The sequence below is a fragment of the Paraburkholderia sp. Cy-641 genome, from assembly GCF_011752945.1.
GTDB lineage: Bacteria > Pseudomonadota > Gammaproteobacteria > Burkholderiales > Burkholderiaceae > Paraburkholderia.
The window spans coordinates 1-115343 of record NZ_VWWM01000006.1 but is presented as its reverse complement, the minus strand read 5'-3'; the positions used below and the strand labels follow the sequence as shown (position 1 = coordinate 115343).

General features: G+C 65.4%; 100 protein-coding genes and 1 tRNA gene (1 of these 101 running past the window's edge). 64 read left to right on the top strand and 37 right to left on the bottom strand.

Features of this window, described 5'->3' with window-relative positions; genetic code table 11:
• A protein-coding gene (locus F3J20_RS05200) for an MBL fold metallo-hydrolase (protein ID WP_167042324.1) crosses the window boundary here: on the top strand, positions 1 to 45 show its end. The gene continues 873 nt to the left of window position 1, outside the view; 45 of the gene's 918 nt are visible here — the last part of the coding sequence; the start codon falls outside the window, past its left edge; the stop codon is at positions 43 to 45.
• 374 nt (positions 46 to 419) lie between these two features.
• Here F3J20_RS05200 and F3J20_RS05195 read toward each other — a convergent pair whose 3' ends face one another.
• Entirely contained in the window at positions 420 to 1331 is a 912-nt protein-coding gene (locus tag F3J20_RS05195) for a DMT family transporter (RefSeq protein WP_167042322.1), read from the bottom strand.
• Positions 1332 to 1441: 110 nt separating this feature from the next.
• Between F3J20_RS05195 and F3J20_RS05190 the strand changes: the two genes are divergently transcribed.
• The gene (locus F3J20_RS05190; protein ID WP_167282292.1) at positions 1442 to 1912 is read left to right on the top strand and encodes an Lrp/AsnC family transcriptional regulator; all 471 of its coding nucleotides are present in this window, start codon (positions 1442 to 1444) and stop codon (positions 1910 to 1912) included.
• A gap of 31 nt (positions 1913 to 1943) precedes the next feature.
• Here the strand turns inward: F3J20_RS05190 and F3J20_RS05185 are convergent, their stop codons facing one another.
• Positions 1944 to 2834 carry an alpha/beta hydrolase gene (locus tag F3J20_RS05185; RefSeq protein WP_167282290.1) on the bottom strand — a complete coding sequence of 297 codons (891 nt, stop codon included), beginning with the start codon at positions 2832 to 2834 and terminating at the stop codon, positions 1944 to 1946.
• Positions 2835 to 3146: 312 nt separating this feature from the next.
• On the opposite strand from F3J20_RS05185, the gene F3J20_RS05180 reads away from it, so the two are divergent.
• Complete coding sequence (locus F3J20_RS05180) at positions 3147 to 4106, top strand: nitronate monooxygenase family protein (RefSeq protein ID WP_167042315.1); 960 nt, start codon at positions 3147 to 3149, stop codon at positions 4104 to 4106.
• Positions 4107 to 4220: 114 nt separating this feature from the next.
• Here the strand turns inward: F3J20_RS05180 and F3J20_RS05175 are convergent, their stop codons facing one another.
• The 4 genes from F3J20_RS05175 to F3J20_RS05160 form a co-directional block, all read right to left on the bottom strand.
• Positions 4221 to 7898 (bottom strand): methylmalonyl-CoA mutase family protein, encoded by a 3678-nt coding sequence (locus tag F3J20_RS05175; RefSeq protein WP_167282288.1) that lies wholly within the window; start codon positions 7896 to 7898, stop codon positions 4221 to 4223.
• A gap of 203 nt (positions 7899 to 8101) precedes the next feature.
• Positions 8102 to 9034 (bottom strand): LysR family transcriptional regulator, encoded by a 933-nt coding sequence (locus F3J20_RS05170; RefSeq protein WP_167042311.1) that lies wholly within the window; start codon positions 9032 to 9034, stop codon positions 8102 to 8104.
• Between the two features lie 149 nt (positions 9035 to 9183).
• A complete protein-coding gene (locus F3J20_RS05165; protein ID WP_167042309.1) occupies positions 9184 to 10269 on the bottom strand; it encodes a porin in 1086 nt (361 codons plus the stop codon).
• A 565-nt stretch (positions 10270 to 10834) separates the two neighbouring features.
• Complete coding sequence (locus F3J20_RS05160; RefSeq protein ID WP_167282351.1) at positions 10835 to 11383, bottom strand: hypothetical protein; 549 nt, start codon at positions 11381 to 11383, stop codon at positions 10835 to 10837.
• Positions 11384 to 11953: 570 nt separating this feature from the next.
• Between F3J20_RS05160 and F3J20_RS05155 the strand changes: the two genes are divergently transcribed.
• The 6 genes from F3J20_RS05155 to F3J20_RS05130 all read left to right on the top strand — a co-directional run bounded on the left by F3J20_RS05155 (position 11954) and on the right by F3J20_RS05130 (position 17256).
• Positions 11954 to 12979 carry a bile acid:sodium symporter family protein gene (locus F3J20_RS05155; RefSeq protein WP_167042307.1) on the top strand — a complete coding sequence of 342 codons (1026 nt, stop codon included), beginning with the start codon at positions 11954 to 11956 and terminating at the stop codon, positions 12977 to 12979.
• A gap of 338 nt (positions 12980 to 13317) precedes the next feature.
• A complete protein-coding gene (locus F3J20_RS05150; protein WP_167042305.1) occupies positions 13318 to 14304 on the top strand; it encodes a LacI family DNA-binding transcriptional regulator in 987 nt (328 codons plus the stop codon).
• Complete coding sequence (locus F3J20_RS05145) at positions 14301 to 15602, top strand: AGE family epimerase/isomerase (RefSeq protein WP_167042303.1); 1302 nt, start codon at positions 14301 to 14303, stop codon at positions 15600 to 15602. Before F3J20_RS05150 ends, F3J20_RS05145 begins: the two co-directional genes overlap by 4 nt.
• Positions 15599 to 16507 carry a carbohydrate kinase gene (locus tag F3J20_RS05140; RefSeq protein WP_167042301.1) on the top strand — a complete coding sequence of 303 codons (909 nt, stop codon included), beginning with the start codon at positions 15599 to 15601 and terminating at the stop codon, positions 16505 to 16507. Before F3J20_RS05145 ends, F3J20_RS05140 begins: the two co-directional genes overlap by 4 nt.
• Positions 16508 to 16697: 190 nt before the next feature.
• Positions 16698 to 16928 (top strand): hypothetical protein, encoded by a 231-nt coding sequence (locus tag F3J20_RS05135; protein WP_167042299.1) that lies wholly within the window; start codon positions 16698 to 16700, stop codon positions 16926 to 16928.
• Positions 16929 to 17010: 82 nt separating this feature from the next.
• Positions 17011 to 17256: a hypothetical protein gene (locus tag F3J20_RS05130; protein ID WP_167042297.1), complete on the top strand. Its 246-nt coding sequence runs from the start codon at positions 17011 to 17013 to the stop codon at positions 17254 to 17256.
• A 110-nt stretch (positions 17257 to 17366) separates the two neighbouring features.
• Here F3J20_RS05130 and F3J20_RS05125 read toward each other — a convergent pair whose 3' ends face one another.
• Entirely contained in the window at positions 17367 to 17828 is a 462-nt protein-coding gene (locus F3J20_RS05125) for a DUF3828 domain-containing protein (RefSeq protein ID WP_167042295.1), read from the bottom strand.
• A 144-nt stretch (positions 17829 to 17972) separates the two neighbouring features.
• Between F3J20_RS05125 and F3J20_RS05120 the strand changes: the two genes are divergently transcribed.
• Positions 17973 to 18944 carry an ion channel gene (locus F3J20_RS05120; RefSeq protein WP_167042293.1) on the top strand — a complete coding sequence of 324 codons (972 nt, stop codon included), beginning with the start codon at positions 17973 to 17975 and terminating at the stop codon, positions 18942 to 18944.
• 16 nt (positions 18945 to 18960) lie between these two features.
• On the opposite strand, the gene F3J20_RS05115 is transcribed toward F3J20_RS05120, so the two are convergent.
• Entirely contained in the window at positions 18961 to 20067 is a 1107-nt protein-coding gene (locus F3J20_RS05115) for a porin (protein ID WP_167042291.1), read from the bottom strand.
• Between the two features lie 401 nt (positions 20068 to 20468).
• Between F3J20_RS05115 and F3J20_RS05110 the strand changes: the two genes are divergently transcribed.
• The 4 genes from F3J20_RS05110 (at position 20469) to F3J20_RS05095 (ending at position 27586) form a co-directional block, all read left to right on the top strand.
• The gene (locus F3J20_RS05110; protein WP_167042289.1) at positions 20469 to 21365 is read left to right on the top strand and encodes an N-formylglutamate amidohydrolase; all 897 of its coding nucleotides are present in this window, start codon (positions 20469 to 20471) and stop codon (positions 21363 to 21365) included.
• Positions 21366 to 21382: 17 nt separating this feature from the next.
• Positions 21383 to 22153 carry an IclR family transcriptional regulator gene (locus F3J20_RS05105; RefSeq protein WP_167282286.1) on the top strand — a complete coding sequence of 257 codons (771 nt, stop codon included), beginning with the start codon at positions 21383 to 21385 and terminating at the stop codon, positions 22151 to 22153.
• Between the two features lie 13 nt (positions 22154 to 22166).
• The gene (locus F3J20_RS05100) at positions 22167 to 23672 is read left to right on the top strand and encodes a YfcC family protein (RefSeq protein WP_167042285.1); all 1506 of its coding nucleotides are present in this window, start codon (positions 22167 to 22169) and stop codon (positions 23670 to 23672) included.
• 326 nt (positions 23673 to 23998) lie between these two features.
• Positions 23999 to 27586, top strand: coding sequence for an indolepyruvate ferredoxin oxidoreductase family protein (locus F3J20_RS05095; protein WP_167042283.1), 3588 nt, complete (start codon positions 23999 to 24001; stop codon positions 27584 to 27586).
• A gap of 159 nt (positions 27587 to 27745) precedes the next feature.
• Here the strand turns inward: F3J20_RS05095 and F3J20_RS05090 are convergent, their stop codons facing one another.
• Both F3J20_RS05090 and F3J20_RS05085 read right to left on the bottom strand, forming a co-directional pair.
• Positions 27746 to 28447, bottom strand: a complete 702-nt coding sequence (locus tag F3J20_RS05090) for a copper homeostasis protein CutC (RefSeq protein ID WP_167282283.1) — start codon at positions 28445 to 28447, stop codon at positions 27746 to 27748.
• Between the two features lie 47 nt (positions 28448 to 28494).
• Positions 28495 to 29769 (bottom strand): EAL domain-containing protein, encoded by a 1275-nt coding sequence (locus F3J20_RS05085; RefSeq protein WP_167042279.1) that lies wholly within the window; start codon positions 29767 to 29769, stop codon positions 28495 to 28497.
• A gap of 440 nt (positions 29770 to 30209) precedes the next feature.
• Between F3J20_RS05085 and F3J20_RS05080 the strand changes: the two genes are divergently transcribed.
• A complete protein-coding gene (locus tag F3J20_RS05080) occupies positions 30210 to 31865 on the top strand; it encodes a Na+/H+ antiporter (protein WP_167042277.1) in 1656 nt (551 codons plus the stop codon).
• Between the two features lie 145 nt (positions 31866 to 32010).
• On the opposite strand, the gene F3J20_RS05075 is transcribed toward F3J20_RS05080, so the two are convergent.
• Positions 32011 to 33318, bottom strand: a complete 1308-nt coding sequence (locus F3J20_RS05075; protein WP_167042275.1) for a solute carrier family 23 protein — start codon at positions 33316 to 33318, stop codon at positions 32011 to 32013.
• 145 nt (positions 33319 to 33463) lie between these two features.
• A complete protein-coding gene (locus tag F3J20_RS05070; RefSeq protein WP_167042273.1) occupies positions 33464 to 35002 on the bottom strand; it encodes a sensor domain-containing diguanylate cyclase in 1539 nt (512 codons plus the stop codon).
• A gap of 453 nt (positions 35003 to 35455) precedes the next feature.
• Here F3J20_RS05070 and antA point away from each other — a divergent pair, with 453 nt between their 5' ends.
• From antA to antC, 3 genes are read left to right on the top strand one after another with little or no spacing between them, the layout of a single operon-like run.
• The gene (antA, locus tag F3J20_RS05065; protein ID WP_167282281.1) at positions 35456 to 36856 is read left to right on the top strand and encodes an anthranilate 1,2-dioxygenase large subunit; all 1401 of its coding nucleotides are present in this window, start codon (positions 35456 to 35458) and stop codon (positions 36854 to 36856) included.
• On the top strand, positions 36853 to 37341 hold the full coding sequence (gene antB, locus F3J20_RS05060) for an anthranilate 1,2-dioxygenase small subunit (protein WP_167042270.1): 489 nt from the start codon (positions 36853 to 36855) through the stop codon (positions 37339 to 37341). The genes antA and antB overlap by 4 nt, the downstream gene beginning before the upstream one ends.
• Positions 37342 to 37355: 14 nt before the next feature.
• Positions 37356 to 38384: an anthranilate 1,2-dioxygenase electron transfer component AntC gene (gene antC, locus F3J20_RS05055; RefSeq protein ID WP_167282279.1), complete on the top strand. Its 1029-nt coding sequence runs from the start codon at positions 37356 to 37358 to the stop codon at positions 38382 to 38384.
• A 184-nt stretch (positions 38385 to 38568) separates the two neighbouring features.
• Here antC and F3J20_RS05050 read toward each other — a convergent pair whose 3' ends face one another.
• Positions 38569 to 39504, bottom strand: a complete 936-nt coding sequence (locus F3J20_RS05050) for an AraC family transcriptional regulator (protein ID WP_240162702.1) — start codon at positions 39502 to 39504, stop codon at positions 38569 to 38571.
• 589 nt (positions 39505 to 40093) lie between these two features.
• Between F3J20_RS05050 and F3J20_RS05045 the strand changes: the two genes are divergently transcribed.
• Complete coding sequence (locus tag F3J20_RS05045) at positions 40094 to 41914, top strand: methyl-accepting chemotaxis protein (RefSeq protein ID WP_345889840.1); 1821 nt, start codon at positions 40094 to 40096, stop codon at positions 41912 to 41914.
• 259 nt (positions 41915 to 42173) lie between these two features.
• Here F3J20_RS05045 and F3J20_RS05040 read toward each other — a convergent pair.
• The 5 genes from F3J20_RS05040 to F3J20_RS05020 all read right to left on the bottom strand — a co-directional run bounded on the left by F3J20_RS05040 (position 42174) and on the right by F3J20_RS05020 (position 44799).
• A tRNA-Ala gene (locus tag F3J20_RS05040) sits at positions 42174 to 42249 on the bottom strand.
• A gap of 64 nt (positions 42250 to 42313) precedes the next feature.
• On the bottom strand, positions 42314 to 42670 hold the full coding sequence (locus F3J20_RS05035; protein ID WP_167042262.1) for a c-type cytochrome: 357 nt from the start codon (positions 42668 to 42670) through the stop codon (positions 42314 to 42316).
• On the bottom strand, positions 42670 to 43458 hold the full coding sequence (locus F3J20_RS05030) for a BON domain-containing protein (protein ID WP_167042259.1): 789 nt from the start codon (positions 43456 to 43458) through the stop codon (positions 42670 to 42672). The genes F3J20_RS05035 and F3J20_RS05030 overlap by 1 nt, the downstream gene beginning before the upstream one ends.
• Positions 43459 to 43484: 26 nt before the next feature.
• Positions 43485 to 44072, bottom strand: a complete 588-nt coding sequence (locus F3J20_RS05025) for a phosphoheptose isomerase (RefSeq protein ID WP_167042257.1) — start codon at positions 44070 to 44072, stop codon at positions 43485 to 43487.
• Between the two features lie 280 nt (positions 44073 to 44352).
• Entirely contained in the window at positions 44353 to 44799 is a 447-nt protein-coding gene (locus F3J20_RS05020) for a YraN family protein (protein WP_167282349.1), read from the bottom strand.
• Positions 44800 to 45088: 289 nt separating this feature from the next.
• On the opposite strand from F3J20_RS05020, the gene rsmI reads away from it, so the two are divergent.
• Entirely contained in the window at positions 45089 to 45973 is an 885-nt protein-coding gene (rsmI, locus tag F3J20_RS05015) for a 16S rRNA (cytidine(1402)-2'-O)-methyltransferase (RefSeq protein WP_167282274.1), read from the top strand.
• Between the two features lie 241 nt (positions 45974 to 46214).
• On the opposite strand, the gene F3J20_RS05010 is transcribed toward rsmI, so the two are convergent.
• Positions 46215 to 46847 carry a septal ring lytic transglycosylase RlpA family protein gene (locus tag F3J20_RS05010; protein WP_167042253.1) on the bottom strand — a complete coding sequence of 211 codons (633 nt, stop codon included), beginning with the start codon at positions 46845 to 46847 and terminating at the stop codon, positions 46215 to 46217.
• Positions 46848 to 47462: 615 nt separating this feature from the next.
• Here F3J20_RS05010 and F3J20_RS05005 point away from each other — a divergent pair.
• The 3 genes from F3J20_RS05005 to F3J20_RS04995 all read left to right on the top strand — a co-directional run bounded on the left by F3J20_RS05005 (position 47463) and on the right by F3J20_RS04995 (position 49297).
• A complete protein-coding gene (locus tag F3J20_RS05005; RefSeq protein WP_167042251.1) occupies positions 47463 to 48119 on the top strand; it encodes an MBL fold metallo-hydrolase in 657 nt (218 codons plus the stop codon).
• Complete coding sequence (locus F3J20_RS05000; protein ID WP_167282272.1) at positions 48116 to 48748, top strand: exonuclease; 633 nt, start codon at positions 48116 to 48118, stop codon at positions 48746 to 48748. Before F3J20_RS05005 ends, F3J20_RS05000 begins: the two co-directional genes overlap by 4 nt.
• Positions 48749 to 48838: 90 nt before the next feature.
• On the top strand, positions 48839 to 49297 hold the full coding sequence (locus F3J20_RS04995) for an Lrp/AsnC family transcriptional regulator (RefSeq protein WP_012431468.1): 459 nt from the start codon (positions 48839 to 48841) through the stop codon (positions 49295 to 49297).
• Between the two features lie 139 nt (positions 49298 to 49436).
• Here F3J20_RS04995 and F3J20_RS04990 read toward each other — a convergent pair whose 3' ends face one another.
• From F3J20_RS04990 to F3J20_RS04980, 3 genes are all read right to left on the bottom strand, one after another.
• Entirely contained in the window at positions 49437 to 50714 is a 1278-nt protein-coding gene (locus tag F3J20_RS04990; protein ID WP_167282347.1) for a cation diffusion facilitator family transporter, read from the bottom strand.
• A 289-nt stretch (positions 50715 to 51003) separates the two neighbouring features.
• Positions 51004 to 51306: an H-NS histone family protein gene (locus F3J20_RS04985; protein WP_167042246.1), complete on the bottom strand. Its 303-nt coding sequence runs from the start codon at positions 51304 to 51306 to the stop codon at positions 51004 to 51006.
• A 394-nt stretch (positions 51307 to 51700) separates the two neighbouring features.
• On the bottom strand, positions 51701 to 52354 hold the full coding sequence (locus tag F3J20_RS04980) for a pyridoxamine 5'-phosphate oxidase family protein (RefSeq protein ID WP_167042244.1): 654 nt from the start codon (positions 52352 to 52354) through the stop codon (positions 51701 to 51703).
• A gap of 405 nt (positions 52355 to 52759) precedes the next feature.
• Here F3J20_RS04980 and F3J20_RS04975 point away from each other — a divergent pair, with 405 nt between their 5' ends.
• Complete coding sequence (locus tag F3J20_RS04975; protein ID WP_240162707.1) at positions 52760 to 53881, top strand: MFS transporter; 1122 nt, start codon at positions 52760 to 52762, stop codon at positions 53879 to 53881.
• Between the two features lie 258 nt (positions 53882 to 54139).
• Complete coding sequence (locus tag F3J20_RS04970) at positions 54140 to 56008, top strand: collagen-like triple helix repeat-containing protein (protein ID WP_167282268.1); 1869 nt, start codon at positions 54140 to 54142, stop codon at positions 56006 to 56008.
• Between the two features lie 360 nt (positions 56009 to 56368).
• Here the strand turns inward: F3J20_RS04970 and F3J20_RS04965 are convergent, their stop codons facing one another.
• Together F3J20_RS04965 and F3J20_RS04960 are read right to left on the bottom strand one after the other, a co-directional pair.
• Positions 56369 to 57514, bottom strand: a complete 1146-nt coding sequence (locus F3J20_RS04965; protein ID WP_167042238.1) for a branched-chain amino acid ABC transporter substrate-binding protein — start codon at positions 57512 to 57514, stop codon at positions 56369 to 56371.
• 641 nt (positions 57515 to 58155) lie between these two features.
• A complete protein-coding gene (locus F3J20_RS04960; RefSeq protein WP_167042236.1) occupies positions 58156 to 59265 on the bottom strand; it encodes a nitronate monooxygenase in 1110 nt (369 codons plus the stop codon).
• Positions 59266 to 59584: 319 nt separating this feature from the next.
• Here F3J20_RS04960 and F3J20_RS04955 point away from each other — a divergent pair, with 319 nt between their 5' ends.
• Positions 59585 to 60283 carry a dienelactone hydrolase family protein gene (locus F3J20_RS04955; RefSeq protein WP_167282266.1) on the top strand — a complete coding sequence of 233 codons (699 nt, stop codon included), beginning with the start codon at positions 59585 to 59587 and terminating at the stop codon, positions 60281 to 60283.
• Positions 60284 to 60510: 227 nt separating this feature from the next.
• Positions 60511 to 62052, top strand: a complete 1542-nt coding sequence (locus tag F3J20_RS04950; protein WP_167042232.1) for an amidase — start codon at positions 60511 to 60513, stop codon at positions 62050 to 62052.
• A gap of 77 nt (positions 62053 to 62129) precedes the next feature.
• Here F3J20_RS04950 and F3J20_RS04945 read toward each other — a convergent pair whose 3' ends face one another.
• The 3 genes from F3J20_RS04945 to F3J20_RS04935 all read right to left on the bottom strand — a co-directional run bounded on the left by F3J20_RS04945 (position 62130) and on the right by F3J20_RS04935 (position 65183).
• Positions 62130 to 62441, bottom strand: coding sequence for a high-potential iron-sulfur protein (locus F3J20_RS04945; protein ID WP_167042230.1), 312 nt, complete (start codon positions 62439 to 62441; stop codon positions 62130 to 62132).
• Positions 62442 to 62671: 230 nt separating this feature from the next.
• Positions 62672 to 63778, bottom strand: coding sequence for an NAD(P)/FAD-dependent oxidoreductase (locus F3J20_RS04940; protein WP_167042228.1), 1107 nt, complete (start codon positions 63776 to 63778; stop codon positions 62672 to 62674).
• Positions 63779 to 64205: 427 nt separating this feature from the next.
• Positions 64206 to 65183, bottom strand: coding sequence for an AAA family ATPase (locus tag F3J20_RS04935; RefSeq protein WP_167282264.1), 978 nt, complete (start codon positions 65181 to 65183; stop codon positions 64206 to 64208).
• Positions 65184 to 65532: 349 nt separating this feature from the next.
• Here F3J20_RS04935 and F3J20_RS04930 point away from each other — a divergent pair, with 349 nt between their 5' ends.
• The 13 genes from F3J20_RS04930 to F3J20_RS04870 all read left to right on the top strand — a co-directional run bounded on the left by F3J20_RS04930 (position 65533) and on the right by F3J20_RS04870 (position 80256).
• A complete protein-coding gene (locus F3J20_RS04930) occupies positions 65533 to 66147 on the top strand; it encodes a hypothetical protein (protein WP_167042224.1) in 615 nt (204 codons plus the stop codon).
• A gap of 76 nt (positions 66148 to 66223) precedes the next feature.
• Positions 66224 to 67021 (top strand): endonuclease/exonuclease/phosphatase family protein, encoded by a 798-nt coding sequence (locus F3J20_RS04925; RefSeq protein ID WP_167282262.1) that lies wholly within the window; start codon positions 66224 to 66226, stop codon positions 67019 to 67021.
• Positions 67022 to 67607: 586 nt separating this feature from the next.
• Entirely contained in the window at positions 67608 to 68378 is a 771-nt protein-coding gene (locus F3J20_RS04920; RefSeq protein WP_167282260.1) for a ferredoxin--NADP reductase, read from the top strand.
• A gap of 430 nt (positions 68379 to 68808) precedes the next feature.
• On the top strand, positions 68809 to 69708 hold the full coding sequence (locus tag F3J20_RS04915; protein WP_167042218.1) for an ATP-binding protein: 900 nt from the start codon (positions 68809 to 68811) through the stop codon (positions 69706 to 69708).
• Between the two features lie 10 nt (positions 69709 to 69718).
• A complete protein-coding gene (gene rqpR, locus F3J20_RS04910; RefSeq protein WP_167282258.1) occupies positions 69719 to 70375 on the top strand; it encodes a response regulator transcription factor RqpR in 657 nt (218 codons plus the stop codon).
• A 290-nt stretch (positions 70376 to 70665) separates the two neighbouring features.
• Positions 70666 to 72057 (top strand): amino acid permease, encoded by a 1392-nt coding sequence (locus F3J20_RS04905; RefSeq protein ID WP_167282256.1) that lies wholly within the window; start codon positions 70666 to 70668, stop codon positions 72055 to 72057.
• Between the two features lie 566 nt (positions 72058 to 72623).
• Positions 72624 to 73157: a (2Fe-2S)-binding protein gene (locus tag F3J20_RS04900; RefSeq protein WP_167282254.1), complete on the top strand. Its 534-nt coding sequence runs from the start codon at positions 72624 to 72626 to the stop codon at positions 73155 to 73157.
• Between the two features lie 10 nt (positions 73158 to 73167).
• On the top strand, positions 73168 to 75549 hold the full coding sequence (locus F3J20_RS04895; RefSeq protein WP_167282253.1) for a xanthine dehydrogenase family protein molybdopterin-binding subunit: 2382 nt from the start codon (positions 73168 to 73170) through the stop codon (positions 75547 to 75549).
• Positions 75550 to 75576: 27 nt separating this feature from the next.
• The gene (locus F3J20_RS04890) at positions 75577 to 76374 is read left to right on the top strand and encodes a xanthine dehydrogenase family protein subunit M (RefSeq protein ID WP_167042208.1); all 798 of its coding nucleotides are present in this window, start codon (positions 75577 to 75579) and stop codon (positions 76372 to 76374) included.
• A 114-nt stretch (positions 76375 to 76488) separates the two neighbouring features.
• On the top strand, positions 76489 to 77370 hold the full coding sequence (locus F3J20_RS04885) for a MoxR family ATPase (protein ID WP_167042206.1): 882 nt from the start codon (positions 76489 to 76491) through the stop codon (positions 77368 to 77370).
• 59 nt (positions 77371 to 77429) lie between these two features.
• Positions 77430 to 78674: a VWA domain-containing protein gene (locus F3J20_RS04880; protein ID WP_167042509.1), complete on the top strand. Its 1245-nt coding sequence runs from the start codon at positions 77430 to 77432 to the stop codon at positions 78672 to 78674.
• Positions 78665 to 79261: a carbon monoxide dehydrogenase subunit G gene (locus tag F3J20_RS04875; RefSeq protein WP_167282251.1), complete on the top strand. Its 597-nt coding sequence runs from the start codon at positions 78665 to 78667 to the stop codon at positions 79259 to 79261. Before F3J20_RS04880 ends, F3J20_RS04875 begins: the two co-directional genes overlap by 10 nt.
• Positions 79234 to 80256: an XdhC family protein gene (locus F3J20_RS04870; RefSeq protein WP_167042202.1), complete on the top strand. Its 1023-nt coding sequence runs from the start codon at positions 79234 to 79236 to the stop codon at positions 80254 to 80256. Before F3J20_RS04875 ends, F3J20_RS04870 begins: the two co-directional genes overlap by 28 nt.
• Before the next feature lie 47 nt (positions 80257 to 80303).
• Here the strand turns inward: F3J20_RS04870 and F3J20_RS04865 are convergent, their stop codons facing one another.
• Together F3J20_RS04865 and F3J20_RS04860 are read right to left on the bottom strand one after the other, a co-directional pair.
• Positions 80304 to 81335, bottom strand: coding sequence for a serine/threonine protein kinase (locus F3J20_RS04865; RefSeq protein ID WP_167042199.1), 1032 nt, complete (start codon positions 81333 to 81335; stop codon positions 80304 to 80306).
• Positions 81336 to 81498: 163 nt separating this feature from the next.
• The gene (locus F3J20_RS04860) at positions 81499 to 81711 is read right to left on the bottom strand and encodes a hypothetical protein (protein WP_167042197.1); all 213 of its coding nucleotides are present in this window, start codon (positions 81709 to 81711) and stop codon (positions 81499 to 81501) included.
• 465 nt (positions 81712 to 82176) lie between these two features.
• Here F3J20_RS04860 and F3J20_RS04855 point away from each other — a divergent pair, with 465 nt between their 5' ends.
• The 5 genes from F3J20_RS04855 (at position 82177) to F3J20_RS04835 (ending at position 90275) form a co-directional block, all read left to right on the top strand.
• Entirely contained in the window at positions 82177 to 85359 is a 3183-nt protein-coding gene (locus tag F3J20_RS04855) for an efflux RND transporter permease subunit (RefSeq protein ID WP_167282249.1), read from the top strand.
• Positions 85360 to 85498: 139 nt separating this feature from the next.
• A complete protein-coding gene (locus tag F3J20_RS04850) occupies positions 85499 to 86821 on the top strand; it encodes an efflux RND transporter periplasmic adaptor subunit (RefSeq protein ID WP_167282247.1) in 1323 nt (440 codons plus the stop codon).
• Positions 86818 to 88344, top strand: coding sequence for an efflux transporter outer membrane subunit (locus tag F3J20_RS04845; RefSeq protein ID WP_167282245.1), 1527 nt, complete (start codon positions 86818 to 86820; stop codon positions 88342 to 88344). Before F3J20_RS04850 ends, F3J20_RS04845 begins: the two co-directional genes overlap by 4 nt.
• A 187-nt stretch (positions 88345 to 88531) precedes the next feature.
• Positions 88532 to 89788 carry an MFS transporter gene (locus F3J20_RS04840; RefSeq protein WP_167282243.1) on the top strand — a complete coding sequence of 419 codons (1257 nt, stop codon included), beginning with the start codon at positions 88532 to 88534 and terminating at the stop codon, positions 89786 to 89788.
• 301 nt (positions 89789 to 90089) lie between these two features.
• Entirely contained in the window at positions 90090 to 90275 is a 186-nt protein-coding gene (locus tag F3J20_RS04835; protein ID WP_167042188.1) for a hypothetical protein, read from the top strand.
• 124 nt (positions 90276 to 90399) lie between these two features.
• Here F3J20_RS04835 and mgrA read toward each other — a convergent pair whose 3' ends face one another.
• The gene (gene mgrA, locus F3J20_RS04830; protein WP_167282241.1) at positions 90400 to 91443 is read right to left on the bottom strand and encodes an L-glyceraldehyde 3-phosphate reductase; all 1044 of its coding nucleotides are present in this window, start codon (positions 91441 to 91443) and stop codon (positions 90400 to 90402) included.
• A 226-nt stretch (positions 91444 to 91669) separates the two neighbouring features.
• Here mgrA and F3J20_RS04825 point away from each other — a divergent pair, with 226 nt between their 5' ends.
• Positions 91670 to 91876 carry a DUF3185 family protein gene (locus F3J20_RS04825; RefSeq protein WP_167282239.1) on the top strand — a complete coding sequence of 69 codons (207 nt, stop codon included), beginning with the start codon at positions 91670 to 91672 and terminating at the stop codon, positions 91874 to 91876.
• Between the two features lie 150 nt (positions 91877 to 92026).
• Here the strand turns inward: F3J20_RS04825 and F3J20_RS04820 are convergent, their stop codons facing one another.
• Both F3J20_RS04820 and F3J20_RS04815 read right to left on the bottom strand, forming a co-directional pair.
• A complete protein-coding gene (locus F3J20_RS04820) occupies positions 92027 to 92788 on the bottom strand; it encodes a phytanoyl-CoA dioxygenase family protein (RefSeq protein WP_167282237.1) in 762 nt (253 codons plus the stop codon).
• Between the two features lie 19 nt (positions 92789 to 92807).
• Positions 92808 to 93230 (bottom strand): hypothetical protein, encoded by a 423-nt coding sequence (locus tag F3J20_RS04815; RefSeq protein ID WP_167282235.1) that lies wholly within the window; start codon positions 93228 to 93230, stop codon positions 92808 to 92810.
• Between F3J20_RS04815 and F3J20_RS04810 the strand changes: the two genes are divergently transcribed.
• On the top strand, positions 93229 to 93588 hold the full coding sequence (locus tag F3J20_RS04810; protein ID WP_167282233.1) for a hypothetical protein: 360 nt from the start codon (positions 93229 to 93231) through the stop codon (positions 93586 to 93588). The genes F3J20_RS04815 and F3J20_RS04810 overlap by 2 nt on opposite strands.
• A gap of 124 nt (positions 93589 to 93712) precedes the next feature.
• Here the strand turns inward: F3J20_RS04810 and metK are convergent, their stop codons facing one another.
• On the bottom strand, positions 93713 to 94903 hold the full coding sequence (gene metK, locus F3J20_RS04805; RefSeq protein ID WP_167282231.1) for a methionine adenosyltransferase: 1191 nt from the start codon (positions 94901 to 94903) through the stop codon (positions 93713 to 93715).
• Positions 94904 to 95200: 297 nt separating this feature from the next.
• Here metK and F3J20_RS04800 point away from each other — a divergent pair, with 297 nt between their 5' ends.
• The 11 genes from F3J20_RS04800 to hslU all read left to right on the top strand — a co-directional run bounded on the left by F3J20_RS04800 (position 95201) and on the right by hslU (position 106480).
• A complete protein-coding gene (locus tag F3J20_RS04800) occupies positions 95201 to 96085 on the top strand; it encodes a lipid A biosynthesis lauroyl acyltransferase (protein ID WP_167042176.1) in 885 nt (294 codons plus the stop codon).
• A 433-nt stretch (positions 96086 to 96518) separates the two neighbouring features.
• Complete coding sequence (locus F3J20_RS04795) at positions 96519 to 96962, top strand: DUF2778 domain-containing protein (protein ID WP_240162701.1); 444 nt, start codon at positions 96519 to 96521, stop codon at positions 96960 to 96962.
• Positions 96959 to 97222, top strand: coding sequence for a non-ribosomal peptide synthetase (locus tag F3J20_RS04790; protein ID WP_240158935.1), 264 nt, complete (start codon positions 96959 to 96961; stop codon positions 97220 to 97222). The genes F3J20_RS04795 and F3J20_RS04790 overlap by 4 nt, the downstream gene beginning before the upstream one ends.
• A 488-nt stretch (positions 97223 to 97710) precedes the next feature.
• A complete protein-coding gene (gene dapF, locus F3J20_RS04785; RefSeq protein WP_167282227.1) occupies positions 97711 to 98706 on the top strand; it encodes a diaminopimelate epimerase in 996 nt (331 codons plus the stop codon).
• A 57-nt stretch (positions 98707 to 98763) separates the two neighbouring features.
• Complete coding sequence (locus F3J20_RS04780; protein ID WP_167282225.1) at positions 98764 to 99510, top strand: DUF484 family protein; 747 nt, start codon at positions 98764 to 98766, stop codon at positions 99508 to 99510.
• A gap of 37 nt (positions 99511 to 99547) precedes the next feature.
• On the top strand, positions 99548 to 100471 hold the full coding sequence (gene xerC / locus F3J20_RS04775) for a tyrosine recombinase XerC (RefSeq protein WP_167042170.1): 924 nt from the start codon (positions 99548 to 99550) through the stop codon (positions 100469 to 100471).
• A gap of 124 nt (positions 100472 to 100595) precedes the next feature.
• Entirely contained in the window at positions 100596 to 101798 is a 1203-nt protein-coding gene (locus F3J20_RS04770; protein WP_167282223.1) for a class I SAM-dependent rRNA methyltransferase, read from the top strand.
• Positions 101799 to 102020: 222 nt separating this feature from the next.
• Positions 102021 to 103109 carry a GTP-binding protein gene (locus tag F3J20_RS04765; RefSeq protein ID WP_167282221.1) on the top strand — a complete coding sequence of 363 codons (1089 nt, stop codon included), beginning with the start codon at positions 102021 to 102023 and terminating at the stop codon, positions 103107 to 103109.
• A 690-nt stretch (positions 103110 to 103799) separates the two neighbouring features.
• Positions 103800 to 104219 (top strand): RNA polymerase-binding protein DksA, encoded by a 420-nt coding sequence (gene dksA / locus F3J20_RS04760; protein WP_008923580.1) that lies wholly within the window; start codon positions 103800 to 103802, stop codon positions 104217 to 104219.
• Positions 104220 to 104587: 368 nt separating this feature from the next.
• Positions 104588 to 105124: an ATP-dependent protease subunit HslV gene (gene hslV / locus F3J20_RS04755; RefSeq protein ID WP_013088078.1), complete on the top strand. Its 537-nt coding sequence runs from the start codon at positions 104588 to 104590 to the stop codon at positions 105122 to 105124.
• Positions 105125 to 105133: 9 nt separating this feature from the next.
• Entirely contained in the window at positions 105134 to 106480 is a 1347-nt protein-coding gene (gene hslU, locus F3J20_RS04750; RefSeq protein WP_167282219.1) for an ATP-dependent protease ATPase subunit HslU, read from the top strand.
• A 156-nt stretch (positions 106481 to 106636) separates the two neighbouring features.
• Here the strand turns inward: hslU and F3J20_RS04745 are convergent, their stop codons facing one another.
• Genes F3J20_RS04745 through F3J20_RS04730 form a run of 4 tightly spaced genes read right to left on the bottom strand, consistent with a single transcriptional unit; the run spans position 106637 to position 108828 of the window.
• Positions 106637 to 107179: a response regulator transcription factor gene (locus F3J20_RS04745; RefSeq protein ID WP_167042162.1), complete on the bottom strand. Its 543-nt coding sequence runs from the start codon at positions 107177 to 107179 to the stop codon at positions 106637 to 106639.
• The gene (locus tag F3J20_RS04740; protein ID WP_167282343.1) at positions 107176 to 108486 is read right to left on the bottom strand and encodes an ATP-binding protein; all 1311 of its coding nucleotides are present in this window, start codon (positions 108484 to 108486) and stop codon (positions 107176 to 107178) included. Before F3J20_RS04740 ends, F3J20_RS04745 begins: the two co-directional genes overlap by 4 nt.
• Complete coding sequence (locus F3J20_RS04735; protein ID WP_167282345.1) at positions 108486 to 108716, bottom strand: cysteine-rich CWC family protein; 231 nt, start codon at positions 108714 to 108716, stop codon at positions 108486 to 108488. The genes F3J20_RS04740 and F3J20_RS04735 overlap by 1 nt, the downstream gene beginning before the upstream one ends.
• A complete protein-coding gene (locus F3J20_RS04730; protein ID WP_167282209.1) occupies positions 108658 to 108828 on the bottom strand; it encodes a hypothetical protein in 171 nt (56 codons plus the stop codon). Before F3J20_RS04730 ends, F3J20_RS04735 begins: the two co-directional genes overlap by 59 nt.
• Before the next feature lie 167 nt (positions 108829 to 108995).
• On the opposite strand from F3J20_RS04730, the gene argB reads away from it, so the two are divergent.
• From argB to F3J20_RS04700, 6 genes are all read left to right on the top strand, one after another.
• On the top strand, positions 108996 to 109895 hold the full coding sequence (gene argB / locus F3J20_RS04725) for an acetylglutamate kinase (protein WP_167042160.1): 900 nt from the start codon (positions 108996 to 108998) through the stop codon (positions 109893 to 109895).
• 297 nt (positions 109896 to 110192) lie between these two features.
• Positions 110193 to 110960, top strand: coding sequence for a pyrimidine 5'-nucleotidase (locus F3J20_RS04720; protein ID WP_167282217.1), 768 nt, complete (start codon positions 110193 to 110195; stop codon positions 110958 to 110960).
• Between the two features lie 36 nt (positions 110961 to 110996).
• Entirely contained in the window at positions 110997 to 111716 is a 720-nt protein-coding gene (slmA, locus tag F3J20_RS04715) for a nucleoid occlusion factor SlmA (protein WP_167282215.1), read from the top strand.
• A gap of 324 nt (positions 111717 to 112040) precedes the next feature.
• A complete protein-coding gene (locus F3J20_RS04710) occupies positions 112041 to 113186 on the top strand; it encodes a homoserine O-acetyltransferase (protein WP_167042154.1) in 1146 nt (381 codons plus the stop codon).
• Positions 113183 to 113791 (top strand): methionine biosynthesis protein MetW, encoded by a 609-nt coding sequence (metW, locus tag F3J20_RS04705; RefSeq protein ID WP_167042152.1) that lies wholly within the window; start codon positions 113183 to 113185, stop codon positions 113789 to 113791. Before F3J20_RS04710 ends, metW begins: the two co-directional genes overlap by 4 nt.
• A 14-nt stretch (positions 113792 to 113805) precedes the next feature.
• Positions 113806 to 115200 carry an AmpG family muropeptide MFS transporter gene (locus tag F3J20_RS04700; RefSeq protein ID WP_167282213.1) on the top strand — a complete coding sequence of 465 codons (1395 nt, stop codon included), beginning with the start codon at positions 113806 to 113808 and terminating at the stop codon, positions 115198 to 115200.
• Positions 115201 to 115343: the final 143 nt, after the last annotated feature.

Genomic DNA, 115343 nt, shown 5'->3' with positions numbered 1-115343 from the left:
GGGCCGCTCGCGGTGGATGGCGCGCGCATCGTCGCGCGGCGTTAAGGCGTTAAGGCGTTAAGGCGTTAAGGCACTGAGGCACTGAGGCACTGAGACGCTGAGGCGAACCGGCCGCCCAAACCGTCCCCACAAAAAGAAAGCCGCTCGACGAAGCGAGCGGCGGAACTTCTGTTGGACGTGATCAGCGTCGGTACGAATAATACGCGTGCTGTTTTTTGCAACGCATCGGTGATTTCCCTACAGAAATTTGACGGCGTGTTTCAAAAGCGCATACACGGCCGGTTGCAAAGCGGCGGCAGGCGCCTGAGTCCGTGCGATTGGCCCGCTCATATGAACAATGACAGGCGCGTGTTACTCCGGAATCCGTAGCATTTTCGTTTGCGGCGTGGCATTCATCAAACCGTCAAACCAGCGCATCGTCACGTCGAAGACCAACGCTTGCGCGGCACGATCCGCCAGCCGAGATTGACGCCGGCCGCCGCAATCAGAATCAGCGCCGCGCCGAGCACCTGAATCCACGCGAGCGTTTGCCCGAACGCGAACCGATCGACGATGATCGCCACCACCGGATAGATGAACGACAGCGCCCCCGTCATCGACGTCGGCAGCTTCTGGATCGCGCCGTACAGCAGCACGTACATGAGCCCCGTGTGCACGACGCCGAGCACAACCAGTTCGAGCCACTGCGCGCCGCTTGCCGGCAGCGCATCGAAGCGCACGAACGGCGCAAGCAGCAGCACGCCGAGCGCCACCTGGAGCAGCGCGATCAGATGCGGCGGCGTGCCCTTCAAGCGCTTCGTGATGATCGACGACACCGCGTACATCGCCGCCGCGCCGACCGCATACGCGACGCCGACCAGATACTGCCCCGGCACCGCGAGCACGGCCGGCTCGACCTTCACGACGAACACGAGGCCGACGAAGGCGACCGCGAGCCACGCCATCGTCGAGGCGCTGATGCGTTCGCGAAACACGAGCGCGCCGAGTGCGACCAGCATGAACGGCTGCGTGTTGTAGACGGCCGTCGCCATCGAAATCGACGCGCGCGAATACGCGGCGAACAGCAGCACCCAGTTGATGACGATCGCGACGCCGCCGAAGAGCGCGAGGCCGAGCATCTTCCACGAGAACAGCTCGCGCCGGAAAAGACCGAGCACCGCACAAACGAGCGCGAGCGTCGCGCCGCCGAAGAGGCAGCGAAAAAACACCACGTTGAAAGGACTTTGCTGCGACGACACCACGAGCCAGCCGATGGTGCCCGACATCAGCATCGCCATGCTCATCTCCGCCGCGCCGCGGCGGATCTCGCTGGAACGCTTGTCTGAAGCCATGATTCGATCCCGTCGATACCTGCATGCGGGCAGTGTAATCAATCCGCCGGCGCCAATACATGGCTAAACTTAAGCGTTGCGGCGATTTCACCGCTTAAACGAAGGTCATCATGAGCAAACGCCTTGCTTCGGCGGCCCCGGTCGCGCTCGACGCAACCGACCGCCTGCTGCTGGCCGCGCTCGCGCAGGACGCGCGCCAGCCGGTCAGCGAACTCGCGCGCCAGGTCGGCCTATCGGCGCCCAGCACGGCCGAACGCGTGCGGCGGCTCGAAGCGCAGGGCGTGATCGGGCGCTTCACGGTGCAGATCGATCCGCGCGCGCTCGGCTACACGCTGCAGGCGATCGTGCGCGTGAAGCCTCTGCCCGGTCAGCTGCATCTGGTGGAAGACGTGATCCGGCGCATTCCGGAATTCGTCGAATGCGACAAGGTGACCGGCGACGATTGCTTCATCTGCCGCCTTTATCTGCATTCGATCGAACAGCTCGACGAGATTCTCGCGAAGGTCACCGAGCGCGCGGAGACGAGCACGGCGATCGTCAAATCGACGCCGGTCGCGCGACGCCTGCCGCCGCTCGATTGAGGGGAGTGGGCCCAAGCCCGAACGAAGCGCGCTACTGCTCGACCGCCTCGAAGAACGACAGCATCTCGGCGACCAGTTCGCCCGGCGCTTCCTCGGGCAGATAGTGCCCGCAGGCCAGCGCGCGGCCGCTCACGTCGCGCGCGACGTGCCGCCATTCAGCGAGCGCGTCGAAACATTTCTCGATCACGCCCTTGTCGCCCCACAGCACGCGCAGCGGACAGCCGATCTTGTTGCCGCGCTCGATGTCGGCACGATCGTGTTCGAGGTCGATGCTGGCCGACGCGCGATAGTCCTCGCACATCGCATGCACCGCGCCCGGTTGCGCGAGCGCGGCGCGATAGGCGTCGAGCGCGGCGGGCGCGAACGGCGCGAAGCCCGCGTGACGGCCGCCCATCACCGCATCGACATAGGCGGCCGGATTCGCGCCGATCAGCGTTTCGGGCAGCGGCTCGGGCTGGATCAGGAAGAACCAGTGGAAATAGTGCGTCGCGAACGTGCGGTCGGTGGCTTCGTACATCGCGAGCGTCGGCGCGATGTCGAGCAGCATCAGACGCTCGACCGCGTCCGCGTGATCGAGCGCCATGCGATGCGCGACGCGCGCGCCGCGATCGTGCGCGCAGACGAGAAAGCGCTCGAAGCCGAAGTGGCGCATCACCGCGACCTGGTCGGCGGCCATCGTGCGTTTCGAGTACGGCGTGTGCGCGGCATCGCTCGGCGGTTTGCCCGATGCGCCATAGCCACGCAGGTCGGTGGCGATCACGGTGAAATGTTGCGCGAGCGGCGCGGCACAGCGCTCCCAGATCAGATGCGACTGCGGATGGCCGTGCAGCAGCAGCAGAGGCGGTCCCGCGCCGCCCTTCACTCCGAAAATATCGACATCGCCCACGGCGACGCGAAAGGGCGTGAAATTCTCGAAGGCCATGGCGTCTCTTGGTCGTTTGAGGGTGTCAGCATTGTAGAAGCCCGTCATGTCCGCGCGAGGTGGGTTAACCCACGCAAACATAGAACCTGAACACTCCTTCGAACTGTTCCGCACGCGCGGGCCGCGCCGGGGCCATGGGCTTCACCTATAATCGCACGATCGTTCTTAAATTTTTGGGTGGCTTTGGGCGACCGCACCGTGGTTCAGCCTCGAAGGCGGTCGACGCCGCGGCAAGCAGAGATACCGCCTGGGCATCGACGCGGCGCAGGCCGGGTGCCGCTACACTCATCGAAGACACAGGAGACTCCCATCATGGCATTGCCCGCCGTTCTGCAAAATCTCGCGCTGCCCGTCGTCGCCTCGCCGATGTTCATCGTCAGCTATCCCGAACTGGTGCTGGCCCAGTGCAAGGCTGGCATCGTCGGCTCGTTCCCGGCCCTCAACGCGCGCCCGGCCGAACTGCTCGACGAATGGCTCACGCAAATCCAGGCGCAGCTCGCCGAACACAAGGCGGCCAACCCCGCGGCGATCATCGGGCCGATCGCCGTCAATCAGATCGTCCATCAGTCCAATACGCGGCTCGAACACGACGTGCGCGTGTGCGTCGAGCACAAGGTGCCGATCTTCATCACGAGCCTGCGCGCGCCGGCGCGCGAGATCGTCGACGCGGTGCACAGCTATGGCGGCATCGTGCTGCACGACGTGATCAACCTGCGGCATGCGCAGAAGGCGCTCGAAGCCGGCGTCGACGGTTTGATTCTGGTTGCCTCGGGCGCGGGTGGCCATGCGGGCACGACCTCGCCGTTCGCGCTGGTCGGCGAAGTGCGGCGCATTTTCGACGGCCCGATCGTGCTGTCGGGTTCGATCGCGAACGGCGGCTCGATTCTCGCCGCCCAGGCGATGGGCGCAGACCTTGCATACATGGGCACGCGCTTCATCGCGACCCAGGAAGCGCACGCGGTCGACAGCTACAAGCAGGCTATCGTCAACGCCAGCGCTTCGGACATCATCTACACGAACCTCTTTACCGGCGTGCACGGCAACTACATCCGCGAGAGCATTCTGAACGCGGGACTCGACCCGGACGCGCTGCCCGAATCGGACAAGACCAAGATGAACTTCGGCAGCGACAAGGCAAAGGCATGGAAGGACATCTGGGGCGCGGGCCAGGGCGTCGGCCTGATGGACGACGTGCCGAACGTCGGCGAACTCGTGCAGCGCCTGAAGCAGGAATACGACGACGCGAAGGCGCGGCTCGGTATCGTTCGCTGAGCGCGCCCGCCGCTCACCCGCATCCGTTACTGCGCGCCACGCGCCTCATGCCGGTATCGAAGCTCGCGCAACACTCGAAGCGAAGCGGCAAGCCCGCCGCTTCGAGCCGCGCGCCTACATGTTGCGCCGATACTGCCCGCCCACCTCGAACAGCGCGCGCGTGATCTGCCCGAGCGAACACACGCGCACCACCTCCATCAGCACCGCGAACACGTTGCCGTCGTCGATCACCGCGCGCTTCAGGCGTTCGAGCGCTTCAGGCGCGGTGTCGCGATGGCGCGCCTGGAACGCGCGCAGCCGCTGCAACTGACTCTGCTTTTCCGCATCGGTGGAACGCGCCAGCACGATCGGCCGCGGCGCTTCATGCGGATGCGCGCTCAGAAACGTGTTCACGCCGACGATCGGATACGAGCCGTCATGCTTGCGATGCTCGTACAGCATCGACTCGTCCTGGATGCGTCCACGCTGATAGCCGGTTTCCATCGCACCGAGCACGCCGCCGCGCTCGGTCAGCCGCTCGAACTCGGCCAGCACCGCTGCCTCGACGAGGTCGGTCAGCTCGTCGATCACGAAGCTGCCCTGGTGCGGATTCTGGTTCTTCGCGAGCCCCCATTCGCGATTGATGATGAGCTGGATCGCGACCGCGCGGCGCACCGAATCCTCGGTCGGCGTCGTGATTGCTTCGTCGAACGCATTCGTATGCAGCGAGTTGCAGTTGTCGTAGATCGCGATCAGCGCCTGCAGCGTCGTGCGGATGTCGTTGAAGTCGACCTCCTGCGCGTGCAGGCTGCGGCCCGAGGTCTGCACGTGATACTTGAGCTTCTGGCTGCGCTCGTTCGCGCCGTAGCGCTCGCGCATCGCTACCGCCCAGATGCGTCGCGCGACGCGGCCAAGCACCGTGTACTCCGGGTCCATGCCGTTCGAGAAGAAGAACGACAGATTCGGCGCGAAGTCGTCGATCGACATGCCGCGCGCGAGATACGCCTCGACGTACGTGAAGCCGTTCGCGAGCGTATAGGCGAGCTGCGAGATCGGGTTCGCACCGGCCTCGGCGATGTGGTAGCCGGAGATCGACACCGAATAGAAATTGCGCACGCCGTGCTCGACGAAATACGCCTGGATGTCGCCCATCACTTTCAGGCTGAACTCGGTCGAGAAGATGCAGGTGTTCTGCCCCTGGTCTTCCTTGAGGATGTCGGCCTGCACGGTGCCGCGCACGTTTTCGAGCGCAACGCGGCGCGTTGCCGCGAGTTCGCTTTCGCTGAGCGGGCGGCCTTGCTCCGCTTCCTTGCGTGCAATCTGCTGGTCGATCGCAACATTGAAGAACATCGCGAGGATCGTCGGCGCGGGGCCGTTGATCGTCATCGAGACCGAGGTTTCCGGCGAGCACAGATCGAAGCCGTCGTAGAGCGTCTTCATGTCGTCGAACGTCGCGACCGATACGCCCGAATTGCCGACCTTGCCGTAGATATCGGGGCGCTCGTGCGGCTCCTCGCCGTAGAGCGTCACGGAGTCGAACGCGGTCGATAGCCGTTTGGCCGGCATCCCTTCGGAGAGCAGCTTGAAGCGGCGGTTCGTGCGCTGCGGATCGCCCTCGCCCGCGAACATGCGGGTCGGGTCTTCGTTCTCGCGGCGAAACGGAAACACGCCGGCCGTGAACGGGAAATAGCCAGGCAGATTGTCGAGCAGCAGCCAGCGCAGAATCTCGCCGTGATCGGCGAATTTCGGCAGCGAGACTTTGCGGACTGGCAAGCCCGAGAGCGTCGTCACCGTGAGTGCGGTGCGGATTTCGCGCTCGCGAATGCGCACGACGTGTTCGTCGCCGGAATAGGCGGCGACGATTTGCGGCCAGGTGTCGAGCAGTTGGCGCTCGCGTTTGCCGAGCGCGACACTGCGTTGGTCGATCAGGGCATCGAGGGAGGAGAGCAACGGGTTGGATTGGGTCGCATCGAGGCTTGCGTTCGAGCTTGCGTGCGCTCGCGTATCGGACGATTCGTTGTCGGCAGCCTGCACCGCGTTTGCATCGCTCCGCGCATTGGCGTTCATATCCACGCCTGAACTGGCGGTCCCCGTCGCCACCATCGCCGTGCTCGCCCACGCCTGTGCTGCCACTCCTGCTTCGCCAAGCATCCGGCGCGTCTCGACCAGTTGCCAGCGTTCGCGTGCGATACGCGCCTGCGCGTCGGCACGCTCGCGGTAAGCGCGCAGCGTCCCGGCGATATCGGCCAGATAACGCACTCGCGCAGACGGCACGATCGCATGCAGGTTGCTCGAACAGCGCGCACCGTCGGGCGCGCCGAGCCGTCCGCCGCCCTCGCGCAAACCATGACGGCGCAGCGCCTCGGCGATATGCCGGTACAGCGCGGTCACGCCGTCGTCATTGAAACGCGACGCGATCGTGCCGAACACCGGCATCGCGCCCGGCGGCGTCGCGAAGTCGGCGCGGTTGCGCTGCACCTGTTTCGCGACGTCGCGCAGCGCGTCCTGCGCACCCTTGCGGTCGAACTTGTTGATCGCGACGAAGCTCGCGAAGTCGAGCATGTCGATCTTTTCGAGCTGGCTCGCCGCGCCGAACTCGGGCGTCATCACGTACAGCGACTCGTCGACGAACGGCACGATCGCCGCATCGCCCTGACCGATCCCGGACGTCTCGACGACGATCAGATCGAAGCGCGCCGCCTTACACAGCATCAGCGCGGCGGGCAGCGCATCGGAAAGCTCGCTCGACGCCTCGCGCGTCGCCATCGAGCGCATATAGACGCGCGCGCCGCCGCCCCAATCGCCGATCGCGTTCATGCGGATGCGGTCGCCGAGCAAGGCACCGCCCGATTTGCGGCGCGACGGGTCGATCGCGAGCACGGCGATGGTCAGCGCGTCGCCGTAGTCGAGCCGGAAGCGGCGGATCAGCTCGTCGGTCAGCGACGATTTGCCCGCGCCGCCCGTGCCGGTGATGCCGAGCACGGGCACGTAGGCCGCATCGGCCAGCGATCGCAGTTGGTCTCGCGCGGGAGCGTCGGCGCTGGCGGATTCGAACGCGCTGATCAGTTGGGCGAGGCGGCGGAAGACGGGAGTGGTGGAGTCGGTGGAGTCGGCGCAGCGCGTGCTCGCGCGCGCCGCTTCGCACGGCCGGCTCGCTCCGGCACCTTGCCCACCTTGCACGTCGTCTGCCTCGCGAATTGCCGGGGCGGCCTCGCTCGCCTCGGCTCGCCGCTCATCGATATGCGCCGTCTCCAGCGAACCAGAACCGCCGAAGCGCGGCAACGGCTGCGCGGCAAGCCCGGCGAGCCATTCGTCCACCGGCGCCGGCCGTGCCGCACCGGCCGCGCGCGCGCCTTCGACACAGCGCGCGATCATGTCGTCGATCATGCCTTGCAGACCGAGCCGCTGGCCGTCGTGCGGCGAGTAGATTTTCTCGACGCCGTCGCGTTCGAGCGCGGCGATTTCCTCGGGGACGATCACTCCGCCACCGCCGCCGAACACCTTGATACGCTCGCCGCCGCGCGCGCGCAACAGCTCGACGAGATAGCGGAAGTATTCGTTGTGGCCGCCCTGGTAGCTCGACACGGCGACGCCGTCGGCGTCCTCGTTGAGCGCGGCGGTCGCGACTTCATCGACGGAGCGGTTGTGGCCGAGGTGAATCACCTCGACGCCGCTCGCCTGCAGGATGCGTCGCATGATGTTGATCGACGCATCGTGGCCGTCGAACAGCGCGGCGGCGGTAACGAAGCGCAGCCGCCGGCCGGCGGGCAACGCGTGGCTGCCGGCGCGCCGCGGCGTGGACAGATCGGTCATGTCTCCCCCGGATCATGAGCTGACGGGTGCTGGCAACCAGTATAGCCAAACGGGGTAAGGCGGCAGGAGCGCAGGCCCGGCGAGCGGTCCGGGGGCTTGGGCGGACGGTTCGGCGTCGTTGTCCGACTGCGCTTTTGAGCACGCTTTTTTGAGCACGCGGAGCGACGTATTCGGCGCGCGCCCGCGAAGCGTTTTTCGACTCGCTACCGCACCGCCAGCGCCTTGATCTGTTCGAGCGACGGCCACAGCGACTCGCTCCCGAAGCGCGCGACGAGAAAATCGACGAACGAACGCACCTTCGCCGACAGATGCCGCCGGCTCGTATAAACGACGTGAATCGGCAACTCGCGCGGCGGCACTTCGTCGACGAGCAGCGGCACGAGGCGCCCTTCGGCGAGATCGCCGCCGATCACCTCGGTGCCGAGCATCGCGATGCCCGCGCCGTGCAGCACGACCACGCGCTGCGCTTCGAGCTGGTTGACGACCAGATTGCCCGACAGACGCGCGCGCGAGGACGCCTCTCCGGTCACGACTTCGAGCGCCGACACGCCCGAGTACTGCAGATAGTTGTGGCGCGCCAGATCGGCGACGCTCTTCGGCGCGCCATGCTTGCGCAGATAGGCCGGCGAGGCGCACAGCACGAGATGCGCGGTCGCGATCTGCCGCGCGATCAGCGACGACGACTTCAGCCCGCCCGGCGAGGCGCGGATCGCGACGTCGAAGCCCTCGTCGATCAGCTCGACGACGCGGTCGGACAGCGTCATATCGACGGTGACCTGCGGATACTGCGCGGCGTAGTCCGCGACCGCGGCCATCACATGACTCAGGCCGAATGCCGACAACGACGATACGCGCAGCCGCCCCTGCGGCACGACGCTCGCCGCGCCAACCGCCTGGCCGGCTTCGTCGAGCTCGGTGAGCGCCTGGCTCAGACGCTCGTAGTATTCGCGGCCCGCCTCGGTCGGCGCGACGCGGCGCGTGGTGCGGTTCAGGAGCCGCGCGCCGAGCTGCTGCTCGAGATGCATCACGTGCTTGCTCGCCATCGCCGCCGACATCTCCATGCGCTCCGCCGCGCCGACAAAACTGCCGGCCTCGACCACGTGGCGAAACACTTTCATGCTGACGAGGGTATCCATCTCAATCGCTCGCTTCAGGAATCAATCGACGCCATTTTGCCGGGTTTATCAAAAGAACGGCAGCAAAGGCTCGTCTCGACGATGCCCGAAAACGACAAAGCCCGCGTTCCGGCCGGAACGCGGGCTTTGTGGCGAGACTTGGGTGCTACTCAGAACTTCGTGCGCAGCCCCGCGCCGTACGTGTTGCCGCTCGACTGACCGGTGATGTGGTCATACAGGTACGCGGCATAGATGTCCGTGCGCTTGGACAGCGGGTAGTCGTAGCCGACCGCCGCCGTCTGGCGCGTCTGGTTCGAGCCGCCGCCGTTACGCGAATACGCGTACGACGCCATCACCGAGCCCGGGCCGAACGGCACCGTCACGCCGCCCTGTCCCGTGTTGACGTGCCAGCTCGTGACCTGCTGGTTGTTGTACGTGTACATGTACTGGCCGTACAGCTTGACGAACTTCAGGTCGTACGAGACGCCCGCCTGCGCGACGCTCTGGCTGCGCAAGCCGGGCACGCCCGAGGTCTCGAAGCTGCCGAGGTCGCCCGGCACGTTGTTGAAGTTCACGTACTGGTACACCGCGGTCGCCGCGAACGGGCCGTGGAAGTACAGCACCTGGCCGCTCCACTTCTTCGCGCCGTTCTGCGTCGTGTTGCCGAGCGCGTACATCGCCGTCGCCGAGAGTCCGTTGAAGTTCGGCGTCGCATACGACACCGCGTTGTTCCAGCCCGAGTCGCCGGTTACGCCCTGATCGGTCGTGTAGCTCGGGAACGTACCGAGGCCGAGATAGGTGTGATAGACCATCGGCGAGAACACGTACGAATCGATGAACGGATTGAACAGGATCGTCGAGACGAACAGCGGCGTCGTGAGACGGCCGGCCGTGACCGTGCCGTACGGCGATTCGATGCCGACGTAGGCGTTGCGCGAGAACGTCGTGTCGCCGGTGAAGCGGCCGTACTCGCCGGTCTGCGCGCGGAAGAAGCCTTCGATCGTGAAGATCGCCTTGTAGCCGTTGCCCAGATCCTCGGTCCCCTTGAAGCCCCAGTACGAGGTGGACATGCCGCCGCCCGACACCACCGCCGCCGCCTTGCCGTCCGGGAATTTCTGCGAGCCGACCCATTCGTCGACCTGGCCGTAGAGCTGCACGCTCGATTGCGCGAAAGCGGACGATGCGCTCGCCAGCAAGGCAGCGCAGACGCTGGCCTTGAGAGTGGTCTTCAGCGCGCTGCTGAGGCTTGTTTTCATGGAATCTCCAATCTTTGTCAAAAGGGTGTGGCTGTGCGAAAGGGGGCGCTCGCGCGAACCATTGTTGTTATCCGTTCGACCGTCGAGCCAATCGGGGCTGGACCATCTTTACGGACCATTTTTATGAACAAAAATAGTGCTGCTTATTGCCGGTATATCGGTCTGCTTAGTTTGGTCGTTGATCGGCCTGATACGGCGGCTTGCCGGGGGCCTCGCCGGCCCGCCGAAGATGGCGCGAGTGCCGCATGGGGCGCGGCGGACGGCGCGCCGAAGGGGTAGTGACGCTCCGTATGACAGCGAAATGACGCGCCGCCGCGAGAATGCCCTGATTTGGCAGTGGCGGGTACGTCGCAGCCTGGCGTTTTCAGAAAAGTGTGGCGTCGAAACGTCAGATTGGGGATGACGCGGGGGATGGGAGGGGAGAACGTGAAGCGGTGGACGTAAAACGGCGGCGGTGATGCGGCGGAATCGCCGCGAGCGCCAAGGGGAAACGGAGCAGCGGAGGACTGGAAGATTGGAGCGACGGCAGCAGGCGCTGCCCGATGAGCGCCGCTAACCAGACCGGTTAGTTGCGATAAGGCGAGCCTTCCGGCTGACGCGGATCGTCGGACGGGCGCTGCATCGCGCGCGCGGCGCCGCGCTCTTCGTTGTAGCGGGCAACGTCGGCCCGAATCGAGCCGTTGCGCATCGGCACGCTGGGCGGCGGACGCGGCACCGGCCGCGCGTCGGCGCTGACCGGCGTGATGGCGCCGGCGTATTGCATATGCCCGCGCCCGTCGGCGTACCCGGACGATGGTCCTGTGACGCGGCGCATGCCCGGCTTATAGCCGCCGAAGCCGTCGCCATAATTGGCGTCCGCGAAGTTCGCGCCACGCGGCATGCGCGGATCGCGCGCGCTCATCGCATTGCGGAAAGGCCGTGCGCTGGAGAGGCCGACGGCACCGGCATAGTGGCCGCTGTGCATCTGCATGCCCATGGCGCTGTTGGCGCCGCCATGCGCAAAACCGGCACCGCCGCCGTGCGGCATGCCAGGTCCTTTTGCATAGGCGAACGAACACAGCGCGGCAATGACCACGCCCCACGCCCAGCGCCTCGTTCTCGACAACCCGTCCACCTTGTGACTCTCGCGCCCGAAGACTTGCCTGACATCCACCGTTCGAGCTGCGGTGGACGATTGCGGGACTGGCGAAAAGCGCCGCGTTCATCGCGCGGCGCGGGTATCCCTACGGCCTTTGAACCGTAATTTATGGGCGTCGGCAAAGGGTGTCGAGCCAAAAAGTGTTAGGTCTCATCGGTTGATGTAACACCTTGTTACTGCGACGTTTTTCTGCGACAAAGCCCTTGCGCGACGGCTCTGGAAGGGCTTCCTGGCGGGCGTTTGCGCGATTCCGCGCGAACCTCGCGCAGCCGCCGCGGCATCGGCTTGCCTGGCCGATTACGTGTCCGATCGTTAAACCGGCGAGGCCTCGGCGAAGCGCGTTACCCGTACTGAAACCTTACAGCGGCCAGCACGGGCCATGCCGCTCGCGGCTGGCCCGTTGATGCACAGCAATCATTAATCGATTCGGCAAATGAATTTGCTTTTTGAATCGAATTTCAACAACAATAGCCGCTTCCCATTGCGGGAAACGGCGCTCCCGGGCGCGTCCCGCACTCTTTCGCGTCATTGAATCGAGATTCCGACATGGCTCGCCCCAAACTACTTCCCGACAACTTCACCCTGTGCCTCGTGGGCACCGTGATCCTCGCCAGCCTTCTGCCCGTGCACGGGCAAGCCGCCGTGGGGTTCAACTGGGTGACCAACATCGCCGTCGGTCTGCTGTTCTTCCTGCACGGCGCCAAGCTCTCACGCGAAGCGATCATCGCGGGCGCGACGCACTGGCGCCTTCATGCGGTAGTGCTGCTGAGCACGTTCGCGCTCTTTCCGCTGCTCGGCCTCGCGCTTAAGCCGCTCCTTTCGCCGCTTGTCACGCCGGCTCTCTATGCGGGGGTCCTCTTCCTCTGCACGCTGCCATCGACGGTCCAGTCGTCGATTGCGTTCACGTCCATTGCCAAGGGCAACGTACCGGCCGCGGTGTGCAGCGCGTCGGCCTCGAGCCTGCTCGGCATCTTCATCACCCCAGCGCTCGTCAGCGTCGTCATCACCAATCAGGCGGCGAGCGGCGGCGGCTCGCCGTGGCATACGATCGGCAACATCGTGCTGCAACTGCTGGTGCCGTTCATTGCCGGCCAGCTGCTGCGCCCGCTGATCGGCAAGTGGATCGAGCGCAATCGCAGCGTGCTGAAGTTCGTCGACCAGGGCTCGATCCTGCTCGTCGTGTACGGCGCGTTCAGCGAGGCTGTCAACGAAGGCCTGTGGCATCAGATTCCGCTCTCCGCGCTCGGCGGCCTCGTGGTGGTGAGCGCCGTTCTGCTGGCGCTCGCACTGGCCGTGACGATGTTGACCAGCAAGCGGCTCGGCTTTAGTCGTGCCGACCAGATCACGATCATCTTCTGCGGTTCGAAGAAGAGCCTTGCCGCCGGCGTGCCGATGGCCAAGGTCATCTTCGCCTCGCATGCGGTGGGCGCCGTGGTGCTGCCGCTGATGCTGTTCCACCAGATCCAGTTGATGGTGTGCGCCGCGCTCGCGCAGCGCTGGGGCGCCCGCGACCTCAGCGGCGAAACTGCGGCCGCCGCGCAGCAGCCCGCCGCGGCCGTCGCGCGCCGTTGAGAACACGCGCAATGCAAACAGGACATTCATAAGCGCCCTCCCTGAGCGTCGTCGTTTGAAAAAGCCGCCTTGTGCGGCTTTTTTTCGTTGGCTGTGTCGTTATTTCACGCCCAAACGCTCGCGCTGTCGCCTCGGCCTGATGGCATAGGAAAATTCCTGGAGCCTTGCCCACACCATGTTTAGTGAATTTTACTAAACATAAAAATTCACTTTAACTCCATAAAATACGGGTATTTACGGGTGATTAACCACGCGTTTTCGGGGTGTTTCGCGTACGTTTTACTATACAATCGCCCGAACCCAACCCATGAGCCGCGTCGGCGCGGCTGCTTCATTCGATGGCTACAACCATCCGCGACGTCGCCCGCGCGGCCAGCGTTTCGATCGGCACCGTCTCGCGTGCGCTGAAAAACCAGCCCGGTCTCTCCGAGGCCACCCGCGAGCGCGTCGTCGAAGCGGCGCGGCAGCTCGGCTACGATCCGGCGCAACTGCGTCCGCGCATCCGCCGCCTGACCTTCCTGCTGCATCGTCAGCACAACAATTTCGCCGCCAGCCCGTTCTTCTCGCACGTGCTGCACGGTGTCGAAGATGCCTGCCGCGAGCGCGGCATCGTGCCGTCCGTGCTAACCGCCGGCCCGACCGAGGACGTGATTCACCCGTTGCGCCTGCACGCGCCCGACGCCGTGGCGATCGCCGGCTTCGTCGAGCCCGAAACGCTCGCCGCACTGGTCGCGATGCAGCGCCCGCTCGTGCTGATCGATCTGTGGTCGCCGGGCCTGCGCTCGGTCAATCTCGACAACGCCGCCGGGGCCGCGCTCGCGATGCGCCATCTGTTCGGGCAGCAGCGCAAGCGCATCGCGTTCATCGGCGGCTCGCTCGCGCATTTCAGCATCGCCGAGCGTGCGCTCGGCTACCGGCGTGCGTTCTTCGAAGCGGGACTGCTGTTCGACCCGTCGCTCGAAGTGAACATCGACGCCGGGCTCGACCCCGACACCGGCGCCGCGCGCGCGATGCAGCGCCTGCTCGACGCGCCGGGCCCGCGCCCCGACGCCGTGTTCGCCTATAACGACGCCGCCGCGCTCGCCGCGCTGCGCGTGTGCCTCGCGCGCGGCCTCAGCGTGCCCGACGACATCGCGATCATCGGCTTCGACGATATTCCCGCCGCCGCCCACGCCACCCCGCCGCTGTCGACGATCGCGGTCGACAAGGAAGCGCTCGGCCGGCGCGGCGTCGAACTGCTGCTCGAAGACTCGCCCGCCGAGCTCGAGGTCCGCTTGCCCGTTCAACTCGTTGCCCGTGCCAGTACTTTGGTGAAAACGCCATGACGCAAACCGATCCGCTTCACCCCGCCGCCGACGCCGCCAAGGCGCCGCCCGTCGCCAGCTTCCGCCACCGCGCGTTCCTGCTCGCGCACATCGAGGACACGCTGCGCTTTTACGCGCCGAACGTGCTCGACCCGAGCGGCGGCTTCTATCATTTCTTCCGCGACGACGGCTCGATCTACGACCACACCACGCGCCACCTCGTCAGCAGTTGCCGCTACGTGTTCAACTACGCGATGGCGTATCGCCAGTTCGGCGACCCCAAGCACCTCGACTATGCGCGCCACGGTCTGCGCTTTCTGCGCGACGCGCACTGGGACGCGCAGCACGAGGGCTACGACTGGGAGCTCGAATGGCGCGACGGCAGCAAGCGCACGCTCGACGCGACGCGCCACTGCTACGGCCTCGCGTTCGTGCTGCTCGCGTACTCGCATGCGGCGATGGCCGGCATCGAGGAAGCGAAGCCGATGATCGGCGCGACCTTCGAGCTGATGGAGCACCGCTTCTGGGATGCCGCCGCCGGCCTCTACGCCGACGACGCCTCGGCCGAATGGCAGGTCAGCTCGTATCGCGGGCAGAACGCCAACATGCACACGACCGAGGCGCTGCTCGCCGCCTACGAGGCGACCGGTCATCTGGTCTACCTCGATCGCGCCGAGCGCGTCGCGTCGAACATCACGCTGCGCCAGGCGAAGCTGTCGCAAGGGCTCGTGTGGGAACACTTTCACGCGGACTGGTCGGTCGACTGGCATTACAACGAGGAAGACAGCTCGAACATTTTCCGCCCGTGGGGCTTCCAGCCCGGCCATCAGACCGAATGGGCGAAGCTGCTGCTGATTCTCGAACGCTTCCGCCCGCTGCCGTGGCTGCTGCCGCGCGCAATCGAACTGTTCGACGCCGCCATGACGCACGCCTGGGACGAAGACCACGGCGGCCTCTATTACGGCTTCGGCCCCGACGGCACGGTCTGCGATCACGACAAGTACTTCTGGGTACAGGCCGAAACGTTCGCGACCGCCGCGCTGCTCGGCAAGCGCACCGGCAACGAGCGCTTCTGGGACTGGTACGACGAAATCTGGCGCTATAGCTGGACGCATTTCGTCGATCACCAGTACGGTGCGTGGTATCGCATCCTCACCTGCGACAACCGCAAGTACAGCGACGAAAAGAGCCCGGCCGGCAAGACCGACTATCACACGATGGGCGCGTGCTACGAGGTGCTCGCGCATGCGCTCGGCGAAAACGCGGCGGCTGAATCCACCGCCCCCGCCGCAGCGGCTTCCGCGGAGAAAACACAATGAGCGCAACCACAGGCTTCCCCGTTTTTGTCTCCGCCGGCGACATCCTCACCGACCTCGTGCGCACCGGCGCCTCGCAGTGGCTCTCGCGTCCAGGCGGCGCGGGCTGGAACGTCGCGCGCTGCGTCGCGCGGCTCGGCTTGCCGAGCGCGAGCGCGGGCTCGCTCGGCGTCGATAATTTCTCCGACGAACTGTGGGACGCGAGCGTCGCCGCCGGCCTCGACATGCGCTTCCTGCAGCGCGTCGAGCGCCCGCCGTTGCTCGCGATCGTGCATCAGACGCATCCGCCCGCGTACTTCTTCATGGGCGAGAACGGCGCCGATCTCGCGTTCGATCCGGCACAGCTGCCGGCCGGCTGGATGAGCGAGGTGAAGTGGGCGCACTTCGGCTGCATCAGCCTCGTGCGTCAGCCGCTCGGCGACACGCTGGCGAAGCTCGCGGCCGAGTTGCGTGCGCGCGGCGTGAAGATCAGCTTCGATCCGAACTATCGCAATCTGATGGAACACGGCTACGAGCCGACATTGCGCCGGATGGCCGCGCTCGCGGACCTCATCAAGGTATCGGACGAAGACCTGCGCATGATCTTCAAGACCCACGACGAAGCCGCCGCGCTCGCGCAATTGCGCGCGCTGAATCCGGCCGCCACGGTGCTCGTCACGCGCGGCCCCGACGCGGCGCTGCTGCTCGACGGCGCCGCGGTGATCGAGGCGAAGCCGCCGCGCGTCGCCGTGGTCGATACGGTCGGCGCGGGCGATGCGTCGATCGGCGGGCTGCTGTTCAGCCTGATGAGCGCGCCGCAACGCGCGTGGCCCGAGCATCTCGCGTTCGCGCTCGCGGCGGGCGCGGCGGCCTGCGGACATGCGGGCGCGCATGCGCCGACGCTCGACGAGGTCGTGGCGTTGCTGTGATGACCTCGCCGTGATGGCGTCGCTGTAACTTTCCTGCCTTGGGGTGCGCGTAGTGTCGTCGGTGTCGGGAACATCCTGCACGCGAAGCGCCGCCCCGAGCGCTCTCTTGGGCACGCTCGGGCCCGGAGCCGAACCGCCATTGCCGTGCTACGATGAAAACATCGAGACCTTTGCAAAAAGGAGCGAGGCCATGGAAGACGTCACCTACACCAAAGGGATCTACACGGCCACGGCGTCGATAAGAGAAATCGCACAGGACGCCTGGCAGGGTCTCGTCACACTGGCGCGCGACGAAGGCGAGCCCGCCGCCGATCAGGAAACCACGCTCTACGAAGTCGAATCCACTTCGTCGACACCGGAAGAGGCGCTCGAAGAAGCCAAGGCGCTCGCTCATCGTATCCTCGGGGAAATCGAACTGTAGGCCGAACTTCAGGCAGCGCGCCGCGTTCGCCCACCCGCGCATCGCGCGCGCCGCTGCCGGAATCGGCCGGCTGGAGGCGATCATGGCTGAGCAGCTTTTTCTCTACGGCGTGTATTCGATACACGTCCGCCCGCTCGAACTCGACGGCGCGCGCTGGGATGCAGAGTACGAAATCCGCCATCGCGAAAAAGCCGTCAAGACGTGGACCACCGTCGGCGGCGACGCGGGCTATGCCGATCAGGCCGAAGCGGTGGAAAACGCGCATCGGCAAGCTGTGAACGATATCGAACATGGCGCGGGAATTCCGAAGCCGCGCGTGTTTCCGTGAGGGGTCGGGATGCGCCTGTTTGGGCGCGGTGAGATTCGCTGCTTCGCAACGCGGTGCGGCGCGGCGCGATTGAGCGCCGTACGCTGCGAAGCACGGCAACACGTCGGCGATTACCGGTAATCGAGGGTATCCACGACCTTCGTGATTTTCCAGGTGCCGTTTTCCTGACGCAAAAATACGATATTGGTCTGCTTGTCTTTCGAGCCGAACGTAACGGGTACGAGCGCCACCTTGTCAAGCATGACGGCGGGATGCACGGCGATATGTGCGGCCCAATCCTTCTCGTCGAAGTCTTGTGCTTTCGTGAAGTATTCCGCGTCTTCGGCCAGGTTATTGGCCTTGTATTGCTTTCGTAAAAAATCAACGGTTGCTTTGGCAACGTGCCGGTTTATCTCTGCGTTCATGACCGGATAATCGCGATCAGCGGCAAGGTGTGGAATAAACCATGTATAGAAATCTTTGACTTGTGTCTCGGGAGTGATCTGCCCGTCATGGGTCGTGCTTCCCGCGTATGAAATGTTATTAAAGGCCAGTAACAGAGTGGCGATAAAAATCGTCAGATATTTTTTCATGTACTCAAAATCCCAGTCGTAACGGCGCGCGCAATCCGCGCTCTCATCCCACGGTCAAAATTTCATCCTAACCCGGTTTGCCCCCCTCTGCGCGAGCCACGCGCCATGCTACGCTGTGCCCGTTTTCATCCTCACGAGCAGGTGATGGCAAGCGAACCGTCAGACCGTTTTGCGCCCCTCGGCGACGCCGACGCAGACGCGCCGAAGCGTCGCGCGCGCGGCAGCCGCGAAATGCGTCTCGACGATCGCGTGGTGATCGCGCACGGCATGCCGACGCCGCTCTGGCAGGACCTCTACCATCGCGCGCTCGGGGTGCGCTGGCCGGTGTTTTTCGTGGCGCTCGCGGTGCTGTTCCTGCTGCTCAACACGACGTTCGCCGCGCTCTACATGTTCGGCAACGCGCCGATCGCGAATCAGTTTCCGAAGGGCTTCGGCGGCGCGTTCTTCTTCAGCGTCGAAACGCTCGCGACGGTCGGCTACGGCGACATGCATCCGCAAACCGTCTACGCGCACTGGGTCGCGACGCTCGAAATCTTCGTCGGCATGTCGAGCATCGCGTTGGCGACGGGGCTCATCTTCGCGCGCTTCTCGCGGCCGCACGCGAAGATCATGTTCGCGCGCTACGCGGTGGTCCGGCCGATCGACGGCCGCATGACGCTGATGGTGCGCGCGGCCAACGCACGCCAGAACGTGATTGCCGAAGCGCGCGCACGGCTACGCATCCTGCGTCAGGAGACGTCCGTCGAAGGCTTCTCGCTGTACAAGCTCTACGACCTCGCGCTCGTGCGCGACCAGCATCCGGTGTTCAAGCTCGGCTGGATGCTGATGCACGTCATCGACGAAAGCAGTCCGCTGTTCGGCGAAAACGCCGAAACGCTCAAGGGCAGCGACATGTCGCTGCTGCTCACGCTCGAAGGCATCGACGAATCGACGTCGCAAACGATGCAGGCGCGCCATATGTGGACCTGCGAGCAGATCTTCTGGCAGCACCGTTTCGTCGACATCATGAGCGAGCGCGACGGCATGAGCCACATCGACTATTCGCATTTCGACGAGATCGCGCCGCTCGAGGCGGCGCCGTTGCAAATGGACCCCGCCGCGCGGCAAACGCCCTAAGCGGCGCGCCGCGCCATCAGAACTTGTGGCGTATGCCCACCACGCCCACCACCTGCGTTCTCGAACTCGACGGATTGCTCACCCCCTCGATAGCCGCCACCGTATTCGCCGACGAGCGCTGATAGATCGCATTCAGATAAAGATCGGTGCGCTTCGACAGGAAATACTGCACGCCCGCGCTGGTTTGCAGGTAATGCATGCTCGGCTCGGTACTCTGCGTCGTCAGAACCTGCGTGTAGGTCTCGCCGATCGCGAACAGCAACGCGGGCATGAAACGGTAGCGGAAGCTGCCTTCGTAGTTGTTGAAGCGCTGCGACGACCCTGTCTGTAAATTGAACAGTGAGGTCGTGTACAGCAAGCCGAACGTGGCGTCGCCGAATTCGTAAGTACCGGCCGCGCCCCATATCTGCTGCTTCGTAATGCCCTTCAGGAACGTATAGTAGTTATCCGAAGGAATCGCACCGGTGGTGTCGAGCGCCGGATTGTCGAGCACCACGTAGGCCACGCCGAGATGCACCGGTCCCTGCGCATAGGTGCCGCCGACGCTCCAGCTGCGGTTCGCCGCGAAGTTCGTCGAATTGGAAAAGCCGTACATCGCATTGCCCTGCAAACCGGAGAAACTCGGCGTCACGTATTTCACCGAGTTGTCGGTGCGGAACGTGTTGTTCAGGTCGTCGGTATCGAAGGGATGCAGCGCGAACTGCGTCAATGACGTGCTTGCGCCGATCTGCAACGGCGCGAGCGAATCCTGCGCGGCGTTGTACTGGCGGCCCATCGTAAAGGTGCCCCAGCGCGGGTTCGACATGCCGACCCACGCCTGGCGGCCGAACAGGCGGCCGTTCGCGCTCGCGGTGCCGGTCTCGATGTTGAAGCCGTTCTCCAGCTTGAAGATCGCCGTGGTTCCGCCGCCGAGGTCTTCCGAGCCCGTCATGCCCCAGCGCGTGCCCTGCTCGTTGCCGCCCGTCGCCTGCCAAGTCGAACTGCCCTTCTGGTTGCTCGTGTACGTGATGCCGGAATCGACGATGCCGTACAACGTCACGCTCGATTGCGCGACCGCGTTGCCGCACAGTGCAACGCCCATTCCGGCGCCCGCCAGCGCCATCGCCAAACCTTTGCTGTTCATCTGTGTTTTCCCCTGTCTTGAGTGTTCGGATCTGGATGCCGAAGCCGCGGATACCGTTTGTGCCTACGCCACCCACATGTTTTATTGAATAAAACAATGTGTTATTAATTATTTGAAATGCAAAAACGGTAGGTCAAGGCAGGGATAAAACTCTGGTTTTCACGCATTGACGACAATATGCGACACAGGAAGTTTTATCAGCCGATACGGCGCAAATCCTTGCCTATCAAGGTCTATCGAATTGAACACCCGAATGGCAAGGCTTTGGACGAACGACTTGACCTGCAATAATGTCTGTCGTTAAATATTGATATGCTGTTTTATTAAATAAAACACGCGAAGCGTTTATCGGGCGACGTCCCCCTTCGGAGGGACGCCGGCCATCGCAAAAGGAGTTCTGTTTGACGCCCAATAACAACACTTCGGCGGCCTCTTCAAGCGCGCCGTTCTTCGTCGCCGAACCTGCGGGTGCCCGGCTGCCGATCGTTTTCGATTCGCCCCACAGCGGCATTGCGCTGCCGGCCGACTTCGGCACCTGCGCGCCGGTGTCCGCGATCCGCACGTCGTGGGACGCATTCGTCGACGAACTGTGGGCGGGCGTGCCTGAACACGGCGGCGTGCTGATCGGTGCGCATTTTCCGCGCGCCTATATCGACCCGAATCGCGCGCTCGCCGATATCGACGCGCAACTGCTCGCCGAGCCGTGGCCCGAACCGCTGTCGCCCGAGAAGTACACGCTGCGCGGCATGGGGCTGATCCGGCGCGATGCCTTGCCGAACCAGCCGATGTACGACCGCAAGCTGTCCGTCGCCGAGGTGCGGCACCGGATCGACGCGTACTACCGCCCCTACCGCGCGGCGCTCGCCGCCGCGGCGGAACGCGCGTACGCGGAACACGGCGCGCTGTGGCACGTCGATTGCCATTCGATGAAATCGCGTGGCAACGAGATGAACGTCGACGCGGGCGCGGCGCGGCCCGACTTCGTCATCAGCGACCGGCGCGGCGCCACCGCCGCGCCGGCCTTCACGCAATGGGTGGCCGACTGGTTCAGCGGCGCCGGCTATCGCGTGCAGATAAACGAGCCGTATCAGGGCGGCGACCTGCTGACCGCCGTCAGCGATCCGGAGCGGCACCGCCATAGCATCCAGATCGAACTGAATCGCGCGCTCTACATGGACGAAGCCGCGTTCGTCAAACACACGGGCTTCGCCGCGCTCAAGCGCGATCTCGACGCGTTTGCCGCCGCGCTCGCCGCTTACGTGCACGCGCAACTCGCCGCCTTGCGCGCGGCGCCGTGAATCGTGAAGGAGCAACCGTGAACTACATCGTCGATTCCGTCGACAGCGCGCTCAAGCTGCTCAGCCATGTCGCCGAGCATCCTGGCCTGGGCGTCACCGAACTCGCGAACCGACTCGGCATCAACAAGTCGCGCGCGTACCGGATGCTATGCACGCTCGAACTGCATCGCTTCGTCGTGCTGGACACCCGCGCGTCGACCTACTCGCTCGGCCCGCAGGCCTTCGTGATCGGCGTCGCCGCGGCCCAGCAGAACACGCTGGTGCGCTCCGCGCAAAAGCACATGCTCTCGCTGAACCAGGCGATCAACGAAACCGTCGTGCTGCGCGTTCGCGAAGGGCTGGAAACCGTGTGCGTCGCCCGTTGCGAGACCACGCACGAAATGCGCACCGTCGGTGCGGTCGGCAATCGCCGGCCGCTCAATAGCGGCGCGTCCGGCCGAATCCTGCTCGCGTTCGCGCCCGCCGCCGTCAGGACCGAATATCTGGCACGCCTGAAGAAATTGCCGCAGCCCCCGGACTTGATGAAGCTCGTCGACGAACTCGATGCGATCGCGCGCAAAGGCTATGCGGTCAGCGTAGGCGAGGTCACGGCCGGCGCGGTCGCGATCTCGGTGCCGGTGCACGACGTGAGCGGCGACACGATTGCGGCGGTCAGCATTTCGGGGCCGGAAATGCGCATCAGCCGGATCGAGATTCCCGATTACCTCGAACGTCTGCAGGCATGCAGCCGCACGATTTCCGCCGAGCTAGGCTACGCCGCGCCGCAGCTCACGCCGCAACCGGCATGACAGGAAGCCGCCCATGACTCCACTTGGTCCCTCCGCGGCGCCCGTCGCCGACGATCCTCTTGCGCCGCGCAGCCATGCCGGCGACGCCGTCCGCGACGAGGACAACCACGGCGGCAGCGGCAACAAACCGCACGGCAAGATGCTGCACCCTGTCGTGATGATGATCTGGGTGCTGCTCGCCGCGGTGGCGCTCACCTATCTGATCGATGCCGGCCACTTCGAGCGGCGCGACAAGCTGGTGGTGCCGGGCACGTACCAGGTCGTACCGAAGAGCCGAAGTCTCGCCACGCTGGCCGCACCGCGCGTCAGCAAAAGCACGCCCGAACAGGCCGCGCCGGCGAGCCTCGTCTCCGCGTTCGTCGCGGTGCCCAACGGCCTCATCAAGAATGCGCCGCTGATCTTCATGGTGATGTTCGTGGGCGGCATGTTCGGCGTGATGCGCAAGACAGGCGTGGTAGACGCGGGTATCGACAGGCTGTTGCAACTCACCGCCGGCAACGTCTATGTGCTCGCACCGCTGCTGATGCTGCTGATCGGTCTCGGCAGCACGCTGCTCGGCTTCATCTCCGAATACCTCGTGATCATTCCGATGGTGCTGGTGCTGTCGCGGCGGCTCGGCCTGTCGAACCTGTTCGCGGTCGGCCTCGTCGCGATTGCGGCGAAGATTGGCTATATCGCGTCGGTGACCAACCCATTGTCGCTCGCGGTCGCGCAGCCGATCGTCGGCGTGCCGCTCTTCAGCGGCATTGCCATGCGTATCGGCGTGTTCGTCGTGTTCCTGACGCTCGGCATCCTGTATCTGCTGATCCACGTGCGGCGCAGCGGCTACCGGCTCGCGGCCGCGCGCGCGAGCATCGGCGAACATCCGCGGGCCGCGCTGTCGCGCCGCCACAAGGCGACCCTCGCCGTGCTGGCGATCGCCGCCGCCATGCTGGTGATCGGCACGCGCGAGCTGCATTGGGGCAATGTGGAGCTATCGGCGTTCTACATCTTCATCAGCATCGTGACGGCGGCGGTCGGCCGGCTCGACTCGCGCGGCGCGGCCGATGCGTTCGTCGACGGCATGAAGGGCATGATGCTGGCGGGTCTGCTGATCGGGCTCGCCGCCTCGGTCGAACTGATCCTGCAGAACAGCCTCGTGCTCGATACGCTGATCGAGCGCTTCACGCGCCTTGCGAATGGCCAGTCGCCGGTCTGGGTCGCCAACGGACTAATGGCGGTGCAGATGGTGCTCGACGTGTTCATTCCGTCGGTGTCCGGCAAGGCCGCGGTCAGCATGCCGATCATCGGACCGATCGCGCAACTCTCCGGCGTCAGCGGACAGACCTCGGTGCTCGCATTCGTGCTGGGGGGCGGCTTGACGAACATGGTGACGCCGACCTCGGGGATGCTGCTCGCCTATCTCGCCACCGCGCGGGTCGGCTTCGGCCAGTGGCTGCGCTTTATCCTGCCGCTCTTCGTGATGCTGCTTCTGCTCTCGGGCGGCGCACTGGCGCTCGCGGTGTGGACCGGGTACTGAACACGCGGTGAACGCCCCAGGGCATACCCGAAGCGCGCCGCCGCGTGGCAAATCCAGCTCAAAAGCCCGTCAAAACGCGCGACTCCTCGCGCCCGTTCACGGGCGCGCGATTAAAGAAGAAAGAAATCACTCCGAGGGCGGCTGAAAAATAGAGTCTCTTCCGCTGCGTCGTCTGCGTGGTCCCCACCACGGCGCGCGGAACCGAAAGCAACGAAGTTGCATGGGACCGGCGTAAGCGCTAAAGCGCCAACTCCGGTCGACCGCCTTGCGTGGGATCGGAGTAGGCGCTAAAGCGCCAACTCCGATCGACAAATGGAGACTCGCCCATGACTGCCCGCCTGCCCATCGACGGCACGCCTGCTCTCGCCGATTACCGGCTATCCGACAACCTCACCGCGACGCGCGGCCGGATCTTTCTGACCGGCACGCAGGCGCTCGTGCGCCTCGCCTTGATGCAGCGCGCGCTCGATCAGGCGCGCGGCCTGAATACCGCCGGCTTCATCAGCGGCTATCGCGGCTCGCCGCTCGGCATGGTCGATCAGCAACTGTGGAAAGCGAGCACGCTGCTCGCCGCGAGCGACATCCGCTTCCTGCCCGCGATCAACGAGGAACTCGGCGGCACCGCCGTGCTCGGCACGCAGCGCGTCGAAGCAGACCCGGAGCGCACCGTCGAAGGCGTGTTCGCGATGTGGTACGGCAAGGGCCCCGGCGTCGATCGCGCCGGCGACGCGCTCAAGCACGGCAACGCGTACGGCTCGTCGCCGCACGGCGGCGTGCTGGTGGTGGCGGGCGACGATCACGGCTGCGTGTCGTCGTCGATGCCACATCAGAGCGACTTCGCGATGATCGCGTGGCACATGCCGGTCGTGAATCCGTCGAACATCGCGGATATGCTCGAATTCGGCCTGTACGGTTGGGCGCTGTCGCGCTTCTCGGGTGCGTGGGTCGGCTACAAGGCAATCTCGGAGACAGTCGAATCGGGCTCGACCGTCGATCTCGACGCGCTGCAGACCGACTGGACCGTCCCCGAAGATTTCGCTGCACCGGCGGGCGGCCTGCACAACCGCTGGCCCGATCTGCCGAGCCTCACGATCGAAGCGCGTCTGCATGCGAAGCTCGACGCGGTGCGCCACTTCGCGCGCACGAACAGCATCGACAAATGGATCGCGCCGAGCCCGCAGGCGAACGTCGGCATCGTCACCTGCGGCAAGGCGCATCTGGACCTGATGGAAGCGCTGCGCCGGCTCGACCTGACCGTCGCCGATCTCGACGCGGCCGGCGTGCGCATCTACAAGGTCGGGCTGTCGTTTCCGCTCGAAATGACGCGCATCGACGCGTTCGTCTCGGGCCTCGCCGAAGTGCTCGTGATCGAAGAGAAAGGCCCCGTGATCGAGCAGCAGATCAAGGACTATCTGTACAACCGCACGCAAGGCACGCGACCGGTCGTGATCGGCAAGCATGCCGAGGACGGCACGTTGCTGCTGTCGTCGCTCGGCGAACTGCGGCCGTCGCGCATCCTGCCCGTGTTCGCGAACTGGCTCGCGAAGCACAAGCCCGCGCTCGATCGCCGCGAGCGCGTAGTCGATCTGGTCGCGCCGCAAATCCTCTCGAATGCCGCCGACAGCGTGAAGCGCACGCCGTACTTCTGCTCCGGCTGCCCGCACAACACCTCGACGAAAGTACCGGACGGCTCGATCGCGCAGGCCGGCATCGGCTGCCACTTCATGGCCTCGTGGATGGAGCGCGACACGACCGGCCTCATCCAGATGGGCGGCGAAGGCGTCGACTGGGCCTCGCATTCGATGTTCACGAAAACGCGCCACGTGTTCCAGAATCTCGGCGACGGCACCTACTTCCACTCCGGCATTCTCGCGATCCGCCAGGCGGTCGCCGCGAAAGCGACGATCACCTACAAGATTCTCTATAACGACGCGGTCGCGATGACGGGCGGCCAGCCCGTCGACGGCAGCATCTCGGTGCCGCAGATCGCGCGCCAGGTGGAAGCCGAAGGCGTGTCGCGCTTCGTCGTGGTCAGCGACGAGCCCGAGAAATACGATGGCCATCACGGCCAGTTTCCGAAGGGCACGACGTTCCACCATCGCAGCGAAATGGACGCCGTGCAGCGCGAATTGCGCGACACCGACGGCGTGACCGTGCTGATCTACGACCAGACCTGCGCGGCCGAAAAACGCCGGCGCCGCAAGAAAGGCGAATTCCCCGATCCGGACCAGCGGCTCTTCATCAACGAGGAAGTCTGCGAAGGCTGCGGCGATTGTGGCGTGCAGTCGAATTGCCTGTCGGTCGAGCCAGTCGAAACCGCGTTGGGACGCAAGCGCCGCATCGATCAATCGTCGTGCAACAAGGACTATTCGTGCGTGAACGGCTTCTGCCCGAGCTTCGTCACGGTCGCGGGCGGCAAGCTGAAAAAAGCGGCCGGCGTCGCGTTCGATCCGCAAGCACTCGCCGCGAGTGTCGACGCGCTGGCGCTGCCCGCGACGCAGCTCGATGCCGCGCCGTACGACATCCTCGTCACGGGCGTGGGCGGCACCGGCGTCGTGACGGTCGGCGCGCTGATCAGCATGGCCGCGCATCTCGAAGGCAAGAGCGCGTCGGTGCTCGACTTCATGGGTTTCGCACAGAAGGGCGGCTCGGTGCTGTCGTTCGTGCGCTTCGCCGCGCGCGACGAATGGCTGAACCAGGTGCGCATCGACACGCAGCAGGCCGACGTGCTGCTCGCCTGCGACATGGTGGTCGGCGCGAGCGCCGATGCCTTGCAGACGGTGCGGCATGGCCGCACGCGCATCGTCGTCAACACGCATGCGATTCCGAACGCGAGCTTCGTGCAGAACCCGGACGCGACGCTGCATGCCGATGCGCTGATCGACAAGATGCGTCACGCGGCCGGTGAAGAGCGCATGTCGACCTGCGACGCGCAGGCGCTCGCGACGCGTTTTCTCGGCGACACGATCGGCGCGAATATCCTGATGCTCGGTTTTGCATGGCAGCTCGGTCTCGTGCCGGTGTCGTTCGCGGCGATGATGCGCGCGATCGAACTGAACAACGTCGCCGTGCAGATGAACCAGCTTGCATTTTCGATCGGCCGCATGGCCGCCGCCGATCCGGCCGGGCTCGAATCGCTCTGGCAGGCACGTCATGCGCCTAAGCCGGGCGTGCGCGTCGATACGCTCGACGAGCTGATCGCGCATCGCGAAAGCCGCTTGCTCGCCTACGGCGGCGCGGCGTATGTGAAGCGCTATCGCGCGCTCGTCGATGCGGCACGCCGCGCCGAAAGTGCGGTCGACACCGCGAGCGAACGCGTGACGCGCGCGGTCGCGACCACGTTCTACCGGCTGCTGGCGGTGAAGGACGAATACGAAGTCGCGCGCTTGCATACCGATGCCGCGTTCCGCGAAGCACTCGAAGCGCAATTCGAAGGCGTGGCCGGCAAGGACTTCAGCATCAGCTTCAACCTCGCGCCGCCGACACTCACGCGTGCGCAAGCGGGCGTCGCACCGCGCAAGAAAACCTTCGGTCAATGGATGTGGCCGGTGCTCGGCATGCTCGCGAAGTGGCGCGGTCTGCGCGGCACGCCGCTCGATCCGTTCGGCCGCACGCTCGAACGCAAGATGGAGCGCGAACTCGCGAGCGATTACGAAACCACGTTGCAGCGCGCGCTCGCGAAACTCGACGCCAGCCATCTCGACGACATCGCCAAACTCGCCGATCTGCATGCGCGCGTGCGCGGTTATGGTCACGTGAAGCTGGCGAATCTCGCGGGCATGAAGCGCGCGGAGCGTGAACTCGCGACACGTCTCGGCATCGATGCGGCGACGGGTGCCGCCGTGAAGAAGTCACTCGAAGAGATGAAAGGCGCCGGGCAGTTGCGCGGGATTCCGGTGGTGGTCGCGAAGTAGGTCGCGGCGCGCTGGCCGATTGTCATGCTGGGTTGCGTTGGGTCACGTTGCATCAAGCCGGGCCACGTTGGGTCACGCGAGCATGGCCGCGCCGCAACGAAAAGCCGCTTCGGTTCAGCGCCGAAGCGGCTTTGTTTCTGGCTCGCGATTCTGCACGCGTCAGCGCGCCACCGCATCGAGCAGCGCCCTCGCCTGCACCACTTTCGCGGCCTCGACGGGCGCAAGCCCGTGGCCATTCACGCGCACGCCCGAGCCGAAATGCACAGCCTCGACGTGCGTCTCGCTCACGAAGTCCGCCACCGCCTCCAGCGTCAAACCGGCGCCGGCGAGCACCGTGCACGGCGAGCCGTCCGCTTGCCGCACGAGTTCGCGAATCACGGCTTGCGCCTGCAACACCGACGGTTTTCCGCCCGACGTCAGCACGTTTTTCACCGCCTCGACACACAGCAGCACGTCGAGCGCCTCGCGCAGATCGCGCGCTTCGTCGAATGCGCGGTGAAACGTGACGTCGAGGCCATCGGCGGCTTCGCAGGCACGCGCGAGACCTTCGCGGTCGATCGCGCCAGCGGCGTCGAGCATGCCGATCACGATGCCGTTCGCGCCCGCCGCCTTCACCGCACGAATGTCGCGCAGCATCACCGCGTAGTCGTCGGCGTCGTAGACAAACGAGCGGCTATGCGGCCGCACGATCACGTTGACGGGAATCGCGACCGCGTCGACCACCGCCTCGATCAGCCCGACGCTCGGCGTGAGGCCACCCTCGCCCATCGCGGTCACGAGTTCGAGACGGTCGGCGCCGGCCCGCGCGGCAACGCGCGCATCGGCGACGGTCGTGGCAATCACTTCGAGCAGCACGGGCATGAGCGCAACCTGGTGTCGTTGAAAGCGACATCATCGCAGAAGCGCGCTCAGCGCTCTTCGTCCACCCAGTCGATATCGCCGCACAGCACGCAGATCTGCTCGCCGACTCGCGTCGCCACCGACAGCGTCACGCACGGCAACGCCTCGTTGATCGACAGATACGGCCGCGTCACGTGCACGCGCTCCGGCGCATTGATCGCGGCGCTGAAATACGGCCGGCGCAGCCAGTTCGCGCCCTGCGCGTCGGCGAGCGGCAGAAAGCGCGTTTCGTGCGCCGCGCGGTCGGCGCGCAGCACGACGTTGCGGCCCGCCTGCCGGCCCTTCGCGTCGAGCAGGAAACAGCGCGCGGCGTGATCGAGCGCGAGGAAATTCCAGCACACTTCGTCGAGCGGTTCGCCGGCGGCCAGCCGCTCGGCGGCACGCTCGAACGCGCGCAGATACGGCGCGAGACGGCTCGCGCCGCGCCGCTCGCGCGCTTCGGCCTGCTCGCGATAACGCTCGGTGACTTCGCCGATGCACGCCGCCGCCTGCGCGGCGTCGGCCACGCCCGGATTCGGCCGGCCGAAGAAAAAGCCCTGCACGAAGTCGGCGTTGCAGGCGAGCGCCATCTGCGCTTCGTGCTCGGTCTCGACGCCCTCGATCAGCACGAGCTTGCCCGCTTCGTGCAAGAGCGCCACGAGGCCCGGCAGGATCGTCGCCATGTCGGGGCGATGCGCGGCGTGCGAGAGCATGACGCGGTCGAGCTTCACGATGTCGGGATTCAACTGCCAGATCCGCTCGATGTTCGAATGGCCGGCGCCGAAGTCGTCGAGCGCGATCAGGAAACCGCGCTCGCGAAACTGGCGCACCGCATCCGCGAGCCGTTCAAGGTCGTCCGCGCTCTGTTCGAGCACTTCGAGCACGATGCGCCGCGGCGACAGATCGAGCCGTTGCAGGCTCGCGAGCAGCGCCGCGGCGAGATACGGATCGGTCAGCACGCCGGGATGCGCGTTGAGGAACAGCCATTCGCGCTCGGCGCCGAGCACCTTGAAGTTTTCCAGATGCAGCGTCTGCGCGAGCCGGTCGACCTGCAGCGCCTCGCCGACCCGCGCGGCGGCGCCGAATACGTCGAGCGGCGAGACGGCGCGATCGAGCGCGTCATGCGCGCGCAGCAAGCCCTCGTAGCCGACCGCGCGCATGTGCGACAGGCTGAAAATCGGCTGGAAGACGCTCGTCAGCGTCAGCTCGCCATGCTGCACCGAATAGCGTTGCAGGCCCGAGGCCACCTCGACCTCGAAGCCGTGCGGCATGCTCGCCGCCCTGTCCTGTTGCTCAATCGTCATGCCGTCCTCTCGCGCCGGAGCCGGTTCTAAAAATGTGCGTCATCGGCAGCGGTTAAGCAAGCTCCATGCGCACGCTGGCCCACAAAGCGCTGTCATCCGGCTGACCGGACGCACCGCCGACACGGCCCGTGCGCCGCGCATGGGCGCGGCGCGCACCGTTGCGGTGCACGACTCGATGCGCATTTAGGGGCTGCCTCGCGCGCCGGCGGGCTACACTCGACCCTGCGCCTTGCGTGGCCTTGCTTGTGGCCTTGCTTGTGGCCTGTGCTTGCGGCTCCTGCTTGCAGCCCTTGTGGTGCGAACGGTGGCCGCACGTAACGCGCGGCGGCGCACCTGCCACACCTGCCACACCTGCCACACCTGCCACACCTGCCACACCTGTCGCCCCTGCCGTGCCACCGCCACCTGAAACGCCCTCGTTCATCTGCCCGGAACACCCGATGGAAATTGTCTTCACCGTCCTGATCCTGTTGCTCGCCGTTGCCGCTTCCGGCGTGCTGACGCACGCGCTGCCGTTCAACCTGCCGTTGCCGCTCGTGCAGATCGCAATCGGCGCGCTGCTCGCGTGGCCTCGCCTCGACCTGCACGTCAGGTTCGATCCGGAAATCTTCATGCTGCTGTTCATTCCGCCGCTGCTGTTCGCGGATGGCTGGCGCATCCCGAAGCGCGAATTCTTCATGGCGCGCCGCGCGATCCTGATGCTCGCGCTCGGCCTCGTCTTCATGACGGTGCTCGTGGTCGGCTATTTCGTGCACGCGCTCGTGCCGGAAATCTCGCTGCCGGTCGCGTTCGCGCTCGCCGCGGTGCTGTCGCCGACCGACGCGGTCGCGCTCTCGGGCATCGCCGGCAAGGGCAAGATTCCGGGACAGCTGATGCACATCCTCGAAGGCGAGGCGCTGATGAACGACGCATCCGGCCTCGTCGCGCTGAAGTTCGCGATCGCGGCGGCGCTGACCGGCGCGTTTTCGCTGCGCGACGCCTCGGTCAGCTTCGTCATCATCGCGCTGGGCGGCCTCGCGGTCGGCGCGGCGGTGAGCGCGATATTCAGCTTCGTGTCGGCGCGCTTCCTCTCTCTCGTCGAAGAGGGCGACCCCGCCCCCGGCATCGTGATGACGCTGCTGATTCCGTTCGCCGCCTACCTGACCGCCGAGCGCTTCGATCTGTCGGGCATCCTCGCGGCGGTGGCGGCCGGCATGATGATGAACTACGCAAGCATCGCGAATACGTGGCAGGCGACCTCGCGCGTGCGGACCACGAGCACATGGACGATGATCGAGTTCGTCTTCAACGGCATGGTGTTCATCATGCTCGGGCTGCAGTTTCCGCACATCCTCGGGCGCGCGCTGCTCGACGCGCACGAGACCGACGACGCGCAGGTCGCGCTGCTGATCGGCTACATCGTCGCGGTGGCGTTCGCGCTCTATGCGATGCGCTTCGTGTGGGTATGGCTGCTGCGCTGGTTCGCAAGCCGCGGCGCGGCCAAGCAAGGCGTCGCGAACGCGGTGCCGGGGCTGCGCATGGTGTCGGTCACGACGGTGGCCGGCGTGCGCGGCGCGGTGACGCTGGCGGGCGTGCTGTCACTACCGGAGCTGCTGCCGAACGGCACGCCGTTGCCGGGGCGCGATCTGGCGATCTTCATCGCCTCGGGCGTGATCCTGCTGTCGCTGCTGGTGGCGGTGGCCGCGTTGCCGCTGCTGCTGCGCGGCTGGCGGCGCGGCAAGGACCCGCACGCGGCCGAGGAAGCGCTCGCGCGCACGCTCGCCGCCCAAGCCGCGATTCGCGCCATCGACGATATTCACGATACCGAGTGCGCGGACCTCGAAGAATCGGCGCAGGCGTATGCGACCGACGTGACCGCGCGCGTGATGGACCTGTACCAGCGCCGCCTCGCGACGCTCGACTGCGAACAGGAACCGCGCGAACTCGCGCGGCGCGCCGACGCGCTCGAATTCCACATGAAGCTCTCGGCGATGCGCGCCGAACGCAAGGAATTGCTCGAATTGCGCAGCAGCCAGCAGATCAACGACGAGACGCTGAACAAGCTGATGCGCGAGGTGGATCTGTTGGAGACGGCGCTGACGGCGCGCAAGAGGTAGCGGCTCGGGCGCCTGGGTGACGGCGGCGGCCGTCGGGCCGCTCGCCGGCTCCGATATCGGCAAGGCCGGCTGTGCGCGCTGAGCGGCGCGGGCCGTCACCGACGGCGAGCGGCAGCCAGCGCCGCCGGCACCACCCAGAAGAAGCTCAGGCCACCGGCCCTTGCATCGGCTTCCTTCTCAGAAGCGCATACAGGATGATCGCGCCGAACGTCGCGGTGCCGATGCCGCCAAGCCCGAAGCCGCCGAGCTTCAGCGAGAAGTCGCCGGCGCCGAGCACGAGCGTGACGGCCGCGACGATCAGGTTGCGGTTATCGGAGAAGTCCACCTTGTTGACGACCCAGATGCGCGCGCCCGTCACCGCGATCAGCCCGAACACGACGATCGACACGCCGCCCAGCACCGGCCCCGGAATCGTCTGGATCACCGCGCCGAATTTCGGCGAGAAGCCGAGCACGAGCGCGATCAGCGCGGCGATCACGAACACCAGCGTCGAGTAGATTTTCGTCACCGCCATCACGCCGATGTTCTCGGCGTAGGTCGTCATGCCGGTGCCGCCCGCGAAACCGGACACGATCGTCGCGAGCCCGTCGCCGAGAAACGCGCGGCCGACGTAGCGGTCGAGGTTCTGCCCCGTCATCGCGCTGACCGCCTTGATGTGGCCGAGATTTTCGGCGACGAGGATCACCGCGATCGGCGTGAGCAGCGTCATCGCGTGCGGGTCGAACACCGGCGACATGAAGTGCGGCATGCCGAACCACGCGGCGTTCGCGACGATCGCGAAGTCGATCGGCTTGCCCATGCCGAGACCGTTGGTGACGATCGCGTAGATCGCGTAGGCGAGCAGCAGGCCGATCAGGATCAGGAGACGCTGCAGCATGCCGCGCGTGAACACCGCGACCGCGCCGACGCACAGCACGGTCACGAGCGCCATCCACGAATCGAAGTTGCTGCCGCTCACGCCGTGCACGGCGATCGGCGCGAGGTTCAGGCCGATCACGCAGACGATCGCGCCGGTCACGACCGGCGGCATCAGCGTTTCGATCCAGCGCGTGCCGACCGCCGAGACGATCAGCCCGACCACCGCATACGCGACGCCGCACGCGATGATGCCGCCCAGCGCCACCGGGATGTTCTGATTCGCGCCGTGGCCGCCGTAGCCGGTCACCGCGATCACGAGGCCGATGAACGCGAAGCTCGAACCGAGATAGCTCGGCACGCGGCCGCCGACCAGCACGAAGAACAGCAGCGTGCCGATCCCCGACATGAAGATGCACAGGTTCGGATCGAAGCCCATCAGGAGCGGCGCGAGCACGGTCGAGCCGAACATCGCGACGACGTGCTGGATGCCCATCGCGAACATCTGCGGCCATGCGAGCCGTTCGTCGATGCCGACGATGCCGCCCTCGGCGGCGGCAGGCTGGCGGCGCCAGCGGGGGAAATAGGATTCGGCCATCGCGGGGGTTCTCCTCTTGGTCGGCTCGGTGTGGGTGGGGTGTGCGCCGCACGGCGGCATCTCGCGCGCGCGGGCGGGGTCCAGCAAAGTCACGCGCGAGTTTACGGAGCGCAATCAGGACTGGCAAGCGCCGTCGGCGCGCGCCTCAGCTTACGCCGCGCCCGTCCGTGGCCGGCGTCGCTGCGGCGCCGTTCGCCGCCGCCGTGTCGGCCGACGCGCGGTCCATCATCACGCGGTTGCGGCCCGCATCCTTCGCGCGGTAGAGCGCCTCGTCGGCGGCGTCGACGAGCGCGCGGCGCGTCGCGAGCGCCGTGCCGTACGCGGTGGCCGCGCCGACGCTCACCGTCAGGACGTGGTGCACGCTCGCCACGTGGCGGCATTGCAGTGCCTGCACCGCCGCGCGAATCTGCTCGCCGATGCACCGCGCGCCGGCCGAGTCGGTGTCCGGCAGCAGCACGGCGAACTCTTCGCCGCCGTAGCGCGCGGCCGTGTCGCCGGGGCGCCGCACGTTTTGCGCGATGCAGCGCGCCACGCCGATCAACGCTTCGTCGCCGGCCGAATGGCCGTACAGGTCGTTGAAGTCCTTGAAGTTGTCGACGTCGATCAGCAGTAGCGAGAGCGGCCAGCCGTTGCGCTGCGCGCGGCGCCATTCCTCGCCCACGTGTTCCTCGAACGCGCGGCGGTTGTTCAGCCCGGTCAAGCCGTCGGTGCGCGCGAGTTCGCGCAGCTCTTCCTCGGCCGCGCGACGCAGGCGCAACTGGTACGCGAACAGGATCGCGAGCGCGATGATCGTTACGTCGAGCCCGGCGATCAGCGTGCCGATGATCCACGCGCGCCGCCGCCATTGGACATAGATGTCGTTGGTCGACAGCGCAACGTCGAGAATCAGCGGATAGATGTCGATATGGCGGAACGCGTACCAGCGCTCGACGCCGTCGATCGCCGCCGTGCCGAAGAAGTCGCCGCTCGGCTGCTGGACGAAACGGGAATAGTTCGCGGTGCCGGTCAGGTTGATGCCGATCGTTTTCAGATCGTAAGGACGGCGCATCAGCATCGTGCCGTCGTTGAGCATCAGCGCCATCGAGCCGCTCGGCCCGAGCTTCATGCCATCGAACAGGCGGTGAAAATACGTGAGGCGCATGGTGCCGACCACCACACCGCCGAAGCTGCCGTCCGGCTGCGTGATGCGCCGGCTCAGCGCGATGCGCAGGTCTTTATCGCTGACGCTACCTTCGGGGCCGAACGGATGGCTGATGAAGAGGCCGGCATCCGGCTTATCGCGATGCACCTTGAAGTAATCGCGGTCGGCGAAATTGCCCGGCTGCGGCTCGGTCGTACGCGAATCGAAGCGCACGTTGCCGCGGGCGTCGAGCACGAACACCGAGCCCATGTCCTTCGCGCTGATCGAGCCGTCGAACAGCACCATCTGGCGAATCGTCGGCGGCAGTTCGAGCACGCCCGGCTGTTCGAGTCCGTCGATCACCGCGCGCAGCGACAGGTCGTAGATCTCGAGATTGCGCGACACGTCGCGCTCGACCAGCAGCGAGACGTTGTCGACCGAATCCTGCGCGCGCCGCAAGGCGTCGTCGCGCATCTGCGCGAGCAACCAGACGGCGATCGCGAGAATCGCACCCGCTAGCACGATGCTGATCGCAATCACGGCGTTCGGTCGGCGCGTCACCATTTGCTGTTCGTTTTAAACCTGCGCTCGACCACGCGCGTGAACGGTATTGGCCGCGTCCCGCGCGAATCTCCGGAGTACGCGTCCCCTGAACCGGTAGGGTAGCAGACGCGAGCGCCCGCCATGACGCGAAGACGCATGATTTTGCGAACTGGCGCCGGGGCCGGCCGTGGGCGGCAAGCGCGCCAAGCCACGCAAAGGCCGTGCAAGGCCGCGGCGGCCCGCCGTCGGGGGCTTCGGGCGACCGTCGGGCCGTTTTCGGGCCGTTTTCCGGCGCTCGCCCCGCCACCTTCCAGCCGCCTGACTGAGCGCCTTCCGGGCCGCCCGCGCGCCTGTCCGGCCGCCGTCGAATTATCCGGATAGCGAATGCAAATTGGCCGGATAGTTCGCCTCGCCACTTGGGTATTCAATCGAGCCTGTCACGTTCAAACGATTGGACACAAGGAGAGAGACCTCATGAGCGAAAAGCGCAGCGCCAGCCAATGGCGCGAATTCGTTAGCGGCTGTCTGGACTTCCGCCCGGCGGAAGGCGTCTACCGGATTGCCCGCGAAATGTTCACCGAGCCCGAGCTGTTCTCGCTCGAGATGGAGTACATCTTCGAGAAGGCCTGGATCTACGCGTGCCACGAAAGCGAAATTCCCAACAGGAACGACTTCCTGACGATGCGCGCGGGCCGCCAGCCGCTCATCATTTCGCGCGACGGCGCCGGCAACCTCAACGCGATGATCAACGCGTGCCAGCACCGCGGCGCCACGCTCACGCGCATGACGAAGGGCAACCAGTCGACCTTCACGTGCCCCTTCCACGCCTGGTGCTACAAGAACGACGGCCGCCTCGTGAAGGTGAAGGCACCCGGCGAGTACTGCGACGACTTCGACAAGTCGGCGCGCGGCCTCAAGAAAGCGCGTATCGCGAGCTACAAGGGCTTCGTGTTCGTGAGCCTCGACGTCGACGGCACCGACACGCTCGAAGACTATCTCGGCGACGCGCGCCTCTTCTTCGACATGATGGTCGCGCAGTCGCCGACCGGCGAGCTCGAAGTGCTGCCCGGCAAGTCGACCTACACGTTCGACGGCAACTGGAAGCTGCAGAACGAAAACGGTCTCGACGGCTATCACGTGAGCACCGTGCACTACAACTACGTGGCGACCGTGCAGCATCGCATCGAATCGAATGCGAAGAACGGCGGCAGCGGCGAAAGCGCGAGCGGCACGCTCGACTACAGCAAGCTCGGCGCCGGCGACCACGAAACCGACGACGGCTGGTTCGCGTTCAAAAACGGCCATAGCGTGCTGTTCAGCGACATGCCGAACCCCGAAGTGCGTCCCGGCTACGCGAGCGTGATGCCGCGCCTCGTCGAAGCCTACGGCGAAGGCAAAGCCGAATGGATGATGCACCGGCTGCGCAACCTGAACGTCTACCCGAGCCTCTTCTTCATGGACCAGATCAGCTCGCAGCTGCGCATCGTGCGGCCGCTCGCCTGGAACAAGACCGAGATCATCAGCCAGTGCATCGGCGTGAAGGGCGAGTCGGCGAAGGATCGCGAGAACCGCATCCGCCAGTTCGAAGACTTTTTCAACGTGTCCGGCATGGGCACGCCCGACGACCTCGTCGAATTCCGCGAGCAGCAGCGCGGCTTCCAGGCACGGCTCGAACGCTGGAGCGACATCTCGCGCGGCCATCACAAGTGGGCCAGCAGCGCGACCGCGAACACGACGCTGCTCGGCATCGCCCCGAACCTGACCGGCACCGAACTGACCCACGAAGGGCTCTACGTGAACCAGCACGGCACATGGCGCGACACGATCCTCAAGGGCCTCGACCAATCCATCGCATCGCAGGGAGAACAGGCATGAGCCAGCTCCAGCACGCCATCGAGCAGTTTCTGTATCTGAAAGCCGATCTGTGCGACCGGCAGCAATGGGACGACTACCTCGAACTATTCGATCCGCAGAGTGTGTTTCACGTACCGCAGTGGGATTCGGAACACGTCTACACGACCGACCCGAAGCAGGGCATGTCGCTGATTTACTACTCGGACCGCTCCGGTCTCGAAGACCGCGTGTTCCGTCTGCGCACCGGCAAGTCGGCCGCGTCGACGCCGCTGCCGCGCACCATGCATCAGATCAGCAACGTGCGTCTGAGCGAGCGCGCGGATGCGGGCGTCGAGGCCAACGTGAACTGGTCGACGCTCTACACGCGCCACGGCTCGACCGACTACTTCTACGGCCGCGCGGTGTACGACCTGCGGCCGTCGGGCGATAGCTGGAAGATCACGCGCAAGCACGTGCTGCTGCTGAACGACCACATCAACGCGGTGCTGGACTTCTACCATCTGTAAGCGGGAGCACGACGATGAAACATAAAGTCGCATTGAGCTTTGCCGATGGCAAAACCGCGTTCTTCGACGTGAGCCCGAACGAGCTGCTGCTCGATGCGGCACTGCGCCACGGCGTGAACATTCCGCTCGATTGCCGCGAAGGCGTGTGCGGCACCTGCCAGGGCCGCTGCGAATCGGGCGACTACACGCTCGATTACGTCGACGAGGAAACGCTCAGCGAGGCCGACCTCGCCGAGCGCAAGATCCTCTCGTGCCAGACGCGCGTAAAGTCGGATGCGTCGTTCTATTTCGACTTCGACTCGACGCTGTGCGAAGGCGCGGGCACGAGCACCGTGTCGGCGCGCGTAGTCGGCGTCGAACTCGTGTCGGCGACGACCGCGGTTCTGCGTCTCGATGCGAGCGCGCATGCCCGTCAGCTCGATTTTCTGCCGGGGCAATACGCGCGCGTGAAGGTGCCCGGCACCGAGGACTGGCGTTCGTACTCGTTCGCGAATCATCCGAATACGCGCAACGATTTGCAGTTTCTGATTCGCCTGCTGCCCGACGGCGTGATGAGCAACTACCTGCGCGAGCGCTGCAAGGTCGGCGACACGGTCGAATTCGAGGCGCCGCTCGGCGCGTTCTATCTGCGTCAGATCGAGCGTCCGCTCGTGATGGTCGCGGGCGGCACGGGACTCTCCGCGTTCCTCGGCATGCTCGACGACATTTCTGCGAAGCGCAATTGCGCGCATCCGGTGCATCTGTACTACGGCGTCACCAATGCGGCCGACCTGTGCGAAACTGGGCGCATCGACGGCTACAAGGCGAGCATCGAGGGCTTCGCGGTCGAAACGGTCGTGATGAATGCCGTGCCGGAATGGTCGGGCAAGACGGGGCTGATCCCCGAACATTTCGACCGTTCGTTCCTCGAAGCAAATGGCTTCGACATGTACGTATGCGGGCCGCCGCCAATGGTCGAAGCGATCAAGACCTGGCTCGCCGAGCAAGGCATTCAGGACTACCGGCTGTACTACGAGAAGTTTGGCGAAAGCAACGCGCGGTAAAGCGCGTGATGTGACGCGGCTTCTTCCGTCGCGCTCCCGCTGCGGTTCTGTTTGCAGTTGTGTTTGAGTGTGTGTTTCTTTTGCGTCCCGTTCCGTCGTCGCAAGGCGATCGGACGGGACGATTCCATTTGGCAAAACGCTGACGGCGAATGCGCGAGTGTCAGGCGAACTCGCGGCCGGCGAATCAGCCCCGCTTCACTGGCACGCGCGCCGCGCGCTTGAGCGTATCGGACGGCGACTCGCCGAACATCGCCTTGTACTCGGTCGAAAAGCGGCCGAGATGCGACATCCCCCAGCTCAGCGCAACCGATGAAATATTGCGCACCGAACGGTCTTCGAGAATATCGCGCCGCACCGATTCGAGCCGGTAGCGCTTCAGATAGGCAATCGGCGCACAGCCGAAATACTGCCGGAATCCGTCGAACAGCTTGAAGCGCGACACCCCCGAGGCGCGCTCGATCTCTTCGAGCGTGATCGGCTCGCGCGCGTTGTCGTGAATGAACTGGCGCGCCTTGATCAGGTAATGCGGCGGCGTCACGGCCGACGCATTGGCGAGTTGCGCCGAGTAGTTGTGCGGCTGCGACAGCAGCAGCCCCTTGAGCAGCGTCAGTTCGAATTCGCTCGACATATAGAGCTGCCCGAGCGCCCCCGCGCGTTCCATCTCGCCGGCGAGAAACTTGACCATGCGCCACCACGTGCCCTGCTCGCCGGCCGCCGCGTCCATGTCGGGCTGGAACACGAGCGGCGCGTCGAGCGGACGTTGCAGCATCGTCTGCAGCACCTGCTGAAGCGCGGCGCGCGGAATCGCGACATGCAGCTTGCGGCAATTGCCGGTGATGGCCAGGTCCTGCGACTCCTGCGGACTGACGATCAACCCGCAGTCCTGATCCGACAGCCATGTCTTGCCGTGCGCGGCCAGTTCCTGCTGCCCGACCATCGGCAGGCTCACGCTATAGCAGTTCAGCGGACTGTTCTCGCGCACCGCGACCGTGACGTCGGTGCCGTACTCGACAAAGCCGAGCGTCGTCGCCATCGACCGCAACACGGTGCCCGACTGGTGAAACCGCAGCCGCTCCGGCCGGCTGACCTGCAGACCGTGCGGACCGCAGATCGAAGCCATCCATTCGCGCGCGCCGTCCAGGTCGCTTAGCGCGGCGCGAATATCTCGACTGACGGAATCCGGTATTGATCGCATGGGTGGAAACGAACTAGCCGGCATTCGCGCAGCGACGGGTTCGTTCGTCGGGAGGCAACCACAAGCGCGCGAAACCGGGGAACGAAGGGTTTCAGCAAGACTACCTCAACCTCGGCCGATCGGCGTAAACGAACACAAACAAACGCTGCACGGCGATGGAACCGGACGAAGCCCCCCGCGCTCCTCGACTTCAACGCCCGCCCCGCTGCAATCAGATCGAAAGGTCGGGTTTTCATCATGCGCCTAAATAGAAGCAAGGCCGCACAATTTTCCACCTCCTTCAGCCATCGCGGGCAAGCGTGCGCAAAAAATTCCGATCTCTATCAAGTCCGGCGGCATCCGATCCGATAACCGGTAAATGGGATGCCCTCGCCGGTCAGCGCTCACGCGCAATGCCTGCCGGGGTATGACGTCAAGCCGTCGGGAAGTACGGCGTCCTCGTAGAAACGTTCCCATGTCCGGACCTGAGAGTCCATACGAATCGCTCGATGTTTCGTTATTGGAGAGAATAAAAGTGATCCTCAATCGCCTCACCATCAGAAGCAAGCTCATTGCCGGCTTCGGCATGCTTTCCTTGATCGTCGTCGCCGTCTCCGGGCTTTCGCTGAAAGCGCTAAGCGACTCGACCGATGGTTTCACCAACTACGTGCACGGCATCAATGCGCGCGCGGACATGGTCGTGCAGGTGCGAACGGCGATCGACCGGCGCGCGATCGCCGCACGCAATCTCGTGCTCGTGACCAAACCCCAGGACGTCGAAATAGAAAAGGCCGACGTGATGCGCGCGCACGAAGACGTGCAGGCGCACCTGAAACAATTGAACGAGATGATTGCGAACGCGACCGATACGTCGGAGAAGGCGCGCAGTCTCGTCGCCGAGATCAATCGCATCGAAGCGGCGTATGGTCCGGTCGCCACGCGCATCGTCAATCTCGCGCTCGCCGGCAAGCGCGACGACGCGGTCACCGACATCGACGACAACTGCCGCCCGCTGCTCGCCCAGTTGATCCGTGCGACCGATACCTATGCCGACTACACGCGGACCCGCCAGGAGCAGTTGATCAACGACTACGCCGAGCACTATCAGAATCAGCGCAATCTGCTGATCGCGATCTGCCTCGCCGCCATCGCGCTCGCGATCGTTTCGTGCTGGCTGATCTCGCGCGCGGTGACCGGACCGCTCGGCTTTGCGATCGACGTCGCACGCACGGTGTCGCAAGGCGATCTGCGCACGCGCATCAGCGCCGACGGCCACGACGAAACCAGCAAACTGCTCGGCGCGCTACGCGAGATGAACGAGCGGCTCACCATCATCGTCACTCGCGTGCGCGACAGCAGCACGAGCATTGCCGGCGCGGCACGCCAGATCGCGGCGGGCAACATGGACCTGAGCCAGCGCACCGAACAGCAGGCCGCCTCGCTGCAGGAAACGGCGTCGAGCATGGAGGAACTGACGTCGACGGTCAGACAGAACGCCGATAACGCGCAGCAGGGCAGCACGCTGGCGGCGAACGCGTCGTCGGTCGCGCAGAAAGGCAGCGTGGTGGTCGGCCAGGTCGTCGACACGATGCAGCAGATCAGCGATAGCTCGACGAAGATTGCGGACATCACCGGCATGATCGAAGGCATCGCGTTCCAGACGAATATCCTCGCGCTGAACGCGGCCGTCGAAGCGGCTCGCGCGGGCGAACAGGGACGCGGCTTCGCGGTGGTCGCGAGCGAAGTGCGCAGCCTCGCGCAACGCTCGTCGAGCGCGGCCAAGGAGATCAAGGATCTGATCGCGAACTCGGTGGACCGCATCCGCGACGGCTCGGCGCTCGCCAGCGAAGCGGGCAAGACGATGAGCGAAGTCACGCAGGCCGTCGCGCGCGTAACCGACATCATGGCGGAGATCGCGGCAGCATCGAGCGAACAGAGCCGCGGCATCGAGCAGGTGAATCTCGCGATCACGCAGATGGACAACGTCACGCAGCAGAACGCCGCGCTCGTGGAAGAAGCCGCGGCCGCATCGCGCTCGATGGAAGATCAGGGGCAGCAGTTGAGCGAAGCGGTGGCGTTTTTTCAGGTGGTGAATAGCGGCGGGATGGGGGCGGGTGCTGCGGCTCCGGTTTATGGGTCTGCGCATGCGTCCGGTCATGTGTCGGCTCATGCTCCGGCGTTGGCTCAGCGTAGCGCGATGCCGAGGCGGGAAGCGTTGGCGACAACGCAACGGGCCACGCGAGCGACGGGCGTGGCGCCGGTCGCGGCATTGGTGGGGGCGAATGGTGTGGGGAGTTCGGTTGGGGTGTCGGCGGTGTCTGTTGCGAGCGCTGATGACGGGTGGGATAAGTTCTGAGTGAGGTTTGCCGCGCGGTCTGCCTGAGGAGTTAGGGATCGGTGCGGCTCCGCGGCAACGCGTTGATAGGCGGTTGCCGATTTCCGTGTGTAGAAGTGCAAAAACCGGCGCGAGGCCGGTTTTTGCACTTAAGGAGGCGATGGAGAAAATGCCCCCGGCAGTCGACGGAACTCATGATTCCGGAATGGAAACAAAAACCCCGCGAGCCTTACGCTACGCGGGGTTTCGGGATTTCTACGGACCTGCCTGGAATATCGAGTGGTGGAGAGGAGGAGGATCGAACTCCCGACCTTCGCATTGCGAACGCGACGCTCTCCCAGCTGAGCTACCCCCCCAACATTCAAACAATTCTAGCACAGCCATTTTCCCTTTTGCCAAGCCTCACCGCTCGGGAAAACCTCATCTGGACGGCGCGCCCGCCAGCACCCAGTCGACCACCGCGCGGATGTCCGCATCGCTCATCGATTGATGCGCCGGCATCGGAATCATGCCCCACACGCCGGAACCGCCGTCCTTCACCTTGCGCGCGAGTTTGGCCGGCGCTTGCTCATCGCCCTTGTATTTCGCGGCGATCTGCTGGAACGACGGGCCGACGAGCTTGCGATCCACCGCGTGGCAACCCATGCACGCATTCGCATTGGCGACCAGCTGGCCGCTCGGCGCGTCAGCCGCATACACGGCCGGGGCCGACACGCTCGCCAGCGTTGCCGCCGCGCCCAGCATCAGCGCGATGCGGGCGCGAGCCATCGCGCGCATCACGGCGTCGCCTTCGGATTACCCGGATGCACCGACGTCGAGTTGCTCACCGGCGCCGGCGCCTGCTGGTCGAGCGGCCGTGCGCTCACCGACGAATCGGGAATCGCGCCGACCGTCGGTTCGCTCGCGTCGGGCTGCGACGCCACCGCCGGCGTCGCCGCGGCGGTGGCCGCCGCCGCGGCTTCCTGCGGCTGGATGTACTGGAACACCTTCACGACCTGCACGACGCCCGGCACGCGGCTCGCGACGTCCGCACCGCGATTGCCCTCGTCCATCGTGACGAGGCCCATCAGATACACGTTGCCGCGCTCGGCCACCACCTTGAAATTGTTCGCCGAAATGTTCTTCTCGGCGATCAACGCGGTCTTCACGCGCGTCTCGAGGTAGGTGTCGTTGGTGCGCGACGAGAACGAACTCGCCGGCATGATCGCCAGTTCGTTGACGATCGTATTGACGTTGTTCAGACCACGCACGATGTCCTCGGCGCGCTGCTTCGACGCATCGCCCGCGACCTCGCCGGTCAGCAGCACGCGGCGGTTGAACACCGCGACGTTCACATGCGCGCTGTCCGGCAGATTCTGGCTGATCTGCGCCAGCGCCTTCACCTGCAACTCGCGATCCTCGGTCTGCGCGCCGAGCGTGCGGCGGTCGGTCGCCATCAGCGCGCCGCCGCCCGCGGCAGCCCCGACGGCGAGAAAACAGCCTTGCAGCGTCGCGGACAAACCCGCCGCGAACCCAACCACCAGCACGGTTCTCACCAGTGTCTTCTTGACGCGGAATGCGCTCATCAACTAGCTCTCCTTCGGAATCGGTCTCAGTCTTCGCCGAGCAACATGGCATCGATGCCGTCGCACAGGCAATGGATGGTCAACAGGTGTACTTCCTGGATACGCGCGGTGCGCTCTGACGGCACGCACACGTGGATGTCGGTGTCGCTCAACACGTCCTGCACGCGTCCGCCGCCCTTGCCGGTCAGCGTGACGACGATCATCTCGCGCTCATGCGCGGCTTCGATCGCGGCGAGCACGTTCGCCGAATTGCCGGACGTGCTGATCGCGAGCAGCACGTCGCCGGGCTGGCCGAGCGCCCGGACCTGCTTCGAATAAATCTGCTCGAACGAGTAGTCGTTGGCGATGGCGGTGAGCACCGAGGTATCGGTGCTGAGCGCGACAGCCGGCAGACCCGGCCGTTCGCGCTCGAAGCGGCCGATCAGCTCGGCCGCGAAATGCTGCGCGTCGGCGGCCGAACCGCCGTTGCCGCACGCGAGGATGCGATTGCCGTTGGCCAGCGCGGCGAACATCGTGTCGATCGCCGCGGCGATCGGCATCGACAGGGTTTCGAGGGCTTCGAGTTTGACTGCCGCGCTGTCGCGGAAGTGTTGTTGAATGCGTTCGACTGACATCGAGTCTCTATCTTCTACCGCGAATGGACCGCACGATGCGGCCGTGTTGTGAAGTCGTATTGCCGGGCTGCGCGCCGCTCGCGTGCCGACGCGATGCCGGCAGTGCGCCACGGGTGTGCGTCCGGCGACATACCGCGTGGGCGCGGAAAACATCATGAAACACGCTGCTTCCCACATCGCACCCTAGGTTGCTCCGGCTGCCCGTCTCGCGGACGGCGCCTCGTGCGCGCAACCGCGAGCGCAAGTTTATCGCACTCACGCGCGTTGCCCGCGCGAGCCGTCAGACGTCGTCGACGCGAAACGCATCGCGCAACCAGACGAGCCGGCCGCCGTCGAACGCGATCACATCGAAACGGCACGCGGGCTGCTCGCGCGAACCGTGGCTTCTCGCGGCCCTGGCGGCGCTCGTCGCGAGGTAGTGTCGCGCCGCGCGCACGATGCGCTGCCTCTTGTGCCAGCCGATGCTGGCTGCCGCGCCGCCGTAATGACGCTGCGCTCTCGCGCGAACTTCGACGAACACGAGCGTGCCGTCGCGATCGCTCATCACGAGATCGATCTCGCCGCCCCGGCACGCGACGTTGCGCGCGACGAACCTCAGGCGCTGACGCTGCAGAAACTCTTGCGCACGCGCTTCGAAAGCCGCGCCGACCGTTTTGGACCCGCGAGGTGCGGAAAAGTTGTGCGGGGTGGCGGCCGCGCTTTTGGGCTTCGAGGACTCCGCGGCGATTCGCGGGGCGTTTGTGGTCGTGCTGATTGCGGCGGTTGCCGTGGTTGCCGTGGTTGCCGTGGTTGCCGTGGTCGCCGTGGTCGCCGTGGTCGCCGTGGTCGCAGTGGTCGCAGTGGTCGCAGTGGTCGCAGCGATTCGCGGCGCAACTGTCCACAGCCGGTCTCGCGCCTCGCCGTGCACCGCATCCGGCGTCTTTGCCGCCGCGCACACCTGCCCCGCTCCACCGGGCCCACGCGCCCCCACATGGCACAATGGCGGCCTCGTTCCGTCTGTTTGCGTCGTCTGTCTCATGACTCCTCTCTCCGAACTTGCGCAAGGGCAGCAATACCCTGCCGCCGCGCTGTATGTGGTGGCCACGCCGATCGGCAACGTCGCCGACATCACGCTGCGCGCGCTGCACGTGCTCGGACTCGCGGACCGCATCGCCGCCGAGGACACGCGCAACACCGGTCAACTGCTCGCGCGCTACGGCATCTCGAAGCCGCTCGTCGCCGTGCATCAGCACAACGAGCGCGCGGCGGCGCAGCGCGTGATCGAGCATCTGCAAGCGGGCGAGCGTGTGGCCTACGTGTCCGACGCAGGCACGCCCGGCATCTCGGACCCGGGCGCGAAACTCGTCGACGCCGTGCGCGAAGCCGGCTTCGCGGTCGTCCCGCTGCCCGGCGCCAGCGCGCTCGCGACTGCGCTAAGCGCGGCCGGCGACTGGGTCGCGACGTTCTCGTTCCTCGGCTTCCTGCCGCCGAAGCCGAAAGCGCGCGCCGCGGCGCTGCAATCCCTCGCGAAGCATCCTCATGCGATGGTGTTCTACGAAGCGCCGCACCGGATCGTCGAAACCGTGCAGGCACTCGCCGACGCGTTCGGCGGCGCACGCCGGCTGCTGATCGCACGCGAATTGACGAAGTTACATGAAGCGCTGCACCGTGGCACCCTGGCCGAAGGGCCAACGTGGCTCGCCGCCGATCCGAACCGGCAGCGCGGCGAATTCGTGCTGGTGGTCGAAGGCGCGGCGCCGGAAGCGGCGGGCGAGCACGATCACGACGCCCTGCTCGGCATCCTGCTGGAAGAGTTGACGGTGAGCAGCGCGGCCAAGGTCGCGGCCGCGCTCACGGGCGCGTCGCGCAACGCGCTGTACACGCGGGCGCTGGCGCTGAAGGAAGAGAAACCCGAGGCCTGATGCCCAGAGAAGTTCGAGGGGCCTGATAAAAGAACAAGGCCGCACCCTGAGCTACACCCCGCAAAGTTGGACATCGTCGATCCAAGCGTTTGCGAGAGCGCGGTTCATGGTGCGGCCCTGCGTTTTTCTACAGCCCTTCTTGAGGCGGGTGTGCCGGCTCCTTAAAGCAACCTCGAGCAACCTCGACAACCGCCCCATCGCGCGGCGGCACGCGCCGCGCTCACCTGCATTCACCCGCGTATTACTTGCTCGCGTCCGAATCCGAGTCCGACGCCAGCGTCTCGTTCATCTCGGCGCGCGCTTCCTGCTGCGTGAGCCCGACGATCTGCACGCGGGCCGTACCGCTGTGGCGCATGTCGAGCGCGGAAGCGGCCGCCATCGACAGATCGATCACCCGGCCACGCGCATACGGACCGCGGTCGTTGATCCGCACGACGACGGAGCGCGAATTGGCCGGATTGGTCACGCGCACGTAGGAGCCGAGCGGCAGCGTGCGATGCGCGGCCGTCAGCGCATGCATGTCGTAACGTTCGCCGTTGGCGGTGCGGCGGCCGTGGAAGAAGCGGCCATACCACGACGCGCGTCCGGTCTGACGAAAGCTGGAAGCGTCGACGCCATCGTCGCCCAGCGGCTTGGCGTCGGCGAGCGGCGTGCTGGCCGCGCTTGGGCTCGAAGCCGGCGCGCTGCCGAACGATTGTGGTCCGAGCGTGGTCAAGCGTGCGGTTTGGGTACTGATCGGCGTGTCGCTTGCGGACGTGTCGCCCGCGCCCGGAGGCGTGGCACAGCCGGCCAGTACAAAAAAGGCAAAAAGAGTCCCCAGACCACGGGATAACCGAGTTTTCATAAGACGTGCAAACACAATGTCGAGTCGCATCACGCGATAAGCGAGGCGTGTGTTGCCTGCGACTCCGGCGGTAGGGACGACGACGCGCCGCGCGAATCGGCGCAGTACGTCAAAGCCCGGATGCGGCTCACTGAGCCGCTACCGCACGGTTAATTTTCACGTCTGGCGCAACCTGTCCCCGGCAGCCTGACCAGACCCCACATGCCGCCAACTGAACGTGGCAAACACGTTCTTGCGCGCGCAGGAACGGCGGCGTAGGCCCCACCCAGCGTCACGGAAGTTAGGTCCGTAGCAGGCGCGCGGCGCCTGGCTGGGCAAGACGTGTGCATCGAACGCATCGATACTGGATGGCCGTCGACAAACCGACAGCCCTTACTTGAACGGCGAGCGGCGTACCCTTTTTCGCCAGGAACGCATCGCCTTGTGGCAGCACAAACTTCTGTGCATGGGCGGCATTATACCGAAAACCCGGCGAGCGGGCCAAAAGTCACGCAAATCATTGATTAATCGTCACATTTAATGCAGGAATGGGTAGACGAAAGCACGCCCCGAGCCCTTGCTGGCGGCGCTTTCCGGCGGCACCGGCGAGAGCCGGGAGACCGGTACAATCAACGTTTTCCCGCGCGCCGCCGAGCCCGTCCAGCCATGAAAGTCACCCTGATCCCCGTCACGCCGTTCCAGCAGAACTGCTCGCTGCTCGTTTGCGAAGCCACCGGGAGGGCGGCCGTCGTCGATCCGGGCGGCGATCTGGAAATCATCCGGGGGGAGATCGCGCGTCAGAACGCGACGGTCGAAAAAGTTTTCCTGACGCACGGACACATCGATCACTGCGCGGGCGCGAAGACGCTCGCCACGCATTACCGCGTGCCGATCGAGGGCCCGCATCCCGACGAGCGCTTCTGGCTCGACCAGTTGCCCGCCCAGAGCACGCGTTTCGGTTTTCCGGCCGCCGGCGCGTTCGAGCCCGACCGCTGGCTGCACAACGGCGAGACCGTGGCGTTCGGCGACGAAACCCTCGAGGTCTACCACTGCCCGGGGCACACGCCGGGTCATGTGGTGTTCTTCAGCCGGGCGCACCGGCTCGCGCTCGTCGGCGACGTGCTGTTCGCCGGCTCGATCGGCCGGACGGATTTTCCGCGCGGCAACCATGCGGACCTGATCCGCTCGATCCGCGAACGGCTCTGGCCGCTCGGCGACGACGTCACGTTCGTGCCGGGCCACGGTCCGACCTCGACGTTCGGCGCCGAACGCCGCACCAATCCCTATGTTGCCGATGGGGTCAGCGCCGAGGTGAACCCATGAGCCGGGAAATCTACGTCAGCACCGATGTCGAGGCGGACGGCCCGATCCCCGGTCCGCATTCGATGCTGAGCTTCGCGTCCGCCGCGTACACCGAAGACAAGCAACTGATCGGCACCTTCTCGGCGAATCTCGAATTGCTGGAAGGCGCGGCGCCGCATCCGGTGCAGGAAGCATGGTGGAAAACGCAGCCGGACGCGTGGGCCGCCTGTCGCCGGGACCTGCAAACGCCCGCCGCAGCGCTCGCCGCCTACGTCGACTGGGTCGAGGCGCTGCCGGGCAAGCCGGTGTTCGTCGCGATGCCGGCCGGCTTCGACTTCACCTACATGTTCTGGTACATGATGCGCTTCGTCGGCCGCTGCCCGTTTTCGTGGTCCGCGCTCGACATCAAGACGCTCGCGTTCGCGATGACCGGCCTGCCGTACCGCAAGAACATCAAACCGCGCTTTCCGAAACACTGGTTCGACGATCATCCGCATACGCACGTCGCGCTCGACGACGCGATCGAACAGGGCGCGCTGTTCTGCAATATGCTCAGGGAATTGCGCGCGAGCCAGCTGGCACTGGCGGCGGGCACGAGGAATGACGGGGACGACTCAGGGCAAAATGCCGCCGTGCAACCGGCAAATTAGGTAATCTGCCTCGCGGGAACCGTTTTACATTGCGTTTCGTTTTCGCGCCCTCTACCATGCGTTGATACGGCGACGCTAACGGAGGCGCAGTTGACACTCGATACGTTCTCACAAAAGATCCTGCGCCTGCTCCAGCTCGACGCACGCCGTTCCGTGCAGGAAATCTCCGACCAGGTCGGCCTGTCGAGCACGCCCTGCTGGCGGCGGATCAAGGACATGGAGCAGTCGGGCGTGATCCAGCGCTATACGGCGCTGCTCGATCGCGAGAAGCTCGGCCTGCACGTCTGCGCGCTCGCGCATATTCATCTGACCCGTCACACCGAGGGCGGCGTCGAGCAGTTCGAGCGCGAAATCGCGACTTGCCCCGAAGTGACCGAGTGCTACAGCACGACCGGCGAATCCGACTATATCCTCAAGATCGTCGCGCCCGACATCAAGGCGTACGACAGCTTTCTGCACGAGCGCATTTTCAAGATTCCCGCCGTCGCGCAGGTGCGCACGAGCGTCGTGCTGCGCGAGATCAAATTCGATACGCAGTTGCCGTTGTGAGAGGCTAATGCGGCGGAAACGCCGCGAAGGGCTCGGGGCTCGGGGCTCGGGGCTCGGGGCTCGGGGCTCGGGGCTCGGGGCTCGGGGCTCGGGGCTCGGGGCTCGGGGCTCGGGGCTCGGGGCTCGGCAGGAACCGAAATCAGTCGGCGTGGTGAGGTTCCGAGGCTTTGGCCTGATCGACCGCTGCACTGCCCGGCTTCTGCGCCCGCGCATCATCCGGCGCCACCGCCACGTCCCGCTGCAGCAGCACATCCAGCTTGCGCGCGCCCAGACGGCGCTTGAGCGCGTCGAGATCGACCCGATCGAGCGCGTGCGCATCGCGCTCCAGCGCACCGGACGCAATCGCCGCACTAGCACCACCCACACTGCCGGACGCCGCCGGCAAGATCACCTCGACATCGAGCCCCGTGCTCAGGTAGTGAAGGTTGATCGTCGCGGCCTGCAAGCCGCCGGCCGCGAGCGCCGCGTTGACCTCGGCGGCCACGCGCTCGCGCGGCGGCAAACCGACAGGCGGATGCGCAACGGCATCGTTTTCCGGATCGACGTGGATCAGCGCGTCGAGCACGCGGTTGTCGCTGAGCACGCGCAAGCGCGCCGACTCCGCGATGTAATGCCCTTCCGATACCGAAATCAGCGGATCGACCAGAATGTGCGCATCGACGAGCGCAAAGTCGCCCATCTTGCGCGTGCGCATTTCGTGGACGTCGCGCACACCGGGCGTCGAGAGCAGCAACGCGCGCATGTCGGCGGTGGCGGTTTCGTCGAGCGCGCGATCGGACAGGTCTTGCAGCGCGTCCCAACCGAAGGTCCAGCCCATGCGCGCCACCATGAAGCCGACGATCGCCGCCGCGATCGGATCGAGCAGCCGCACGCCGGCGAGACTGCCGACCACGCCGATCCCCACCACCAGCGACGACGCCGCATCCGAACGCGCATGCCACGCGTTCGCGATCAGCATCGCCGAGCGCACGCGATTCGCCTCGCGCAGCATGTAGCGAAACAGCGCCTCTTTCGAAACGAGCACGAGCACCGCGACCGCGAGTGCGCTCACCTGCACGGCGGGAATGTTTTCAAGATTGGCCAGGCGCGTACCGGCACGCCATAACATGCCGACGCCGACCGAGATAAGCAGCGCGCCTAAAAATAATGAAGCCACCGTTTCATAACGGCTATGTCCGTAATTGTGATCCGCATCGGGCTTTGCGCCGCTATGCCGATTGGCAATCAGCACGACAAAATCGGAAATCAGATCAGCAAGGGAATGGACGCCGTCGGCAACGAGCGCCTGCGAGTGCGCCAGCGTTCCGATCGCGACTTGCAGCGCCATCAATACCGTATTGACGGCAATACTCGCAAAAGTACTTTTACGCGCAACGCGCTGTTTCTCAGTCGATTGGGCGATGTCAGCGGACGGCATCTTGAAAAAGGAGAGGTTCAATCTCTTTATTGTACCCGCCAACCATCGAAGCACGTCGGGAATAGCGAAAAAAGTCCTTTTGAATCAGCCGCTTATCTAAACGAAAAGCATTCGTGTTCCAGTTATCTGCGACACCTGCGACAAAAAGCAGCAGGTCTGAATAGCAGAAAGCCGCGCCCTGAATTGGTGCGCGGCTTTCCGAGATTATGGCAACGCGCAATAAGCGCTGCTCATTACCGATATTCCTATTACTTATGGACCGGAAGGATTTACTTTCCGGCCCATCGTATTATTTCTCGATGAGGAATTTTTCTCGATCGAGACCTGCGATCCAACGCGGCGGCTTGCCGCGGCCCGACCACGTGTTGCCACTTTCCGGGTCGCGGTATTTCGGCGCAACGCCCGCGCGGGGACGGGCGGCCTTGACGCTTTTCGCCGCACGGCCACCGCCGAGTTCGCTCAGCGAAATACCGTAATCGACCATTTTCTGCTTGATCTCATTCAAGACTTCAGCGTATTCGCGTGACTTCGCTTCTTCGATCTGCTTTTCGAGCTTCTCGCGCTGTGCGAGGAGTTCCTTGTAGGAAGACATAGGTTCCCTTGTCGTATGGATAAATGACCGCCGATCTTATGTCGGCTCGTTCTTTGAGGTTTCAGACCTCGGAATTTTGGCGAGATTAACACAAAATAGAAAAACTGCAAAAGCACTCGCCGCAAATATTTTAAATTCGTTTCAAAAAGTTTCGGCACCGTAGCGGTATCCGCACGATTAGCTTTCAATTAGCTGATTTCGCATGTTGCTGAAAAACTCTCGGCGAAGCGCATATTTATGCGATTAACTAGCAGCAAATGCTATTTTGAGATCGCGAATTCGCATCAACATTTCACGCCATGAGAACTTTCATCGCAATAAGCGCTTCTATTGAGATAGAGCCGAAGACAAAAGCAGTGGCCGATGTCCGGGGTTTTCCCAAAAACAATAATGCTTAATGCGCATATCGCTCGATGCAAACTTCGAGCGCCGCATGCAATGTTTCAGCGTCCAATCGCGCGCCGTCGAATGTGCAGCGGCGACGCATACCCGCCTGTTTCAGATCGACGCCATAGCGGTCGATGCCTAGAAATTCCACGCCTTCCGTGCCGCTCAACCGGCGGCCGAATTCGTCGAGCAGCGCGTTCTCCTCATCGGCGCCGAGCGGCGGCAGCGCATCGAGTTCCGCCCCGTCGAGCCAGCCCATCGCGCCAAATCCGCCGATATACCGCAGGCGTTCGATCTGCATCGTCCAGAACGAGAAATCGCCGAGCATCAGATAGCGCTCCGCTTCCGGGTGATATCGCAGGTAGCGCCGCACGAACTCCGGGGCCGGCTCGAAGGTGCCGAGCAGCGTGGCGCGCTGGCCGCCGAGGACGTCGCCGTCGGGTGCGTCCACCGCCAGAAAGCCGGCGCGCGGGTCCGCGAGCAGGTTATGCGTGTGCTCGGCGAGCCGGCTAATGAGAATAGTCGGACGATGCCGCGCGTCCGGCGCGAACGGCAACACCGACGGATACGGAAAGCCCCCGGGCCCGCGCGCATGCGTGGCGAGCGTGCCGACGGCGGCCGTGTGCAACAGGTGCAGCGGAGCATGAGCGGGAATGTTCAAGTCGACGTACCTCGATGAATGGACGACAGGCGGAGCGGCGCACGAAGACGGCAGCAAGCTCGCGGAACGCCGTGGCAACCCGCATGGACGGCACGCCTGCCACGACATTGCGGCAAACGGCATGACACGGGCAAACGGCCGGCACATCGCCCATAAAAAACCTGGCGACGCACTCCGCCGCCCTGCCACACGGAGCTCGCGCCATCGTACGTGCCCGGCTCCGGCCTTCCAAGCATAGGACAGCATGCTTCGATAAAATCTCAAGTCCGCTTTCAATGCGCCTTCATACGCGCCCCCCGTTTCGAGACCTTCGTGCCCGACCAACCCGCCTCCGAATTCGCCGTCCTGCCCGCTGCCCATCGCGACCTGCCCGTCACCGCGCGGCAACGGGCCCGCGTCGCCACGATGGCGCTGTTTTTTATCGCCGGCATGATGTACGCGTCGTGGGGCGTGCACGTGCCGACCGTGCGCGACCGCTTCCATCTGAATGCGGCCATGCTGTCGTTCGCGCTGCTGGCCGTCGCAGGCGGCTCGATCGGCGCGATGGTGACCAACGGATCGTGGATCGCGCGCGTCGGCACGCGCCGCGCCTGCCTTGCGGGCGGCCTCGCGATGGCCGCCTGCGCGGCGCTGATTCTGGTCGTGCCGTCGTACGGGCTCCTGCTGGCCGTGCTGGCGATCTTCGGCGCCGGCATGGCCACGCTCGACGTCGCGATGAACGCCGAGGCGAGCGCCGTCGAAAAAGCACTCGGCAAGCCGATCATGTCGTCGCTGCACGGCATGTTCAGTCTCGGCGGGATGTTCGGCGCGGCCGTCGGCGGGGCGCTGCTCGCGCGCGGCATGGCGCCCGCCCTGCACCTGCTGCTCGCGGCGGCGGTGAGCGCGCTCGTGCTTCTGCTGGCGTGTCCGTCGGTCCTGCCGCACGTGCCGCACGCCGAGCATCCCGACTCGGCGACGCCGCGCACGAGCCGCTGGCGCTCGCCAGCGCTGTGGGCACTCGGCGCGATGACGCTCGTCGCGCTGATCGCCGAAGGTGCGATGTACGACTGGGCCACGGTCTATATGCGCGACGTCGTGCTCGCGACACCCGCACTCGCGAGCGCCGCCTACGCAGCGTTTTCGGGCGGCATGGCGGCGGCGCGTTTTGCCGGCGATGCGGTGCGCGCCCGCTTCGGCGCGCCGCAGCTCGTGATGATGAGCGCCGCGCTCGCCTGCGCGGGCATGGTCGACGCGCTGCTGCTGCCGAATCCGGTTGCCGCGCTGGTCGGCTTCGCGCTGCTCGGCCTTGGCCTCGCGAACATGATGCCGGTGCTGTTCGCGGCGGCCGCGAGCGTGAAAGGCATCCACGCGGCCGAAGGGCTCGCGCACGTCGCGGGGCTCGCGTATTTCGGCTTGCTGCTCGGGCCGGTCATCATCGGCGCGGTCACGCAGATGACCAATCTGACGATTGGTCTGTCGGTCGTCGCCGTGTGCGCCGCGTCGATCGCGCTCGTCGGCCCGAAGGTGCTGCGGCGTTTGAAGATCTGAGCCCAGGGCACGCCTGCCGTGTGTCGACGTTCTTCATGTCATATGAAACCCGCCGGCTTACGTTACGTTACGCGCGGCCCCGCGCGCCGCTGTGTTCCCCGACACATCGCTGCCCGGAACTGTCTCGCCCGCCCGCGCAAAAACCATCAACTCGTTGATTTATATAGATTTTCATCTCTCACCAGGTCGCTTAAAAAAATGGCATAGTCTTTGCAGTTAGCTCCCTCAGCAATTTCCATATTACGAGGGGAGCGGAACATGCAATGCAAACTCAAACTAACGGCCGTCGCGCTATGCGTGACGTCAATGATCGTCCTCACCGGATGCGGTAGCACGCTGACAACCGGCACAGGTAGCCTCGGCGGCGGAGGCGCGGGTGGTTCGAGCAGCGGTTCGTCCAGTGGTTCCAGTAGCGGTTCGAGCAGTGGCTCATCCAGCGGCTCCAGCAGTGGCTCGAGCAGTGGCTCGAGCAGTGGCTCGTCCAGCGGTTCGAGCAGCGGTTCGTCCAGTGGTTCCAGTAGCGGCTCGAGCAGTGGCTCATCCAGCGGCTCCAGCAGTGGCTCGTCCAGCGGCTCCAGTAGCGGTTCGAGCAGTGGCTCGTCCAGCGGTTCGAGCAGCGGTTCGAGCAGCGGTTCGAGCAGCGGTTCGAGCAGCGGTTCGAGCAGCGGCACAGCCAGCGCCAACCCCGTTGGCGTCGTCGTGCAGAACACCGGCAACGTCGTCACCGCAGCCGGCCAAACCGTCTCCGCGGTCGGCAGCCAGATCGGCTCGACGTCGCTTCCCGGCACCAATGCAGCGACCACCACCGCGCTCGGCAACGTCGTGTCGAATCTCGGCAGCGGCGTGACCGCGCTCGGCACCGGCGTCGCGAACGGCCTCGGCCAGCTCGGCAATTCGACCGATCCGCTCGGCACCACGCTCGCCAGCAGCGGCAACCTCGTCTACAACGCGGGCCAGGCCGTCAACAGCGCCGGCCAGCTCGTCACGAGCCTCGGCAGCGGCCCGACCACGGCGCTGAGCCCGCTGACGACGCCGCTCGGCACGGTCGTATCGACGGTCGGCAATACGGTCAGCAGCGTCGGCACGCAGCTCGGCACGACGCTATCGAACGGCCCGATCCAGCAGGTCACGCAGACGCTCAGCACCGCGATCACGCCGATCACCTCGACGCTCGCGCAGACGACCCAAACCGTCGGCGACACGACCGGCCTCGGCGCGCCGCTGAACGGCCTGCTGTCGACGCTCGGCCACGGACTCGATAGCGCCGGCAGCAAGATCGGCAGTGCAACCGGCAACCCCATCGGCCAGAACCTCGGCAACGTCGTGACGAAGCTCGGCGACACGGTCACCTCGGCGGGCGGCCTGCTCACCGCGGGCAGCGCGAGCAGCGGCAATCCGCTTGGCGGCCTCACGGGTCTGCTCGGTCTGGGTGGCAGCAGCGGTACCTCGGGCAACCCGCTCGGCGGTCTCACGGGCCTGCTGAGTCTCGGCGGCAGCAGCGGGACTTCGGGCAACCCGCTCGGCGGTCTCACGGGCCTGCTGAGTCTCGGCGGCAGCAGCGGGACTTCGGGCAATCCGCTCGGCGGTCTCACAGGCCTGCTGAGTCTCGGCGGCAGCAGCGGGACCTCGGGCAATCCGCTCGCACCAGTCACCGGTCTGCTGACGACGGTCACCGGCACGCTGACGGGCGGCCTGAGCGGCGGCAGCGGCGGCAACAGCCCGCTCGCACCGCTGACCAGCGTCGTCTCGACGCTGACGGGTGGTCTCGGCGGCCTTGGCGGCACCGGCGGCTCGGGTAGCCCGCTTGCGCCGCTGACCAATGTCGTGAGTTCGGTAACGGGCACGGTCACCGGCGTTCTGGGCGGCGCGACGTCGAGCGGCGGCAGCAACCCGCTCGCGCCGGTGACGACGCTGGTGTCGTCGCTGACGGGCACGCTCAGCGGCGCGACGACGGGCGGCACGTCATCGGGTAGCGGCAGCGGCAATCTGCTCGCGCCGGTCACCGGCCTGCTGACGACGGTCACCGGTACGCTGACGACCACGGTAGGCGGCGTCACGGGTGCCGCGGGCGGCAGCTCGGGTGGCGGCCTGCTCGGCGGCCTCGGCAACCTCGCGGCGAAGAAGTGATAACCAAGAACAACGACAGCAGATAAAGGCGCGATAACCAGAAGCGCCGCAGGGAGGGTGGCGAGCCGGGCAACCGGCTCGCCATTTTTTTATCTGCGTACGCTTGATGAAGGTTCGATGAACACCCTGCGCTCCCGCGGTCGACAGGCACTCGAACCGCGGCGAACGCATGCCGGCTTGCAAGTCCAGCAGCGTGCGCAAGCCGGTTCGGTGTCCGTAGCATGGCGATGCGCGAAAGAAGCCATCGCGTGGAAATACGGAAAGCGAGCATAAAAGAAAAGGCACGCGAGCCTCACAGCGCGCGTGCCTTTTTAACAGCGAACCGAAGACGGCGCAATGCCGTCCCCGCTCACATGGAATTTACATCTTCACGACGTCGAGCAGCGTCTTCTTGCCCTGCTTGTAGTTGTACAGCGAGATCACGCCGTGCTGCAGGTCGCCCTTCGAATCGAAGGTCGTTTCGCCGATCACGCCCTTGTAGTCGGTCGTCGGCATCGCGGCCAGGATCTTCGCCGGATCGGTCGAGTTCGCGCGCTTCATCGCGTCGACGATGATGTACACCGCGTCATACGTGAACGGCGCGTAGATCTGGATCGGCTGGCCGAAGCGCTTCTCGTACTTCGTTTCGAACGCCTTGCCGCCCGCCATCTTCTCGAGCGCCATGCCGGCTTCCGAGCAGACGATGTTGTCGGTTGCGTCGCCGGCCAGGTCGGACAGCTTGTCGGTACACACGCCGTCGCCTGCCAGCACCTTCGCGCGCAGGCCGAGCTGCTTGGCCTGCTTCGCGAACGGGCCGCCGGTGGCATCCATGCCGCCGTACATGATCGCGTCCGGGTTTTCGCCCTTGATCTTCGTCAGAATCGCGCGGAAGTCGACGGCCTTGTCGTTGGTCGCGTCATGCGACACCACGTTCAGGCCGAGCGCCTTGGCGGTCTTTTCGAATTCGTTCGCGAGACCCTGGCCGTACGCGGTCGAGTCGTCGACGATCGCGACGGACTTGATCTTCATGTCCTTCGCGGCGTAGTTGGCGAGTGCCGGACCCTGCTGCGCATCAGTCGCCACGACGCGGTACGTCGTCTTGAAGCCCTGTTGCGTGTAGGCCGGGTTCGTTGCCGACGGCGAAATCTGCACGATGCCCGCATCGCTGTAGATTTTCGAAGCAGGGATCGAGGTGCCCGAGTTCAGGTGGCCGACCACGGCGACGACCTTGTCGTCGACGAGCTTCTGGGCGACCTGCGTGGCGGTGCGGGGGTCGGCCGCGTCGTCCTGGGCATCGAGTTGCAGCGTGATCTTCTGGCCGCCGATCGTGAGGCCCTTCGCGTTGATTTCCTCGACGGCGAGACGCGCGCCGTTTTCGTTGTCCTTACCCAGGTGAGCGATACCGCCAGTCAACGGCGCAACGTGACCGATCTTGACGACCGTGTCGGCCGCGGCCGATGTTGCCAACGTCGCGAACAGCATCGCCGCAGCGCTGATCGGCAACAACTTTTGAATTGTGATGTTCATGTATGTCTCCATTTTCGGTCAAAACAACGTAATCGCCCTGTGCCCCGCTTCCCCAACTCGTGTCGCTCAGTCCCGTGGACGATCACGCCGGTTGCATCGTTCATGCACTTGGCCAGTACGCTTGCCTGACTGTTTGTGACAGTTGGCAAACCGTACTTGCGCGCAAGTGTAGGTCATCAAATTAATTTGGGGGAATTTTTTGAGAAAGTGGGAAGAACACTAATAGCGCGTGTCCCGCAAGCGTCGCTCGCGGCCTCGGCGAATGGGCCGGAAAGCGCCAGCCCATGCGGGTTTCCGCCAATTGAGGGGGTTCGCCGCGCGGGAGGTTTTAGCGTTTTTTCTGGTTCGAATCGGGAATAATTCGAAGGATTTTTCAACTCGATAATGAGGCGCGCCGCACATGCTTATTAACGGATTCAGTTCGCATTGCAGGCGCGCCGGCGCATCTCTGAATCAGTCGCCGGAGCGACTGCGGAAGTGGGCGCGGAATCGGTCACGGATGTGGTCACCAAGCGGTCATGAATGCGGTCAAAACCGCAGCCACGCATGCAGTCACTGAATGCGGTCGCCGGCGCGGTCACAAACCCGTCAACAAAACCGGCCACGAAGCCAATCGCAAAGCCGGTCGCACAATCAGCGCTTCACGAGCGGCGCTCGAACGCGGCGATACGCGCGGTCGCCGCGCGCCATTCCTGCTCGAGTTGCGCCATCAGTTCGGCGGCGCCGAGACCTTCAGGACGCGCGCGGCCGAGCGGCGCGCCCTGCCCCGCCCACAGCGACAGGTAATCGCCGTTCTGCGCGCGGCCCGCGTTTTGCCGCAGCTCCTGCGTCAAGGCGTTTTGCACGGGATACGGCGCGATCCGCTGCGCCTCTTCGCTCAAACGTTGCATCAACGGATTGCGGATGCCGCGCGCATGACGGCCGGTGATCGCGCGCGTCACCGTAGTCGAGGTGTCGGACATGCCGCGCACGCGGGTTTTCCATACGGCGGGAATCGCGCTTTCGCGGCTCGTGAGAAACGCGGTGCCCAGCACCGCCGCCTGCGCGCCGAGCGCAAGCGCCGCGACGATGCCGCGGCCGTCCATGATGCCGCCGGCGGCCAGCACCGGCAGCCCGCTCGCGTCGACGAGTTGCGGCACGAGCGCCATCGTGCCGATGAGCGCATCCTCGGCCGCACCGATGAAGGTGCCGCGATGCGCGCCCGCCTCGGCGCCTTGCGCGGCGATCGCATCGGCGCCCGCGTCGCGCCACGCGACACCCTCGGCGACATGCGTCGCAGTCCCGATCACATACTGGCCGTTTGCATGCAAACGATCGACATCGGTGGCGGCCAACAGTCCGAACGTCAAGCCCACCACCGGCACGCGCAATTCGATCAGCGTTTCGAACTGCGCGCGGAAGTCCGGCGCATAGCGTTCGAGCGCCCGGCCGGGCGGCAGGCCGAGATCGGCGCGCAGCGGATCGATCGCGTCGAGCGCGCGGCGCACGGTGGCTTCGTCCGGCGAGGCGGGATCGAGCACGAACAGGTTCACACCAAAGGGCCGCGTGGTCAGTTCGCGAATCGCCGCGACTTCGCTCGCGATCTTCTCCGGCTCGAGCGCCGCACCCGCGAGAAAACCGAGCCCGCCCGCATTCGACACCGCCGCGACCATCGCCGGCGTGGTCGCGCCGCCCGCCATCGGCGCCTGCACGACCGGCACGCGCATCTGAAAACGCGCCGCAAACGGCGTCACAAAATTGCCCTCATTCATGATCGGTTTCCTTTCCGGCGCAAGGCCGGCCATATCTGTGCAAGAGGCTCGCCACGCGTTCGCGTGATGCGCCTGCCGGCGCGAGCCGATACGGCCGACTCTACCCATATGCGCGCCGCCGGAAAAATGAATTATCGAGAATGTTTCAATCGCCTGACGAGAATCGTGGCGTGCGAAGCAAGCCGCAAGGCCCCGCCCAGCCCTGCTGCAAGGCGGTTCTTTTGATGGCACACTAAGCGCCCGCCCGAGGCCGGCCGGCCTTTGGCGTTCCGACTACCCCGACCTCGCGCGACGCCCGCGCGAGTCAATGGAGAACAGTATGAGCACGACTTCCCGATGGATCGACATCCCCGCCGGCAACGACAGTTTCGGCGGCTACCTGGCGCTGCCGAAGGGCGGCAAGGGACCGGCCGTCATCATCATTCAGGAAATCTTCGGCGTGAACAGCCATATCCGCTCGGTCGCGGATCAGTACGCGCAGGACGGCTATGTCGCGCTCGCGCCGGACGTGTTCTGGCGCGTGCAGCCGCGCGTCGAATTGACGTATGAAGGCAAGGACCGCGAAAAGGGCATCGAGCTGATGCAGAAGACCAAACTCGACGACGCGGTCGCCGACATCGGCTCGGCCGCCGCCGCTTTGCGCGCGCTGCCGGAAGTGACCGGCAAGGTCGCGGCGATCGGCTATTGCTTCGGCGGCCGCCTCGCGTACCTGGCCGCCGCGGCCGGTTCGCTCGACGCCGCGATCGCCTACTATGGCGGCGGCATTCACACCCATCTGGACAAAGCCGCCAGCGTCAAGGTGCCGATGCAATTCCACTACGGCGAGCTCGACGCGCACATTCCGCTGTCCGATATCGGCCAGATTCAGGAGCGCTTCGCGGGCCGCGCCGACGTGCAGTTCAACATCTACCCGAACGCCGATCACGGCTTCAACTGCTCGGACCGCGCCTCGTACAACCAGCACGCCTCGGCCTTGGCGCACGGCCGCACGCTGACGTTCCTCGGCGAGCGCATGTAGGGAGCGCGGCGGGTCACGCCGGGCGCGTCACTCGGGTACGCTCGGCAAGACGGCGGGTCGGCGACACGCCGTCTTTTTCATGGGCAACCCTCAGCGAGACAACGCGCAACCCGGCGCAGCGCTTCATCGCCCGCGCGGACAGCCGGCCCGACTCGACGCGGCCGCCGCCTGCAGTCGACACCCGCAGTCGACGCGCAACCCAAACCGACAACGAGGCTTCCTACGCCGTGCACTCAGACTATCTCGCTCATGACGCCATCGGCCTCGCCGAACTCGTACGCACACGTCAGATCAGCGCGCGCGAACTGGTCGACGTCGCGATCTCGCGCACCGAAGCCGTCAATCCCGCGATCAACGCGGTCGTCCTGAAGGACTACGACGCGGCACGCCAGCGCGCCTCGCGCGACGACGCCCGCCGCGACGACAATGCGCATGGCGCCGGGCGCCTCGACGGCGCGGACAACGCACACGCGGCGCTCGCCGGCGTGCCGTTTCTGATCAAGGACCTCGGCGCGCCGATCGCCGGGTTGCGCATGGCGATGGGCAGCCGTCACTATCGCCACTTCGTTCCCACCCAGGATGCGCCCGTCGTCACGCTCGCGAAAGCGGCGGGCCTGAACATCTTCGGCAAGACCAGTACGTCCGAACTCGGGCAGATGCCTTATACGGAGCCCGAACTATTCGGCGCGTGCCGCAATCCGTGGAATCTCGATCACACGCCGGGCGGTTCGAGCGGCGGCGCGGCGGCCGCGGTCGCCGCGGGCATCGTGCCGCTCGCGCATGCTTCGGACGGCGGCGGCTCGATCCGCATTCCGGCTTCGTGCTGCGGACTGTTCGGCCTCAAGCCGTCGCGCGGACGCGTGCCGCGCGCGAGCCCGCCGACCGCGGGCGAACTCGGCATCGATCACGCGATATCGCGCAGCGTGCGCGACAGCGCGCTGCTGCTCGATCTGCTGTCGGGCCACGCGGAGCGGCCGAGCGGCGCGCCCGGCACGTTTCTCGGCGCGACGCTCGACGCAACGCGCGAGCCCTTCAAACCGCTCAACATTGCTTACGTGACAGAGCCGATGCTCGCGCCGTCGCTGTCCGCCGATGCGCGCGCCGCGCTCGACGACGCCGCGCAACTTGCCAGCTCGCTCGGCCATCGTCTCGAACCGGTGTCGCTCGGCATCGATTTCGCGGCGGTCCGTCAGGCGTTTCTCACGCTGTGGTCGGTCGTCGCCGACGACATCGTGCTGAACGCGGAGCGCATCAGCGGCCATAAGCCCGTGCGCGGCGAGTTCGAAATTTCGACGTGGGCGATGGCGCACATCGGCCGCAAGCTTGGCGAACAAGGCTTGCCGGCAGCGCTCGAAGAACAGCGCCGCATCACCGAACGCCTTACCGATCTGCTGAACCGTTACGACGTGCTGCTGTGCGCGACGCTCGCGGCCGCGCCGATCAAGATCGGCGAGATGCAGCCCACGCAGTTCGAGCGCGTGCAGATGCGCGCGGTCACCGCGGTGCCGTTCGAAGGGCTGATGAAGAAGCTGCTGCTCGAAGCGTCGAACAAGGCGTTCGCGTGGGCGGGCTGCACGGAGCTATTCAACCTGAGCGGGCAACCGGCGATGTCGGTGCCGCTCTACTGGAATGCGCGCGGGCTACCGATCGGCGTGCAGTTCGCCGCGCGCAACGGCGCCGAAGCGACGCTGCTGCGGCTCGCCGCGCAACTCGAAGCGGCGCGGCCGTGGTTCGACCGGCGGCCGCCGCTGCTGAACGCGCGGCGATAGGCCGCCATCGAGAGTGCGCCGCGATGCTGCGGCGCACTCTCGCGCAAACCGGCCAATAACGTTGGCCCCGGCTTGCGTCAGGCCTTCTTGTTATACGCGCTGCACCACCCCTTCGCCGACACCTGCTTGCCCGCGAACATCGGACAGGCGCCGTAGGCATCGCCCGCCTTGCCCTGGAAGAAACTGCAGTTGCCGCAGTCCTGGCCTGCCGCGTATTTCGCGAACTTCGCCTTGTCGACTTTGCTTGCATCTTCCTTGTAGCCGAGCGCCTGCGCGGTCGGATCGGCTTCGGTGACCTTCGGCGCATCGGCAAACGCCTGGCGCGACAGCGCGAGCGTCGATGCCACACCAATACTGGTAATCAGAAACGTACGACGGGACGATCTCATGGGGACTCACTCCATTTATATTGAACTAACGCCGTTCTGATGACGACGGTCCCCAAGCATAGCAACGAAGCCCGCGCGCGTGATGACTCAAATGGTGGAGATAAGCGGTTCGGTACGGGGAAGCGGTGCGAGCGGACCGGTGGAATGGGCCGCGACGCGAGGCAAGGCGCGACACTACGCCGCGCGCATTCGAGGTGCATCCGGAGCACACCCGCGCGCCGCGCGAAACATCAGCCGCGCCCGGCCAGCTCGCAAACGCGCTGCGCAATCGCGAGCGATGCCGTCAAACCCGGCGACTCGATGCCGAACAGATTGACGAGCCCGCGCACGCCATGCGCGGCCGGCCCCTGAATCACGAAATCGGCGGCGGGCTCGCCGGGGCCGGACAGCTTCGGACGAATGCCCGCATACGCGGGCTGCAATGCGTCGTCGGGCAGCGCCGGCCAGTACGTGCGAATCGCCGAGTAGAACGAGTCCGCGCGCCGCGGGTCGACGTTGTAATCGATCGTGTCGACCCATTCGACGTCGGGACCGAAGCGCGCCTGGCCGCCGAGATCGAGCGTCAGATGCACGCCGAGGCCGGCCTCGTTCGGCATCGGATAGATCAGGCGGCTGAACGGCGCGCGCCCCGAGATGCTGAAGTAGCTGCCGCGCGCGAAATAGAGCGGCGGCACATGCCGCGCATCGAGTCCGCGAATCCTGCGCGCGAGCGCGTTCGCGTGAAGGCCCGCGCTATTGATGACGCACGCGGCGCTGACCGTGGTCGACGCATTGCCGCCGACCGTGACGACGAAGCGCCCGTTGCGCGCCTCGATCGCCTGAACCGGCGCGTGAAACGCGCACACCGCGCCGTCGCGCTCGGCGTCGCCCTGCAACGCGAGCATGAACTGGTGACTGTCGACGATGCCCGTCTGCGGCGAAAACACCGCCTCCACGCATTCGAGCGCCGGTTCGAGCGCCTGCGCCTGATCGCCGCTGATGCGCATCAGGTCGAGCACACCGTTGTCGCGCCCCTTGGCCATGATGCTTTCGAGCTGCGGAATCTGGCTGCGCGACGTGGCGACGAGCAGCTTGCCGCAGCGCGAATGCGGCACGTTGCGCTCGACGCAGTAGTCGTACAGCATTTCTCGGCCGTGCACGCACAGCGCGGCCTTCAGCGAGCCGCGCGGGTAGTAGATGCCCGCGTGAATCACTTCGCTATTGCGCGAGCTGGTGCCCACGCCGATCGCCTCGGCCGCTTCCAGCACGATCACCTCGCGCCCGCGCGCCGCCAGCGCGCGCGCCGTCGCGAGGCCGATCACGCCGGCGCCGATCACTACGCATTCGATCTGATCCATATCCGTTGACGCGGCCTGCTGCGCCGCGCGCTGCCTCGTTCAGCCGATGGAGAGGAAGACAGGATGCCGCGCCTGCGTGCCGCGGTCCGCTCGCTGCCGAACGCCGCCGTCGAGCCCATGGCGCCACCTCTGTCCGCTCGTGTCCTGCTACCCCTGTCACGCAAAATTGTACGACGCGGTACAGACAGAAATGCCCGCAGTTCGCTCAACTGCGGGCATTTCTGTCTCGGGCGCGCACACGATGCGGCGGTCGCAAAGTTTCAGTGTATGTCGCCTGAGGGCTCGGTGCCGATTTACCTGCCCAAGATGTATCTCAAAAACAGCAATAATTGCTGCGACATTGATGTCGCACGACGTATGAATTGCCGCCTGTCGCCCGTCAAAGTGAGAAAAAGGCCGTTTTTTATCCAAAAAATGACCCGAAAACTCAAAAACCAATCGGTTTTCGCCGGTTTCCGTAATCGAGACGAATATCGGCGGGCTCGATTTCGTCGCGGCCCGCGATCCGCGCCGCTCCGAAGCCGTTCAGGATCGCACGGCGCATTTCCCGCGGCGAGGCGCGCTCGAGCGCGTCGAGCGTCGCGTCGCCGAGCAGCGCCGGGAAGCGCAGCCCCCAGTTGTGCGCCGAGCGGATCTCGTCGTAGATCGATTGCGCGATACGCCGCGCGCCGTCGTGGTCCGGCGGCGCAATCTCGTACACGTTCATGCGGTTCAGGATCGGCTCGGGAATCGCGCGCTCGTCGTTGGCGGTCGCGATCCAGATCACGTTGCCGGCATCGATCGGAATCTCGGCGAATTCATCGATGAAGCTTTGCGCGGTGTCGTGTTCGAGCAGCGCGTAGAGTGCGCCGAGCGGGTCGTATTGCGAGTCGCCGGTAGCCTTGTCGATCTCGTCGACCGTCATCACCGGATTTGCATAGCTGCCGTTCACGAGCGCATCGAACACCTTGCCCGGCTTCGCGTTCTTCCATTGCGACGACGCGCCCGACAGAATCCAGCCCGCCGTCAGCGAACTCATCGCCACGTACTGGTAGGCGGTGCCGAGCAGGCGCGCGAGCTGCTTCGCGAAATGCGTCTTGCCGATGCCGGGGTCGCCGAGCAGCAGCATCGGCATCAGTTCGAGCCGGTCTTCGGTTTCGAGGCACAGCGCGACCTGCCTGCGGATGTCGTCGAGCGGTGCGGAAAAATTGGGCAGCGCGTCGAGCAGATCGTCGATCGACGGCATGCGGTTCGGCTTCACGCAGAAACGCAGATTGCCGGTCTTCAGCATCTTCTCGTAGGTCGCGCGCAGCGCCTCGCTCGCGCCCTCGCCGAGACCGTTCAGCGCGGCTTCGACCTGATCGAGGTCGTACACCCGGCTGAACGAGGCCACGGCGATTTCCTGTTTGACCATTGCTGTCGTCATCGCTCACCCCGTCTTGCTGGTCCTGCTGCGGCGGCGCCTTGTGAGCGCCGGCTCAGGACCAGTGTAACGGCGGCGTGATTGCGTGCAAGCCAGCAGTCATGCGGCTCTGCTGCTAACAGCGCGGGCGTTTCAGGTGCGCCGCCGCGGCGCTTTCCAGCGGCCTCGAACGATTGTTTCGAAGATTCCCGTCCTTATCTGAAATGCATTGTTGCTGAACCGCTTTCCCGTTCGACGGGTCAGAAAACGTTGCGGCCATCAGGGGTAAGATGGCTCTCTGACCAACCGGCCACCGGCCTCGCAACGTACCTGCCCACTATACGGGCCGACGCCGTGAGCGGAGATTCCTTCCATGTGGAAAACCAGTATCGTGGCCATGCTGCTTGGCGCTTCGTTGCTCGCACACGCGCAACAACGGCCGGCGCAGCAGGTCGTGCAATGGCAGTTGCAGGTGATGCAGGACGATCAGCAGGTCGACTCGTTCGAGGGCACCACCACCGTCGGCCAGGCGCACACGGATACGCATCATCGGGTCGTGCAGCATCACGTCGGCTGCAAGGACCAGCCGGCCGGCAGCATCGATCTGTCGCGCACGCTGACCGTCTCGCCGCTGCGCGTGGACCCGGAGGGCGTGACGATGTCGATCGAGACGCAGGAAACGCTCGAAGACGCCGCCCCCCAGCGCACCGACATCGGCTGCAAGCTGCCGCCGCAACCGCGTCTGGTGAGCGGAAGCCATCCGGGCCTCGTCGTGCCGCCGGATCAATGGGCGAGCTGGACGATCGTTGCAAGCAATCCGAAGCTGGTTTACCGCTTGCATGCGAGCGTGGTCGCGAACGGCAATGACGGTACGAACGGCAGTGCGAATGACGGTGCGAACGGCAGCGCGGCCGGTGCGCCGAACGGCGATGCGAACGGTAGTCCGAACAGCCACGCCGCCAGTACGCCGAACGGCGCATCGAACTGACCTGGCCGACATGCACGGCGCCCCCGAACAACGCATCCTATCGAAGCCTTCAAACAGAACACGTGGATAACGCGGCATGCGAAACCCAGAAGAATTGATCCGCGAGAATCTCGCGCCGAACGATTTCGTCGCGGTGAGCTGGAACCTGCACAAGGGCCGCACGCCGCTCGGCTTTCAGGCCTGGCAGGCGATGCAGCGCTGGGTCCAATCGACCCACGCGGACGCCTATTTCCTGCAGGAAGCGATGGCGCGGCGCATGCCGTCGCCGGTATTGGCGAGCAGCTTCGGCGCGCCGATGGACGATCCGCTGACCGACGTCTGGCACTGCCAGGCGACCGAGATCGCCCGCTCGCTCGAACTCGAAGTCGCGCTCGGGCCGAACGTGTTCAAGCCGTCGTGGCGGCATGGCAATGCGATTCTGTCGCCGCATCCGCTCGATCTCGGCGGCCGCTGGGACATCTCCGCGCATCGCTTCGAAAAGCGCGGCCTGCTGGTCGCGCGCGCGACCTTCGGCGGGCGCCTCGTCACGCTGCTGTGCGCGCATCTCGCGCTGACACGCCCGGCGCGCCTGCGGCAGATGAACTGGATCGCGCACTGGATCGCCAAGGAAGCGCCCGACGGTCCGCTCGTGCTGGCCGGCGATTTCAACGACTGGCGCAACGACTCGGTGCCGCTCTTTCGCGAACACGGCCTGCAGGAAGTCGCGACGCTGCTCGGCGAACCGGCACGCACGTTTCCGGCGTTCTCGCCGGCGCTGTCGCTCGACAAGATGTTCGTGCGCGGCATGCAGCCGGTCGAATGGATCCAGCCGACGCAGGAGACCGCGTGGCTGTCGGACCATTTGCCGTATATGGCGCGCTTGCAGCTCGAATGAGAATGAGCCGGACGGTTATTTTGCGCGTCTGGCGTCATCAAAGCATAGACGTCAAAAATCCTTTTCTTATAAAGCCCTAGCTCGCCATGTGGCACTTCACAACGGTAACTGTGTACCTAAAAAAATCACTAAGCGGACAGCGTAAACACCTGCAAGCCCCCGCACGCACCCCGCCGCCGGCGCTGCCTTGCCCGCCCCGTTTGCCAGTTTTATCAGCAGGGTCAATGCTGCAGCGCAAGCCGCCTTTCGGTATGATCTCGAAATTGTCGTCCGCGCGGCGCGCTGCTTTCGCGCAAGCCGGACAGCCGATGGCAGCCGCCCTGCGCGGCACTCGCCGAATCGCCGTACCCCGCTGAAGCACGGCCGCACTCACGCCAACGTACTTTGCGACGCCGGACAGCCGGTGGCGCCGCTTGCCTGGCGGCAACCCGCTTCGCCACGCTCAACCGCCGCGGCCCGCCCAGTAGGCGCGGTAAAATAGCGGATTGCGCGTGATTCCCGACCACGGGTTAGCGCAGCATCGCCCTTGCCGTGCCGGCCGGCTCAGACGACTGGCCGCCTTTGTTTTCGCACTATCCAAGAAGCCATGAGCAACCTCAATTCACAAACCGTCCTGAGCGTCCATCACTGGACCGATACGCTTTTCAGCTTCACCTGCACGCGCGACCCGTCGTTCCGCTTCGAAAACGGCCAGTTCACGATGGTGGGCCTGCCGGTCGACGGCAAGCCGCTGATCCGCGCTTACAGCCTCGCCAGTGCGAACTACGAAGAACATCTCGAATTCCTGAGCATCAAGGTGCAGGACGGCCCGCTCACCTCGCGTCTGCAGCACCTGAAGGTCGGCGACGAAGTGCTGATCGGCAAGAAACCGGTCGGCACGCTGGTCGCCGACAACCTGCTGCCCGGCAAGACGCTGTGGCTGCTCTCCACCGGCACGGGCCTCGCGCCGTTCATGTCGATCATCAAGGACCCGGACATTTACGACCGCTACGAGCGCGTGGTGCTCACGCACACCTGCCGTTTCGTCGACGAACTCGCGTACAAGGAATACATCACCGAGCACTTGCCGGCACACGAGCACCTCGGCGAGCTGGTGCAGGAAAAGCTGCTGTATTACCCGACCGTCACGCGCGAGGCGTTCCAGAACCGCGGCCGCATCACCGAGCTGATCGAAACCGAAAAGCTGTTCGCCGACCTCGGCGTGCCGGGCTTCTCGCTCGAAAACGACCGCATCATGCTGTGCGGCAGCCCGCACATGCTGCGCGACACGCGCAAGCTGCTCGACGACGCGGGCTTCAAGGAAGGCAGCAACAACGACCCGGGTCACTACGTGGTCGAAAAGGCCTTCGTCGGCTAGGCAGGCAACACTATCCGCGGCCTTTCGGCGCCGCGAATCCCGCAAAAAGGAGCCTCCGGGCTCCTTTTTTGTTGCCGTTACAAATCGCCGTGAATCATTTCACTTTCCCTGTCGGCATTATTCCTACAGACGGCGATGCGAAATACATCAAGCAAAGTATGAAAAATCGTCGCTAACCGTTGGTGTGACTGCATTTTTTCTTTTTTTGAGATATTATCGCGCCGCCAGTTACGACGAATCGGCTAGCCTCTCATGGTCCGACCTAGTTGTTACCGAATGTAAATTTCGTTACGTTCCGGCATAGTGATCTGTCTGTTTCACGCTCGCGCGACGGACGCACCCGAAGGCCTGAGAATCGCATGCGTTCTTCCTTCGCGCTGCCTGTCCGCGCCCGCTTCGCTGTCCGCATCGCGTCCTGAGAGGGAAAATCATGGATTCGTCGACTGCCGTCCCGTTCAACGCGCCGCCGGCATCGCCCGCAGCGCGTGATGGCGTCGACGCGCCGTCGCGCGCCGCGGTGCGCGAGCTGGAACAACTGCGCGCGCGGGTGCGCGAACTGTCGGCCGAACTCGTGCAGGCACAGGAAAGCGCGCGCCGTCACGTCGCTCGCGAACTGCACGACGGCGTCGGCGCCGAGTTGACCGCGACACGCTTCGCGCTCGCCGGCATCGAAACCTGGCTGCCCGCCGACGCGCCACCGCAGTGCTCGGCCGCACTCGCGGTCGCGAACCGCTCGCTCGACGCGGTCTGCGCGGCAAGCCGCGAGGCCGTCGCGCAACTGCACGCGCCATCGTTCGAGGCCGGCGTCGCCGGCGCGCTCGCGCGCTGGGTCGGCGCATTCGCCACCCGTACGCACTTGCGCGCCACCTTCACCTGCGCCGACGATGCGCGGCTCGCGCGCCTGTCCGCCGACGCGGCGCTCGCCGTATTCCGCGTCGTCCAGGAAGCGCTGAACAATATTGCGAAACACGCGCGCGCGAGTTGCGCCGACGTGCGCCTCGAAACCAGCACGCGCCACCTGACGCTGCTCATCGGCGACGACGGCATCGGCCTGCCGCGCGGCGCGCGCCAGCGCAGCGGACAAAGCGGGAAAGACAGCCCAAGCGGCCACTTCGGCCTTGCCGGAATGCAGGCGCGCTGCGCCGCATTCGACGGCACGCTGCGGGTGAGCGCCCGGCGCGCCAGCGCCGGCCACGCCGACGTCAGCCCCCTCAGCCCCGGCAAGGCTGGCAGCAAAGCCCCGCGCGGCACTCTCGTGCAGGCGAGCTTCGCCTGGGACGCGCTGCTCGCCCCCGCATCCCGCGCCGGCCGGCGCGCGCTGCAATCGTGAGCGCGCCATCATGAGCCTGCGCATCCTGCTCGCCGACGATCACGCCGTGGTCCGCCAGGGTGTTCGCCAGTTGCTGCTCGACCGAGGCGTCGCGCGCGAAGTCGCCGAGGCGAAAACGGGCGCGGAAGCGCTCGACGCGCTCGGCCAGCAGAGCTTCGACGTCGTGCTGCTCGACATTTCGCTGCCCGACATGAACGGCGTCGAAGTGCTCAAGCGCCTGAAGCGCAAGGCGCCGCGCGTGGCGGTCCTGATGTTCTCGATGTACCGCGAGGACCAGTACGCGGTGCGCGCGCTGAAGGCCGGCGCGTCCGGCTATCTGTCGAAAACGGTCGACGTCGCGCAGATGATCGGCGCGATCCAGCAGGTCGCCGCGGGCCGCAAATACGTGAGCCCGGCAATGGCCGAGGCGCTCGCCGATTACGTGTCGTTCGACGGCGAGCAGCTGCCGCACGAAAAACTGTCCGACCGCGAATACCAGACACTGTGCATGCTCGCGTCGGGCAAACGGCTCACCGACATCGCGGCGGCGCTGTCGCTGTCGGTGAAGACGGTCAGCGTGTACCGCACGCGGCTGCTCGAGAAAATGAAGCTGCGCAACAACGCCGAACTGACGTTCTACGTGATGAGCAACCGTCTGGTCGACCTGAATCCGGCGATGGCGGGCTGAACGGCCGCCGCGCGCGCAACGATCCACCACGAAAATGCGGCACGCCGCGTAGCCTGCCTGGGGAGAGACTCCCGCCCGATTCGTCGTCGATTCGGTAAAAGCTTTATCCCCGCTTGCGCTCCGCGCGCAAACCTCTCCTCGAAGTTCCGTCCTGGCGGGAGTTTCCGCCCACCGCCCCCGCCCCACGTCACGGCGCATCCGAACAGGGATCTGGCACCGATCCGCTAGAATGCCGGGTTTTTCCCGACATTCGGCGCGCAACACGCGTGCACTACTGGAGACCCACGCCAATGTCCCTGTTTCGCAAAAAGAGCGTCGAGCACATGCTCACGGCAAGCGCTCAAAACGCCGGCCTGAAGAAGGCGCTCGGCGCGCTCGACCTCACGTTCCTCGGTGTCGGCGCCATCATCGGCACCGGCATCTTCGTGCTGACCGGCACGGGCGCCGTGCAGGCCGGCCCCGCACTGATGCTCTCGTTCGTGATCGCAGCGATCGCCTGCGGCTTCGCCGCGCTCGCCTACGCCGAATTCGCCTCGACGATTCCGGTCGCCGGCTCGATCTACACCTACTCGTACGCGACGCTCGGCGAACTCGCCGCGTGGATCATCGGCTGGGACCTGATGCTCGAATACGGGCTCGCGACCTCGGCGGTCTCGGTCGGCTGGTCGGGTTATCTGCAGTCGCTGCTGTCCGGTTTCGGCGTGTCGCTGCCGATGGCGCTGACCGCGGCCCCCGGCGCCGTCCCCGGACACGACACGCTGTTCAACCTGCCCGCATTCCTCGTGATGATGGCGATCACCACGCTGCTGTCGCTCGGCGTGCGCGAATCCGCGCGGATCAACAACATCATGGTCGCGATCAAGGTAGTCGTCGTGCTGCTCGTGATCGGCGTCGGCGTGTTTCACGTCACGCCGGCCAACTGGCATCCGTTCATGCCGAACGGCTGGAGCGGCGTGTTCGGCGCGGCCGCGGTGATGTTCTTCGCATTCATCGGCTTCGACTCGGTATCGTCGGCGGCCGAGGAAGTGAAGAATCCTAAGCGCGATCTGCCGATCGGCATCATTGCGTCGCTCGGCGTCTGCGCGGTGCTGTATGTCGCGGTCGCGGCGGTCGTCACCGGCATCGTGCCGTCGGCGAAATTCATGGGCATCACGCACCCGGTCTCGTATGCGCTGCAACTGGCGGGGCAGAACTGGGTTGCCGGCTTCATCGATCTCGGCGCCGTGCTCGGCATGCTGACCGTGATCCTCGTGATGGGCTACGGACAGACGCGCGTGATCTTCGCGATGTCGCGCGACGGCCTGCTGCCCGCGAAGCTCTCGAAGTTGCATCCGCGTTTTGCGACGCCGTTCTTCACGACGTGGCTCGTCGGCATCTTCTTCGGCCTGATCGGCGCGCTCGTGCCGCTCAACGTGCTCGCCGAACTCATCAATATCGGCACGCTGGCCGCCTTCTCGATGGTGTCGATCGCGGTGCTCGTGCTGCGCAAGACCCACCCCGAGCTGCCGCGCGCGTTCCGTTGCCCGGGCGTGCCGGTCGTGCCGGTGCTCGCGGTCGCCTCGTGCCTGTTTCTGATGATCAATCTGCAAGGCGTCACGTGGATCGCGTTCGTGATCTGGCTGCTGATCGGCATGGCGATTTACTTCGGCTACTCGCGCCGTCATTCGAAACTGGCGAAGTAACGCTCCGCTTTGGCCGAGCCGCGCGAGTGGGCTGAATGCTTGCGGCGGCGGCCGGGTTGGGTTGTTCGCGACGCCTTCCGCTTGCCCCTATTCATGCGCCCCGCCATGCCCTGCATGCGGGGCGCTTCTTTTTCGGCCGCCGATTGCGCAAGCGCCTCGCTCTTCCCCGCGCGCCCAGATGCGCCGCCGCGCCGAACACACTTCCCCTCATAGCGCACTCGCGCGATTTGTGTTTTACTTTTCGGCAGACCTATAAAAACCCGCAGCACCCTCATCGGACCTCGCGCATCGCAGCCAGCACGCAGTCGAAGGAAAGCAGGGCAAGAAAAATCACAGGTCCGGTCTCATCCCCACGAGATCGGGGCAAGCGCCGAAGTGCTCACGCCGATCGAGTGCGGTGAACGCATGAGATCGGGGCAGGTGCTAAAGCGCCAACTCCGATCGACCGCGGTAAACGCATGGGATCGGAGCAGGTGCTAAAGCACTAACTCCGATCGACGCGGTAAACGCATGGGATCGGAGTAAGCGCTCAAGCGCTAACTCCGATCGACATAGGAGACAGCTTCATGGCGATCAGCATCAGTCTGACGGTTAACGGCGCACCCATCAGCGCCTCAATCGACCCCGGCACCCTGCTTGTCCAGTTCCTGCGCGAGCAACTACGCCTGACCGGCACGCACATCGGCTGCGATACGGCCCAGTGCGGTGCCTGCACCGTGCACCTGAACGGCCGCGCGATCAAGTCCTGCAACATCCTCGCCGTGCAGGCGGACGGCGCGCAAATCACCACCATCGAAGGGCTCGCGCAAAACGGCGCCATGCATCCGATGCAGGCCGCCTTCAAGCATTGCCACGGGCTGCAATGCGGCTTCTGTACGCCGGGCATGGTGATGAGCGCGGTGTCGCTGGTCGAGCGCCAACCCGGCCTCACCGGCGACGACGTGCGCGCGCAGCTCGACGGCAATCTGTGCCGCTGTACGGGCTATCACAACATCGTCAAGGCCGTGCTCGAAGGCGCCGCGGGCATGAAGTCCGCCGCAGCGGCCACCGCCACGAACACCGGCGCGAGCGCGGGCACCCCCGCCGCGACCCCAGCCTGAGGAGCCGACGATGAACGCACCCGATACTCACAGCCTGATCGGCGCAGCCGTCGAGCGCAAGGAAGACTATCGCTTCCTGACCGGCAAAGGCCAGTACACCGACGACATCGTGCTGCCGCAGCAGACCTACGCGGTATTCCTGCGCTCGCCGCATGCGCACGCGAAGATCACCCGCATCGACACGAGCGCCGCGAAGCAGTCGCCGGGCGTGGTCGCGATCTTCACCGGCGCGGACCTCGCCGCTGAAAACGTTGGCGGCCTGCCGTGCGGCTGGCTGATCCACAGCATCGACGGCAAACCGATGAATGAGCCGCCGCATCCGGTGATCGCGCATACGAAGGCGCGGCACGTCGGCGACCAGGTCGCGCTCGTGATCGCCGAATCGATCAAGGCCGCGAAAGATGCGGCCGAACTGATCGACGTCGATTACGACGTGCTGCCGGCAGTCGTCGATACCGCGCATGCGGCCGACCCCGGTCAGGCGGCAGTGCACGACGAAGTGCCCGACAACGTCTGCTACAACTGGGGCCACGGCGACAAAGCCGCGACCGATGCCGCCTTCGCGAAAGCCGCGCACGTGACCACGCTCGACATCGTCAACAACCGGCTCGTGCCGAATGCGATCGAACCGCGCGCGGTCAACGCGAACTATTCGGCGCAGGACGACAGCTACACGCTCTATGTCGCGAATCAGAATCCGCACGTCGAGCGGCTCCTGATGGCCGCGTTCGTGCTGTCGCTGCCGGAATCGAAGCTGCGCGTGATCGCACCGGACGTCGGCGGCGGCTTCGGCTCGAAGATCTTCCTCTACGCGGAAGACGTCGCGCTCACCTGGGCGTCGAAGAAAATTCACCGGCCGGTCAAATGGACCGCCGAGCGCTCCGAGGCCTTCCTCTCCGACGCGCACGGCCGCGACCACGTGACCCACGCCGAACTCGCGATGGACGCCGACGGCAAATTCCTCGCGATGCGCGTGCATACGATCGCGAACATGGGCGCGTATCTGTCGACGTTCGCCTCGAGCGTGCCGACGATCCTCTACGCGACACTGCTCGCCGGGCAATACGCGACACCGGCGATCTACGCCGAAGTGAAGGCGGTCTTCACCAACACGGTCCCCGTCGATGCCTATCGCGGCGCGGGCCGCCCGGAAGCGACGTTCGTCGTCGAGCGTCTGGTCGAAGCCGCCGCGCGCGAGATGAAGCTCGACCCCGCCGAAATCCGCCGCCGCAATTTCATCACCGCGTTCCCGTACGCGACGCCGGTCGGCCTCACCTACGACACCGGCGACTACGACACGCTGCTCTCGCGCGCGCTCGAACTCGCAGACGTGAAAGGCTTCGCCGCGCGCCGCCAGGCCTCGGAAAAGAACGGCAAGCGGCGCGGCCTCGGCTACTCGTGCTACATCGAGGCATGCGGGCTCGCGCCGTCGAACATCGCGGGCGCGCTCGGCGCACGCGCGGGTCTGTTCGAAGTCGGGCAGATTCGCGTGCATCCGACCGGTTCGGTCACCGTGTTCACGGGCTCGCATAGTCACGGCCAGGGGCATGAGACGACCTTCGCGCAGGTGGTCGCGGACCGCCTCGGCATCCCGCTCGAAAGCGTCGAGATCGTGCACGGCGACACCGGCCGCATCGCGTTCGGCATGGGCACGTACGGCTCGCGCTCGCTCGCGGTCGGCGGCTCGGCCATCATGAAGGCGCTCGACAAGATCGAGGCCAAGGCGAAGAAAATCGCCGCGCATCTGCTCGAAGCGTCGGCCGAAGACATCGAGTTCAAAAACGGCGTGTTCAGCGTCGCCGGCACCGACCGCACCAAGGCGTTCGCGGAAATCTCGCTCGCCGCCTACGTGCCGCACAACTATCCGCTCGACGTGCTCGAACCGGGCCTCGAAGAAAGCGCGTTCTACGATCCGACCAACTTCACGTATCCGTCGGGCGCGTATATCTGCGAGATCGAAGTCGATCCGGATACGGGTGTGAGCCGCATCGAGCAGTTCACCGCCGTCGACGATTTCGGCAACGTGGTCAACCCGATGATCGTCGAGGGTCAGGTGCATGGCGGGCTCGCGCAAGGCATCGGCCAGGCGATGCTCGAACGCTGCGTGTACGACAACGAGAGCGGCCAGTTGCTGTCGGGCTCGTACATGGATTACGCGATGCCGCATGCGTCCGATCTGCCCGACTTCACGGTCGAAACCGCGAAGGGCACGCCGTGCACGCACAATCCGCTCGGCGTCAAAGGCTGCGGCGAAGCGGGGGCGATCGGCTCGCCGCCGGCGGTGATCAACGCAATCATCGATGCGCTGGCGCCGCTCGGCGTGACCGACATACAGATGCCGGCCACGCCGCATCGCGTGTGGTCCGCGATTCAAGCGGCCAAGCAACCCTGACCATCGATCCTGAGCGGAGCATTCGACATGTATTCATTCGAGTATCAACGCGCGACGGATTCGCAAGCGGCCGCCGCAGCCCTCGCCGCCGACGGCGACGCGAAATTCCTCGCCGGCGGCCAGAGCCTGTTGCCGACCATGCGCCTGCGGCTCGCGCAGCCGTCGCAACTGATCGACGTGACGCGCATTCCCGCGCTCAAGACGATTGCGGTCAACGCGCAAACGGTGACGATCGGCGCGGCCGTCTGCCACTCGGACGTGGCCGATCACGCGGACGTGCGGCGCGTGTTGCCCGCGCTCGCCGATCTCGCGGGACATATCGGCGACCGCCAGGTGCGCGCGCTCGGCACGATCGGCGGTTCGCTCGCCAACAACGACCCGGCCGCATGCTATCCGTCGGCGGCGCTCGCGCTCGACGCGACCCTCGTCACCGACCGGCGGCGCATTGCGTCAGGCGACTTTTTCGTCGGCATGTACGAGACCGCGCTCGCGCCCGACGAGCTGATCGTCGCGGTCGAGTTTCCGGTGCCCGAGCGCGCGGCCTACGAGAAATTCAACAATCCCGCGTCGCACTTTGCGCTCGTCGGCGTGTTCGTCGCGAAGTTCGCGAGCGGCGTGCGCGTTGCGGTGACGGGCGCGGCGTCGTCGGTGTTTCGGGTGCCGGCGCTCGAAAGCGCGCTGTCGGCGAACTTCGCGCCCGATGCCGCGCGCGCGGTCAGCGTGTCGCCCGACGCGCTGAACGAGGACATGCACGCGAGCGCGGCCTATCGCGCGCATCTGATTCCGGTGCTCGCCGCGCGCGCGGTCACGAAGGCGAATAGTTAGCGATCTTGACCAATCGTGGCCGGCTTGCCGCGCGCTAGTTGACTTCAACCGCGCAGGCAAGCCGGCTTCGCTCACGTTGCACGTGAGGCAAGTTCGCACAGATTCAGGACCACCATGCAGCCGGCTTCAATCGACGACACCCTCGCCCAACTCGCCGCCCAACGCTATTTCGCGAGCCGCGAACTCGCGACCGCGCTGTATCTCTCGCTGCGCATGGAGCGGCCGCTGTTCGTCGAAGGCGAGCCCGGCGTCGGCAAGACCGAACTCGCCAAGGCCGCCGCGGGCCTGCTCGGCACCACGCTCTTGCGACTGCAATGCTATGAAGGGCTCGACACCGCGAGCGCGCTCTACGAATGGGACTACCCGCGCCAGATCATGGCGCTGCGGCTCGCCGAGGCCACCGGCGAGCGCCTTGGCAACGACACGCTGTATCGCGGCGAATTCCTGCTCAAGCGGCCGCTCCTGCAGGCGCTGATGCCCGACGAACATCACCCCGACGCGCGGCGCGTGCTGCTGATCGATGAAATCGACCGCGCCGACGAGCCGTTCGAGGCGTTTCTGCTCGAACTGCTGTCGGACTTCCAGGTATCGATTCCCGAATACGGCACCGTGCGCGCGGCGCAGCCGCCGCTCGTCATCATGACGTCGAATCGCACGCGCGAGGTTCACGACGCCTTGAAGCGCCGCTGCCTCTATCAATGGATCGGCTATCCCGATCGCGAGCGCGAACTCGAGATCGTCGCCGCGCGCGCGCCGCAAACGTCGGCGGAATTGCAGCGGCGCGCGGTCGATTTCGTGCACCGGCTGCGCGGCATGGACCTGTTCAAGGCGCCTGGTATCGCCGAAACGATCGACTGGTGCCGCGCGCTCGAAGCGCTCTCGGTGACGGAACTCGATCCGCAATCGGTACAGAACACGCTCGGCGTGCTGCTCAAGTACCAGGACGATCTCGCGCGCGTGGACGCCGCGCAGATCGCGCAGTGTCTGTCGGCTTGAGGATCGTCGGCATGGCGCATCAAACCGGCCCCGACTCACGCGACGACCCACGCGACGATATGCAGCCGCGCTTTGCACCGGCCGACAGCGCGCCGACGCTCGCGCGCAACGTCGTCCATTTCGTGCGCGTGCTGCGCGGCGCGGGCTTGCCGATGTCGCCGGCACAAGCGGTCGATGCGCTCGCGGCCTTGCACTGGATCGACCTCGGCCGCCGCGACGACGTGCGCGCCGCGCTTGCCGCCGTGCTCGTCACCGCACCCGACGAACGCGAACTCTTCAACGCCGCCTTCGATCTGTTCTGGCGCGATCCCGATTGGGAAGGCAAGCTGCGCGCGCTGCTGCTGCCGACAGTTCGCGACGGACTGCCGCCGCCGACACGCAACAACCGTCTTGCCGATGCGCTCGCGGTACGCATGCCGCCATCTCCGAACGTCAACGCGCCACAGGAAACCGGGCAGCACGAGTTGCGCGCGCATCTCACGTTCAGCGCCGAGGAACGCCTGCGTCATCGCGATTTCGACACGCTCACCGCTGACGAATGGCGCAGCCTGCGCCATCTGATTCGCGCTCAGCGCCTGCCGCTCGCGACCGAGCCGACGCGCCGTCTGAAGGCCGCCTCGCACGGCACGCATGCGGACCTGCGCGCGAGCGCGCGGCAGGCGGTGCGCGCGGGCGGCGACTGGACCGTGTGGAAATATCGCGCGATCGTCGAACGCAAGCCGCCGCTCGTACTGCTGCTCGACATCTCCGGTTCGATGAGCAGCTATTCGCGCGCGGTGCTGTACTTCTGCCATGCGCTGCTGCAATCGCGCGAACGCTTGCAGGTGTTTCTGTTCGGCACGCGGCTCACCAACGCGACGCGCGCCTTGCGCGAACGCGACCCCGACGTGGCCATCGCAACGCTCAGCGATCAGGTGCTCGACTGGTCGGGCGGCACGCGCATCGGCGCGGCGCTCGCCGAATTCAACCGGCGCTGGGCGCGCCGCGTGCTGACAGGCCGCGCGACCGTGCTGCTCGTCACCGATGGCCTCGATCACGAAGCGATCGACGTGCTCGACACCGAAATGGCGCGCCTTGCGCGTTTCGCGCATCGCATCGTCTGGCTCAATCCGCTGCTGCGTTTCAGCGGCTTCACGCCGAAAGCGCGCGGCGTACAGGCGATCCTGCCGTATGTCGACGCGCATCGCCCGGTTCATAATCTGGACAGCCTCGCCGCGTTCGGCCACGATCTCGCGCAACTCACGCGCGCGCCTCGCCGCACGTTCGCCGCGACGACATTCGCAGGAGCAAGCTCATGGAATTGACCGAAACTCACACGCTGCCGGTCGGACAGCAGCAAACCTGGGACGCGCTGAACGACACCGAGATTCTGCGCGCCTGCATCCCGGGCTGCGAAAGCATCGACCCCGACGGCGAAAACGCGTACCTGGTGGCGCTGAGCGCGTCGGTCGGTCCGGTCAGGGCGCGTTTCAAGGGGCGCATGCAACTGACCGAGATCGACGCGCCGACCAGCTACACGATCGTCTTCGAAGGCCAGGGCGGCGCAGCCGGTTTCGCCAAAGGCAACGCGCACGTCTCGCTCGAAGCCGAGAGCGACACCGCGACGAAGCTCTCGTACACCGCGAACGCACAGGTCGGCGGCAAGCTCGCGCAGATCGGCTCGCGGCTCGTCGACGGCGCGGCGCGCAAGATCGCCGGGGAATTCTTCAAGCGCTTCAGTGCCCAGCTCTCGGGCGAAAATAGCGAAGCCGCGGCGGACGGCAGCGCATCGGCTGCAACCGATACCGACGCCAACGCATCGACGCCATCGCAGGAAGCCGCGGACGGCGAGTCCAGCGGCGAAACAACGAAAGGAAAGAAATCATGGACAGCGTGGATCTCGAAGTTCTGAAGTCCAGCGCCCGCTGGCTGGACGAAGGACATCGCGCGCTACTGGTGACGGTGGTGAAGACGTGGGGCTCGTCGCCGCGTCCCGAGGGCGCGATGCTCGCGGTGCGCGATGACGGACTCGTGGTGGGCTCGGTATCGGGTGGTTGCATCGAAGACGATCTGATCGATCGTGTGCGGCAACGAGGCATCGAGCAGACGCATCCGGAAGCGGTCAAGTACGGTATCACGGCCGAGGAAGCGCATCGTTTCGGGCTGCCGTGCGGCGGCACGATCCAGCTCGTGCTCGAACCGTTGACGCGGCAAAGCGGCATCGCCGAACTTTGTCATGCGGTGGAAAGCGGGCGGCTCGTCGCGCGCGAGGTCGACATGGCGAGCGGACACGCGCGGCTCGACGACGCCCTCGCCACCGACGGCGTGCATTTCGACGGCGAGCGTCTGCTGACGATTCACGGCCCGCGCTACCGCATGCTCGTGATCGGCGCGGGACAGTTGTCGCGCTATCTGTGCAATATCGCGGTGGGGCTCGATTATCAGGTGACCGTGTGCGATCCGCGCGAGGAGTACACCGAGGAATGGGACCTGCCCGGCACGAAGATCGTGCGCACGATGCCCGACGACACCGTGATCGACATGAAGCTCGACGAGCGCTGCGCGGTGATCGCGCTCACGCACGATCCGAAGCTCGACGATCTCGCGCTGATGGAAGCGTTGAAAACGCCGGCGTTTTACGTCGGCGCATTGGGCTCGCGCAGGAACAACCAGGCGCGGCGCGAGCGCTTGAAGGAGTTCGATCTGAACGAGACCGAACTGGCCCGTCTGCATGGGCCGGTGGGCATTTATATCGGCAGCAGGACGCCGCCCGAGATCGCGGTCTCGATTCTTGCCGAAGTGACGGCGGCGAAAAACGGCGTCTCGCTGCCGACACTGCTGCAAGTGGAAGGCGCGAAAGCCGCGCGCGAAATCTCAGCCTCGGACGGGGCCGCGTGCAGCGTGTAGCACGCGGCGGATAGCCAACGCCCTGCGCGTGCGCGAAAGCGAAAACGTCAGACCGGCCAGAGCGGCCCTTCCTGCATCGCGCCGATCTGCTCGCGCATCTCGAGAATGCGATCTTCCCAGTAGCGCTGCGTGTTGAACCACGGAAACGCCGCCGGGAACGCGGGGTCGTTCCAGCGACGCGCGAGCCATGCCTGATAGTGAATCAGCCGCAGCGTGCGCAACGCTTCGATCAGATAGAGCTCGCGCGGCTCGAATTCGCAGAAATCCTCGTAACCGGCGAGCAGATCGGCCAGCGCGCGTGATGCCTCGACGCGCTCGCCCGGCAGCAGCAGCCACAGGTCCTGAATCGCGGGACCCATGCGGCTGTCGTCGAAATCGACGAAATGCGGGCCCGCGTCGGTCCACAACACGTTGCTCGGATGACAGTCGCCGTGCAGACGCAGCGTACGAATCTCGCCGGCACGCTCGAACGCGCGCGCGACGCCTTCGAGCGCGAGGTTGACGACGGTTTCCCACGCGGTGCGCACGTCGTCGGGCACGAAACGATGCGCGAGCAGGAAATCGCGCGGCTCGTAGCCGAAGGTTTCGATGTCGAGCGCGGGACGCTCGGCGTAGTTGCGCGTCTGCCCGATTGCATGAATGCGGCCGATGAAACGGCCTAGCCATTCGAGCGTATCGCGCCGGTCGAGATCGGGCGCGCGGCCGCCGCGCCGCTCGAAGACCGAGAAGCGGAAGCCGTCGAACGCATGCAGCGTGCGGCCGTCGAGCACGCGCGCGGTCACGGCCGGAATCTCGCGCGCGGCGAGTTCGGCAACGAACGCGTGTTCTTCGAGAATCGCGGCATCGCTCCAGCGCTCGGGACGATAAAACTTCGCGACCACGGGCGGCCCGTCTTCGACGCCCACCTGGTACACGCGGTTTTCGTAGCTGTTGAGCGGCAGCAGGCGGCCGTCGGTACGCACGCCTGCCGTGACGAGCACGCCGTCGAGCGCGTCGAGCACGGTCTCGGGCGTGAGACGGGCGAACGGCACGGCGCCATCGGCGCCGGCCTCGGGAATGTCGGGAATGATGTCGTTCATGCCCGCATTGTGCGCCGCGCCGCGCGTAAAGACGAGGGCACGGCCTCACAATGTAGCGCGCGCATCAATCGCGCCTTACAGCATCACGACGGCTGACACACGCATGTCACTCGAAACTGCGACCCACTCGCGAGCGACCGCGCACGGCCACGAGCTACTGCGTTCAATGCATCTGCGCGCCGGCGGGGCGCACGAGTTCTCCGGTGTCGATGAGGTCTTCGAGAAAAAAGGGTTCGGTATTCAGTTGCCGCGATGCGCCGGGTTCGCCGGCATACCACGCGACCATCGCCATGTCGCCAAGAATGCGCATGACGATTCCGCGCGCGCCTTGCGGCACGGCGATATGTACCGATCGGACGATGGAACCGACTTGCATGATATTTCCCCGCTTCCCGATGCCGGCTTGATGGCTGCACGCCGGTCGAGGTGATGATAAAAAGCGCCGCTTCGCCGCTGACGTTGCGAGCGCACCTGATCTGCCGCGCGCTTTACGCGTGAAAGGTTCGGGTCATTGTTCCCGTTTTGCGGGGCTTTGGGAAGCGCGATCAGACGGCTTTTCACCCGTCGTTTCGCCCTATTCCAATTACACTGCGCACAGCCGATGATCTCGGCGTAAGACCTCGTAACGAAGATCATCATAAACCCTGCGGGGCGGAGACCACAAAAACGTGCATTGCCTTCATGATCCGGCCGACACGAGCGCGGCACCGGCGAACGCTCGCTTTCACGGCACCCGCTGCACACGCGGCACGTTCCGCGCGCGCGGCGGTGCGCCGCTGCGCCGCGTGTGCGCCGTCGCGGCCCATCCCGCCATGTCCTACGTCATTCGTCTGCACTAGTCATGTGGATCGTTCGTCTCGCGCTGCGGCGCCCCTATACGTTCGTCGTGCTAGCGCTGCTGTTGCTGATCGTCGGACCGCTGACGATCCTGCGCACGCCCACCGACATCTTCCCGAACATCGACATTCCGGTGCTCTCGGTGATCTGGTCGTACAACGGCCTGCCCGCCGACGAGATGGAGCGGCGCATCGCGCTGAACTACGAGCGCGGCCTGTCGGTCGCGGTCAACGATATCGAGCACACGGAATCGACCTCGCTGAACGGCATCACGGTCGTGAAGATTTTTTTCCAGCCGGGCGCGAACATCGACGAAGCGCTCGCCCAGGTCACCGCGCTCTCGCAAACGCAACTGCGCTCGCTGCCGCCCGGCATCACGCCGCCGAACATCCTGCGCTATAACGCGTCGACGGTGCCGATCCTGCGGCTCGCGTTGTCGTCGGCGTCGCTGACCGAGCAGGAGCTATACGACTTCGGCAACAACTTCCTGAAGACGCAGCTCGCCACCGTGCCCGGCGCATCCGCGCCGCTGCCGTATGGCGGCAAGCAGCGGCAGATCATGGTCGATATCGATTCGCGCAAGCTGCAGGAGCGCAATCTTTCGCCGATGGACGTCGTCAACGCCGTCACCGCGCAGAATCTGATCCTGCCGTCGGGCACCGCGAAGATCGGCTCGACCGAGTACTCGGTGGAAATGAACGGCAGTCCCGATTCGCTCGCGGGCCTGAACAACATTCCGATTCGCAGCACCGCGAACGGCACCGTATATATCCGCGACGTCGCGCACGTGCGCGACGGGTTCCAGCCGCAAACCAACATCGTGCGCGTGAACGGCCAGCGCGCCGCGCTGCTCACGATCAACAAGAGCGGCAACACGTCCACGCTCGACATCGTCGATCGCATCAAGACGATGATGCCGACGCTGCGCAACCTCGTGCCGCCGTCGCTCAATATCGACCCCGTCGCCGACCAGTCGCTGTTCGTGCGCGCCTCGGTGCAGGGCGTGCTGCGCGAAGCGCTGATCGCCGCGTGCCTGACGGGTCTGATGATCCTGCTGTTCCTCGGCAACTGGCGCGCGACGCTGATTATCGCCGTATCGATTCCGCTCTCGATGATCACCTCGATCATCGCGCTCTCCGCGCTCGGGCAGACGATCAACATCATGACGCTCGGCGGGCTCGCGCTCGCGGTCGGGATTCTCGTCGACGATGCGACCGTGGCGATCGAGAACATCAGCCATCAGCTCGAACAGGGCAAGACGCTCGAACAGGCGATTCTCGACGGCGCACATCAGATCGCGATTCCGACGCTCGTCTCGACGCTGTCGATCTGCATCGTGTTCGTGCCGATGTTTCTGCTCACGGGCGTCGCTCACTATCTGTTCATTCCGCTCGCCGAAGCCGTCGTGTTCGCGATGCTCGCCTCGTATTTCTTCTCGCGCACGCTCGTGCCGACGCTCGCGAAATATCTGCTGCGCTATCACCACAAGCCGGCGGATCTGCATCACGCGCCGAAGCCCACGCGCAATCCGTTCATGCGCGTGCACTATGCGTTCGAGCGCGGCTTCGCGCATTTGCGCGAGCGTTATCGCGTGTTTCTCGTCGCGCGCGTGGCACGGCCGGGCGGGTTCGTGACGCTGTTTCTCGTCTGCTGTGGCGCGTCGATGTTGTTGCTGCCGTTTATCGGCCGCGACTTTTTCCCCGCCGTCGATGCCGGCACGATCGCGCTGCACATGCGCGCGAAAACCGGCATGCGCGTCGAGGAAACCGCGGTGCTGACCGACCGCGTCGACACGCGCATCCGCCAACTGATTCCGGCCGGCGAACTGCATTCGATCATCGACAACATCGGCCTGCCGGTGTCGGGCATCAACCTCTCGTACAGCAACACGGGCACCATCGGCACCTCGGATGCGGACGTGCTCATCACGCTGAATCCCGAGCATCATCCGAGCGCCGGCTACGTGCGCACGCTGCGGCGCTCGCTCAGCGACGAATTCCCCGGCGTGCAGTTCGCGTTCCTGCCGGCCGACATCGTCAGTCAGACGCTGAACTTCGGCATGCCGTCGCCGATCGACATCCAGATCGTCGGCCGTGAGGTGGCCGCGAATCGCGTATTCGCCGCGACGCTGCTGAACCGTCTGCGCACGGTGCCGGGCCTTGCCGACGCCCGCATCCAGCAGCCCGCCGATCTGCCGCGTATCTTCATCGACGTCGATCGCACGCGCGCGCAGCAGGCAGGCTTCTCGCAGCGCGATATCGCGAGCGATCTGCTCATCACGCTGTCGGGCAGCCAGCAGACCACGCCGACGTTCTGGCTCAATCCGCGCAACGGCGTGAGCTACAACGTCATCACGGAAGCGCCGCAATACACGATCGATTCGCTGCAAGCGCTCGCGAACATTCCGTTGAACGCGAACGGCCGCAGCAACATTCTCGGCTCGCTCGCGACGATGCGGCGCGAAGCCGGCAACGCGGTGCTCACGCACTACAACGCGCAGACCACGATCGATATCTACGGCACCGCCGACGGCCGCGATCTCGGCGGCGTGTCCGACGACATCCGCAAGATCATCGACGCATCGAAAGCCGAGCTGCCGAAAACCTCGACCATCGAACTGCGCGGCCAGGTGCAGACGATGAACGATTCGTTCTCGGGTCTGCTCGCCGGTCTGCTGTTCGCGGTGCTGCTCGTGTATCTGCTGATCGTCGTCAATTTCCAGTCGTGGCTCGATCCGTTCATCATCATCACCGCCCTGCCGGGCGCGCTCGCGGGCATCGTGTGGATGCTGTTCCTCACGCACACCACGCTGTCGATTCCGGCGCTCACGGGCGCGATCATGTGTATCGGCATCGCGACCGCCAACTCGATTCTCGTCATCAGCTTCGCGCGCGAGCAGTTGCTGCTGCACGGCGACGCGACGCGCGCCGCCATCGAAGCGGGCTTCACGCGCTTCCGTCCGGTGCTGATGACCGCGCTCGCGATGGTGATCGGCATGGTGCCGATGGCGATCGGTCTCGGCGAGGGCGGCGAGCAGAATGCGCCGCTCGGGCGCGCGGTGATCGGCGGCCTCACGGTCGGCACGATCGCGACGCTGATCTTCGTGCCGGTCGTGTTCTCGATGATCTATCGGCGGCTCGAGGCGCGGCATCAGCGCGCGGCCGAACACGTGGTGCAGAAGCCATGAAGACGAAGCGCGCGACGCCCGCGACAAACGCCGGCCGCGACCTGCGCCGCCTGCGCTTTACAGGCACCGATGCAAGCGCAGGCCGCGGCCATACGAAAGGCAGCGTCGACTGCCCATGCATTTCCAGAGGGGAAGTTTGATGGAAGCACAACGTCCGAACGGCTCGGGATCGGGCTCGGGTGCAGAGCACGGCGCGGCGCACGATCCCGCGAAAGCGCGGCGCACGCGCTGGCTCGCGATCGTGGCGGCGGTCGCGGTACTCGCGCTCGCCGCGCAAGGCATCTGGTCGCGCCGCGATGCGCACGCGGCGCTCGAACGCGATGCCGAGCACGCGAGCCAGACGAGCGTCGAAGTCGTGCTGCCGCAGAAGTCGTCGGCGGGGCTCGATCTCGTGCTGCCCGGCAACGTGCAGGCCTTTCTCGATACGCCGATCTACGCGCGCACCAACGGCTATCTGAAGAAGTGGTACGCCGATATCGGCGCGCATGTGAAAAGCGGCCAGTTGCTCGCGGAAATCGACACCCCAGAAGTCGACGACCAGTTGCGCGCCGCCCGCGCCGATCTCGCGAATGCGCAGGCGAACTACGCGCTCGCGAAAAGCACCGCCGACCGCTGGAGCGACATGCTGAAGAACAAGTCGGTCTCGAAGCAGGAGACCGACGAGAAAGTCGGCGACATGCTCGCGAAAAAAGCCACGCTCGATGCCGCGCACTTCAACGTCGCGCGGCTCGAAAAAACGCAGTCGTTCCAGAAGGTCTATGCGCCGTTCGACGGCACCGTGACCGCGCGCAACGTCGACGTCGGCGCGTTGATCGACGCGGGCAGCGCGGGCGGTCCCGCGAAGGAGCTGTTTCATGTCGCGCAGGCGGACCGTCTGCGTGTCTACGTGAACGTGCCGCAGGCCTACGCGCAGCAGGTGCGCGCACAGCAAAGCGCCTATCTGACGCTGACCGAAACGCCGTCGCGGCATTATCCGGGCACGGTCGCGCGCACGGCGGGCGCGGTCGATGCACAGCAGCGCACGATGCTCGTCGAGGTCGACGTCGACAATCGCGGCGGCGAACTGTTGCCGGGTGCCTATGCGCAGGTGCATTTCGCGCTCGGCGCGGGCGCGGCGCCGTTCACGCTGCCGGGCAATGCGCTGCTGTTCCGGCCCGACGGCGTGAAGGTCGCGACCGTCGACGCGCAGCACAAGGTGAAGCTGCTGCCGGTGTCGCTCGGCACGGACTTCGGCACGCGCGTGGCGATCGCCTCGGGTTTGCAGGGCAACGAGCAGGTGATTCTGAATCCGCAGGATTCGATCGTCGATGGCGCGCCGGTGCGGATCGTGTCGCGCAAGCCGGAAGGGAACAGGGAGGACGCTGCGAGCGATGCGGCAGGGACAGCCGGAGCAACAGGCACGGCGGCGAGCGCGCCAGCCGTGCAGGGTGGCGCAAAGCGGGCCGCGAGGACGCAATCATGAAGAGGCCGGTTTCGCGCCGCGCCCAGGCATTCGCCCCGGCACTCGCGCTGACGTTCGCGCTCACACTCGCCTGTGCACTGAGCGCCTGCACCGTCGGCCCCGACTACGTGAAGCCGGCCGCCGTCACGCCCGCGACCTGGCGCGAACTCGAAGGCACCGGCTGGAAGCCCGCGCAACCGGCCGACACGCTCATGCGCGGCGCGTGGTGGCACATCTACGCGGACCCGTCGCTCGATGCGCTCGAACAGCGGGTCGCGAGCGAGAACCAGGACGTGCAGGCCGCCGAAGCGCGTTTTCGCGCGGCCCGCGCGACCGTCGCGCAATATCGCTCGAATTTTTTCCCGGTGGTCACGGCGGGCGGCGGCTTTTCGCGCACGCGAACCTCGGAGAACGTGCTGCATAAATCGACCGCCGGCCTCACGCTGAACGACTACATCGTGCAGGCCGACGCCTCGTGGGAGCCGGACCTGTGGGGCCGCATCTCGCGCAGCGTCGAAGGCGCGAAGGCCGCCGCGCAGGCGAGTGCCGCCGACGTCGACGCCGCGCTGCTGTCGATGCAGGCCGAACTCGCCACCGACTACTTCGAGCTGCGCGGACTCGATCAGGAACGCCGGCTACTCGACGACACAATCAAGGCCTACGAGGAAGCGCTGGAGTTGACGCAGCATCGCTACGCGGGCGGCATCGCCACCGACGCCGACGTCGCGCAGGCGCAAGCGCAGTTGAAGACCACCCAGGCGCAGGCGCTCGACCTCGGTGTGCAGCGCGCGCAACTCGAACACGCGATCGCGATCCTGATCGGCCAACCGCCCTCGACCTTCACGCTGTCCGTTGCGCCGCTCGTGGCCGCGCCGGTCGTCGCGGCGAGCGGCGTACCGTCGGATCTGCTCGAACGGCGGCCCGACATCGCGGCGGCGGAGCGGCACGTCGCCGCCATGAACGCGCAGATCGGCGTCGCGACGGCGGCGTTTTTCCCGAACCTGATCCTCTCCGTGACGGGCGGCCTCGAAGCGACCAACTACAGCCAGTGGCTGCTCGCGCCGAGCCGGCTCTGGTCGCTCGGGCCGACGCTCGCGGGCACACTGCTCGACTTCGGCGGACGCGCGGCCGTCAAGGAACAGGCGCGCGCGCATTACGACGAAAGCGTCGCGCAATACCGGCAGACGGTGCTCGACGCGTTCGGCCAGGTCGAGGACAACCTGGCCGCGCTGCGCGTGCTCGAACAGGAAGCCGCCGCGCAGGACGACGCGGTGGCCGCCGCGCAGCGCTCGCTCGCGGTCGTGTCGGACCGCTACAGGAACGGCGCGATCACCTATCTCGGCGTGGTCGTCGCGCAGACGACCGCGCTCACCAACGAACGCAACGCGGTAGCAATCGCGCGCCGGCGGATGGCCGCGAGCGTCGCGCTCGTGAAGGCGCTCGGCGGTGGCTGGGATGTGTCGGCGCTGCCGGGCGAGGACGAGATCGTGCATCCGCCGGCCTCGACGCCAACGCCGGCCGACGCGGTGACGAAAAGCGGTTAGCGCGGCTAGCGGTATTGGCGACAAGGGCCGCGCAGTCGGGTCGCGGCAGTCGCTTTCGCGGCACCGCCAACCGCCCATCCTGCTGGCTGCGCGCGGCGCCGCTTTGCCCGCGCCAACGTCCCGAATCCGCTTTTCCGCGTATTCTTAACGCTTTTGTGCTTTTTTGCGTGCCCCAAGGAGTCTTGTCGTGACCCTCCCGCCGGAATCCCAGCGGACTGCTTCTGCCGTTCCCTCCCCGGCCGCCGCCCCGGCGGCGGCGGACATCCCCTATCTCGAACGGGGCACGCGCGCCTACTGGCGCGCCGCTATCGCACTGCTGTTCGCCGGTTACGCGACGTTCTCGCTGCTCTACTGCGTGCAGCCGCTGCTGCCGTCGTTTTCCGATGCGTTCGGCGTGACGCCCGCGCAGAGCAGCCTGTCGCTGTCGCTCTCCACCGCCGCGCTCGCGCTCTCGATCTTCGTCGCGGGCTTCGTCTCCGAAGGCTGGAGCCGCCACAAGCTGATGACGACATCGCTCACGGTATCGGCGGTGCTGACCATCGGCGTGTCGATCGCGCCGCACTGGCATCAGCTGCTCGCGCTGCGCTTTCTCGAAGGGCTCGCGCTCGGCGGCGTACCGGCCGTCGCGATGGCCTATCTCGCCGAGGAAGTGCATCCCGACGGCCTCGGCCTCGCGATGGGGCTTTACGTCGGCGGCACGGCGATCGGCGGCATGGCCGGGCGCGTGATTACCGGCGTGGTCGCCGATCTGTTCTCGTGGCGCGTCGCGATCGGCACGATCGGCGTGCTCGGCCTGCTGTCGATGCTCGCGTTCCGCGCGCTGCTGCCGCCGTCGCGCCACTTCGTGCCGCGTCGCGGACTCGGCTTCACCCATCACCGCACCGCGCTGCTCAAGCAGTTCACGCGGCCCGGGCTGCCGCTGCTGTTCCTGCTCGGCTTCGTGCTGATGGGCAGCTTCGTCACGCTGTACAACTACATCGGCTACCGGCTGCTCGCGCCGCCGTATCGCCTGAACCAGACGGAGATCGGCGCGATTTTCGTCGTGTATCTGACCGGCGTGGTCGCCTCGCCGTGGTCGGGGCGCATGGCCGATACGTTCGGCCGCGCGCGCGTGCTGATGGCGAGCCTGCTCCTGATGGCGTTCGGTCTCGCGCTGACGATGCTGCATCCGCTCGCGGCGATCGCCGCCGGCATCGCCTGCCTGACGTTCGGTTTCTTCGCCGGCCACGCGGTGGCGAGCGGCTGGGTCGGCCGGCTCGCGAAAGAGGCAAAAGGCCAGGCCGCCGCGCTGTACCTGCTCGCGTACTACATCGGTTCGAGCGTGGTCGGCTCGTACGGCGGCCGCGTGTGGGCCAGTCATGGCTGGAATGGGGTGGCCGGGCTGGTGGGAACGCTGCTCGTCATCGGACTGCTTGCCGCGATGCGGCTGCGCCGCCGCGAGTAGCCGGCGAACGATGCCGTATCGAACCAGCGCGCATCGAATCGCGCCTGAACGTAAGGCGTACGTAAACGAACACTTCATAGTTTTCGACCATGCTTGCTGCGCCGCATCAATCGCCGCAAGCCCTGTCGGACGGGGTTCAGCGGTTTGCGAATAAGCACCGTTGAGCCCCCTGGACGCCATCTCGCGCCGTGATGGCCGTCCAACGGTCTCCTATACTCGAAACGAGTTCGGACGCGGCAGAGTTTCAGCCCGCAGTCCGCGCCGGAAATGCATAGCCACTCTTGCATGCGAGGAGACGAATATGACGACGTACTTTACGATCAGCGATTTCATTCTGGTCATTCCGATGGCGCTGGCGGGCGCGTTGTTCGTCGGCGCGCTGCCCTGCAAGACCGAAGTGCGGCACAACGCGCTGCGCGTGCTGGGCGCGCTGATCGGCGTCGTGTGCGCGGTGGCGCTGGTCGAAGGGCTGCCCGCGCTCGTCTAGCGCAAGCCATATAAAAAACCGCCTTCGCGTGAAGCGTCGGCGGTTTTTTTCGTCTCTGCTAACACGGTGGACGGCCGGCTGACTCACTTGTCGCCGGCGCGTCCGTCGCGTGTCCGTTACGCGATCAGATTGCCTGATCCGTCGACGGCTTTTCCCACAGGTTGATCCCGCCTTCGGTCGCGTAGCGGTCGATCTCGGCGAGTTCGTCGGCGGAGAACGCGAGGTTCTTCAGCGCGCCGACGTTCTCGCGCACCTGCTCCGCCCGGCTCGCGCCGATCAGCACCGAGGTCACGCGCTGATCGCGCAAGGCCCACGCGAGCGCCATCTGCGCGAGGCTCTGGCCGCGACGTTGCGCGATGTCGTTGAGCTTGCGCACGTGTTCGAGGTTCTGCTCGCTCAGATGCTCCTGCTTCAGCGAACCGCCGCCCGCCTTGTTGACGCGCGCATCGGACGGCACGCCGTTCAGGTACTTGCTGGTCAGCAAACCTTGCGCGAGCGGCGTGAACACGATCGTGCCCGCGCCGACCGTTTCGAGCGTATCGAGCAGGTCGCGCTCGATCCAGCGGTTCAGCATGTTGTACGACGGCTGATGGATCAGCAGCGGCACCTTGTATTCGGCGAGCAGCTTCGTCATTTCGCGCGTCTTCGCGGACGAGTACGACGAGATGCCGATATACAGCGCCTTGCCCTGCTGCACCGCGCTCGCAAGTGCGCCCGCGGTTTCCTCGAGCGGCGTATTCGCATCGAAGCGGTGCGAATAGAAGATGTCGACGTAATCGAGGCCCATGCGCTTGAGGCTCTGATCGAGACTCGCGAGCACGTACTTACGCGAGCCGCCGCCCTGGCCGTACGGACCCGGCCACATGTCCCAGCCGGCCTTCGACGAAATCAGCAGCTCGTCGCGATACGGTTTGAAATCGTCCTTGAAGAGGCGGCCGAAGTTGGTTTCCGCGCTGCCGTACGGCGGGCCGTAGTTGTTCGCGAGGTCGAAGTGGGTGATGCCGAGATCGAAGGCCGTGCGCAGGATGTCGCGCTGCGTGGAGATCGGCGTGGTGTCGCCGAAGTTGTGCCACAGGCCGAGCGACAGTGCCGGCAGTTTGAGACCCGATTTGCCGCAGACGCGGTATTGCATGTCCGAATAGCGTTCTGAAGCTGCTTCGTAAGCCATTGCTAGTGTCCTTGTCGATGAGATCGCCCGGCGATTGCGGGCTCGAGGATTCGCGCGATGCGAGAGGCGTACTGCTCGAAGGATTGTTGTGGTGGTGTCGTCGTGGTACGGCGAGACCGCTATGGTAGCCAATCGACTTCATCCTTGCAGGGACCCAGTATGCGGGATGGACGATCGCGAACGGCTCACCTACACTCTGGCCGGATCAAGCTGATGGGAGAAGCAGATGACGAAAGCGATTTCGATCGCGCTGATTGTCGGCGGCATCGTGTTGCTGTATTTCGGCGGGCAAGCGTTCAACTCGGTGAGCAGCGACGTATCGCGCTTCTTTACCGGTTCGCCGACCAACAAGGCGATCGTGCTGATCGTCGCGGGCGTGGTGGCGACGCTGGCGGGACTGACGGGCGTGGCGTTGTCAGGGCGCAAGCGTTGAGGGCACGCGTGAGGCCGTCACGAAGATGTGCGGCCAAGGCGCGCAATAAGCAATAGGAAAGGCCTTGCCGAACATGCGGCGCCTGTCGCTCGCGTTCGCATGATGATCGAATGCGAACGCGAGCGACAGGCGCCGTCGTCGTTCACGAGCCTAGAACGCGATCTCGGGCTTGGCGGCCGAACGCGTGCCGGGCAGCGGCACGTTGCTCGCGCCGTGATAGGTGTACACCAGCGAAAACTTCACCTGATCGCTGAGATTCTTGCCGGCCGAATGCAGCGTATTGCAGTGGAAGAACACCACGTCGCCGGCCTTCAGCTCGGGCGACACCGCGGTGCGAATCGCGGCCTGATTCTCTTCGAGATCGGCGCGGAAAAATCTGGCTTCGTCGAAACGGTCCGACGTCAACGCCGCGCCGTGCGACTTCGGCACGAACCACAACGCGCCGTTGTCGACGGTCTCGGGGCCGACCGCGAGCCATACCGACACGAGATCGTCGCGCTCGAACGACCAGTAGCGCACGTCGCGATGCCAGCCGGTCAGGCTGCCGTATGCGGGATGCTTGGTCATCATGCAATTGTGATGCGCGCGCGACAACCGCGGCTCCTCGCCGAAGTACAGCTCCATCCAGCCGCGAATTTCCGGCGCGGTGGCCCATTGCGCGAAAGCCGGATGACGCCCGTACGCGTCGAGCAGACGTCGCACCGTATGTCCGCCCAGGGCATCTTTCGACGACGGCGCGCCCGGATACTGCAGATCCGCTTCGAACTCGATCGGCGCCGCGGCTTCGTGCAACTGCTGCTGCGCGATCCGCTTCAGTTCCTCACAACGCTCGGGCGCCACCAGGCCCGGCACCACGACAAAACCCTGCTCCCGCAACGTGTGAATCTGCTCTTTTTTCGAATGGAGTGACATGGTGTTCCATGACTGTCGGCTAACTGATCTTCGATTGTAAAACGGGCGCGATCGGCCTGCGTTCTTTCGAGGGGACGTTTTTGCCGAACGTTTTTGCCAAGTGTTTCGAGCAGGCTTTTTTCGCGGACAACGGCACGCCTCGCGCAACGATTCGGGCGACGCGTCGATCCAGGGCAAACCCGCAACCGCAGGGTAAAAACGGACTTTCTGACGTCACGAATCGCGTGTAGCCTACTGTGTCATGTTGATCGCTGCTTACGCACTTCTGCGCCGCGCGCGGGCCATTGCGACCCATGCCGCCGGTTTCTTCGCGTTTTCCCATCGAATTTCCGGCTTTCACGCCGTTCACCGCAACCCCGTCATCGGCACGTTGGGGGCTGCGTCGCGTGCACATCCCAGTGCGCGTCTCGGCGTGCGGTACTTTGCCTACTTGTGAAGCCATGCATACTCTTCTGAGCACCCGTCTCACTCGCGCCGCGCTGAAAGCGGCGCGTCCTGCGCGCCGCCATCTGATGCGAGCGCTGCGTCACCATGCCGCCCGCACGCGCGCGCTCGGCGAACAATGGCGCGACGCCAGGGCCGTCGATGGCATCCGCACCTGGTTCCATACGTTCTTCTCGGCGCTGCGCCAGCAAAGCGGCGCGCGCCGTTTCTCGCTGCGCACGCTGCTGCGCAAGCCGACGCCGCAGCGTCTCGCCGCCGCGAAACGCGCGCCGGCTGCCGTGCAGGTTCATACGAGCCGCCGGCCGCGGCGGCTGTCGACGAGCAGCAGCGGGTGGTTTGCGTTTGCGAGCCGGTAACACGGAAAACGCGGCGGCAAACGCAGTAGCAAGCGCATCCGGTACATCACCTACGTCCGATAAAGAAAAACCCCGCCCGGCTCGCGCCGGCGGGGTTTTTTAGCTTGATGCGGTCGACTCGCGCTTATTCGGCGAGTGCGGCAACCGGCTCGGTGCCGGCAGCTTCGGCGAGTGCCAGTGCCTTGTCGGTCGCTTCCCACGTGAATTCCGGCTCTTCGCGGCCGAAGTGACCGTAGGCCGCGCTCTTCTCGTAGATCGGGCGCAGCAGATCGAGCATCTGGATGATGCCCTTCGGACGCAGATCGAAATGCTGACGCACGAGTTCGGTGATCGTGGCATCCGACACGCGGCCCGTGCCGAACGTGTTGACCATCACCGAAGTGGGCTGAGCCACGCCGATCGCGTACGACACCTGGATCAGGCAGCGCGACGCGAGACCCGCGGCCACGATGTTCTTCGCGACATAACGGCCGGCGTAAGCCGCCGAGCGGTCGACCTTCGACGGGTCCTTGCCCGAGAACGCGCCGCCGCCGTGGGGCGCTGCGCCGCCGTACGTATCGACGATGATCTTGCGGCCCGTCAGACCGCAATCGCCCTGCGGACCGCCGATCACGAAGCGACCGGTCGGGTTCACGAGGAACTTGATGTCGCCCTTGATGAGTTCGGCCGGCAGCGTCGGCTTGATGACTTCCTCGATCACCGCTTCGCGCAGCGTTTCGAGACTGATGTCCGGCGAATGCTGGGTGGACAGCACGACCGTGTCGATCGAATGCGGCTTGCCGTCGACGTAGCGCACCGTGACCTGCGACTTCGCATCGGGGCGCAGCCAGGGCAGACGGCCGTCGCGGCGCAGATTCGCCTGACGCTCGACGAGACGGTGCGACAGGTGGATCGGCAGCGGCATCAGTTCCGGCGTTTCCTCGCACGCGTAACCGAACATCAGGCCCTGGTCGCCCGCGCCCTGATCGAGGTTGTTGTCGTGCGCGCGGTCCACGCCCTGGGCGATGTCCGGCGATTGCTTGTCGTACGCGACGAGCACCGCGCAACCGCGGTAGTCGATGCCGTAGTCGGTGTTGTCGTAGCCGATGCGCTTGATCGTGTTGCGCGCGACCTGGATGTAGTCGACGTTCGCGGTCGTGGTGATTTCACCGGCCAGCACGACGAGACCCGTATTGCAGAGCGTTTCGGCTGCGACGCGCGAGTATTTGTCTTGCGTGAGGATGGCGTCGAGGATGGCATCCGAGATCTGGTCCGCGACTTTGTCGGGATGGCCTTCGGAAACGGATTCGGAAGTGAAGAGATAGTCGTTTGCCACGTTGCGGACTCCTGTTGTGTGGTTACGGTTGAGTTTCACGTAGCCAGCTTCGGGAGCCTGAAGCGGCGACGCTTTAGCGGATTACCTGACCGTTGGGCGCGGATATCGCATGGAAAACCATGGATCGCACCTGCCGGCTTCGCCCCGCAAGTTGTCTATTAACTCGGCGAAGCCCTTATTATAGCGACTTCCCATAATTGTCACAGAGTGTCCACGAGTGCGGCATCACGTCCATTTCTCCGCTGTCCCGAATTCGCCGCCTCCGGCCACGTGCGCCGCCGCGCGCCTGGAGGCGGCATGCTGAGCCGCTACGGCGCGAAGCTCGCGATCGGGCTGCTCAAACTCTTTGCGCTGCTGCCGTATGGTTTCGTCGCCCGTCTCGGCGACGGCCTCGGCTGGCTGCTCTATCAGCTCCCGAGCCGCCGCAAGCGCATCGTCCATACGAACCTCAAGCTGTGCTTCCCCGACTGGAGCGACGAGCGCCGCGAGGATGTCGCGCAGAAGCATTTCCGTCATGCGATCCGCAGCTATCTCGAACGCAGCGTGCAGTGGTTCGGCTCGGCGAAGAAGCTCGAAAAGCTGATCCAGCTCGATAGCGCAATCGATCTGACGGACCCGGATCTGCCGCCCACGCTGTTTCTCGGCTTTCACTTCGTCGGTATCGAGGCCGGCTCGATCTTCCTGAACTATTCGCTCAGGCGCCAATGCGGCTCGCTCTATCAGCCGATGTCGAACCAGGAACTCGAGGCGGTCGCCAAGGCGGCGCGCGCGCGTTTCGGCGCGGACATGGCGAGCCGCGCCGACAGCGCGCGCATCGTGCTGCGCTGGCTGCGCGAGCGCAAGCCGGTCATGCTCGGCGCGGACATGGACTACGGCGCGCGCAATTCGACGTTCGTGCCGTTCTTCGGCGTGCCGACCTGCACGCTGACCGCGGTCGGCCGTCTCGCGAAGGTGGGGCACGCGCAGGTCGTGCCGTTCATCGGCGAGGTGCTGCCGAACTACAAGGGTTATCGGCTCAAGGTGTTCAAGCCCTGGGAGAACTACCCGAGCGGCGACGACGACATCGACGCGCGCCGCATGAACGAATTTCTGGAAGAGCAGATTCCGCTGATCCCCGAGCAGTATTACTGGGTGCACAAGCGGTTCAAGACGCGGCCGCCGGGGGTGCCGGGGGTGTATTGAGGGGTGGGGGGCGGATGGGCGAGTGATATCGCAGATTTGCAAGCGAACCCAGATATCCAGACGAAAAGCCGGCTTGTAAAGGCCGGCTTTTCGTTTCACGGCCGGGCATTGCCTCACTCATCGCACAGGTGCCGTCCCGCCCGCTCCCGCCAGCCGAATCGGCTTGACGCACCAATGCAGTTCGCAACGATCCGCAACACTCCGGCAAGTTGATCCCGCCCGGCATAGTTCGCCTATCCGCAGCACGCCTGGCCTTGCCTGGAACACCATCAGCAAATTCGACGACTCACGGTTCGGGAAGACGCGCGGACAATTTTTCGACAATAAATGGACCACTCAAGTGCTAGGGTGGTTCTCTTCATAGGCCATTTAACAACTCGCTAATCAGAAAAATATGCGCATCAACTGCACGTTCCGTCTTAATGGAAAAACGATGTCGACGTTGTCTTGCGCGGGTGTAGGAAACTTCTCGGCCTTTTCAGGCGATAAGGCCGGCAAGGACAATCCCGCCTATATCGCAGTTCCCAACGTCGGGCCGCTGCCGCCCGGCCGCTATTACATAGTTGATCGCGGATCGGGCGGCATCTTCACACATCTTCGCGATTTCTTTCTGCAGCATCTATACGGAACTGACCGAAGCAAATGGTTCGGACTCTATAAAGACGATGGAGAGATCGATGACAGGACATTCGTAAACGGCATTGCAAGGGGCAACTTTCGACTGCATCCCCGAGGCCCTCAAAATTTGAGCGAAGGCTGCATTACTCTGGACGATCCAGTCGGCTTCGAGCGACTTCGCGCGCGGCTGCTGGCAACATCGCGGATCGCCGTACCCGGTGGCAAGGGCTTCGCCTATGGAACCGTTGACGTTCAATGACAACTGTCTTTAAGGTTTGTCTCTATACCGCCTTAACGCTTGCCCTCACATCAGGCTTTATGTGGTGCTTCGGGCATATCCAGTTTTCCGACTGGGCAACCGATGCGCTGGTGCAATTCGGTTCATTCTTTCGCGTCTATGGCGACGAGAATCTGGAAGACCTCTATCTTGATGTAACGTTCCTGATTTCCCTCGCATTCGCAATATCGATCGTATTGGCAGCGCATCGGCTCCGCGGCAAACATAAGCGCCGAGGGTAGCTCACAAACCCACATTCTTCCCGGACGGCGCTTCACGCGCCGTTCTGCGTTGCTCTGAACGAAGCAGCTGATGTCCCTGGCAACGCGCGCTTTCTTTCGTTTGCCAATCACGCGTCCGCGACTGCCGTGGGCGAAGCCGACTCTATTTCAAACGAGTCGAATTCAACAAGCGGCCCCGCACCTAGCGTGGCCGAAAAAACATCTATCGGCTTTGGTTGGTAGGTGTTTTTTCAAAGCAGGATCTCTCGCGTAATTCGAGCGCCCGATTGCTGCGGGGAGTACTTTCGCCACTGGCGACCTGTTCAACATCGCCGCCCGGCGACGCATCCCCGAGCGATGTCGATACCGGCGCCATGAGCACTGCGTGTATCATCCACTATTGGTCTGACACGGCTCGAACGCATCGACGGCGAGGCCGTCAGCCCGTCCCGGATTCCGGCTTCGCTCGAACCCACGAAGCCCTCTGCAGCAACGGATACACGGAAAACGTGAAGCTTAAATTCACCAAAATGCATGGCGCGGGCAACGACTTCGTCGTGCTCGACGGCTACACCCAGCCGGTCAACCTCACCACGGCGCAGGTGCGCGCGCTCGCGAACCGCCATTTCGGCGTCGGCGCCGACCAGTTGCTGCTGGTGGAGAAGCCGACCGTCGAAGGCGTCGATTTCAGATACCGTATCTTCAATTGCGACGGCGGCGAGGTCGAGCACTGCGGCAACGGCGCGCGCTGTTTCGTCAAGTTCGTGCGCGACCGCGGCCTCACCGACGAGCGCAGCGTGCGCGTGCAGGTCCAGAAAGGCACGCTCACGCTGACGATGCAGGACAACGGCGAGGTGATCGTCGACATGGGCGCGCCCGTATTCGATCCCGCGCTCGTGCCGTTCGCAACCAAGGGTCTGCAAGGCCGCCGCGAAGGCGCGGACACGCTCTGGCCGCTCGACGTGAACGGCACGACACGCTGGATTTCGGTCGTCTCGATGGGCAATCCGCATGCGGTGCAGATCGTCGACGATGCCGAAGCGTTCCCGGTGCTCGTCGAAGGTCCGGTGATCGAGCGGCACGCCCGCTTCCCGCAGCGCGTGAACGCGGGTTTCATGCAGATCGTCAGCCGCAGCGAGATCCGCCTGCGCGTCTACGAGCGCGGCGCGGGCGAAACGCTCGCGTGCGGCACGGGCGCGTGCGCGGCCGTCGCGGCCGGTATCCGGCGCGGGCTGCTCGACTCGCCGGTGCTCGTGCATACGCACGGCGGCGATCTGACGATCACGTGGGACGGCGCGCAGGAAGGCGCGCTGCTGATGGCCGGCCCCGCGGCGACCGTCTTCGAAGGCGAGATCGAATTGGCCGACGAGCTGGCCGACGAATTGGCCAATACGCTCGCCGCCGACCTCGCCCACGAACCGTCCGCCGCACCGTCCGCCACGTCGCAAAACGATTCGCAGCACGATTCATCCGGCACACGGACCACCGTTGCGCCGGCTGCCTGAACTCATTGACCGGCGTGCCGCCCACGGCGGCCGTCCCGTCGTCCTTTAGCCGAAACCATGAACGATCGCGAAGTCGCCGAATACCTGCTCGCCAACCCCGAATTCTTCGTCGAACACGCGGAAACGCTCGCGACCATCCGGCTCGCGAATCCGCATGGCAAAGCCGCGGTCTCGCTGCAGGAGCGGCAAATGGAGATGCTGCGCGACAAGAACAAGCATCTCGAACGGCGCCTCGCCGAACTGCTGCGCTACGGTCACGAAAACGACAGCATCGCGTCGAAGTTCAACCGCTGGACCATCCGCGTGATGGCGGAGCGCGATCCGTACGCACTGCCGCGCACGATCGCCAACGGTCTGCGCGACATCTTCGACGTGCCGCAAGCGGCGCTGCGCGTGTGGGACATCGCCGAGCCGTACGGGCAAGCCGACTTCGCGCGCCACGTCAGCGAGGAAGTGCGCATTTTCGCGAGCAGCCTGACGACGCCGTACTGCGGCGCGAACACCGGCTTCGAGGCCGCGCAATGGCTCGTGCCGGCGGCGAACGGCGCCGCGAGTGGCGCGAACGGAGCAACCGGCGCGGCCGACGAAAACGGCGCCATACCCGATGAAGCGGCCCACACGACCGAATCGGTCGCCCTGCTCGCGTTACGCGACCCCGAAAGCGCCGAGACTGCCCCCACGTTCGGCCTGCTCGTGATGGGTTCGGCCGACGCGCGCCGTTTCCACGACGGCATGGCGACCGATTTCCTCACGCAGATCGGCGCGCTCGCTAGCGCCGCGCTGAGCCGGCTGCTGCCGCGCTGATTCCGCGCCGCTCGCGCACTCGCCGCCGCAACCCACCGTGACCGCCGCCGACCCGATCGCCGCCTACCTGTCGCATCTCGAGCACGAGCGGCGGCTCTCGGCGCATACGCTGCGCGGCTACACGCACGAACTCGAGGAACTGAAGCGGCTCGCCAACGGCCGGCCGCTCGAAAGCCTCACGGCGGTCGACATTCGCGGCGCCGTCGCGCGCGCACACGCGGGCGGCCTGACGGCGCGCTCGATCGGTCACCGGCTGTCGGCATGGCGCGCGTTTTATCGCTGGCTCGCCGGCCGCGTCGATCTGCCGGCCAATCCGGTCGCGGCCGTGCGCGCGCCGAAGCAGGCCAAAACGCTACCGAAGGCGCTGTCCGTCGACGACACCGCGCGTCTGATGGACAACCCGCCGGCCGACTCGCCCGAGGGCCTGCGCGATCACGCGATACTCGAACTGTTCTACTCGTCCGGCCTGCGGCTCGCCGAACTGGTCGGCCTCGACGTCCGTTTCGCCGACACCGAAGGCTACCGCTCCGCCGGCTGGCTCAAGCTCGATTCGGCCGAAGTCGAAGTGCTCGGCAAGGGCAACCGGCGCCGCGTCGTGCCGGTCGGCGGCAAGGCGGTGGCGGCGCTGAACGCATGGCTCGCGGTGCGCGGGCAGATGGTGAAGCACGATCCGCATCCGCTCTTTCTGTCGGCACGCGGCAACCGGCTCTCGCCGAACGTCGTGCGCGAGCGCGTGAAGCGCGCGGCGCTCGCGGCCGGCATTCCCGCCAACGTGCATCCGCACGTGCTGCGGCATTCGTTCGCGACGCACGTATTGCAGTCGAGCGGCGATCTGCGCGCGGTGCAGGAACTGCTCGGCCACGCGAGCATCACCGCAACGCAGGTTTATACGGGGCTCGATTTCCAGCATCTCGCCCACGTCTACGACAGCGCGCATCCGCGCGCCAGAAAACGTAACTGATCACGCAACGGATCGCGCCACCGACAACACGACCGCCGCCGCCCGCCACGGCACGCGGCCCTCACCCCCGCTTCATGCGCCGCGCCGGGCCTGCCCCGCGGCCCCTTGTTCCCGCTGACATCCGATGAATACCGTTACGCTCAAACCGTCGAAAGAAAAATCGCTGCTGCGCCGCCACCCATGGGTCTATGCCAACGCGATCGATCACGTCGACGGCCACCCCGAGCCGGGTGCGACCGTGCTCGTGCGCGCGCGCGACGGCCGCTTTCTCGCACGCGCCGCGTACAGCCCGCACTCGCAGATCCGCGCGCGCGTCTGGAGCTTCGACGAAGCCGAGCCGATCGATCACGCGTTCTTCAAGCGCCGCGTGCAGCGCGCGCTCGCGCATCGTCGCGCGATGGTGCGCGACACCGGCGCGGTACGGCTGATTTTCGGCGAAGCGGACGGCCTGCCCGGTCTGATCGTCGATCACTACGTCGCCGAGGATGCGGGCCAGCGCAGCCAGCTCGTCTGCCAGTTCATGGCGGCGGGCGTCGAGGCGTGGAAAGAGGCGATCGTCGCGGCGCTGGTCGGCGCGACCGGCTGCCCGAACGTCTACGAACGCTCGGACGTCTCGATCCGCCAGAAGGAAGGGCTCGAACAGATCACCGGCGTGCTCGCGGGCGAACCGCCGTCGGACCGGCTGATCGCGAGCGAAAACGGCGTGCGCTATCACGTCGACGTGCGCAACGGCCATAAGACCGGCTTCTACGTCGATCAGCGCGACAACCGCCTGCTCGTGCAGCAGCTCGCGCAGGATCGCGACGTGCTGAACTGCTTCTGCTACACCGGCGGCTTTTCGCTCGCGGCATTGAAGGGGGGAGCCAAGCGCGTGGTGTCGGTCGATTCGTCGGGCGAAGCGCTGGCGCTCGCGCAGCAGAACGTCGCCGCCAACGGCTTCGACGCGGCACGCGCCACATGGCTCGACGCCGACGCGTTCAAGACGCTGCGTCGCCTCTACGACGAAGGCGAGCGCTTCGATCTGATCGTGCTCGATCCGCCGAAATTCGCGCCGTCGCGCGAGCACGTGGATCGCGCCTCGCGCGCCTACAAGGACATCAACCTGACCGGCCTGAAGCTGCTGCGCCCGGGCGGCCTGCTGTTCACCTACTCGTGCTCCGGCGCGATCGACCCCGAGCTGTTCCAGAAGATCGTCTCCGGCGCGGCCGCCGACGCCCGCGTCGACGCGCGCATTCTCAAGCGGCTCGGCGCGGGCGTCGACCATCCGCTGCTCACGGCTTTCCCCGAGGGTGAATACCTGAAGGGTCTGCTGTTGCAAATCGCCTGATCGCCCCTATTTACGGGCGGATTGCAGGCGCCGGCGGCAGCATCGGCGCGGGTTGGCCGTCGTGGGCGCAAACGGCCCCGACCTGCGCCCGCCCGGCAAATATGTTTCAATAACCGGCCAGACGGGCTGCGCGCCATGCGGCCGCCGCGCCCGGCCCACGCATCCGGCTAGCTCAGGCTAGCGTTCGAGTACGCACCGTTTTACGACTTACAGGCGACCTACATGATCCCCGTCACCATCCTGACCGGCTTTCTCGGCAGCGGCAAAACCACTCTGCTCAAGCGCATCCTGAACGAAAAGCACGGCATGAAGATCGCCGTCATCGAGAACGAGTTCGGCGAAGAGAACATCGACAACGACATCCTCGTGCAGGACAGCAACGAGCAGATCATCCAGATGAGCAACGGCTGCATCTGCTGCACGATTCGCGGCGACCTCTCGCGCGTGCTGGGCGATCTGGCCGCGAAGAAGCAGTCCGGCGAAGTGGACTTCGACCGCGTCGTGATCGAAACCACCGGCCTCGCGAATCCGGGCCCGGTCGCGCAAACCTTCTTCATGGACGACCAGATCGCGGGCGAATTCCTGCTCGACGCGATCATCACGCTGGTCGACGCGAAGCACGCGAACCATCAGCTCGACGAACACGAAGTGGTGCAGCGCCAGGTCGGTTTCGCCGACCGCCTGTTCGTCACGAAGGCCGATCTCGTCGACGAACAGCACGTGGCCGATCTGCGCCACCGTCTGCTGCACATGAACCCGAAGGCGGCGATCAAGGTCGTCAATTTCGGCGAGGCGGACATCAAGGAAATCTTCGATCTGCGCGGCTTCAACCTCAATTCGAAGCTCGAAATCGATCCGGACTTCCTCACCGAAGACGAGCACGCGCACAGCCACGCGCATGCGCACGACGAGCACGGCCACACGCACGCCGACCACGCGAACTGCGATCACGAGCACGGCCATTGCGACCACGAAGGCCACGATCACGGGCATCACCACCACGCGCACCACGACGACAAGATCAAGTCGTTCGTGTACCGCAGCGACCGCCCGTTCGATGCGAACAAGCTCGAAGACTTCCTCGGCGGCATCCTGCAGATCTACGGCGAGCATCTGCTGCGCTACAAGGGCGTGCTGTATATGAAGGGCGTCGATCGCAAGGTCGTGTTCCAGGGCGTGCACCAGATGATGGGCAGCGACCTCGCCGCGAAATGGCAGCCCGCCGAGAAGAAGACCAACAAGATGGTGTTCATCGGCATCGAACTGCCGCGCGACCTCATCACCGACGGGCTCGACGCCTGTCTCGCCTGAGCGGCCGCCCCGCTCCCTGGCGGGCCCGGGAAGGTACATGGCCTGCCGCGCGCGCCGTGCGGCAGGCAGTGCGTGTCATGGCCACGGTGTGCCGGGGCGCTCGCCGCGCATCGCGGCACCGGGCCGCAACCCTCTGCTAAAAGCACGGCTCGGCGGTGCCCAAGCCAGTCGAAAGCCAATAGTATGAAAAGCGCGTGAAAACCCTGTTGTATCAAACAGCGCACGACCATCGCTTTTTGGCCTTGTGCGCGTTATATTTTCAGGATATCAATGCGCCACAGACAGATTTCCGCCAGTTGCGGTGCCGTATTGTGATTCAGTTACAATACGGGCCCACTGGAGAATGACAACGAATTGCCCGGTCGCGCGTATCCCGCGGCGGGCCTGAAATGGCGCCGGAAAATCTTGTCCGGAGACACGCCGAAAACGTCGGCGAGCATGGCCCGAAAGGGCACGCGCTTGCCGGCAAGCGATGCCTCGGGAGCATGTGAGAATCGGTTTCCAGAGGAGTTCGGCCCCGCAGCGGCGTAGCTAGCAACGCCCGGCGCGTGGTCGCGAGGCGCTTCGGCGTCACGACAGCCCAACGTTCGTGGCCACCCGGCGCTGTGCGTCCGCGCAATGCCTGTGCGGGCAATACGAGAGTGCGGGCACTATGTAAGAGTTTTGCCCCACATTGAAGAAGTAAGCCAGATGACGACGAAACGACTCTTGACCGAAGCCGAAATCCTGAAGATGAGCGACAAGGATTACATGAATGAGGATCAGCTCGCCTTCTTCAAGAACAGGCTCGAACAGTTGCAGGCGGACATTCTCCGCAATGCCGGCCAGACGACCGAAAATCTGCGCGAAACGGTCATCGTGCCGGACCCGGCCGACCGCGCGACGATCGAGGAAGAGCATGCGCTCGAACTGCGCACGCGCGACCGCGAGCGCAAGCTGCTGAAGAAGGTGCAGCAATCGATCGCGCGCATCGAGGCGGGCGATTACGGCTGGTGCGAAGAAACCGGCGAGCCGATCGGCATTCCGCGTCTGCTCGCGCGGCCCACGGCCACGCTGTCGCTCGAAGCCCAGGAGCGCCGCGAACTGCGCCAGAAGCTGTTCGGCGACTGAACGCCGGCGGCGCGGGCTGCGGCCGCGCGCCCCACAACGCTGCTTCGTCGAGAGGCGCACGGTAAGCCGTGCGCCTTTTCTTTTGGTGTCGTCTTTTTTGTCGTCCATTCGGTGCGGTCCTTCCGGTGCCACCACCTTCCCGCCGCGAGCCGCCGCCGTGCCCGGCCCGCCGTTCGCGCCCCCCTCGCGCCACGCTTCCTGTTTTTCGTCCTATGCCTTTTGGCCGATCTTGATATGGGCGCGCACGCCCTAAAATAGACCGGACATGCGCTCACGAGCGCGCCGGCCGGCGCGCCGTCCGCTGACAGGATTCATGCGGTAGCGCGCCGCGCTATCGCGTCCTACCCGTTTTGCAAAGAGGAACGCATATGGAGCAATTTCACGGCACGACGATCGTTTCCGTGCGCCGCGGCAACAAGGTCGCGCTCGGCGGCGACGGCCAGGTGACCCTCGGCAACATCGTCATGAAAGGCGGCGCGAAGAAGGTCCGGCGCATCTACAACGGCAAGGTGCTGGTCGGCTTCGCCGGCGGCACGGCCGACGCCTTCTCGCTGCTCGATCGCTTCGAAGCGAAGCTGGAAAAGCATCAGGGCAATCTCACGCGCGCGGCCGTCGAGCTGGCCAAAGACTGGCGCACCGACCGCATGCTGCGCCGCCTCGAAGCCATGCTGATTACCGCGGACGCCACCACCACGCTCGTCATCACCGGCAATGGCGACGTGCTCGACCCCGAAGGCGGCATCTGCGCGATCGGCTCGGGCGGCGCGTATGCGCAGGCAGCCGCGAAGGCGCTCGCCGACAACACCGAACTCTCGCCGCGCGACATCGTGGAAAAGTCGCTCGAAATCGCCGGCGACATGTGCATCTACACGAACCACAACCGCGTCATTGAGACGATCGAGTAAGGACCCACGATGAGCACCATGACCCCTGCCGAGATCGTCTCCGAACTCGACAAACACATCATCGGCCAAGGCCGCGCGAAAAAAGCCGTGGCTGTCGCGCTGCGCAACCGCTGGCGCCGTCAGCAGGTCGAAGAGCCGCTGCGCCAGGAAATCACGCCGAAGAACATCCTGATGATCGGACCGACCGGCGTCGGCAAGACCGAAATCGCGCGGCGCCTCGCCAAGCTCGCCGACGCGCCGTTCATCAAGATCGAAGCGACCAAGTTCACCGAAGTCGGCTACGTGGGCCGCGACGTCGACAGCATCGTGCGCGACCTGATCGAAATCTCGGTCAAGCAGACCCGCGAAACCGAAATGCGCAAGGTGCGCACCAAGGCCGGCGACCTCGCCGAAGACCGCATTCTCGACATCCTGCTGCCGAGCGCGCGCGCGGTCGGCTTCGGCTCGGGTTCGGGCGCGGCCGACACCGCCGACGAAGGCGGCGCCACGCGTCAGACGTTCCGCAAGCGCCTGCGCGAAGGCATGCTCGACGACAAGGAAATCGAGCTCGACGTCGAGCAGCCGCAGGTCGGCATGGACATCATGGGGCCGCCGGGCATGGAAGACATGACCGAGCAGATCCGCTCGATGTTCGCCAACATCGGCGGCGGCAAGAAGACGCGCCGCAAGATGAAGGTCAAGGAAGCGCTGAAGGTGCTCACCGACGAAGAAGCCGGCAAGATGCTGAACGACGAGGAAGTGAAGACCAAGGCGGTGCAGAACGTCGAGCAGAACGGCATCGTGTTTCTCGACGAGATCGACAAGATCGCGTCGCGCAACGAAGGCGGCGGCGGCGAGGTGTCGCGTCAGGGCGTGCAGCGCGATCTGCTGCCGCTCGTCGAAGGCACGACGATCAACACCAAGTACGGCATGGTGAAGACCGATCACATCCTGTTCATTGCGAGCGGCGCGTTCCATCTCGCCAAACCGAGCGATCTGATCCCCGAGCTGCAAGGGCGCTTCCCGATTCGCGTCGAACTCGATTCGCTGTCGGTCAACGACTTCGAGTCGATTCTCGTCTCGACGGATGCGAGCCTCGTCAAGCAATACCAGGCACTGCTCGCCACCGAAGACGTGCACCTCGAATTCGCCGACGACGGCATTCGCCGTCTCGCCGAAATCGCGTACTCGGTGAACGAAAAGACCGAGAACATCGGCGCGCGGCGTCTCTATACGGTCATCGAAAAACTGCTCGAAGAAGTGTCGTTCTCGGCCGGCAATCATTCGGGCCGCACGGTGCAGATCGACGCGGCGTATGTCGATCGCGCGCTGAACGAAGTCGCGGAAGACGAAGATCTGTCCCGCTACGTGCTGTGATCGCGTAATCGCGCTCGAAGCCGATGCATGAAAAAACGGGCGGCCTTCAACAAGGCAGCCCGTTTTGTTTTATGCCGCTCACCATCACTACGTGGTCGCAGCGCCTCGAACCGCGCGCGCCACGCCGAGCGCGCGCGCCTCGCCCTACCGTACCGCCTACTGCCTGACCGGCCGCTTCGCGAGCTTGCGCTGCAAAGTCCGCCGATGCATGTTCAAAGCACGCGCCGTAGCCGAAATATTGCCGCCGTTTTCCGCGAGCACGCGCTGGATATGCTCCCATTCGAGCCGCGCAACCGACAGCGGCTGTGGATTCTCGATCGCTTCTTCGGCCTGCACCGCGCTCGCCTCGCTTTGCAGCGCCGACAGAATCGTCTCGACATTGGCGGGCTTCGCGAGGTAGTTGTCCGCGCCGTCCTTCACGGCCTGCACCGCGGTCGCGATGCTTGCATAGCCGGTCAGCACGAGCATGCGCGCATCGGGTTGCAGATCGCGCAAGGGCGCCACGAGCGTGAGACCGGAATCGTCGCCGAGATGCAGGTCGACCGTGATCTCGCTGAACTTCTGCTGATTCGCCAGCCTGATCGCTTCGTCCGCGTTGTGCGCTTCGCTCACGGTGTAGCCGCGCCGCGTCAAACCGCGCGCAAGGATGCCGGAGAACACTTCGTCGTCGTCGATCACCAGAAAATTCTTTTCGCTCATGCCTGTTTCTCCGTATTGGATGGCGCGGCGCCTCGTGGGCTCGCGCCGGAAAATTTGCGCCCGGCCAGCGGCAGCCGTAGCACCGCGCGCGTGCCGCGCGGTTTGGCCGCCTTGACGTCGGTCAGCTCGATCGAGCCCCGCAGACGCGCCGCCGCCGAGAAGGCCAGGTACAGCCCCACGCCGTGTCCGCCCTGCGTGCTCTCCACCGGCATCGCGCCGAGCGAGCCGCGCAACGCGGCCGGAATGCCCGGGCCCGCGTCGCACACGTCGAACTCGATCTGATCGCCGCGCGCCGCGAGCGCGCAGGACAGCGTGACGTGATCGCGGCTCGCGCGCGCGGCGTTGTCGAGCAGGATCGTCAGGATCTGGCCGACGGCGACCATATCGTCGATGCTCGCGTCCGCGGGCGGAGCGCCGATCCGCTCGAACCTCACGTGCGGATGACGCAGGCGCCACTGCTCGGCAAACGATTCGAGCCATTCGCCGACCGGCTGGCGGTTCGTCGTGGTCGTTGCGCGGCTGCGCAGACGCGCGAGCGCGGACGTGCAGAGCGTCATCTGCTGCTCGAGCAGTTCGAGATCCGCGCTGTAGGGCGCGAGCCCCGCGTCGGTGCGCGCCGCGTCGCGCAATTCTTCGGACAACATGGCGATTGTAGACAGAGGCGTACCGATTTCGTGAGCCACGGTAGCCGCCTGCACGCCGAGCGCGACCGCGCGTTCGTCGTGAAGCAAGCGCTGCTGCGCTTCTCCGAGCGCTGCGTCACGTAGCCGCAGCGCGCGCGACATGCGCGCGACGAACCATGCGATCAGCCCGACGCTCACCATGAAGTTGACCCACATGCCGGCGCGGTAGTACTCGAACAGGTTCGCGGGATTGTCGAGATTGAGCGGCACGGAATCGAAACCGAGCACCGCATAGCAGGCGACCGCGAATGCCGCGAGCCAGGCCATCAGACGCCAGGGCAGCACGGCCGCGGCGATCGCGAGCGAAGGGAGATAGAGCGAAACGAACGGATTAGTCGTGCCGCCCGAGAGAAACAGCAGCGCGGACAGCACGCCGAGATCGACCCATATTTGCCCGAACAGCTCCATGTTGGACTCGGGCCGCTGCTGCGCAACGCGCCACCACGTGAGCGCGTTGAACAGAACTTCGAGCGTGATGACGAGCAGCATCGCCGGCAACGGCAGATTCACGCCGATGAAGATCTGCACGAACGCGATAGTCACCAGCTGACCGATGATCGCGAGGCTGCGCAGCCAGAACAGATGACCGAGATTGACCCGGCCGGTGTTGGTGATTCGGTGCATCATCGGCGTTGCTCGGTCCCGGACTCTCCTTGCCTCGCGCGCGCGATCTCCGCGACCAGACATTCCGGGCACAGACAGCGGCTCGCCGGATCGAGCCGTTCGGCCGGCAGCGGTTGCAACTCGCGGCACCAGCAATCGAACGGCTGCGCATGCATGCCGCAGTCGAATGCGCTACCGCAGCGCGAACAGCGCGCGCTGTGCCCGGAACGGACGGAAGAAGATGCGTTCATTGCAGACCGGAAGAGGATTGCGGAAGGACGCCGCCAAAGGCATCGCTCGGGAAATGATGCCACGATCGGCAGCGCCGGTGCATCGGCCATCCGGCTGATTCACAGCCGTCATGCAGGCGCGTTAAGCTTGCTCCTCGCTTCGTCCGCGAAAGTGGTCCTGGTGCGGTACGCCAATCGCGCCCTGCCCGTCGCTCGCGCCGTTGCGGAAAACCCTGTTGCAGCGCGCCAGTCCTGTACAATTCGCGCTGTTTTAACTGTTTCCTGCCCGAGCCTGCCGCCATGTCCGAGCTTCCCGACCTCTCGCAGATTGCGCCCACCCTGAAGGCCGAAATTCTGGCCGAGGCGCTGCCCTACATCCGCCAGTACCACGGCAAGACCGTGGTCATCAAATACGGCGGCAACGCCATGACCGAGGAACGCCTGAAGCAGGGCTTCGCGCGCGACGTGATTCTGCTGAAGCTGGTCGGCATCAATCCGGTCATCGTGCACGGCGGCGGTCCGCAAATCGACCAGGCACTGAAGAAAATCGGCAAACAGGGCACGTTCATCCAGGGCATGCGCGTCACCGACGAAGAGACGATGGAAGTCGTCGAATGGGTGCTCGGCGGCGAGGTGCAGCAGGACATCGTGATGCTGATCAACCACTTCGGCGGCCACGCGGTCGGCCTGACCGGCAAGGACGGCGGCCTGATCCACGCGCGCAAGATGCTGATGCCGGATCGCGACAATCCGGGCCAGTACGTGGACATCGGCCAGGTGGGCGAGGTCGAGTCGATCAACCCGGCCGTGGTGAAGGCATTGCAGGACGACGCGTTCATTCCGGTCATCTCGCCGATCGGCACCGGCGAAGACGGCCTGTCGTACAACATCAACGCGGACCTCGTCGCGGGCAAGCTGGCGGTCGTGCTGAACGCCGAAAAGCTCGTAATGATGACCAACATCCCCGGCGTGATGGACAAGGAAGGCAATCTGCTGACCGATCTGTCGGCGCGCGAAATCGACGGCCTGTTCGAAGACGGTACGATCTCCGGCGGCATGCTGCCGAAAATCTCGTCCGCACTCGACGCGGCGAAGAGCGGCGTGCGCTCGGTGCACATCATCGACGGCCGCATCGAGCATTCGGTGCTGCTGGAAATCCTGACCGAACAGCCGTTCGGCACGATGATCCGCTCGCATTGATTCCGGCGCCGAGCACCGGCCACACGCGGCGCGTGTGCCGGACGGCGCGGCTGGCCGGTTGTGTGGATCGCGCCGGTATGCCGCAACAGCGGTCGCGGTGGCCGCAACGGCGTTACAGGCGCCCGCGCAAACCATTCGGTTCGTCCCGCCGGCACGACCGGCGGACGGCAACACGAGTAACACCGCCCGCCTCGTGCCGCCACCGTGCTTGCATCCGGGCGCCCCAGCTTCCCCGCGGCAAACCGGCCGGCCGCCTTGGCGGCATGAAGCGCCCGTCAGCGCCTGAAGGTCTCCACCATGCGCACCTCCACTTCACGGCGCCGCCGTCCCAACATCGCGGGCGGCAAGCCCGTCTGGCTGTTCGACCTCGACAACACGCTGCACCGCGCATCGCACGCCATTTTCCCGGCGATCAATCACGGGATGACGCAGTACATCATCGACGCGCTGCACGTGGACATCGACGAGGCGAACCGTCTGCGCACCGGCTACACGCAGCGCTACGGCGCCGCGCTGCTCGGCCTCACGCGCCACCATCCGCTCGACGCGCACGACTTCCTGAAGGTCGTGCACACTTTCCCCGATCTCGGCTCGATGATCCGCCACGAACGCGGCGTCGCGCGCCTCGTCGCGGCGCTGCCGGGCCGCAAGATCGTGCTGACCAACGCGCCCGAAGCATACGCGCGCGCGGTGCTGGCCGAACTGCGCATCGAACGGCTGTTCGAACGCGTGATCGCGATCGAACACATGCGCGACCGCCGCCAGTGGCGCGCGAAGCCCGATCACGCGATGCTGCGCCGTGCAATGCGCGACGCGCACGTGTCGCTGAAAGACGCGATCCTCGTCGAAGACACGCGCTCGCACCTGAAGAACTACCGGCGGCTCGGCATCCGCACGGTGTGGATCACCGGCCACCTGCCGCGCCGCCCGCACGCGGACGGCGTGCCGACGCGCCTGCCGGGCACCGGCCGGCCGCATTATGTCGACCGCAGCATTCGTTCGTTAAAATCGCTACGACTGGGCACCCGCTCGGTTCGATGGAAGGGACGCAAGCCGGGACAGTAGCCACGAAGCCGCCACCACAGCAGCCGGGGGACAGCCATGCAGCCGATCGACAAGCCTCACGAAGCCTTAGCCGAACGCTCCCCCGCGGCGCCCGCGGCCGCGCCCACCGCCACACGCGCACCACGCCCGAAACCGGGCGAGCGCCGCGTGCATATCCTGCAAACGCTCGCGGGCATGCTCGAAGCGCCGAAGGGCGAGAAGATCACCACGGCGGCGCTCGCCGCCCGGATCGGCGTGTCGGAAGCGGCGCTGTACCGGCACTTCGCGAGCAAGGCGCAAATGTTCGAAGGACTGATCGAGTTCATCGAGCAGACGCTCTTCGGGCTCATCAATCAGATCACCAGCCACGAAAGCAACGGCGTGCTGCAAGCGCGTTCGATCGCGCTGATGCTGCTCAATTTCCCCGCGAAGAATCCCGGCATGACGCGCGTGCTGACCTGCGAGGCGCTGGTCGGTGAACACGAGCGGCTGACCGAGCGCGTGAACCAGATGCTCGAACGCGTCGAGGCCTCGCTGAAGCAGTGCCTGCGGCTCGCGCAAACGGAAGAACTCGCCAGTGCGCACGCTCACGCGGATCAACCCGCCGAGCCGGACGCCACGACACACGCCACGCTGCCCGCCGGCTACGATCCCACGATCCGCGCGAGCCTGCTCCTGAGCTACGTGATCGGCCGCTGGCACCGCTATGTGCGCAGCGGTTTCGCGCGCCCGCCCGCCGAACACGCAGAGGCGCAACTGCTGCTGATTCTTCAGTAGTTCTTTCAGTCGTCTCCGCGGTCTGCCCGCGCCGCTGTCGCGCGGAATTTTCCGCTATACTTTGCGCCTGATGCCGCCGCGGCCCGTCGATGCACAACGGACCGCGCCAAGGCATTCCGAACACGCTGCACCCGGCTTTACCCCTTGCTTCACACCTTTCCACGCGCCGATTTGCTGACTCGATTGCGGGCGCGCGAACCACTGGCCAACGGCCCGCGGTTCACTATAAATGCGGCTAAAGAGGTCGTCAGCTGCGCACACAGCCTTCTCCTCCGTGCATCGCCGACGCCGTTTAGCCGCCCTGTTGACCCAATGGCGGAATGAATGGAATCCATCGGCATCGTCGCTCCCCAAAAAATGCATTTCACCGAGCCGCTGCCATTGCGCAACGGTAGCTCGCTCGCCGGCTACGACCTGATGGTCGAGACCTACGGCACGCTCAATGCCGCGCGCAGCAATGCGGTGCTCGTGTGCCACGCGCTCAACGCATCGCATCACGTGGCGGGCGTCTACGCCGACAATCCGAAAGACGTCGGCTGGTGGGACAACATGGTCGGCCCCGGCAAGCCGCTCGATACCGACAAATTCTTCGTGATCGGCGTGAACAACCTCGGCTCGTGCTTCGGTTCGACCGGGCCGATGAGCCTCGACCCCGCCACCGGCAAGCCGTATGGCGCGACGTTTCCGGTCGTCACGGTGGAAGACTGGGTCAACGCCCAGGCGCGCGTCGCCGACACGTTCGGCATCACGCGCTTTGCCGCCGTGATGGGCGGCAGCCTCGGCGGCATGCAGGCGCTCGCGTGGAGCATGATGTATCCGGAGCGCGTCGCGCATTGCATCGTGGTCGCGTCGACGCCGAAGCTCTCCGCGCAGAACATCGCGTTCAACGAGGTCGCGCGCTCGGCGATCCTGTCGGACCCCGACTTCCACGGCGGCGACTACTACGCGCACGGCGTGAAGCCGAAGCGGGGCTTACGCGTCGCGCGCATGATCGGCCACATCACGTATCTCTCGGACGACGACATGGCCGAGAAATTCGGCCGCTCGCTGCGCCGCGCGGAAGGCGCGCTCGACGACTACAACTTCAACTTCGACGTCGAATTCGAAGTGGAGTCGTATCTGCGCTACCAGGGCGACAAGTTCGCCGACTACTTCGACGCGAACACCTACCTGCTGATCACGCGCGCGCTCGACTACTTCGATCCGGCCAAGGCCTTCGCCGGCGACCTGACCGCCGCGCTCGCGCACACCACGGCCAAGTATCTGATCGCGAGCTTCTCGACCGACTGGCGTTTCGCGCCGGCGCGCTCGCGCGAACTCGTGAAGGCGCTGCTCGACCACAAGCGCACGGTCACCTACGCGGAGATCGACGCGCCGCACGGTCACGACGCCTTCCTGCTCGACGACGCGCGCTATCACAACCTGCTGCGCGCCTATTACGAACGCATTGCCAACGAGGTGAACGCATGAACCAGCGAGCCCTTGATTACCTGGCGTCGCGCCCGGACTTCCGCGCGATCGCCCGCTGGGTCGAGCCGCGCGCGAGCGTGCTCGACCTCGGCTGCGGCGACGGCTCGCTGCTGTCGCTGCTGAACGAGGAACTCGACGTGCAGGGCTACGGCATCGAGATCAACGACGCGGGCGTGCTCGCGGCGACGCAGAACGGCATCAACGTGATCCAGCAGAATCTCGAAGACGGCCTGCGTCTCTTCGAAGACGGCAGCTTCGATTTCGCGATCCTGTCGCAGACACTGCAAACGATTCATCAGACCGCCGCGATCCTGCGCGAGACCGTGCGCGTCGGCAAGGAATGCATCGTCTCGTTTCCGAATTTCGGCTACTGGGCGCATCGGCTGTCGGTGCTGAACGGGCGCATGCCGGTGTCGAAGTCGCTGCCTTATCAATGGCACAACACGCCGAACGTGCGCGTGCTGACCATCAAGGACTTCGAAGCGCTCGCGCCCGAGGTCGGCATCGAAATTCTCGATCGCGTCGTGCTGCACGACGGGCAGGTGGTACGTTGGGGCGTGAACTGGCGTGGTAGTCTTGCGGTCTATCGCGTCACGAAAAGCTAAGCTTAGTTATCCACATGTCGAACCCGCCGCACGAGGCGCCCGCACTTACCGCTCACGAAGAACATCCCGGCTGGCGCGCGTTTTTGAATACGCGCATGCTGATCTGCGTCTTTCTCGGCTTCACGTCGGGACTGCCGCTGTTTACGCTCGTCTATCTCGTGCAGGCGTGGCTGCGCTCCGAAGGCGTCAATCTGAAGGAAATCGGCCTCTTTGCGCTGATCCAGTTTCCCTACACATGGAAGTTCGTCTGGGCGCCGCTGATGGACCGCTACGTGCCGCGTCTGCCGGGCTGGCGTCCGGGCAGGCGGCGCGGCTGGATGCTCGTCACGCAGTTGCTCGTGGCGGGCGCCATGGCAACGCTCGGCTTCGTGTCGCCACGCGAATCGATCTGGACCGTCGCGGCGCTGACCGCGCTGGTCGCGTTCTTCGGCGCGAGTTCCGACATCGTGATCGACGCGTACCGGCGTGAATTGCTCAGCGACACGCAGCAGGGCCTAGGCAATGCGGTGCACGTGAACGCGTACAAGATCGCGGCGCTCGTGCCCGGCTCGCTCGCGCTGATTCTGTCCGATCATTTGCCGTGGAGCACCGTGTTCATCGTGACGGCCGCGTTCATGCTGCCGGGCGTTCTGATGACGCTGCTGGTGCGCGAGCCCGAGGTGCACGGCAAGCCGCCGAAGAATCTGCGCGAGGCGATCGTCGAACCGTTCAGGGAATTCATTCAGCGCGACGGCTGGCGCGGCGCGCTCTTCGTGCTCGGTTTCATCTTTCTGTACAAGCTCGGCGATACGATGGCGACCACGCTGTCCACGTCGTTTTTCCTCGACATCGGTTTTTCGCGCACGCAGATCGGCGTGATCGCGAAGACCACGGCATTCGGCGCGAGTCTCGCGGGCGGTATCGTCGGCGGCATCTGGCTGATGAAAATCGGCATTGGCCGCGGCCTGTGGATTTTCGGTTTGCTGCAGATCGTATCGACGCTCGGCTTCGCATGGCTCGCGCATCTCGGCCCGGCTTCGCCCGGTCTCGCCGCGATTTACGACATCGCGGTCGCAATCAGCCAGGGCACGACGAAGCTGCTCGCGTTCGTCGGCATCGACTGGTCGGTGCAGCTCGATCCGCGCTCGGTCGCGCTCGCGCTCGTCTACGGCTTCGAGACCTTCGCGACCGGCCTGACGATGGCCGCGTTCACTGCCTACATCGCGAGCACCACCGATCCGCGCTACACGGCGACACAGTTCGCGCTGTTCACGAGCCTCGCCTCGGTGCCGCGCACGCTGGCGTCGGCGGCGAGCGGCTACGTCGTCGCGAAGATCGGCTGGTTCGACTACTTCCTCGTGTGCACCGCGCTGGCCGTGCCCGGCATGCTGCTGTTGCTGCGCATCGCGCCGTGGAGAACCCGGCCGTGACAGTCACGCTTATCACACGCATGCGGCGCTTCGCGGCGGCGCGCGCTTTCCCGGTCGAGGCAGGCCGCGCGGCGCGATGCGCGGTATGGCTGCTCGGCTGCGCGGGCATGACGCTGGCGCTGCCGCCGGGCGCATGCGCCGCG

Coding starts and splice junctions, on each gene's coding strand:
- F3J20_RS05195 (WP_167042322.1), bottom strand. CDS start 1,331: ATGGCTTCAGACAAGCGTTCCAGCGAGATCCGCCGCGGCGCGGCGGAG.
- F3J20_RS05190 (WP_167282292.1), top strand. CDS start 1,442: ATGAGCAAACGCCTTGCTTCGGCGGCCCCGGTCGCGCTCGACGCAACC.
- F3J20_RS05185 (WP_167282290.1), bottom strand. CDS start 2,834: ATGGCCTTCGAGAATTTCACGCCCTTTCGCGTCGCCGTGGGCGATGTC.
- F3J20_RS05180 (WP_167042315.1), top strand. CDS start 3,147: ATGGCATTGCCCGCCGTTCTGCAAAATCTCGCGCTGCCCGTCGTCGCC.
- F3J20_RS05175 (WP_167282288.1), bottom strand. CDS start 7,898: ATGACCGATCTGTCCACGCCGCGGCGCGCCGGCAGCCACGCGTTGCCC.
- F3J20_RS05170 (WP_167042311.1), bottom strand. CDS start 9,034: ATGGATACCCTCGTCAGCATGAAAGTGTTTCGCCACGTGGTCGAGGCC.
- F3J20_RS05165 (WP_167042309.1), bottom strand. CDS start 10,269: ATGAAAACAAGCCTCAGCAGCGCGCTGAAGACCACTCTCAAGGCCAGC.
- F3J20_RS05155 (WP_167042307.1), top strand. CDS start 11,954: ATGGCTCGCCCCAAACTACTTCCCGACAACTTCACCCTGTGCCTCGTG.
- F3J20_RS05150 (WP_167042305.1), top strand. CDS start 13,318: ATGGCTACAACCATCCGCGACGTCGCCCGCGCGGCCAGCGTTTCGATC.
- F3J20_RS05145 (WP_167042303.1), top strand. CDS start 14,301: ATGACGCAAACCGATCCGCTTCACCCCGCCGCCGACGCCGCCAAGGCG.
- F3J20_RS05140 (WP_167042301.1), top strand. CDS start 15,599: ATGAGCGCAACCACAGGCTTCCCCGTTTTTGTCTCCGCCGGCGACATC.
- F3J20_RS05135 (WP_167042299.1), top strand. CDS start 16,698: ATGGAAGACGTCACCTACACCAAAGGGATCTACACGGCCACGGCGTCG.
- F3J20_RS05130 (WP_167042297.1), top strand. CDS start 17,011: ATGGCTGAGCAGCTTTTTCTCTACGGCGTGTATTCGATACACGTCCGC.
- F3J20_RS05125 (WP_167042295.1), bottom strand. CDS start 17,828: ATGAAAAAATATCTGACGATTTTTATCGCCACTCTGTTACTGGCCTTT.
- F3J20_RS05120 (WP_167042293.1), top strand. CDS start 17,973: ATGGCAAGCGAACCGTCAGACCGTTTTGCGCCCCTCGGCGACGCCGAC.
- F3J20_RS05115 (WP_167042291.1), bottom strand. CDS start 20,067: ATGAACAGCAAAGGTTTGGCGATGGCGCTGGCGGGCGCCGGAATGGGC.
- F3J20_RS05100 (WP_167042285.1), top strand. CDS start 22,167: ATGACTCCACTTGGTCCCTCCGCGGCGCCCGTCGCCGACGATCCTCTT.
- F3J20_RS05095 (WP_167042283.1), top strand. CDS start 23,999: ATGACTGCCCGCCTGCCCATCGACGGCACGCCTGCTCTCGCCGATTAC.
- F3J20_RS05090 (WP_167282283.1), bottom strand. CDS start 28,447: ATGCCCGTGCTGCTCGAAGTGATTGCCACGACCGTCGCCGATGCGCGC.
- F3J20_RS05085 (WP_167042279.1), bottom strand. CDS start 29,769: ATGACGATTGAGCAACAGGACAGGGCGGCGAGCATGCCGCACGGCTTC.
- F3J20_RS05080 (WP_167042277.1), top strand. CDS start 30,210: ATGGAAATTGTCTTCACCGTCCTGATCCTGTTGCTCGCCGTTGCCGCT.
- F3J20_RS05075 (WP_167042275.1), bottom strand. CDS start 33,318: ATGGCCGAATCCTATTTCCCCCGCTGGCGCCGCCAGCCTGCCGCCGCC.
- F3J20_RS05070 (WP_167042273.1), bottom strand. CDS start 35,002: ATGGTGACGCGCCGACCGAACGCCGTGATTGCGATCAGCATCGTGCTA.
- antA (WP_167282281.1), top strand. CDS start 35,456: ATGAGCGAAAAGCGCAGCGCCAGCCAATGGCGCGAATTCGTTAGCGGC.
- antB (WP_167042270.1), top strand. CDS start 36,853: ATGAGCCAGCTCCAGCACGCCATCGAGCAGTTTCTGTATCTGAAAGCC.
- antC (WP_167282279.1), top strand. CDS start 37,356: ATGAAACATAAAGTCGCATTGAGCTTTGCCGATGGCAAAACCGCGTTC.
- F3J20_RS05050 (WP_240162702.1), bottom strand. CDS start 39,504: ATGGCTTCGATCTGCGGTCCGCACGGTCTGCAGGTCAGCCGGCCGGAG.
- F3J20_RS05035 (WP_167042262.1), bottom strand. CDS start 42,670: ATGCGCGCGATGGCTCGCGCCCGCATCGCGCTGATGCTGGGCGCGGCG.
- F3J20_RS05030 (WP_167042259.1), bottom strand. CDS start 43,458: ATGAGCGCATTCCGCGTCAAGAAGACACTGGTGAGAACCGTGCTGGTG.
- F3J20_RS05025 (WP_167042257.1), bottom strand. CDS start 44,072: ATGTCAGTCGAACGCATTCAACAACACTTCCGCGACAGCGCGGCAGTC.
- rsmI (WP_167282274.1), top strand. CDS start 45,089: ATGACTCCTCTCTCCGAACTTGCGCAAGGGCAGCAATACCCTGCCGCC.
- F3J20_RS05010 (WP_167042253.1), bottom strand. CDS start 46,847: ATGCGACTCGACATTGTGTTTGCACGTCTTATGAAAACTCGGTTATCC.
- F3J20_RS05005 (WP_167042251.1), top strand. CDS start 47,463: ATGAAAGTCACCCTGATCCCCGTCACGCCGTTCCAGCAGAACTGCTCG.
- F3J20_RS05000 (WP_167282272.1), top strand. CDS start 48,116: ATGAGCCGGGAAATCTACGTCAGCACCGATGTCGAGGCGGACGGCCCG.
- F3J20_RS04990 (WP_167282347.1), bottom strand. CDS start 50,714: ATGCCGTCCGCTGACATCGCCCAATCGACTGAGAAACAGCGCGTTGCG.
- F3J20_RS04985 (WP_167042246.1), bottom strand. CDS start 51,306: ATGTCTTCCTACAAGGAACTCCTCGCACAGCGCGAGAAGCTCGAAAAG.
- F3J20_RS04975 (WP_240162707.1), top strand. CDS start 52,760: ATGGCGCTGTTTTTTATCGCCGGCATGATGTACGCGTCGTGGGGCGTG.
- F3J20_RS04970 (WP_167282268.1), top strand. CDS start 54,140: ATGCAATGCAAACTCAAACTAACGGCCGTCGCGCTATGCGTGACGTCA.
- F3J20_RS04965 (WP_167042238.1), bottom strand. CDS start 57,514: ATGAACATCACAATTCAAAAGTTGTTGCCGATCAGCGCTGCGGCGATG.
- F3J20_RS04960 (WP_167042236.1), bottom strand. CDS start 59,265: ATGAATGAGGGCAATTTTGTGACGCCGTTTGCGGCGCGTTTTCAGATG.
- F3J20_RS04955 (WP_167282266.1), top strand. CDS start 59,585: ATGAGCACGACTTCCCGATGGATCGACATCCCCGCCGGCAACGACAGT.
- F3J20_RS04945 (WP_167042230.1), bottom strand. CDS start 62,441: ATGAGATCGTCCCGTCGTACGTTTCTGATTACCAGTATTGGTGTGGCA.
- F3J20_RS04940 (WP_167042228.1), bottom strand. CDS start 63,778: ATGGATCAGATCGAATGCGTAGTGATCGGCGCCGGCGTGATCGGCCTC.
- F3J20_RS04935 (WP_167282264.1), bottom strand. CDS start 65,183: ATGACGACAGCAATGGTCAAACAGGAAATCGCCGTGGCCTCGTTCAGC.
- F3J20_RS04930 (WP_167042224.1), top strand. CDS start 65,533: ATGTGGAAAACCAGTATCGTGGCCATGCTGCTTGGCGCTTCGTTGCTC.
- F3J20_RS04925 (WP_167282262.1), top strand. CDS start 66,224: ATGCGAAACCCAGAAGAATTGATCCGCGAGAATCTCGCGCCGAACGAT.
- F3J20_RS04920 (WP_167282260.1), top strand. CDS start 67,608: ATGAGCAACCTCAATTCACAAACCGTCCTGAGCGTCCATCACTGGACC.
- F3J20_RS04915 (WP_167042218.1), top strand. CDS start 68,809: ATGGATTCGTCGACTGCCGTCCCGTTCAACGCGCCGCCGGCATCGCCC.
- rqpR (WP_167282258.1), top strand. CDS start 69,719: ATGAGCCTGCGCATCCTGCTCGCCGACGATCACGCCGTGGTCCGCCAG.
- F3J20_RS04905 (WP_167282256.1), top strand. CDS start 70,666: ATGTCCCTGTTTCGCAAAAAGAGCGTCGAGCACATGCTCACGGCAAGC.
- F3J20_RS04900 (WP_167282254.1), top strand. CDS start 72,624: ATGGCGATCAGCATCAGTCTGACGGTTAACGGCGCACCCATCAGCGCC.
- F3J20_RS04895 (WP_167282253.1), top strand. CDS start 73,168: ATGAACGCACCCGATACTCACAGCCTGATCGGCGCAGCCGTCGAGCGC.
- F3J20_RS04890 (WP_167042208.1), top strand. CDS start 75,577: ATGTATTCATTCGAGTATCAACGCGCGACGGATTCGCAAGCGGCCGCC.
- F3J20_RS04885 (WP_167042206.1), top strand. CDS start 76,489: ATGCAGCCGGCTTCAATCGACGACACCCTCGCCCAACTCGCCGCCCAA.
- F3J20_RS04880 (WP_167042509.1), top strand. CDS start 77,430: ATGCAGCCGCGCTTTGCACCGGCCGACAGCGCGCCGACGCTCGCGCGC.
- F3J20_RS04875 (WP_167282251.1), top strand. CDS start 78,665: ATGGAATTGACCGAAACTCACACGCTGCCGGTCGGACAGCAGCAAACC.
- F3J20_RS04870 (WP_167042202.1), top strand. CDS start 79,234: ATGGACAGCGTGGATCTCGAAGTTCTGAAGTCCAGCGCCCGCTGGCTG.
- F3J20_RS04865 (WP_167042199.1), bottom strand. CDS start 81,335: ATGAACGACATCATTCCCGACATTCCCGAGGCCGGCGCCGATGGCGCC.
- F3J20_RS04860 (WP_167042197.1), bottom strand. CDS start 81,711: ATGCAAGTCGGTTCCATCGTCCGATCGGTACATATCGCCGTGCCGCAA.
- F3J20_RS04855 (WP_167282249.1), top strand. CDS start 82,177: ATGTGGATCGTTCGTCTCGCGCTGCGGCGCCCCTATACGTTCGTCGTG.
- F3J20_RS04850 (WP_167282247.1), top strand. CDS start 85,499: ATGGAAGCACAACGTCCGAACGGCTCGGGATCGGGCTCGGGTGCAGAG.
- F3J20_RS04845 (WP_167282245.1), top strand. CDS start 86,818: ATGAAGAGGCCGGTTTCGCGCCGCGCCCAGGCATTCGCCCCGGCACTC.
- F3J20_RS04835 (WP_167042188.1), top strand. CDS start 90,090: ATGACGACGTACTTTACGATCAGCGATTTCATTCTGGTCATTCCGATG.
- mgrA (WP_167282241.1), bottom strand. CDS start 91,443: ATGGCTTACGAAGCAGCTTCAGAACGCTATTCGGACATGCAATACCGC.
- F3J20_RS04825 (WP_167282239.1), top strand. CDS start 91,670: ATGACGAAAGCGATTTCGATCGCGCTGATTGTCGGCGGCATCGTGTTG.
- F3J20_RS04820 (WP_167282237.1), bottom strand. CDS start 92,788: ATGTCACTCCATTCGAAAAAAGAGCAGATTCACACGTTGCGGGAGCAG.
- F3J20_RS04810 (WP_167282233.1), top strand. CDS start 93,229: ATGCATACTCTTCTGAGCACCCGTCTCACTCGCGCCGCGCTGAAAGCG.
- F3J20_RS04815 (WP_167282235.1), bottom strand. CDS start 93,230: ATGGCTTCACAAGTAGGCAAAGTACCGCACGCCGAGACGCGCACTGGG.
- F3J20_RS04800 (WP_167042176.1), top strand. CDS start 95,201: ATGCTGAGCCGCTACGGCGCGAAGCTCGCGATCGGGCTGCTCAAACTC.
- F3J20_RS04795 (WP_240162701.1), top strand. CDS start 96,519: ATGTCGACGTTGTCTTGCGCGGGTGTAGGAAACTTCTCGGCCTTTTCA.
- F3J20_RS04790 (WP_240158935.1), top strand. CDS start 96,959: ATGACAACTGTCTTTAAGGTTTGTCTCTATACCGCCTTAACGCTTGCC.
- F3J20_RS04780 (WP_167282225.1), top strand. CDS start 98,764: ATGAACGATCGCGAAGTCGCCGAATACCTGCTCGCCAACCCCGAATTC.
- F3J20_RS04770 (WP_167282223.1), top strand. CDS start 100,596: ATGAATACCGTTACGCTCAAACCGTCGAAAGAAAAATCGCTGCTGCGC.
- F3J20_RS04765 (WP_167282221.1), top strand. CDS start 102,021: ATGATCCCCGTCACCATCCTGACCGGCTTTCTCGGCAGCGGCAAAACC.
- dksA (WP_008923580.1), top strand. CDS start 103,800: ATGACGACGAAACGACTCTTGACCGAAGCCGAAATCCTGAAGATGAGC.
- hslV (WP_013088078.1), top strand. CDS start 104,588: ATGGAGCAATTTCACGGCACGACGATCGTTTCCGTGCGCCGCGGCAAC.
- hslU (WP_167282219.1), top strand. CDS start 105,134: ATGAGCACCATGACCCCTGCCGAGATCGTCTCCGAACTCGACAAACAC.
- F3J20_RS04745 (WP_167042162.1), bottom strand. CDS start 107,179: ATGAGCGAAAAGAATTTTCTGGTGATCGACGACGACGAAGTGTTCTCC.
- F3J20_RS04740 (WP_167282343.1), bottom strand. CDS start 108,486: ATGCACCGAATCACCAACACCGGCCGGGTCAATCTCGGTCATCTGTTC.
- F3J20_RS04735 (WP_167282345.1), bottom strand. CDS start 108,716: ATGAACGCATCTTCTTCCGTCCGTTCCGGGCACAGCGCGCGCTGTTCG.
- F3J20_RS04730 (WP_167282209.1), bottom strand. CDS start 108,828: ATGACGGCTGTGAATCAGCCGGATGGCCGATGCACCGGCGCTGCCGAT.
- argB (WP_167042160.1), top strand. CDS start 108,996: ATGTCCGAGCTTCCCGACCTCTCGCAGATTGCGCCCACCCTGAAGGCC.
- F3J20_RS04720 (WP_167282217.1), top strand. CDS start 110,193: ATGCGCACCTCCACTTCACGGCGCCGCCGTCCCAACATCGCGGGCGGC.
- slmA (WP_167282215.1), top strand. CDS start 110,997: ATGCAGCCGATCGACAAGCCTCACGAAGCCTTAGCCGAACGCTCCCCC.
- F3J20_RS04710 (WP_167042154.1), top strand. CDS start 112,041: ATGGAATCCATCGGCATCGTCGCTCCCCAAAAAATGCATTTCACCGAG.
- metW (WP_167042152.1), top strand. CDS start 113,183: ATGAACCAGCGAGCCCTTGATTACCTGGCGTCGCGCCCGGACTTCCGC.
- F3J20_RS04700 (WP_167282213.1), top strand. CDS start 113,806: ATGTCGAACCCGCCGCACGAGGCGCCCGCACTTACCGCTCACGAAGAA.